Genomic DNA, 115,343 nt, shown 5'->3' with positions numbered 1-115,343 from the left:
TAATTTATACAATAGAAAAAATAATGATAGGACAAGAAATCGAAGTACATTTGAGGAGCAATTTAAATTAGTAGAAATTGAAAAAGATTGGTATAAACAATTTCCTGTAACTTATGTGGACACGAATAGATTAACAGCGGAAGAGTTAGAGGTATATTTTATGGATTGGTTAAAGGAGAGAGGGTTATGAAAAAAATACTACTATTCGTATATCCAACATTTGCGGAGTTTGAAATAACAGTAGCAACAGCATTGCTGAAAAATAAATATGAAATCATTACAGCGGGCTTAACGAACGAATTGATTATTAGTGAAACAGGTTTGCAAGTGCAACCACATATAGAATTAAGGGAAGTACGTGTAGAACAATATGAGGGGATTATTATTCCAGGCGGAGATGCAATACATATGAAGGATGCAGAAGGACTCTTTTTAGTCATTCGTCAATTTCACGAACAAGAAAAATTAGTAGCTGCTATTTGTGCTGGACCGTATGCGCTAGCAAAAGCAGGCTTATTCAAAGAAATCTCGTATACAGTAACTATGGATTATAAAAAATTAGATTGTTTTCCAGTAGAAAATTTTGTGTATGAAGAAGTTGTGCAACATTCAAATATTATTACAGCACAGGGGCATGCATTTGTACCATTTGGAATAGCGATTGCCTCTTATTTTGGAGTAGCAAACGAACATAATATAAATTTTTACGGTGGTAAAGGGAATGTGATGATGGAGAAGCTTTTGCCTGAGAATGTATAAAAGCTAGCTAATGCTAGCTTTTTTCTTTTTGACATCGATAAATGGCTAACGTTTTCGGATCGCGCCATATACCGTTATGAAGTGACAATTCATTTTCTACTTCTTCTATTAGCCATTCCTTCATTTCCTCGTGAAGAAGTGTATTATCAGGTATATTTAGCGACGGAAACATGCTAGAAATATAGTTTACAATCGGAGTAGCATGATGAAAAATGAGAGCATTATGAATAACTGTTACTTCAACAATTGGAAAGATAGACTGTAATATCTCTTTACCATTTTCTAAACAAAATGGAGTGACTGATGATGTTGTTTTTGGCAAATCAAATGCGTCTAACATGCGGTTACACATTTCAACTATACGAGGTAATGTAACGTTAGAATTTGTTGTAGCTAAAAGTGAGCCACCAGGACGAATTACTTTATGGAATCCTTGGATTGTTTTTTCGACATCTTTCATGTGATATAACATATGTCTTGCGATGACCCAGTCATAGCGATTAGCTTCAAAAGGAAGTTTACCAGCATCCCCTAGTCTCCATTCAATTATGTTATTTTTTATTGCAGCTTCAGAAAGCATCGTTTTCGATTGATCAAAACCGGTTAGTTGGCCTTTATGACCGTTAGTTTGTAAAAGGGAAAGAAAATTTCCATTAGCACACCCAACCTCTAATATTTTTTCTTCTCCTTGAAGTTGTAAATGTTCCATGACGAGTTCATCTAAATTTACTTGTTTTTCTTCGTAACGTTTATGCGTATCGATACGTGTTTGTAAATGGTTGCTTACGTTATATTGGCGTTTTACATCATTCATTTTTTCACATTCCACCTTCGTGCAAAATTGCTGAATCGCATGTGTTAATACGTCGGTTTTCTTTAAACCTTCGTAATGGAGTGCAGATTCAAACCTTTCAAGTAATTTTTCTTCAATTCGAAAATGAATATCTTTTCGCTTCGTCATTGAAATATCGCCCCTTTGCATCTGTTAGTGAGACTATAGCACGCCTGGAAAATTTGTGTAAATAATTTGTGTACACAAATGGAGGAGGTGAAAAAATTGTTTGAATGTGAGTTTAAACTATTGACGATTTAACCGTTTTCATATATTCTTAAATTAAGAAATATTCAAATAATTAAAAGAAATGAGAGAGTCACATGCTTCTTCAAGGAACACATCGAATTGGTCGTATGGCCATGTTGTTGGCACTTGCGGATGAGAATGAAAGCCCTGTATTATCTATTCCAAAAGGTTGGAAGTATTGTACGGGGAAAGTGGGTTCGATGAATTCGCAAAAAGTTGTAGCAGCAATGGAAACAGCGGCTAAGAGCACCCAAGTTATTGAAACAGATGTTTACAGAGAAACACATGCACTTTATCATGCAATTATGGAAGCTTTGTACGGAGTGACGAGAGGTCAAATTCAGTTAGCAGACGTTCTTCGTACAGTAGGACTTCGCTTTGCGATTGTGCGCGGTAGACCATACGACGGAAAAAAAGAAGGCGAATGGGTTGCTGTTGCATTATATGGAACGATTGGTGCACCTGTAAAAGGATCTGAGCATGAGGCGATTGGTTTAGGAATTAATCACATATGATTTGCCCATAGTCTATTAGTTAGAAGGGGGCCTTACTTTTTTAGGACAGAAGTATGTCTTAAAAAGATAAGGTCCCCTTTTGCCTTTTTAAGGAGGAAAAAGAATGATTACGTTAACAGGACACACATTGACAATTGAAGAAATGAAGAGGTTGTTACTTGAAGGGGAAGGTGTAACAGCTTGTCCAAATAGTATGCAAAAGGTGGCGGAGTGCCGCGAAGTTGTTGAGAAAATTGTAGAGGACGGAAAAGTCGTTTACGGTATTACAACTGGATTTGGAAAGTTCAGTGATGTGCTTATTCAAAAAGATGATGTAAAGGCACTTCAACACAATTTAATTCAGTCACATGCATGCGGTATAGGTGATCCATTCCCTGAAGAAGTATCACGCGGTATGTTAATTTTACGAGCGAACACGATGCTAAAAGGAGTATCTGGTGTTAGACCACTTGTTGTAAATATGCTTCTTGAGTTTGTAAATCGTAAAATTCACCCAGTCGTTCCGCAACAAGGTTCACTTGGTGCGAGTGGCGATTTAGCACCTTTATCTCATCTTGCGCTTGTATTATTAGGCGAAGGTGAAGTGTTCTATAAGGGGAAACGCGTTCATGCGATGGTTGCTCTTACAGAAGAAGGTCTTGAGCCGATTGAACTTGAAGCGAAAGAAGGGCTTGCATTAATTAATGGTACGCAGGCGATGACAGCGCAAGGAGTTCTTTCTTATATAGAAGCAGAAGCGATGGCGTATCAAGCTGAATTTATTGCTTCGATGACAATTGAAGGATTACAAGGCATTATTGATGCATTTGATGAAAATGTTCATAAAGCGCGTGGTTATAAAGAGCAAGTGGAAGTAGCGAGCAGAATTCGTGACATCCTTCATGATAGTAAATTAACAACAAAACAAGGGGAACTACGTGTACAGGATGCATATTCACTTCGTTGTATCCCGCAAGTACACGGTGCTTCTTGGCAAGTTTTAAATTATGTGAAAGAAAAATTAGAAATTGAAATGAATGCAGCAACGGACAATCCACTAATCTTTGATGGTGGGGAAAAAGTAATTTCGGGTGGTAATTTCCATGGTCAACCGATTGCGTTTGCGATGGACTTCTTAAAAGTAGGAATGGCGGAACTTGCAAATATTTCAGAGCGTCGTATCGAGCGTTTAGTAAATCCGCAATTAAATGATTTACCTCCATTTTTAAGTCCAGAACCAGGACTTCAGTCTGGTGCAATGATTATGCAATATGCTGCAGCGTCACTTGTTTCTGAAAATAAAACGTTAGCACATCCAGCGAGTGTTGATTCAATCCCGTCATCAGCTAACCAAGAGGATCACGTAAGTATGGGAACAATCGCTTCACGCCATGCACATCAAATTATTCAAAATGTAAGACGTGTTCTTTCAATTGAGATGATTTGTGCGATGCAAGCAGCAGAATATCGCGGTATTGAAAACATGAGTACAGTGACGAAGAGCTTCTACCATCAAGGCCGTCAACAAGTACCTTCTATTACAAATGATCGCATATTCTCAACGGATATTGAAAATATTGCATATTGGCTAAAAACGAATTATTCGATAAAAGAAAGATTAGATGTAAACGCAGCACTATAAAATGAGAAAAGGGAGAGATTGAAATGGAAAAAGTTAAACAAACAATTCGCGCGCCAAGAGGTACTGAATTACAAACGAAAGGGTGGGTTCAAGAAGCTGCACTTCGTATGTTAATGAACAATTTAGATCCTGAAGTTGCTGAAAAACCAGAAGAATTAGTTGTATATGGCGGAATTGGCCGTGCAGCTCGTAACTGGGAAAGCTATCAGGCGATTGTAGATTCATTAAAAACGTTAGAAAGCGATGAAACATTACTTGTTCAATCAGGAAAACCAGTTGCAATCTTTAAATCGCATGAAGATGCACCTCGCGTTCTTTTAGCGAACTCAAACTTAGTACCGAAGTGGGCGAACTGGGATCACTTCCGTGAACTAGAGAAAAAAGGTCTTATGATGTACGGACAAATGACAGCAGGGAGCTGGATTTATATTGGAACACAAGGTATTTTACAAGGAACATATGAAACGTTTGGCGAAGCGGCACGTCAACATTTCGATGGTTCATTAAAAGGTACATTAACACTTACTGCTGGCTTAGGTGGTATGGGTGGTGCACAACCTCTTGCTGTAACGATGAACGGCGGTGTTGTCATTGCTATTGATGTTGATAAGCGCAGCATCGATCGTCGTATTGAAAAGAGATACTGTGATATGTATACAGAATCATTAGAAGAAGCATTAACGATTGCGAACGAGTATAAAGAGAAGAAAGAACCGATTTCAATCGGATTGTTAGGAAATGCAGCGGAGATTTTACCAGAACTAGTGAAGCGTAATATCACGCCAGATTTAGTTACAGATCAAACATCTGCTCATGATCCATTAAACGGTTACATTCCAGTAGGTTACACATTAGAAGAAGCAGCGAAACTTCGTGAAGAAGATCCAGAACGTTACGTACAATTATCAAAAGAAAGCATGACAAAACATGTAGAAGCAATGCTTGCTATGCAAGAAAAAGGCGCAATTACATTTGATTATGGAAATAATATTCGCCAAGTTGCTTTCGATGAAGGTTTGAAAAATGCATTCGATTTCCCAGGATTCGTTCCAGCATTTATCCGTCCATTATTCTGCGAAGGTAAAGGACCATTCCGCTGGGTAGCACTTTCTGGTGATCCAGAAGATATTTATAAAACAGACGAAGTAATATTACGTGAGTTTGCGGATAATGAGCATTTATGTAACTGGATTCGTATGGCTCGTCAGCAAGTTGAGTTCCAAGGTCTTCCATCTCGTATTTGTTGGTTAGGTTACGGTGAGCGCGCGAAATTTGGTCGCATTATTAATGAAATGGTGGCAAATGGTGAATTATCAGCACCAATTGTTATCGGTCGTGACCATTTAGATTGCGGATCAGTAGCATCTCCAAACCGTGAAACAGAAGCGATGAAAGACGGTAGTGATGCAGTAGCCGATTGGCCAATTTTAAATGCATTAATTAACAGTGTAAACGGTGCGAGCTGGGTGTCTGTTCACCACGGTGGTGGCGTTGGTATGGGTTATTCACTTCATGCTGGAATGGTTATCGTTGCAGATGGAACAGAAGCAGCAGCAAAACGTATTGAGCGCGTATTAACTTCTGATCCTGGTATGGGTGTTGTTCGTCACGTTGATGCAGGATATGACTTAGCTGTGGAAACTGCGAAAGAAAAAGGCGTTAACATTCCGATGATGAAATAAGGAGGAGAAAACATGCTGGACACTTTACTAATAAATATCGGTCAATTACTAACAATGGATCAAGAAGATGGCTTGTTAAGACGGGAAGCGATGAACACGCTTCCTGTTATCGAAAACGGTGCGGTTGGAATTGAAAATGGCGTAATTACTTTCGTTGGAACAGCGGAAGAAGCGAAAGGATTACAAGCGAAAGAAGTTATTGATTGCGGAGGGAAAATGGTTTCTCCTGGTCTTGTTGATCCGCATACTCATCTTGTATTTGGTGGATCTCGTGAAAATGAAATCGCACTAAAATTACAAGGAGTTCCGTACTTAGAAATTTTAGAACAAGGCGGAGGTATTCTGTCAACTGTAAATGCAACGAAACAGGCGTCGAGAGAAGAACTTGTTCAAAAAGCGAAATTCCATTTAGACCGTATGTTATCTTTCGGAGTTACAACTGTAGAAGCGAAGAGTGGTTATGGATTAGATGATGAGACGGAATGGAAACAATTAGAGGCAACTGCGCAATTACAAAAAGAGCATCCAATCGATTTAGTTTCCACATTTTTAGGTGCTCATGCAGTTCCGAAAGAGTATAAAGGTAGATCGAAAGAATTTTTACAATGGATGTTAGACCTACTACCAGAAATGAAAGAGAAGCAATTAGCTGAATTCGTTGATATTTTCTGCGAAACAGGTGTGTTCTCTGTCGAAGAATCAAAAGAGTTTTTATTAAAAGCGAAAGAGCTTGGCTTTGATGTAAAAATTCATGCAGATGAAATCGACCCTCTTGGTGGTGCGGAAGCGGCGGCTGAAATTGGTGCAGCATCAGCGGACCATTTAGTTGGCGCTTCTGATAAAGGAATTGAAATGCTTGCAAACTCTAATACAGTAGCCACTTTATTACCAGGAACAACTTTCTATTTAAATAAAGAAAGCTTTGCTCGTGGACGTAAAATGATTGATGAAGGTGTTGCAGTTGCTTTAGCTACAGACTTTAACCCAGGTAGTTGTCCAACTGAGAACATTCAGCTTATTATGAGTATCGCGATGCTCAAGCTGAAAATGACACCAGAAGAAGTTTGGAATGCAGTAACAGTTAACTCATCTTACGCAATTAATCGTGGTGATGTAGCTGGGAAAATTAGAGTTGGTCGTAAGGCAGATTTAGTTTTATGGGATGCTTACAATTATGCTTACGTACCGTATCATTACGGCGTAAGTCATGTAAATACAGTATGGAAGAATGGTAATATCGCATATACAAGAGGTGAACAATCGTGGAGCACGGCCACTATTTAAAGAAGAATGCAAAGTTTATTGATCGTGAAGTGACGAAATGGAGTGAGATGATTAAAGATTGGGAGGAAGGCGTGGAAATATTCGGTGCTGCCTTAATTGGAGCACCCCTTTCTAAACCATCTATTAGTCATTCAGGAGCAAGCTTTGCTCCAAAAACAATTCGTGCGATGTTAGATGCATATAGCACGTACGCAATTACAGAAGAACATGATATGAAAGAAAGTGTCTTATATGATTGTGGTGATATCACGATGCATGTAACGGATATAAAAGAAAGTCATAACCGAATTGCGAAAACAGTTGGTCATGTAACGAAAGTAAATCCGAATATGATACCAATCGTTCTTGGCGGGGATCACTCAATTAGTTTTCCGAGTATAACAGGATTTGTAAATAGTAAAGGGAAGATCGGTATTATTCAATTTGATGCCCATCATGATTTACGTAATTTAGATGATGGTGGTCCATCAAATGGGACACCGTTCCGTAGTTTACTAGAAAATGGTGTCATTACAGGAAAACAACTCGTTCAAATCGGGATTCGTAATTTTTCAAATGCACGTGCGTACCATGAATATGCAAAAGAACATGGCGTGACAGTGTATACAATGAAAGATGTACGAGAGCGACAAATCAAAGATATTATCACGGAAAGTATTGAAGTATTAAGAAAGCAAGGCGTGGATTCTATTTACATTTCTCTTGATATGGATGTGCTAGATCAAGCATTTGCACCAGGTTGTCCAGCAATTGGTCCTGGCGGTATGGATAGTATGACTTTACTTGATGCGATTGAATTTCTTGGTAAAGAACCGCTCGTTCAAGGGATGGATATAGTAGAAATTGATCCGACCCTTGATTTCAGAGATATGACGAGTCGAGTAGCTGCGCAAGTGATTATGAGTTTTCTTTTAGCGAGAGAGACAGTCCGTAAGCAGGTTAGTATATAGACGTGAAATTAATAGGGAATGTTTAACGATTCCTTATAAAAAACACATTACTACTTATATGTAGTAATGTGTTTTTATGTAAAAAGAGAAGGTAAAATTAGAATGTATATATGTGTGGAAAAAGTAAATAAGATTGCGGGTTATTAGTGATATTTTACGAATTTATTTTCTTAGTTCGAAAGGATTGACATGAAAAATAATTTTATGATAAAATAAAAATTTTGCTAAAAAAGTGATTGTGTGTTAAGATTGAGAAGGTTACCATATATGGAGGTGGATTATTTGTTTCAAATTGGCGATAACATTGTTTATCCAATGCACGGAGCAGGTATAATTAAAGCCGTAGAAGAGAAGGAAATCGCAGGAGAAAAACAACAGTATTATGTTATAAAAATGTCGGGTAGTAATATGGAAGTAATGATTCCGGCAGGGAGAATATTGAGCTCAAATATACGACCAGTCACGGATATAACGGCAATAGCACACATATTGGATATTTTTCAACATGGAGAATCTGATAGATTACTTACGTGGAAACAAAGGTATAAATTAAACACTGATAAAATAAAGACGGGTAAAATACAAGAAGGTGCTGAAGTTGTACGTGATTTATTACGTATGCAGAAAGAAAAAGCACTTAATGCAAGCGAAAAGAAAATGTTAGATAACGCACACGAATTTTTGATTAGTGAACTGGGATTAATTAAAGGTATCACAGAAAATCAAATAAAAAGCTTTTGTTAAGATTCATTACAAATAATGTATTAGATCCCAAAAAAGGTTTTGAATTTTTTGGGAACATAATTATAGAAAATTAATCATTTCAAAGACATTCAACTCTTTCAAACCACTTTTAGAGCATTAACCTCTTTTGTTGTTACTACAATCAAATCCATTTTTATTTTTTAATTCTTTACGAATGTTCGAAGTTTAATTAAACACTTTGATAGAATAGTTACTTGATTTTTGCAATCCTGATTCACACTGGCACGGACGAGGAGCCGTAAGGATGAAAGAGAGGTAGGGCTTTCATTGTTTTAGGTTTATAAGTTATTATTTTTAGAAGAATACTGAACCACTCTCACTTCTACTACTAAGTAATTTTTTATATGTGAAGAGATAATAATTGTTTATATTCTTTATATTAAAGAGATAAATGAATTTTTAGCCATATACGGTCAACTAAAAAGGAGTGTCATATAGTCGATAATTCGACTATGTGACAGCTCCTTTTTTCATGGGGATTAGGAACGGATGAATAGAAAAAACAATGTGTTAGATATGCAATTATTATCGTAATGCTTGTTGTTTGCATATTGGAAACGAATTTGTTCCCTATCTTCTTTAGAGCAATGACAGAGATGGAGACTAGGCGATGTGGACTAAGAAATCGATCACGAAAGGATATAAATGGTGAGACGGTTGTGCGTATATGGAAAAAAACCGTGCTTTTGCACGGCTTTTTTTATGTTAGTTATGAAGAGAAAGCAAACAAATGTTACTCCATTACGATAATCGGCTCAATCGAAATGAATGATTGAAGCCTCGTTACTGTAAGTTTGAATATAGTACAGTGGAAATCGTTTTTTTAGTAAATAGTTTGAAAAACAATTACCAATATATTCTATAGTAATAAAACTAGAAGAAATGAAAACATCCACTTAACAAGTATTTTCCTCATCCACTTACTGAACATAAAAATAGACAGTAGAGTCTTGAATACCAGAACCCTTAAAGTTAAAAAACAGTTAGTTTTATTATGCGAATATTTCTACATAAGAGCGTATAAATTGACGTTACTATCTAAAAGTAAGTATGATGCGATTATAGTAAGAATTTTTTAGGGGGAAGAAAAATGACAAGTTCAAATAATAAAGCAGCAAGTATTTATGAAGGAACAAATATAAATGATTGGGGTTCTTTTGAAAATATTGAAGAAACGAAGTTATTTGACTCGATTCAAATTGGATCTTGGTCTCTTCGTAATCGCATAGCAATGGCACCGATGACGAGATGTTTCGCGAATCATGAAACAGGAATCGTTGGTACTGATGTAGTCGAGTACTATAGAAAACGTGCAGCTGATGGAGTTGGCTTAATTATTACAGAGGGAATCGTCATTAGCCCAAGAGCAAAAGGAAATCCAGGAGTACCGGGGATTTATACACAAGAACAAATCGATTCGTGGAAGCCTGTTACAGAGGCAGTACATAAAGAAGGTGGAACGATTATTGCTCAAATATGGCATGTTGGCCGTATGAGTCATCACGAGATAATTGGTGGGCAAATGCCGCAAGCACCCTCTGCTATCGCTGCAGAGGGAAATGTTCCGCGTTTTCGTAAACCGTTCGACACGCCAGAAGCAATGACGTTAGCAGAAATACAAGAGGTGATTGGTCAATACGCACAAGCTGCGAAAAACGCGATCGAAGCTGGATTTGATGGAGTAGAAATACATGGTGCACACGGATATTTAATCGATCAATTTACTTATGAGTTCGCAAATAAGCGTACTGATAAATACGGCGGAGATTTAAAGCAAAGGCTAACGTTTATGAAAGAAGTAACGGAGGCTGTAATAGAAGCTGTTGGAGCTGATAAAACACTTCTTCGCTTTTCTGCTTTCAAAGGTGATAATCCAACTTATATGTGGGAAAACCCTGAGCTTGCAATTGAAATGTTTGTAAATATGTTCAACGAAGTTGGATTAACGATGATTCACCCTTCAACGATGAATTATACGGCAGTTATTGCTGACGGAAAGAATTTTCATCAATTAGTAAGAAAATATTGGGAGGGTACGATTGTAGGAGTAGGGAATTTAAATCCGAAAGAGGCGGAAGAAGCGTTGCAAGAAGGAACGATTGATGTAGCGGCATTTGGAAGACCTTTAATTGCTAATCCAGATTTTGTTCATCGAATTCAAAATGCTGAAAGTTTAGTTGAATATGATGCGAAAGAGCATCTTGCTACATTAATTTGAATAAAGATAAAAGGAGAACACTTGATGTGTTCTCCTTTTATTATGGATTTTCATAGGAGGAAGCGGGATGAGTGAAACGCTACTCGTTATTATTAGTATATTGCTCTTATTGATGTTACTATTAATCATTTTTTTTATTATTACATTTTTTATTAAAAAACGGACGCATCATTCTATATTAAAGCTGCATCCATACTTAGGAAGGATGCGTTATTTACTTGAAAAGATAGGACCGGAATTTAGGCAATATTGGCTTGATCATGATACGGATGGAAAGCCCTTTTCACGTTATGATTTTCAAAGTGTAATGTTTCTAGCGAAATACCGTTCAGAAATACTCGGTTTTGGATCGAAACGAGATTTTGATGCATCTGGATATTATATCGCTAATACATTATTTCCGAAATTAACAGATGAATTAAGTGTGAATGTAACGCAAGAACGTGAAGGGAAAAAGTATGTGATTCATAAAGAAGGGTTATTTTCACGAAGAGAAAAATTGACAGCGGATACAACGAATCTTTGGTTATATGAAGAAGACGATGCAATTATCGTCGGTGAAAACCGCAAATATCCGTGGAAGCTACATGGCATGTTTGGGGCATCTGCGACTTCTTACGGTGCGATTGGCGAAAATTATATTTTAGCGAGCGGGTTTGGTGCGAAGATGGCTGGCGGATCGTGGATTAATACTGGCGAAGGTGGCGTTATTCCAGAACATTTACATACAGGTGCGAATATCGTTGCGCAAATTGGTCCAGGATTATTTGGATATCGTGATGAGGATGGTAATTTTTCAATGGAGAAATTTATGGAGAAAGCAAAAGAAAGCAATATTAAAGCATTCGAATTGAAATTTGGGCAAGGTGCGAAAATACGTGGTGGCCATCTAGAAGGACAAAAAGTAAATGAGAAAATTGCTTCTGTTCGGAATGTGCGAGAAGGAGAAACGATTAATTCACCGAATCGATTTCCATTTTTAAAGAATGCAGCAGATACACTTTATTTTATTCAACGTTTGCAAGAAAACGGCGGTAAACCAGTCGGTATGAAAATTGTAATTGGACAGCAGGAACCGTTGGAAGATTTATTCAAAACGATGAAAGAGTTAAACATCTATCCAGATTTCATTACAATTGATGGTTCAGAAGGTGGATCAGGTGCTACGTATAAATCAATGGCAGATAGTATGGGAATACCGCTTATTCCAGCATTACTTACATTTATCGATACAGCAAATCATTATGGTGTCCGTAACAAGTTTAAAGTATTTGCATCGGGTAAATTAATCACACCAGATAAAGTGGCAATTGCTTTAGCGATTGGGGCGGATGCTGTAAATTCAGCACGCGGATTTATGATGGCAAGTGGCTGTATAATGGCACTTCAATGTAATTCGGGGCAATGTCCGTCTGGTGTGGCGACGACGAATCCTCATTATCAAAAAGCGTTAGATCCGTATGAGAAGAAATGGCGCATAATGAATTACGTTGTTAGCATGAGATATAGTTTGTTCTCACTTGCGGCAGCAGCGGGAGTAAAGAGTCCGCGCCATTTAACGCGAGAGCATATTGTGTTTAAAGATGAGGTGGGGCGGGTAGTTCCTCTTTCGGAATTGTTTCCTATAGTAAATCAAACCTAAAAGTATATTTAATATGTAAGATTTTTCAGAGGAATAATCATATCGTTTGGAAAAATTAGGAGTATAATAGGGGAGTATTTTTAAAAATGACTATTTTTAGGGAGAGATTCACTTGCAGCAAGGTTCGTACAGTATTACAATTTTTTTACTCGTCATAGGGCTCGTTATATTTAGGCGCATGCGTTCTATGAATCGACCAATTAAAAATAAAGGAAGACGACTACTATTGCCATTATTCTTTTTATTACCAGGTTTTTCTTTATATGCTGCACCGATACAACTTGCTGTTTGGCAAATTGGTATAGCTGCTGGGATTGGACTGTTATTATCAATTCCACTTATTATTTTAAGTGGATATGAAATCAGAGAAGATGGTCATATTTATGCAAAAAAAAGTATCGCTTTTATTGCTACATTTTTAGTTATCGTTCTTTTACGTGCTTATTTTAGAAGACATTTGCAAGGTTTAGATCCAAAGTCAATCGGCATTCTTTTTTACACTCTTGCAGTTTGTTATATAGTACCTTGGCGCATTGGTTGCTATATGAAATTTCGTAAAGTATATGTAGAGAAAGAGAAAATTGCAATGCCAATAAGTTAAAAGTCATACATTCGTATGGCTCTTTTCTTTTGAAATTTGTCTAATAAGTGAATGAAAATAAGGTGTGAAAAAATGGTATTTTATTTTTTGAATATTTTTACTTTAATTTATTTTAAAACCGGGGTAATCCACTGGGATAAAGGCGTTTATAAAGGTTTTCACATGTAGTGAAAAGGTCTTATTCACTTGAAAGAACAAAAAATATTTGTTAAGGTAGGGAACCATAAGCGAAAACAAGAAAATAGAAAAAGTCATTTTTCGAAATTTTGAATGGCTTATGTAACTAAGGGAGAGATTTGGTGAAGATTGAGATTATGGTTTCGCTTGCTATTTATATGGCAGGCATGTTGTATATCGGTTATTGGTCTTATAAGAAGACATCCGATTTATCAGATTATATGTTAGGCGGAAGGGGACTCGGTCCAGCAGTTACAGCTTTATCAGCTGGTGCTTCTGACATGAGTGGTTGGATGCTAATGGGATTACCTGGTGCGATGTATGCAACAGGATTATCTAGTGTATGGATTGCGATAGGGTTATTAATAGGTGCTTATGCAAACTATTTAATTCTTGCTCCGCGTTTGCGAACGTATACAGAAGTGGCAAATGATTCAATTACGATTCCAGATTTTTTAGAAAATCGGTTTAAAGATCGTACGAAAATACTTCGTTTTGTCTCCGCTATCGTCATTTTAGTATTTTTCACATTTTATGCGTCAGCTGGTTTAGTTTCAGGTGGACGTTTGTTTGAAAATTCTTTCAACCTTGATTATAAAATTGGTTTGTTTGTAACTGTCGGTGTCGTTGTTGCTTATACACTATTCGGTGGCTTTTTAGCAGTAAGTTGGACCGATTTTGTGCAAGGTTGTATTATGTTTATTGCCCTTGTATTAGTGCCAATTATTGCTTTTACAGATGTGGGCGGTGTAACAGAAACATTTAATACGATTAAGCAAGTTGATGCATCGCATTTAGATATGTTTAAAGGGACTACAATTCTTGGGATTATTTCATTTTTAGCATGGGGTCTTGGGTATTTTGGTCAACCACATATTATTGTCCGCTTTATGGCAATTACCTCTATTAAAGATTTAAAAACTTCTCGTAGAATCGGTATCGGTTGGATGACGATTTCAATTATAGGTGCAATGCTTACTGGTCTAATTGGTATTGCTTATTACGCTAAAAATAATGCGACATTGCAAGACCCGGAAATGGTCTTTGTAACATTCTCAAATATTTTATTCCACCCATACATTACTGGGTTTTTATTATCAGCTATTTTGGCTTCGATTATGAGTAGTATTTCCTCGCAATTACTTGTTATTTCAAGTGCAGTAACGGAAGATTTCTACAAAACATTTTTCCGTCGGGACGCAAGTGATAAAGAACTTGTATTTATCGGTAGACTGTCAGTATTAGTAGTAGCTATGATTGCAGTTGTTTTAGCATATCATCCAAGTGATACAATTTTAACACTTGTCGGTTACGCTTGGGCAGGATTTGGTTCAGCATTCGGACCCGCTATTTTATTAAGTTTATATTGGAAGAGAACAAACAAATGGGGCGTTCTTGCTGGGATGATTGTAGGTGCAGTAGTAGTAATTACTTGGGTACAAATTCCAAGTCTAAAAGCGACAATGTATGAAATGGTACCTGGATTCTTCTGTAGCTTATTAGCTGTCATTGTTGTAAGTTTATTAACGAAAGAACCAGTTAAAGCAATTCATCGTGAATTTAATGAGATGGAAGCAGTGCTGGAAGAGGAAATGAAATAATTAGCGAAGAGAGTAAATGCTAACTAGCATTTACTCTCTTTTGATTTAAATTGAAAATAAGTACTTGTTGACAACTAAAAGTAAGTAACTTATAATAAATGTTAAGTTTAAGATAATTTATGTGCCGAATAAAGATTTCAGATGGAGCAAATATTTTTTTTGGAAATTATCTCGAATTCGAGATGAATTCAGTGATGTAGAAGATAATGCGTAATTTCACGGATTATATCTCGAAGTAAAGATAAAATCATAACGATGGATTTTACTTTGCAATATGGACAAAATGAATAATGAATTTTAATGTATAAAAGTTTTTAAAATGAAATAAAAAGGGGCGGAGAAAATGAAAAAGAAAACAATGGGAATTCATCATATTACAGCAATCGTAGGACACCCGCAAGAAAATGTAGATTTTTATGCTGGTGTGTTAGGTTTACGTTTAGTGAAACAAACAGTGAATTTTGATGATCCAGGCACGTACCATCTTTATTTTGGTAATGAAGGAGGAAAGCCTGGAACAATTATTACGTTTTTCCCATGGGCAGGTGCTCGTCAAGGAATTATTGGTGACGGTCAAGTAGGCATTACGTCTTATGTCGTACCAAAGGGTGCAATGGAGTTTTGGGAAAATAGATTAGAAAAATTTGATATTTCGTATACAAAAATGACTCGATTTGGAGAGCAGTATTTAGAATTTGATGATCCGCATGGTTTGCATATAGAATTAGTAGAAAGAGAAGAAGGCGAATTAAATAATTGGACTTTTGGAGAAGTTACGCCAAAAGTAGCAATTAAAGGATTTGGCGGTGCTGTTCTATTATCTGCACAACCTCAAAAAACGGCTGAATTGTTAGAGCATGTTATGGGTCTTGAGAAAATTGGAGAAGAAGGTGAATTCGTTCGATTCCGTTCTTCTGCGGATATTGGGAATATTATCGACTTGAGGCTATCGACAATCGGGCGTGGCCAAATGGGTGTTGGTACAGTCCACCATATTGCTTGGAGAGCGACTAACGATGATGATCAACTAGACTGGAAAGAGCATGTGTCTCGTTTTGGATATCATGTAACTCCTGTACAAGATCGAAATTATTTTAACGCAATTTATTTTAGAGAACACGGGGAAATTTTATTTGAAATTGCAACAGACCCTCCTGGTTTCGCTCATGACGAATCGTTAGAGACGATGGGTGAGGAATTAAAGTTACCGGAGCAATATGAACCACATAGAAAACAAATTGAACAAAGACTTTTACCATTTGAAGTGAGAAATTTAGACGAAAAGTGATTGAAAGGGGAAAAGGATTATGATGAAACATATTTTTCAAAAAGGAAAAGATACGTCAAAACCAGTGTTGTTATTACTTCATGGTACAGGTGGTAATGAATTAGATTTATTACCACTTGCAGAAATAATTGATCCGGAAGCATCTGTATTAAGTGTTAGGGGAAATGTATTAGAAAATGGCATGCCACGTTTCTTCCGTAGATTGGCAGAAGGCATTTTTGATGAAGAGGATTTAAATTTCCGTACGAAGGAATTAAATGAATTTTTAGATGAAGCTGCAAAAACATATGAATTTGATAGAAATAATATTGTAGCTATCGGTTATTCAAATGGAGCAAACATTGCTGCAAGCTTATTATTCCATTATGAAAATGCATTAAAAGGTGCTGTCCTTCATCACCCAATGGTACCTAGAAGAGAAACACAATTGCCTAATTTAGCAGGGAAATTAGTATTTATCGCTGCTGGGACAAATGACCCGATTTGTTCATCAGCGGAGTCAGAGGAATTGAAGGTACTATTAGAGAATGCAAACGCTACTGTTACAATGCATTGGGAAAATAGAGGACATCAATTAACGATGGGTGAAGTAGAAAAAGCAAAAGAATGGTATGTCAATACAGTATTATAAAAGTAAAAAAAGAAGCATTTGCTAACAATTAGCAGATGCTTCTTTTTTTACGACTGAATTGCAAGATGAGACGAAGAAAGTGGTAGCTGAATATCAACGATCGTACCTTTATTTAATTCGCTTGAAATGTGTAATTTACCATGATGTTCTTCAATTATTTTGTAACACATCATTAATCCTAGTCCTGTTCCTTTTTCTTTTAAACTATAAAATGGCTCGCCTAAACGAGAGATACGATCTTCTGGGATACCGCAACCTTCATCGATAATACGTATTAAGATGAAGGTATTCTCTAATGGCTTTGTTTGGATGAAAATATTTCCGCCATTTGGCATCGCTTCGATTGCATTTTTTAATATATTTATAAAAACTTGTTTTAATTGGTTGCCGTCACATTGAATGTCATATACGTAATCAAAATGATCCATAATGATGTGAACACTATGCATAATAGCAGTTGGTAAAATAAATGTTACTACCTCTTCAATTAAAGCTTGTATGTTACAAGTTTGGATAGATAACACTTGTGGTTTAGACATCGCCATAAATTGACTTGTGATAGATTCCATCTGTGAAATCTCACTTAACATAACATCGATATACCATTTCTGCTCCTCATTTATTTCAGGGAGTAGCAATGTTAGAAAACCTTTTAGAGAAGTGAGTGGATTTCGAATTTCATGGGCAATTCCAGCTGTCAGTTGTCCGACTACTGCGAGCTTTTCTGATTTTCGTAATAACTTTTCCGTTTCTTTTAGCTCGGTAACATCTCTTCCCATTACGATAAGACCTTTACGGGAGCCGTCAGAATGATAAAGTGGAACTTTCGATATACTTAAGATTAGATCGAAATCATCTCTATGAATAATAAATTCCTCGCCATGAAGAATTTGTCTTTGTTGCCATGCTAGTTCGTCGACTTCTTCACAATGTAAAAAAGCCTCTCGGTACGCTTCGTTATATTGAATGAGTTCACTATCTTTTTTCCCGTGGTAAGGTACATGATGGAAATTGAAACAAGAAAGTGCGTAGTCATTTGCCTCAAGCCAGCGCCCCTCATGATCCTTAAATATAACAAACGCAGGCATGGAGTTCACTAATGTACGTAACCTCTTCTCACTTTCTTTTAGCATATTCTCAATTCTTTCTGATTTTTCAAGAGGCTTCATAATGGCATATACGCCAGTTAGACGATTTTGGACAAAAATAGGAACTAGTTTTGTCACGACGTCTAATAAGAATCCATTTTTATGATAAATTGATAAGATGTACTCTTGTTGATTATCCGCTCCAGTATTCTTTATATTTTGTAATACTTGCTCAGAAATATGAGCTTCTAAAATAGAGGTAATATTTTTCTGTTCTAATTCTAAAGAATTGTAACCTAATATTCTTTCGGTAGAAGGATTAATATGTAGAATAACTCCCTCTAAATTTAATGAAATAATACTATCAGGATTGTGTTTGAACAGAGATGCGTACATTTCTGTTAATGAACGATCTTGTATATGGTTTTGCAAACGTCTAGAAATGTTCGGATGACGTTTTCTTTGAGTTGATGAATATTTTTTACGACTCATAATAGTTCCTCCGTACAAATAGCATCTAAAAAAATTTGTCTATCCATAACTATAATATAGATGTAATGTGTATTTCTATAAAAAATGGAAGTTATATAATAAATTTTGTTTTCTTTATTTTGGAAAAGTGAGTGTAAGGTGTTAATAAGGGGATCTTATATTGCTTTATAAATCTTTTGTAAGTTACAGGAGTAGGTTTTTCTTATAACATTAGGATAGAGGAGGGGGAGAGAAAATGAAAAATTATATTCAAGGGATCGATCATATACAAGTAGCTGCGCCTGTAGGGTGTGAAGAAGAAGCACGAGAGTTTTACGGTAATAAAATTGGTATGGAGGAAATACCGAAGCCAGAGGAATTAAAGAAGCGTGGTGGGTGCTGGTTTAAGTGTGGAAATCAAGAGATTCATATCGGAGTTGAGCAAAACTTCACCCCAGCTAAAAAGGCGCATCCAGCTTTTTATGTTTTGAAAATTGATGAATTTAAACAAGAATTAATAAAACAAGGTATTGAAGTAATAGATGATCATGCACGGCCAGATGTAATTAGATTTTATGTGTCAGATCCGTTCGGAAATCGAATTGAATTTATGGAAAATAAAAACTAGGTGGAAATCCACCTAGTTTTTTAACCTTTTCTAAACAAACCTAATACTTCCACAGTTTCGGTAATGTTAACGAATGCATGAGGGTCAATTTCAGAAATTGTTAATTTCATACTTGCTAATTCTTCACGAGAAACGACGGTCATAAGTACACGTTTTTTTTCGCTGGAATAAGCACCTTCGCCATCAAGTAATGTAATTCCACGTACAACAGTTGAAAGGAGTTGTTTTTTCATTTTTTCTGCTTCATTTGTTACAATCATAAGTGTAACCTTTCGATGTTTCGTATGAATAGCATCGATCACTTTACCAGTTACATAAATTGAAAGTAAGCTTGTGAGAGCAACATCCCAAGTGAAGAAGAATCCTGCAATTATTACAACGACTGCATTTAAAATAATAAGGAATCCACCAAGTTTAATGTCTCTTTTTCGAGACAATAGCATACCGATAATATCAAATCCACCAGTTGATCCATTACAGTTAAAAACAAGGCCGATACCAGCTCCGGCAATGACACCACCAAAGATAGATGATAAAAGTGGGTCTGTTGCTACGACTTTTACTGGAACGTAGTATAATGCAACAGATAATACAATAACAGAGATAACAGTGTTAAAAATCACTTTTTTTCCAAGACCTATGTATCCTAAAATAAGGATAGGTAAGTTTAATACAAAGTTAATAATACCTGTGTTTACAGGAGTTACAATCCCTAAAATAATAGCAATTCCGCCAATTCCACTACTTAAAATTTTGTGGGGGATAAGGAAAAGATTAAATGCAATCGCAATAATAATAGAACCGATAATAACACCAAGAAATCTGACCATCTCTTTCCCGTCCTTCACTAAAAAATTCATATTATTTCAAGATTATATATGATATTGAAAGTTTTGGGTAAAAACAGTTTATTTCGGAAAATTAGATTAATCAAAAGAATTCGAGTATTTTTTCATTTGAAAGGGGATACAGATATGAGGATAAAAACGTATCAACAGAAAAGCCCGTTGAAGCAAGAATGTGAGGATTCTTATTTTTGTAATGAAGAAAAAAAGATGTATGGTGTATGTGATGGTGCAACACCGCTCGTCCCGTTTCGTGATGAAAAGGGACATAATGGAGCATACATCGCTTCGCATTTATTTGCAAGTTATTTTACCTCATTACGAGAAACTCATAGTTTAAAAGTTGCCGTTGCAAAAGCAAATGAAGCATTGCAAAGCAAAATGTTAGAATATGAAGTAGACACGAGAAAGAAAGAGCATTTGTGGTGTACATGTATTGCGGCAGTTCAAATAAATGGTGAGAAAATTGAATACGCACAGTTAGGAGACTGTATGATTGTTGCAATACTTCAAAATGGAACGATGCAAGTATTAACGCAAGACACGGTTGAAGGAATTAGTAAACGAGCAAAAAAGAAGAGAGAAGAAGATCGTAAAAAAGGGTTATCTGTACCAGAAGAACATGTTTTTCAAGATGTGCAAGAACAGTTAAAATACAATCGTTATCTTGCAAATATGCAGGGCGGATATTCCGTTGCAAATGGAATGAAAGAAGCGATACATTATTTACAACATGGTGAACTACATATAGATGAAGTGAGCGGGGTTTTTATTTGTTCAGACGGAGTATTCCACCCAGATTGGCCACTTGAACAAACTGTTGCATATATAAGAAAGAATAGTATAAGTGAATATGTAGCAATTATTGAAGAGCTAGAAGGGGAAAAGAGAATAAGACCAGATGATAAAACAATTATGATCATTGATTTGTAAGGGGAGGATGTTCGAATGGAAATTAAATGTATTAATTTAACATTTCAAGATGAATTAGTTCCTTTAGAGAAAGTTAATAAACTGATTATCCACCATACATCCGAAGATGGATGGGATGTGTATAAAACACATGAATTTCATCAAAAAGTAAGAGGGTGGAGCGGGATCGGTTACAATTATTTTATTGAAGAAGATGGAACTGTAGTCGAAGGGCGAGGTTTACATATTGGAGCACATGCGAAAGATAATAATAGAGATACAATTGGAATATGTATGACGGGTAATTTTGATAAATATGATCCAACTTCTGCACAAATGAATGCATTGTATTCTTTATGTAAAATGTTTATGAAGCAGTTTGCTATAAAGAAAGAAAATATACTCGGTCATAGGGAGCTAGAAGACGTTACAAAAAGTTGTCCTGGAAAGCGTTTTTCTATGGTAGAGTTAAGAAACGGACTAACTTAAATATAGAGGAGTAAGAAATGATGATGAATATAAAAATACCAAATGATAAAAAAGAAGAGCTTGTGGCACAAATTCAGCAATTTTTCGTTGAAGAAGATTTAGATGAAATTGGACGTTTCCAAGCAGAGCGATTAATAGAAGAAATGATTAAATTAGTAGGACCATTTGCATACAATCAAGCAATTGGAGATGCTAGAAAGCTTGTAACAGAGAAACTATCTAATATTGAAGAAGATTTGTATGTGTTAGAGAAGAGTGAAGGGAAGTAAAAAGAGCCATTTTGGCCGTATTCCGTCAATTATAAAATAAGTATTATGTCACGGCTTTTTCCGATGTTCTGTTTGGAAAAGGCCGTGAAGTTGTTTCGTTTTCAGCAGGCAAATAATTAAACTTAGCCCCCTATCTCGTACTCCATTCTTTTGCCATTTCATCATGATATGCTTCTGTCCAATGATATGGTTGCAACTCTTTTAAAGGTTTAAAAATAATATCTTGTTTAGCATTTGTAATCGCACACTGTACTTCTGGTCCCCAATAAAATAAACGTTCTTGGCATACACCGCAAGGCGAGAGTACCTTTAATTCAGAATGCTCATTTTCTCTAGCAAGACAAATAGAGTGTGTAACTTTCTTTTGAAATTTATGTGCTTCTAAAATTGCACCTGTTTCCATACAAAGTTCTGTTGAAGCATTTATTACGCCCGGAGCAACACTTGTATAAATTGTTCCATCTTCTACACGAATCGCTGCGGCTCCACCCCAATCATTTGGATATCTTTGTTCAATTAAATGTTTCACCACATCATATAATTGTTGCTCAATATTCAATTTCTTTTCCTCATTTCTGCCCAAATTCCGGTTTTTTATTTCGAAATATTCTTTCTTTTATCATAATAACATAAACAAAAAAATGGAATGAACATTTAATTTCAAACCATCTTTTTGCCAAAAGGAACGCTAGAATTAAAAAACGTTATTCTTTCTTAACAAGCTAGATGAGAAAGAATAACGTTTTTTTATAAAAAGATTGAGATTAAAAATATATTATCTTAATTTTATCTTTTTTTAATAATTTATTTATGGGCAATTTATAGTTGCTATTTATAATTCATATATATAGCAGCTATGGATACTACGAAAAAGAACTTTGGGGGTGTAACACTGTATATTAAAGTTGGGGAATTGAAAATTTGTATCCAATTAGCTGTAATCAAAATTTAAAACATGTATCATATCAGCAGTTTTAGGTGGAAGTCTATTAAGTGAAACGAATGGAGAGGTGAAAGCAGAAGAGGTTACACCAAAAACGAATCATACTGGTGTATTCAAAGATGTTCCAAAGGGGCACTGGGCATATGAGGCGATTCAGCAATTAACAGGTGAGAAAATCATTTTTTGCTATGATGATGGAAGGTTTGGTTTTGGAGATAACGTAACACGCGAACAAGTTGCAGCTTTAATGTATCGTTATTTTAATATGGAAGAAAACAAAAATTATCAAAACCCATACGGTGACGTAAGTGAAGATTCAACAACCTATATAAAGGAAATTTTATCTTTAATAGAAATGGGTGTTTTTAAGGGGGATGAGAATGGAAACTCTAGACCGAAGGCATCCTTAACACGCGCAGAAATGGCACAGGTTCTTACAAATGCTTTTCATTTAAAGGCAAAGAGTGATCATACTTTTAATGACGTTGCAACGAACTCATGGGCAAGAAATGCAATTAGTGCTGTTCAAAGAAATAATATTGCAAAAGGAGTAGGAGAAGGGAAATTTGCTCCAAGTATGGATGTGACGCGTGAACAGTACGCACAATTTTTATACAATGCAATATAAGAAACTGAGCAAACTCAACAAACGAAAGGGCAACTATTAGCTAGTATACTTGGTGAAACAAATTGGCAAGGGACAAAAGTCTATGACAAAGATCATAATGATATAACGAAAGAAAACCAAAATTTCATTGGGCTTGCAAAGTATGATGCTAAAACGGCAAGATATGAATTTTTTAATGCAAATACAGGAGAGAGTCGTAATGATAGCGGTACCTTTTTTATAACGAATGATGGAAAGAAAAGAGTGCTAATTTCTGAAACGCAAAATTATCAGGCAGTTGTTGAATTAACGCAATTAGACAAGGAGAAATTTACATATAAAAGAATGGGGAAAGATGCAAAAGGGAACGATGTAGAAGTGTTTGTTGAACATGTTCCTTACCATGAAAAAGAACTTTCTTTCACGCGACCTGATAAAAAGTTAGAAAGATCGACGGGGAAAATAGTTACAGACGTTGATGGAGATGAAATTTTATCTAGTACACTATGGAATGGTGGTATTAGACGAACAGGGTAATGATGTAAAAAAATACAACTCAAACTTAATTAGTCTAGCAAAATACGATAAAAATACAAATAAATACGAGTTTTTCAATGTGAATACAGGAGAAAGTCGTGGAGACTATGGTTTCTTTGATGTTGTACATGGTAATAAAATAAGGGCTCACGTTTCGTTAGGAAATAATAAATATGGTGCGGTCCTTGAACTTACAGAGTTAAATAAAGAGAAATTTACGTATACAAGAATCGGGAAAGATGCGAATGGAAAAGATATAAAAATCTTTGTTGAGCATGAACCGTATACAGGTGATCTAAAACCAAATTTCACAAAGTAGGATGTAAAATAGTTGTTTATAGACAAAAAGATGCCTTGAGGCATCTTTTGTCGTTTTAAAATGATTTTATAGGCAAATATAAAATACAAATTCTCTCTTCTCAAATCTAGTAACTTACTACTTGCACAACCATACATCCTAGTTCTTTTTTATTTATTCTCTTTATGCTCTTTATATTCATGTACTTTTTCTTTTACATTACCAACCGTATCTTTAGCAGTGCCTTTCACTTTATCCCATTTTCCTTCAGCTTGTAATTTTTTATTGTCAGTTACTTTCCCGACAACTTCTTTTACTTCGCCTTTTACTTTATCAATAGCACCTTCTACTTTTTCTTTTAAACCATGATCATGTTTAGTCATACATTTCTCCTCCTTGTAGTTTGATTAGAACTTTCTTTTCATATTGCAAGTTGAATGATGTATCTAGTAATAGCGTAACAAATTTAGTTTGAATATTCAAATGATTAATAGGATAGAAAAGGAATTGTCATGAAATGTATAAAATTGTAATGAGAAGAGAAAGCATGTAAATTATATGTCTTTTGCAGTCCATATTGATTTTGTATAAGCAATTTTCATATGGGCACGTTCCATATTATTCTGACTGCGACTACCAAAGCGAGCTTGTCCAACTATTAAATGACAGTTTGTCGCTAGGGCTTTTTCTATTCGTTTTTGAATTAATGCAGTATGACAGCCTTTACGCTGAAATTCTGGCAAAGTAGCAGAAGCAGCTAATGAAGCAATCCCATTATTTATATACAGGACACCAATGCCTGCAGGAGTATTTTGAACTTCGGCTATGAAAAAATGCCAGCCAGGTTTATTGTAGAGAATTTCGTTATTTTGGCGTACGCCATCTTTTGTAAAGGGTGGCATGTTAAATCCACGTACATATATGTCTGCAAAAATATGAAATTCATTTTCTTTTAGTTGACGTACTGAAATGTTAGAAGGAAGTAGGGATGGATCTTCTCTCGGTATACTATATAAAGCGGTATGGAAGCTGGATTGGTAAAATCCTTTTTGAGATAAGTATTGAAATAATTCAGCTGTACCTTGAGCGGGTGTAATTTCAAAACGACAAGGGATTTGTAGCGATTGATAATAAGAGATGATTTCATCTATCTCATCTGTATTTGTAAAGGTAACGCCTTTTACTGTGTTAAAAGCAGGACCAGCAATTATATTTGATGAAAAGGCAGTGGCACTCCCGAACTTTTTCATTTGTACTTGCATTGGATTTCCGTTTATTGCTTGTAGTGCCTCTAATCTAGAAGAAAGCATATGTATTTCTGCGCTTTCAATTTCTTGTGCTGTATTGAGCGTCATAATAGTACTCATAAAATTCCTCCGTTAATAAATATATTTCATAGTATATATACGATGTATGTTATGAGATTCCTGTTGAAATGTAAGAGAATAAGAGGTTTTTTGGAAGGGAAATGGAAGTGAACTGTCGAAGGGAGTGGAAACAGATTAAAGGTGGTGCTCTCATGAAACAGAAAGACGTGCAGACATGCTCTAATTGTGGTTCTCATAACATAGGAGAAGGTGAGTTTGTCGGTTATGCACAAATACGGAAAAAGGAGACGATGTTCACATCTTCACCAGTAGATGCTAATATTTGTACAGATTGCGGGAATATCCTTTTATTAAAAGTACGACATTATGAAAAGTTTAAGCAGAAGCCGTTATGATTATTGAGAAGTGTTTTTATTAGGGAAGTTAGAGGAGTAATATTTTACATATATATATATATGAGTATGTCCTTATATAAAGAGATGACAACATATACTGTGTGGGATGCTTATTAATCGTTGCACGATATACAAAAATGTATAGAAGAAATTGTGAATCAATATGGGGAAGACAAATTAACCCTTATTGGAATACTTCATATCGAAAACTCCTTTAAATGAATAAGGGAGTTTTTGTTTTTTTGTAACAGTAATTACCTTTAATTGTTATAATTGGTTATTGGGAGAGGGTATTTTATTAACGCCATAATCATAGAAGAAAACTAGCTAAATCGTATAGAAAACGGCTATATAACACAATCGCAACCATAAGTTGACAAAGTGCAACCGCAGGAAGATAGAGATAAGGGTAATGTTTACATACAATTTAGTTAAGAAAACAAAGGGGGACACACATATGGGATTTAGTTTGCTCATTTTATCGACAATACCGTATTTATTATTTAAAGAAAATGCAACAATGTCGACATTCCTTGTTATTATCATTGCTGTCCTTGGAATTGGAGCAATGATGGTACCTACAACGATAGAAGAGAGTCGATACAATGTATTGAAAAAAGAAGAACTACTATTTGATCAAAACTTTCTAAAAGAATTGACAAAAAGATATGCGATTATTAAGAAGAAGTATGCTGCAGTGATGATTGTTGGATTTTGTTTTATAGCAGCAGGCGCAATCCCGTTTTTGTTTGAGAAAAAGCATATCACTTCAGGAGAATTAGTGCAGTATTATCCGTACTGTGTTGTACTTATTGCGATTGGAGTCTATCTTTTTGTTCGTGTTGTAGGAGTGTGGGAGATGTATCGAATTTTAGTAGAAAATAAGGAATATAGTAATCGTTTTATTTTTAAAATGAAAAAGAAGGTAAGAAAAAAGGTAGATAGTTTATAAAAAATAAAAAACATGTTTCGAATCAATGTATTCAAAACATGTTTTTTATCGTTCTGAATTATTTCCAAAGAAATAATTCAGAAAATACAGAAAAATGTCGTAATCATTTGTAGAAGTCTGTTATAATAAACAAAAAAATGAAAACGCTTTAAAGGGGGATATAACCAATATGATGATGAATGTACCGCTAACAATTAGTTCTATGATGGAAAGAGCAGAAAAACTGTTTTCAAAGAAAGAAATTGTTTCACGGACACATGACACAGTTACGACGTTAACGTATAAGCAGTTAGGTGAAAGGACGAGAAGGCTTTCTAGTGCGTTAAAAAAATTAGGAATTAAAGAAGGCGAGCGTATAGGAACGTTAGCGTGGAATCATCATCGACATGTGGAAGCATATTTTGCTATTCCTGGTATTGCTTCTGTTTTGCACACAATTAATATTCGTTTATCTCCTCAACATATTTCATACATTATTCAGCACGCAGAAGATCGCATTCTACTTATAGATGAAGATCTCGTACCACTCGTTGAAAATATTCAATCGCAATTATCAAATGTACAAGCCTACATTATTATGACTGATAAAGATGAACTTCCCAATACTACGCTAGAACCTGTATATCATTATGAAAAGCTATTAGAAGAAGGCGATCCAACTTTCCAATTTGTAAAAGATATTGATGAAAATACACCTGCTGGTATGTGTTATACGTCAGCGACTACAGGAAACCCAAAAGGTGTTGTATATACGCATCGTAGTACTGTATTGCATTGTATGGCACTCGGTTTAGCGGATACAGCTGCTTTATCGGAAAGTGATGCGGCGATGGCAATTGTACCAATGTTCCATGTGAACGCTTGGGGGCTTCCTTTTGCAGCTACTTGGTTTGGAACTAAACAAGTTCTGCCAGGACCAATGTTTACTCCAAAAATTTTATTAGAGATGATTCAAGCTGAAAAAGTAACGATAGCAGCAGGTGTGCCGACAATTTGGCTCGGTGTATTACAAGAATTAGAAAATAATAGTTACGATTTATCTAGTATAACGAGAATATTATGCGGTGGTGCTGCTGCACCGAAAAGCGTTATTAAAGCATTTGAGCAAAAATATAATGTTCCTTTCGTACATGCATATGGTATGACTGAAACAAGCCCACTCGTAACACTTGCACGTTTAAAAAGTTATGAAACAGAATTATCATATGAAGAGCAATTAGAAATCCGCTCAAAACAAGGATATCTTGTCCCTGGTGTAGAGATGAAAGTAGTCGGTACAAACGGTGAAGTGAAGTGGGATGGTACTGAGATGGGAGAGTTATGTTTACGAGCACCTTGGATCGCTGAAAGCTATTATAACGATGACCGTACTGTCGAAGGATTCCGAGACGGTTGGTTATATACAGGAGATGTCGTTACAGTTGACGAGGAAGGCTGCGTGAAAATTGTTGACCGTACGAAAGATGTTATTAAAAGCGGAGGTGAGTGGATTTCTTCAGTTGACCTTGAAAATGCATTAATGGCACATGATGCTATATTTGAAGCAGCTGTCGTTGCCGTTCCTCATCCGCAGTGGCAAGAGCGACCAATTGCCTGCGTCGTTCAAAAGAAAAATAGTACAGTAACAAAAGAAGAAATATATGAGTTTTTAAAACCACAGTTTGCGAAGTGGTGGTTACCAGACGATATTGTATTTATGGAAGAAATACCGAAAACATCTGTTGGGAAGTTTTTAAAACAGGCGCTTCGGAAAGAACTTGAGCATTTGCATAAAGAGAAATAATTGAAAAAATATTTGTAAACCTAAATTTAAAATAAGTTGACAAAGACTAAATAGAAAGATAATATAACTCCTATAATATGTTATCTAAAAATCATTTTAAGTTTACAAATAGGAGAAGCAAATATGAATACAAAAAACTTAGTTTTCGTCGCTTTATTTAGTTCTATTATGGGAGTGTTAGGGTTAATACCTCCAATTGCTCTTGCTATTACACCAGTTCCAATTACATTACAATCACTCGGTGTTATGCTTGCTGGTGGATTGTTAGGATCACGTCTTGGTGCGTTAAGTCAGCTTATTTTCTTACTTATAGTTGGAGTTGGAGCACCATTACTTGCAGGTGGACGCGGTGGTCCAGGCGTATTTGTTGGGCCAAGTGCAGGATATTTACTTGGTTATATCGTTGGAGCTTTTGTCATTGGTTATTTAATTGAGCGTTTACGTGAAGTTTCTATAATAAAGGTATTATGTATTAATATAATTGGTGGTATTTTCGTAGTTTATGTATTTGGTATTATTGTACAAGCTTTCTTTATGGATGTTTCTATATGGCAGACGATGAAAGTAAGTGCCGTATTTTTACCAGGTGATTGCATAAAAGCGATTATAGCAGCAATTCTTGTAACGAAATTACATCGTTCATTGAAACATATTATTACGCCTGCTCTCAAGAGTGGGAAATATACAAATGCGGGATAAGAAAGAGAAGAAACACGTTCATTGCGTGTTTCTTTTTATTATTTTGTAAAGAAAGGACGTCTCAAATGGGGATTACAAAAGAATATAAAAAGTATGCCTCTTTACAAACAAATAAAATAGCAATAAAGGAAAATGATCGAGTATTAACATTTAAAGAATGGTTTGAGTCAGTATGTAAAGTAGCAAACTGGTTGAATGAAAAAGAATCGCAGAATAAAACAATAGCAATTGTATTAGAAAATAGTATGGAGTTTTTACAACTATTTGCTGGTGCTGCTATGGCCGGATGGGTTTGTGTGCCGTTAGATATAAAGTGGAAACAGGATGAGCTCAAAGAAAGAATTGCGATCAGTAACCCGGCTATGATTGTGACAGAGCGATATAAGGTAAAGGATCTACCGGATGAAGAAGGAAGAGTAATTGAAATTGATGAGTGGAAAAGAATAATAGAGAACTCTCTGCCTGCATATGCCCCTGTAAAAGATGTACAACATGCTCCGTTTTATATGGGATTTACATCAGGATCGACTGGGAAGGCAAAAGCATTTTTACGTGCACAACAATCGTGGGTTCATAGTTTTGATTGTAATATACATGACTTTCATATGAAAAAAGAAGATTCTATTTTAATAGCTGGGACGCTCGTTCATTCTCTTTTCTTATACGGCGCAATAAGTGCATTATATGTAGGGCAAACGGTGCATATTATGAGAAAGTTTATTCCAGATCAAGTACTGGAAAAGTTAGAAACAGAAAATATTTCGGTCATGTATACAGTTCCGACAATGCTAGAATCTTTATATAAAGAAAATAGAGTAATAGAAAATGGGATGAAAATTATTTCATCAGGAGCGAAATGGGAAGCTGAAGCGAAAGAAAAAATAAAGAGTATATTTCCTTATGCGCAAAAATATGAATTTTACGGTGCATCGGAACTAAGTTTTGTAACAGCACTTGTTGATGAAGAGAGCGATAGAAGGCCAAATTCAGTAGGAAAACCTTGTCACAATGTGCAAGTTCGAATATGTAACGAAGCAGGAGAAGGAGTACAGAAAGGCGAGATAGGAACTGTTTATGTGAAAAGTGATCAGTTTTTTATGGGCTACATATTGGATAAGGTTTTAGTTCCAGAGTTGACTACGGATGGCTGGATGACAGTGCGAGATGTAGGTTATGAAGATGAAGAAGGCTTTATATACATAGTGGGTAGAGAGAAGAACATAATTTTATTTGGAGGAATTAATATTTTTCCAGAAGAAATAGAAAGTGTATTACATGAACACCCAGCTGTTGATGAAATAGTTATAATTGGTGTGAAAGATAGTTACTGGGGTGAAAAACCTGTCGCCATCGTAAAAGGAAGTGCTACGAGGCAACAATTAAAAAGTTTTTGCTTACAACGATTATCCTCGTTTAAAATACCGAAAGAATGGCATTTTGTAGATGAAATACCGTATACAGATAGCGGGAAAATCGCTCGTATTGCAGCAAAAAATATGATTGAAAACCAGGAGAAGATATATGAATAGAGCGGTTATTGTAGAAGCAAAAAGGACACCTATTGGTAAGAAAAATGGGATGTTGAAAGATTATGAAGTTCAGCGATTAGTAACGCCGCTTCTTACGTTTTTAAGTAAAGGAATTGAGAGAGAAATAGACGATGTCATATTAGGGAATATTGTGGGGCCAGGAGGGAATGTTGCAAGATTATCTGCTTTAGCGGCAGGACTTGGTTATCATATTCCTGGTGTAACGATTGATCGGCAATGTGGTGCCGGATTGGAAGCAATTCGCACCGCATGTCATTTCATTCAAGGCGGCGCAGGTAATTGTTATATTGCAGGAGGAGTAGAGAGTGCAAGTACATCACCTTTTCAAAATAGAGCGCGATTTTCACCAGAAACAATTGGTGATCCTAATATGGGAGTGGCGGCTGAATATGTTGCAGAGCGTTATAATATAACGCGAGAAATGCAAGACGAGTATGCTTGCCTTAGTTATAAACGGACACTGCAAGCATTAGAAAATGGATATTTACAAGATGAAATACTTTCTTTTAATGGATCTTTAGATGAGGCTATAAAACGAGAAATGAAATATGAAAGAATGATTAAAAGAACTAAGCCCGCATTTTTACAAAATGGTACAGTAACGGCAGGTAATTCGTGCGGTGTAAATGACGGAGCATGTGCTGTTCTTGTAATGGAAGAGGGGCAAGCCCGAAAATTAGGATACAAGCCTGTTCTTCGTTTCGTTCGTAGTGCTGTAGTTGGAGTGGATCCAAATCTTCCCGGGACGGGTCCGATATTTGCGGTGAATAAATTATTAAACGAAATGAATATGAAAGTAGAGGACATCGATTATTTTGAAATAAATGAAGCATTTGCTTCAAAGGTTGTTGCTTGTGCAAAGGAGTTACAAATTCCTTTCGGAAAATTAAATGTAAATGGTGGTGCAATTGCGCTCGGTCATCCGTACGGTGCATCTGGAGCTATGCTTGTGACACGTTTGTTTTATCAAGCACAAAGAGAGCATATGAAATATGGAATTGCGACGTTAGGAATTGGTGGTGGAATAGGGCTTGCGCTAATATTTGAGAAAGTAGAAGACTAGCAAGGAACTAGTTTTCTACTTTTTGAGGAACATAAGCATTACTACCAGGCTTTGCTTTGATTTCATTCCAAGCAGCGATAGCATCAGCTTTTGATTTTCCTTTATTATTTGGATCTTCGAAAAAATCGCGAGTAAAACGATTGTATTCAAACTGCGCGCTAATAGTTGTTTTATAAGTAGGGTCTTTTTTTTTGTTCGTTTTCTTCATACCAAAACGTTATCGCGTCTTCATATGTTTTTCCGACATTCTCTTTAAAAAACTTTTGAAGTGCTACTGTAAAGCGAAAGTTTGCTCCGATTTTTTCTTTGAAAAAAGCACGAACATCTTCGCTGCAGCGTTGATTGTTAGTAATAATCGTTTGAAGAGAAAGGTCTTTATAAGAGAGGGAAGCTTTACTCGCCTTTTGACGAGAGCTGTTTTTTAATATTTTACCAGTATGTAAATAATGTGAGATACGCTCGGTTATTTCAATCTTAGAGCCACTAGCTGGCAAACCATGCTCACGACAAAATGTTTGGAGTTCTGCTTTTAACCAATAATAGTTTTGGAAATCTTCAAGTGGTATAGAATTTGTTAAAGGTGGACGCATAGATGTAACAACTTCTTTCTTCCATAATTTTCTTTAATTATAAAACATATGTTCTTTTTGTGGAAGGATTAATTTGTAAATATAATGGGAAGAGGGGATTACATATGGAAAATGTAATGCAAGTTCGTGTTACGGGAATTTTAATTGAAGATGAAAAAGTATTGCTAGTAAAGCAAAAAGTTGCTAATCGTAATTGGTCTTTACCTGGGGGAAGGGTAGGGAATGGTGAAACGTTAGAAGAAGCGATGATTCGAGAAATGAGAGAAGAAACAGGATTAGAAGTTAAAATTAAGAAGCTACTCTATGTTTGTGATAAACCAGATGCTAGTCCATCTTTATTACATATTACGTTTCTGCTTGAAAGGATTGACGGTGAAATTACGCTACCTTCTAATGAGTTTGATCATAATCCAATTCAAGATGTGCAAATGGTACCGATTAAAGATTTAAGTCAATATGGTTTTTCGGAAACTTTTATAACTCTTATAAGTGAAGGTTTTGCAAGTGCAGGGAGTTATCAAGGCTTGAAACAAAATATAGGCTTGTAAATATAGTTGAAGGATAGCAGTTAGCTATCCTTCATAAACATGTTTTATACTGCCGACTGTAAAGAAGAAACAAGCTGATTTAAAAACTCGTCCCCAGTCATAAGCGCTTTCCCACCGCCGCGCGCACTCTTTTTATTTCCGCCACCTTTTCCCTCAATTGTAGGAAGTGCCTCTTTTAAAAGAGCATTCATCTCGAGCGTGACTGTTTTTCCACAAGCGAGGATGCATTGTAGTTTGTCCTCATTTTCAATAACGAAATATGTAATGGCATGCTCTTGTTGTTCTGTAATAATGGCAGAAAGCTTTGCGATTTCTTGCATAGAACGATTTATAAATACTTTAGAAATAAGTATGCCGGCATGTATTTCCGTAGGCTGTTGAAGTAGTTCATTTGCCTCTGCAAATAATAATTTTTCATTCATTGTTTGTATTGCTTTTTCATTTTCTTTTTGAGAAGTAAGAAGTTGTGCTACTTTTTCTGGAATATCACTCTCGCTACTGTTTAATTGTTTAGAAACATCCTTTATAATTTGTTGCTGATGCCCCATTAACTTTAGTGTGCGCCAGCCAGCGATAAACGTTAATCGTATGCCACCTTTATTGCGTTCCCAGCTAAGCACTTGTATAGGCCCTACTTCACCTGTACGTTTCGGATGCGTTCCGCCACAGCCGTTGTAGTCGAAGTTCTCAATTATAACAACACGTATATTTTCTGTTAAAGTCGGTTCTTTACGAAGGGGTAATGCTTTTGCTTCTTCTAAGTTCATCCACAGGGTGCGGATTGGATGGTTTTCAAAAACAATTTTGTTGGCAATTTGTACCGCTTTTTCAACCGTTTCCGCATGAAGATTTTCTGTTTCTAAATCAATTGTTACCGTTTCTTTACCAAGGTGGAATCCAATCGTAGGTATGTTAAAATGGTCCCAAAAAGCAGCAGATAAAATGTGCTGAGCCGCATGTTGCTGCATATGATCAAAACGGCGCTCCAAATTGATTTTACCTTCTACTTCTTCTGTATGTAATTTTTCTACAATGAAGTGACGAATTTCTCCATGTATCTCTTCTACATTGATTACATCGATATCATTTAATGTGCCAGTATCATGCGGTTGTCCGCCACCTGTCGGATAAAATGCGGTCTCGTTTAAAACGACGTATAAGTTACCGTCTTTATCATAATCTTGCTTTATAACTTTTGTAGTAAAGTCTTGCTTATAAGCGTCAGTGTAATATAATTTTTGCTCCAATTTTCTTTCCCCTTTCGCGTTCACTAGTTTCATTGTAAAGCAATTGAAATTAGTTTCCTAATATTTCAGAAGAAAGAAACTATTTTTAGAATTTTCTTGCTATAATAAGAAGAAAATGCGGGGGTGGAATGAATATGTTATATGAAAACGGCGTAGATAAACTGCTTAGTTTAAGCAAAAATATTTCTGAATTGTATCGAGAATTAAATGAAATGACCCGGATTTTAACGGATTGTAATCGAGAAAGTGTGAAGTTTGATCGGTTATATGTAAAAGAGTTACTGTGGAAGAAAGAAGATGTAATAGAGAAATATGATCAGCTACTTGTGCAACTTTGTATAAATGAATGCTTTGATTTAAAAAGTGTCATTACAGGGGAATATAAGTATACATATGAAGAAGTAGAAAATATCGTTTTACAATTTAATGAGAAGTATAATGTCGTAATTTTAATTAAAGATGTTTGTAAAGAATTACAGTTTACATATGGCATAGATATGGAAATAACGAGAACAGCTCGGGTATCAACAGCTCAAGTATAAAAAGGGAAAAGAAAGCAGATCCTTTGCTTTCTTTTTTTATGTGAAAATAGGGAGAGTAGGTTTAACAATGAAAGGGAAGTTACAAAATATTCATCCGTTAGGAATGACAATTATAATAGGGACTTTATTTGCGAGGTTCGCCACGTCAATGAGTATTCCATTTTTAGCAATTTATTTAACGACTGTTAAAGGCGTATCAGCTGGAATGACGGGTGCTATTATCGGAACGAGTGCACTTGTTGGAGTGTTTGCTAGTTTTATCGGAGGGAACTTATCGGATCGATTCGGCCGAAACATGATTATAATATGGTCTATGATTGCTTGGGTGTTTGTATTTATAGGTTTTTCATTTGCAAATCATGTTTTAAGTTTCTTTTTATTAAATGCTTTAAATGGATTATGTCGATCTTTTTTTGAGCCGACGTCAAGAGCATTATTATCAGATTTAACGAAACCAGAGTATCGTTTACTCGTATATAATTTGCGTTACGGTGCAATAAATGTTGGAGTAGCGATTGGCCCACTTGTCGGGTTACAGATTGGAAGTGCAAAATCTACAATTCCTTTTTTAGTAGCAGCTGGAGTATACATTCTATATACAGCTATATTAGCGTTCCAATTTAAGAAGTATCCAATCGAAAAAAAGAAAGTGAATACAGAAAAGCCTGTCACAATGTTAAATGCAGTTCGTATATTGCGAAAGGATGTCGTATTTTTAGTTGCTTTAGTCGGTATTATTTTGAGTAATTGTGGCTTTTCACACTTAACGACAACAGTATCTCAATATTTTGCAAATGCACATATATTTCAGGATGGAGTGACATTGTTTTCGTATATGTTAGCTTTAAATGCGATTGTTGTAGTCGTAATTCAATACCCTGTTATTCAAATATGTAAAAAGTATACACCGTTAACATCAATTATGGTTGGAACTTTATTTGTGAGCGGAGGATTGTTTGGATTTGGAATAGTAGAATCTACGCTAGGTGCTGCTGTCTGCACAATCATTTTTACAATTGGAGAAGTTTTAATGTTTTCCATGACAGATGTATTTATTGATGATATAGCTGTTTCACATTTAAAAGGAACATATTTTGGAGCAATGGGATTTTCAGGGATTGGAGCAGTAATTGGTCCATGGTTTGGGGGAGTGCTTCTCGATTACTACGGGTATCAAAATGGGTTTGTAGTATTTTCAGCACTAGCTATATTTTCAACTGTAGCATTTCCTGTACTTGTAGTTACAAAAGGTTTATTGAAAAAAAGATATGATAGAAATTGTAATTTAGAATTACATGCGAAATAAAATAAGCCCCAGCAGATGACTGGGGCTTATTTTTGTATTTATCCCGCATTAACGGGCAGTAAAACTCCCATTGATTAAAGCTTTACTTTATTTTAATTCTCAATTTGAAAAAGAACTTTTTTTTCATGTTTATTAGCAACTTCATTTTTGGAAATATGAATGGCTAAATATCCATTCTCTAAGCAGGCTAGCATCTTCTTATAAATAATAGTCGCGGGTAAAGGAATGATCCGCTGCAAAGAACTATTATTATGAATTATGCAAATGTTTAGGCCTGTCTCCATCTTTTTAATGAGTACATTTTGTTCAGTTACATTTGGTACATCGGTTTCCAAAATGTATTCTTGTTCAGTTTCACAAAGGTCAATATGAATTTGATTTGGAAAACTAAAGTTACTACAAGAATCAGAACAAAATTGATCCATCCATTCTTCGAAACCATCAACATGAAAAAGACAATCCTTCTTTTTCTTGCCCATGTAAGACACCCTCCGTAAAATCTCAATTCATACTATGTTATGCATGAATGAAGTAGGGGTGAAGAATAAATGGAAAAATATAAACATTGTATGTGACAAAGGTAGCTAGTGTGAACCGTTTGTTTTACATATCATGATGCGCATGATTTTTTTGGCGTGAATGGTTACGGTTTTTTACTTTATGAGATCCGCTTAATGGCTCGGGTTGTCCCTTTTTTTCTTTCGCTTCACGATTGTTTTTTCCCATTGTATGTGACACCTCCTCTTTCTCTTTAGAATGAGAGAAGTTTGCAAATTTATACGAGAATGTTTTTAGAAAAAAAGGTAAAGATAATTGGGACTAACTATTATGGAAAGGGGATTGTATAATGCCATATCATAAAGATAAACAACAAGCTTTTCAAGCAGCGCAGCAAGGCGTTACACAAGCAGAACATGCATTTAACAATATTGTGAAAAATGATCCAAACTACGGTCATGATTTAAAAGAGTTACGCCAAGAGGTTCAGGAGGCATATGAACAGATTCAAAATGCGTTAGAAGTAGCTTCGGAAACACAACGCCCACAACTTGAGCAATACGAAAATAATCTTCAAAACATTATGCGAAATGTAGATCAATTAGAAAAGTAAATGAGGTTGTTGTGTATTCAACAACCTTTTACTTTAATGAAAATTATGCTAAAACAGAAAATTTTTTTAGTAGTTTTTTCTTTGTTATGCGCAGTACATATATTTCAAGTGGAAAAAGTGGAAGCGAAAATGTTGCTCAGAAAAGAGTTAGAACCAACTGGCTATGTAACGTGGGAAGTACCTAATAATGAAAAGATTATTGCCATTACATTTGATGATGGACCAGATCCAACTTATACACCACAAATTTTAAATTTATTACGTCAATATAAAGCAGAAGCGACATTTTTTATGATTGGATTTCGAGTTCAGCGTAATCCATATTTAGTGAAGCAAGTGTTAAAAGAGGGACATGAAATTGGAAATCATACGATGAATCATTTATACGCGAGTAATTCATCGGATGAAAAATTAGAAAATGATATTTTAGATGGAAAGAAATTTTTTAAAAAATGGGTGAAAGAACCTTTACTATTCCGTCCTCCTGGCGGATATATTAACGATGCTGTATTTAAAACAGCGAAAGAAGCTGGTTATCAAACTGTTCTATGGTCGTGGCATCAAGACCCACGTGATTGGGCAAATCCAGGTGTTGAATCTATTGTAAATCATGTAGTGAAAAATGCTAAAAGTGGAGATATCGTATTGTTACATGATGGAGGAAATAATCGTAGTCAAACAGTAGCAGCGCTAGCAAAAATTTTACCTGAGCTGAAAAAGCAAGGCTATCGATTTGTAACGGTTTCGGAATTACTACGTTATAAACATTAGAAAAAATCCCAAAAGGAAAATGGACCTTTTGGGATTTTTTGTTACTGGTTCTTTTTACGTTTTTTATTATTTTGTCGCTCTGCTGGACTTAAAGGCTCGTTTGCAAATTCTTCATTGTAACCAGTTCCTTGTCCTTGTGCAGATGCAGCATTCATTCCTGAAATAGTATGATTTGCTTTTCTTTTACCCATTTTATTTCACCTCTATAACTTTTTTTGTAAGTTGAATGTTGTACAGTTCGTAGTATGCGTGAACTGTAAGTAAAGCGCTAATAGAGCACTTTACTTTATGGTAATAGTATTCATAAGGAGCATGAACACTATTCAAATTTAGAAACATAAAGAAAACTTATGATAATCTATAAGTTTCTTATTATTTACTTATTTAGAAAGTTGTAATAAGATATTATCGTAAGGTATTGAAAAGTTTGTCTACATTTTATATTCAGACAACTTAGTCACGTTTAACAGGGGGGAAACATAATGGTCAAACATAATCCATTTCAATCACGTGCAACTTTTGAAGTAGATGAAAAAACGTATCATTATTATGATTTGAAAGCGCTTGAAAATGCAGGGGTTGGCAACGTATCTCAATTACCATATTCCGTGAAAGTTTTACTTGAATCAGTACTTCGTCAAGTAGACGGACGTGTAATCACAGAAGAGCATGTTACAAATTTAGCGAAATGGGGAACGAAAGATGTGCAAGATATCGATGTTCCATTTAAACCATCTCGTGTAATTTTACAAGATTTCACTGGTGTTCCAGCCGTTGTAGATTTGGCTTCGCTTCGTAAAGCAATGGCAGATATGGGCGGGGATCCTGATAAAATTAATCCGGAAATTACTGTAGACCTTGTAATTGACCACTCTGTACAGGTTGATAGAGCGGGTACGGCAGACGCGCTTGCATTCAACATGGACTTAGAGTTTAAACGTAATGAAGAACGTTATAAATTTTTAAGCTGGGCACAAAAATCATTTGATAACTATCGCGCAGTGCCACCAGCTACAGGTATTGTACACCAAGTAAACCTTGAATATTTAGCACCAGTTGTTCATGCTGTGAAAAATGCTGAAGGTGACTTAGTTGCATACCCAGATTCATTAGTTGGAACAGACTCACATACAACAATGATTAACGGTATTGGCGTTCTTGGATGGGGCGTTGGTGGTATTGAAGCAGAAGCAGGAATGCTTGGACAGCCTTCATACTTCCCAGTACCTGAAGTAATCGGTGTGAAATTAACTGGTACACTTCCAAGTGGTACTACAGCAACTGACGTTGCATTAAAAGTAACACAAGTATTACGTCAAAAAGGTGTAGTTGGTAAATTCGTTGAGTTCTTCGGTAATGGACTAAAGAGCATGCCTTTAGCTGACCGTGCAACAATTTCAAACATGGCACCAGAATACGGCGCAACTTGTGGATTCTTCCCAATTGACGATATTTCATTAGAATACTTACGTTTAACAGGTAGAGATGAAGAGCAAATTCGCATTGTTGAAGAATACTGTAAAGCGAACGGTTTATTCTATACAGCAGACAGCAAAGATCCAATTTACACTGATCTTGTTGAAATTGATTTAAATACAATCGAATCTAACCTTTCTGGACCGAAACGCCCACAAGATTTAATTCCACTTTCAGATATGAAAGATGCGTTCCACAAAGCTGTTTTAGCACCAGTCGGAACACAAGGACTTGGATTTAATGAGCAAGAGTTCGATAAAGAAGTGAAGGTTACATTAGAAGATAAAGAAGTAACGATGAAAACAGGTGCAATTGCAATCGCTGCAATTACAAGCTGTACAAATACATCAAACCCATACGTATTAATTGGGGCAGGTCTAGTTGCGAAGAAAGCAATTGAAAAAGGACTTGTAGTACCTGAGTACGTAAAAACATCATTAGCACCAGGGTCTAAAGTTGTTACTGAATACTTAGATAAATCTGGTTTAACAACATATTTAGATCAATTAGGTTTCCAAACAGTTGGTTACGGCTGTACGACTTGTATCGGTAACTCTGGTCCATTAGCAGAGGAATTAGAAGAAGCAATCGCAGCAAACGATTTATTAGTAACATCTGTTTTATCTGGTAACCGTAACTTTGAAGGTCGTATTCACCCGCTTGTAAAAGCAAACTACTTAGCATCACCACCACTTGTTGTGGCATATGCACTTGCAGGTACTGTTGATATTGACCTGAAAAATGATGAAATCGGTAAAGATGCAAATGGCAAATCTGTTTACTTCAACGACATTTGGCCATCAGCTAAAGAAATTGAAGATGTAGTTCAAAGTGTTGTTACATCTGAACTGTTCAAGAAAGAATATGCACAAGTATTTAACAGCAATGAGCGTTGGAATGAAATCCAAACTTCAAACGAAGCTTTATATACTTGGGATAATGATTCAACTTATATTCAAAACCCACCGTTCTTTGAAGGATTATCTAAAGAACCAGGTGAAGTTGAAACATTATCAGGCTTACGCATAGTTGGTAAATTTGGAGATTCTGTAACGACAGACCACATTTCACCAGCAGGTTCAATTGGTAAGCATACACCAGCTGGACGCTACTTATTAGAAAACGGTGTACAGCCAGTTGACTTTAACTCTTACGGTTCTCGTCGTGGTAACCATGAAGTTATGATGCGTGGTACATTCGCGAACATCCGTATTAAAAACCAAATCGCACCAGGAACAGAAGGCGGATATACAACATATTGGCCAACTGGTGAAGTAACATCAATCTATGATGCTGCTATGAAATATAAAGAAGATGGAACAGGCCTTCTAGTTGTTGCTGGTAAAGATTACGGTATGGGAAGTTCTCGTGACTGGGCTGCGAAAGGTACTAACTTATTAGGTATTAAAGCAGTAATCGCAGAAAGCTTCGAACGTATTCACCGTAGTAACTTAGTATTAATGGGCGTATTACCACTTCAATTTAAAGATGGCGAAAGCGCCGAAACATTAGGTCTTGTTGGTAACGAGTCATTTGAAATTCAAATCGACAAAACAGTTAGACCACGTGATTTAGTAAAAGTAGTTGCAACCGATTTAGATGGCAACGAAAAACAATTTGAAGTAGTAGCTCGTTTCGATAGTGAAGTTGAAATTGACTACTACCGTCACGGTGGTATCCTACAAATGGTTCTTCGTGAGAAAATCGAAGAGTCAAAAGTGTCGAACTAAATAATTGAAATGAACGATAAGGAAGCTAACAACTGTTAGCTTCCTTATTTTATGGAAAGGGATGAAACCATTTGGTTTCATCCCTTTCTTTTTACTATAAAAATGGAGGGAACATCATGAAAGAATATAAAAGAATATTGTTACCGTTACAGAAAGAAATATTATTAGTAATAGCAGCTGTATGTAGTGGATGCTTTGCTGCTATTTTAAATTTATCTCGTCCACTATTCATGGGATTAATTGTAGATAACCTTATTCAACGAGAGTTCAAGGAGGCGTATCTTTACATTACTTTGTTTGCAGTTAGCCGCTTGTTGATGTGGGTGAACAATCTTTCATTTGATTATGTAAGTTCAAAAGCTAGCCAGCGAATATTACGAGAGAAGCGTATAGATGTATTGCGTCATTTCTTCTCATTACCGTTTGAAGAGAGTGAGAAGATTAAGGGAGGAGAGTTAGAGACGTTAGTTGTGTCTGATATTCCGAACTGGGTCAGATTATATGGATCTATATTAATAGAATATATACACGCTATTGCCCAATTTATTGGCGCAATCATAGCACTACAACATATAGATATAAAGTTCATATTGTGGGTAGCTCCGTTTTTATTTTTAAGTGCAACGGTTCCAATTTTGATGGGGAAAAGGGTAAGGAATATTGCAAGCAATGCCCAAGACAATCAATCAAGTGTTGTAGAGATGGTGTCACAGTTTGTAAAAGGAGCACAAGATTTACGTAGTTTGCAAAAAGAAAAATGGGCTATTCGCTTATTTAAGGGAGTAACGGCACAATCTTATAAAACAGAAGTAAAGAAGACGATGATGCAACATTGCATTGGAGTAGTTGGAACAGCGATTGAAACAGGAGCGTATATCGTTGTTCTCATTATAGGCACACAGAAAATAATGAAGGGGGGGATGGAAGTCGGTTCAATTGTTGCAGTGTTAGCCACAATTGAAATGCTCTTTTTTCCAGTCCGTTACGTGGGTGATATATTAATGAAGACACAAGTTGCAGTCGCTTCGGCAAATAGAGTTTTTTCCTTTTTAGATAAACGAGTAGCAGATAGTAATCTAGAAAGGGCGATGGGGATGACGGTAACAAATGTTTCATTTCAGGAGAGTGATGGAGAGAAATGCAGAATTCATAATATTGATTTGCAAATTAATCCTGGTGAATTCGTTATTATTGTGGGAAAAAGTGGTGCAGGAAAAACAACGCTTTTAAAATTAATGACAGGTTTGTATAAACCATCTAACGGTAGCATTGTTTATTATGGTAATGAGGCTCGTATGACTACAGTGTGGCAAGAACCTCGTTTCTTTCGGACGACAGTAAAAGAGAATATGTATTTCGAGGAAAAGTGTTTAGAAAACCAGTTAGAAAAAAATGTTGAGCTTGTAAATGTGAAGCCGATAATTAGAGGTTTATCGGAAGGGATTCAAACTGTACTACATAAAAGCGGTGAAGAGTTTTCGGGAGGAGAAAGGAAACGTCTTGCATTATTACGTGCCATTGTTTCAAATCCGAATCTTATTATTTTAGATGAACCAACTGCGGGATTAGATTCGAGCAATCAAGAAACTGTTTGGAATATGATAGAAGGATTAGGAAGAGAAGTAACACGAATTGTGGCAACACATGATGTAGAGAAAGCGATACTAGCAGATCGTGTTGTCATAATGAGAGAAGGAAGTATTGTTGCATGTGGAAGTCCTGAAAAATTAATAAATAGTCATTCGTTTTGCAAGTGATGTGAATAAAGATAAGAGTACTGCTCTTATCTTTATTCAGCGTCATCTATTTGATACTCGATAGATTCTGAATGATTCAGATCAACGTTAAAAGTAGCGGTCATAAGGAAAGTGGCAATTCCAAGGATTACGAAAAGGACGAATGAGACTAGAGAGACGTAGAGACAAATACGCCCTATTTTCTTTTTTTCAAGATCTTTACTAAAGAGTGAAATGATCCATGTAATAATACCCACTGGGTATAAAAGAAAACTAAGAATATATAATGTTGTTTTTTCGAATGAATTCATACACAATCCCCCTTTTGTTGAAGGTTATATAAGAAAGTAAAAAGGTGAATGGGTCCATAAGAAGATAAGCAACACGTCATCTGTTCTTCTAATTATATGATAAAAAGGAAAAAATCACACTTTAAATAAGAATATTCTAATTATTTTGACTGTGAATATTTCCAAGCTTGTCCGTATAAGCTAAAATAAGGTATATAGTATTTGGGTAATTAGGTTAATAAGAAGATAAATACGTTAGGGTGATATAAAATGTGGCGGAAGCTTACGATTATTGTAGTGTTACTTTGTTTAGCGGGATATGCAGCTTATGAACAGTTTGGTAAAAAAGACCAGGCGGTACAAGGGGAGCAAGAAAAAAGTGAAGCTGCTATGAAAGAGATGATTGCAAGTAATGGTATTGAAATAGGGAAGAGTGCACCAAACTTTGCATTAACGAAGTTAGATGGAACGAATGTAAAGTTATCGGATTTAAAAGGAAAGAAAGTAATTTTAAACTTTTGGGCAACGTGGTGTGGACCTTGCCAGCAAGAAATGCCTGATATGGAAGCTTTCTATAAAGAACATAAAGAAAACGTAGAAATTTTAGCAATAAATTATACGCCTTCAGAAAAGGGCGGGGGAGTAGAAAAGGTAAGCAATTTTGCGAAAGAAAAAGGAATTACTTTTCCTATTTTATTGGACAAGAACATTGATGTGACAACAGCGTATAAAGTAATTACGATTCCAACTTCGTATTTTATAGATACGAAAGGTGTCATTCAAGATAAGTTTATTGGACCGATGACGCAAAAAGAGATGGAGAAACGGATTGCTAAATTAAAATAACGGTGAAAAGGTAGAGGTGGAAAGTTACCATTTCTGCCTTTTCTTTTTCACGTAGTGATAGTAGCATGTTATGATAAAAGAAATATAAACGTTTAGAGGTAAAGGAGTGTTTGGAGTGGGGAATATATCCTTACCGTTAGATTATGTTGTAATTGATTTTGAAACAACAGGATTTAACCCTTATAATGATAAAATTATTCAAGTCGCAGCAGTGAAATATCGTAATCATGAACTAGTAGATCAATTTGTTTCCTATGTGAATCCAGAGCGTTCAATTCCGGACCGAATAACGAGTTTAACAGGTATTACAAATTATCGTGTTTCAGATGCACCGACGATTGAAGAAGTATTACCTTTATTTTTAGCATTTTTACATACAAATGTAATTGTCGCTCATAATGCATCTTTTGATATGCGTTTTTTGAAAAGTAATGTAAGTATGCTTGGTTTACCAGAACCTCAAAATAAAGTGATTGATACTGTGTTTTTAGCAAAGAAATATATGAAGCACGCGCCTAATCATAAACTTGAAACGTTAAAGCGAATGCTTGGAATTCGTTTAAGTTCTCATAATGCATTTGATGATTGTATTACTTGTGCAGCTGTTTATCAAAAATGTGCATCTATTGAAGCAGGGGAAAAAAGAAAATCGAATACGGAAGTACTTGATGAAACAGCAGTATATGAGGCGGTAAAAAAGATACTTGTACGCAATAAACGTGATATCGAATGGGTTCGTTGCATGAATGTAGGAAGTTATTTAGATATAAAAGCTTTTTATCCAGTTATGAGAATAAAAGTAAAAGGACGAAAGAAATACGTATTAACAGAGATATTAGAAGATGATGTGAAAGAAATATGTACGAGTTTAAATTGTGAACCGGCGTTAAAAAGTGAAGTTGGTAATACGAGAATTATGCTTAATAGCTTAGAGGATGTCCTGAAATTAGAAAGTTATATTTTAGGACAGTATGATTTCGTACTGCAAGCGCTAAGTGAGTATAAACAAAGTGAAATGAATGCAGATGAAAAACTAAAAGAATATTTAAATATAATGGTATAAAAAACTCCGTGTACAAGAAGTTGTACACGGAGTTTTTTTAGGAGTACTAAAACATAAAATTTTCTTACAAATCTGATTAAAGAGTTTTTCATTTGCTCATACTATGTATAGTAAGAATGCGAAGGAGAGAGGGTGAACAGCATGAGAAGAAGTCGCCGTAAATCATTTGACGAACTTGTGAAAGAAAATAAACAACAATTATTAAGTGATCGTGATGCAATCGATCGCATTGAAGAGCGTATTGAAAAACGTTATGAAATGCAACTTTTTAAGCAAGCTGAATAATTCTTAACACTAGTACGATACTAGTGTTAAGGAGGCGATAGTAATGGGTAATCCGAAAAAGAATTCAAAAGACTTTGCACCGAATCATATTGGAACACAATCAAAAAAAGCTGGTGGCAATAAAGGAAAGCAAATGCAAGACCAAACAGGCAAACAACCGATTGTTGATAACGGTTAAAAAAGGGAGAATGTTGTCATTCTTCTTTTTGTGACGGATTTTTAATAGTCAAAAAGGGCTGACTTATGTCAGCCCTTTTTCGTAATCGTAAAATTTTCAACGAGTAAACGCCAATTTTGCGGGAATGGTAAGCCAATCTTCCAGTAACTAATACCGCCTATACCTTGTTCTTTCATTAAGTTGAATTTGCTTTGAACAGACCGTGAATCTTCAAACCAAACTTCGTGTTGAACACCATTTTCATCAAAATAATTAAAATGAGGAGCTTGAGCAGTGAAATCATAGCGGATGGGGACATTGTATTTACGAGCTAGTGCGACAGCTGCGACAGAGCTAATTGCTTTTGCAGGCGGATTGCCTTGTTTGAACGGAAGTTTCCAATCGAATCCGTATAAGTTTTGCCCCATCATAATTTTTTGGGGAGGCATTTGAGATTTTGCATATTGAAGTACTTCTTTTACAGGACCGATAGGAGAAATAGCCATCGGTGGCCCGCCTTGCCATCCCCAGTCATATGTCATAATGACGACGAAATCAACAATTTGCCCTTGTGCTTTATAATCGTGAGCTTCGAAAAATTTTCCCTTTTGATTTGAACTTGTTTTCGGTACAAGCGTTGTACTCAATGTGTATCCGTTAGGTAAGCGTGTTTTTACATTTCGTAAAAAACGATTATACGCTTCGCGATCTTCAGGTGCTACACTCTCAAAATCAAAATGAATGTCTCGCATACCGTACTTCTCAGCTGTTTGTAAAATGTTAGTAATAAATTTGTTTTGAATCGATGCATCGCGTAAAATAACTGATGTCAGATCGGCACTGAAATTTCCATTTTCAATATTTGTAATAACGAGCATCGGGATGGTTTTGCCTTGCGTTGCAATATTAGCGATTTTAGCTGTTTCAGTTGGTTCTTTTAACGTACCATCTCTTTTTGCCTCGAAACTGAAGTAAGCCAGATATGTTAAAAATGGATTAATGGCACGTGTAGCATTAACCAAACTTTCTTTTATTGGTATTGTTGAAGGTTGTAAATAAGCGATGGATTCTACTGCGCGTTTTGTCCCTTTTGGTATATATAATTGCTGTCCAACATGGAGAATGGATTTTAAAGATAAGTTATTAACCTTAGCTAAACTAGCGAGAGGTACGTTATATGTTTGAGAGATTCGATATAGGCTATCGCCAGGCTGTACATAATAATTATTCCCTTTCGTATTAACGATTAGTGCCTGACCAACGACGAGTGTTTCAGCTGGATTTAATCCATTGTCCTTTACTATTTCGTCAGGTGTTGATCCATACTTTGATGCCAAGCTATATACGCTATCACCGCTACGAACAGTTACAATTTGAATCATATGCTTGCTCCTTTCAGTAAAAGATTCATTGTTTTTATTTTATTTTTGATGTCACTGTATTATGATTAAATGTATGCAAGGTAGCAGAAGTGAAAGAAGGCGAATACATATGTTTGTAGCAGAACATGAAGTTGAAATCCGTTATGCGGAAACAGATCAAATGGGTGTTGTTTACCATTCAAACTATTTGGTGTGGCTTGAACTAGGTCGCACGAAACTTATACAAGATTTAGGATTTTCATATGTTGAAATGGAGAAAGAGGGAATTATTTCTCCTGTGTTAGATTTGCAAATTTCATATCGTAAAGCGATGCGTTACGGAGAAAAAGCAATTGTGAAAACGTGGATTGATACTGTTAGTCCGCTTCGCGTTGTATATGGTTATGAAATATATAACGGTGAAGGTGAACTTTGTATTACTGCAAGTACGACGAATATTTGCGCGAAAAAAGAAGGGTTCAGGCCCGTATCATTTAAAAAGTTATATCCTGAGTGGTATGCGAAATATGAGGAAATTAAGAAAAAATAAAAAAGCGTGGCAGAAGCCACGCTTTTTTATTTTTCATAATTAAATTGCGGGAAATCATCACCGTCGTTAAATGTAACAGCTAAATTATGTCCATCGAAGAACCACTCATCATCGCCTTCAATAAAGAAGTTAATACCTTCTTCTTGAGTTTGAACAGCAGGATGTGCAGGATCATCTTTACGAATACCTAAAGAAAGTCCTTTTTGCACAGTACTGCAACCGCCGTATTGTACGAAAAGGCGTAGTGTTTCACCCGATTGTAAGTTTAATTCGTTTTTATACCATTGTGCTGCTTCTTTTGTTACGGAAAGATTCATGTATAGTTCCTCCAAATTATGTTGCTTTTTCTTTAGTATAAAAAATAACGCAAAAAGACGCTATTAATATGCTTCACGTTTTCTTTTTGCGTTATGTGGGTTACGATCTTATTTTTGCTTTTTTGAAAAGTTTGCTTTCGGTTCAGTTTTATTTATAATTCGTCCGATATTTGCACGGTGTTTATAAATAACCATACCTGCTAATAAACACATCGCAATAATGAAGATTTTATCCCCGCTAACAATGGATGCAATAACAGCAACGACGGCTGTTACCATAGAAGAAAGTGATACGTATCTTGTTGTAAATAAAAGGCTGAAAAAGACAACAGCTAATATTGCAAAAACAACTGGAGAGTAGCATAATAGCACGCCAGCAGAAGTTGCAACAGCTTTACCACCACGGAATTTCGCGAAAATCGGATACACATGTCCAAGAACAGCTGCTAATCCGAACCATAGTGGGTGAACATCTAATCCGAAAATAATCGGTAGACTTGTTGCTAATGTACCTTTTAAAATGTCAGCAATTGTAACGATAAAACCTGCTTTTTTCCCTAGTGTGCGGAATGTATTTGTTCCGCCTAGATTACCGCTTCCGTGCTCACGAATATCGATTCCGTAGCCGATTTTTCCAACGACTAGTGCGAATGGAATCGAGCCAAGTAAGTAGGCAACGATAAATAAAAGATATGTAATAACCATAAGTTCAGTCTCCTTTATTCAAATGTGTTGATAAAGGGTAAAAAGAGTTTTTCCCGTATATTGTACCATACATTTGTAAAGAGCACATTTCTTTTTTGTAAATGAAAAATTCATTATTTCGTGAAAAAAATTTCACAGGAATGTTACATTTCTCACAGAAACACTAAGACTATATGTAGTAACATTTTAATCAAAAGACAACAACATATTGGTGGAGGGTTATAAATGTTACAACGAAATGTACGTGGAGAAGAATTAATGAGAGTGTTTGAGACGATTGTCCACGGTAGTGAGCAAGATTTAATGCAAGAAAATGCAAATGTAGATGGCCGCTCTCCGATGGGAGTAATGGGAACGTTCGCATCAGAGAGTGCAAAATATTATGCGGTTGAAAATTTATTGTCAGATCAAGTGAAAAAAGCAATAAATCAAAATATATTATATCCACATGACTTAGATTTTTATGCGACAGGAACGACGACTTGTTCGCAAATTCCGTTAGCGCAAATGCTTGCGAACGGTTTTCATACCGGGCATGGGCATATGAGACAACCGCAGGACATTAAAAGTGCATTGGCTCTTTCGTCTATTATTTTTCAGGCGAATCAAAATATGCAGCACGGTGGTCAATCATTTGCACTCTTTGATATTGATTTAGCTCCATATGTGAGAAAAACAGTAGCGAGACATAAGAAACGATTAGAGTCATATCCGCTTACGAAAGAACAAATAGAAGAATTTGCATGGAAAGAAACAGAAAATGATACGTATCAGGCGTGTGAAGCTTTCGTTCATAATTCAAATAGTATGCATAGTAGGGGCGGGGGACAAGTACCGTTTATTTCTATTAATTATGGAACAGACACATCAAAAGAGGGACGGTTATTAGTTAGACAGCTGTTAAAAGCGACACAAGCTGGTCTTGGTAAAGGAGAAACACCAATTTTTCCAATTCAAATTTTTAAAATGAAAAAAGGTGTGAACTTTGAAGAATGTGATCCGAACTATGATTTATTTGAATTAGCGTTACAGACAACGGCTGAACGATTATTCCCTAACTTTTCATTTTTAGATGCGCCATTTAATGCAGTGCATTATGACGGACGACCGGAAAGTGAAGTATGTTACATGGGATGTCGTACCCGTGTTATGTCTAACATACATGGAGAAGAAACGGCGATTGGAAGAGGGAATTTATCATTTACGTCTATTAACTTAGTGAAATTAGCGTTAATTAGTGGTTCAAAAGAAGCGTTTTTTGAAGCGTTAAACTATTACTTAGATTTAGGAATTAAGCAATTATTAGAACGATTTGAGTATCAATGTACGAAGCGAGCAAGAGATTTTCGATTTTTATATTCACAAGGTGTATGGCGCGGTGGAGAAAAGTTACAGCCTGAAGATTCTGTAGCATCCATTTTAAAGCAAGGGACGTTAAGTCTTGGTTTTATCGGTCTTGCGGAGTGCTTAGTAGCTTTAACAGGAAAGCATCATGGAGAAGATGAAGAATCATGGAAACTCGGGTATGAAATCATTTCCTTTATGAGAGATAAAATGGATAAAGCGACGGAAGAACATGAACTGAATTTCTCAGTAATTGCAACTCCTGCAGAAGGGTTATCAGGGAAGTTTGTGAAAAAAGATAGGGAAGAATTTGGTGTAATTAGCGGTATAACGAACCATAATTATTATACGAATTCATTCCATATTCCAGTTTATTATAACATTCAAGCGATAAATAAAATTCGTTTAGAAGGACCTTTCCATGCCCTATGTAACGGGGGACATATTACGTACATTGAACTAGACGGAGCAGCTATGCATAACAAACAGGCCTTAAAACAAATTATACAAGCGATGGCAGAACATGGCGTTGGATACGGTTCAATTAATCATCCTGTTGATCGTTGTAAGTGCTGCAGTTATCACGGAGTTATTGGTAATGAATGTCCAAGCTGCGGAAATGAAGATGAGGCCAATATAGAAAGAATTCGACGTATAACAGGTTATCTTGTAGGAGATATGTCGAAGTGGAATAGTGCGAAACGTAGTGAAGAGATGGATCGGGTGAAGCATAAATGAAAGTGATGAACATCATTCATGATAGTGTAGTAGATGGGGAAGGATTGCGGACAGTCGTGTTTTTTGCGGGCTGTCCGCATCGTTGTTTCGGTTGCCATAATCCGAAATCGTGGAATATTTGTAATGGAACTGAAATGACAGTAGAAGAAATTATGAAAGAGATTGCAAGTAATACATTAACTGATGTAACATTTTCAGGTGGAGATCCATTTTTTCAAGCTGCTGAAGTGAAAAAAGTAGCAAAAGCTGTGAAAGGCTTGAAAAAAAATCTTTGGATGTATACAGGTTATACGTTAGAAGAGATACAGAGTTCTCAAAATAATGATATGATAGAGTTGTTACATTATGGGGATGTTTTAGTCGATGGAAGATTTGAAATCGAGAAAAAAGATTTAACACTTCCATTTCGCGGAAGCTCCAATCAACGTATTATTCGATTGAAAGAGTAAAAAGGCGGGATAGATGATATGAATAAAACAGTATTACTTGTTGAAGATGAAAGAAGATTACGTGAAATCGTTAGTGATTATTTTCGTAATGAAGGCTTTGAAGTAATCGAAGCAGAAGACGGAAAAATAGCGTTAGAATTATTTGCAGAGCATGAAATTGATTTAATTATGTTAGATATAATGTTACCAGAAATAGATGGATGGTCTGTTTGTAGAAGAATTAGAAAAGAATCAGCAGTACCAATCATTATGTTGACAGCCCGTTCGGATGAGGATGATACATTACTAGGGTTCGAATTAGGTGCAGATGAGTATGTAACGAAACCTTTCAGCCCGAAAGTGTTAGTAGCTCGCGCGAAGACGTTATTGAAACGTGCGGATGGTGTGGTAGGAGTAGCGGAAGAAAATGCTATGTCTTTAGCTGGAATAGAAGTGAATCGTCTATCTAGAACCGTTTTAGTAGATGGAGAAGAAATTATATTGACACATAAAGAATTTGAACTTCTTGTTTATTTAATGGAGAACAAAGGAATTGTGTTGTCACGTCAACATTTATTAGATCAGTTATGGGGATATGATTACTACGGTGATGACCGAACGGTTGATACTCATATTAAAAAACTACGAAATAAGCTAGGAGATAAAGCGAAGCATATCGGTACTGTTATTCGAGTTGGTTATAAATTTGAAGAATAACCTTTAATTTACTATGCGCTTTGGCTTTGGGATATAGCAAATTTATGCTCTCTTTTGTAGGTGGAATGTACAAAAAATACTTTTCTTGTCTACAATGATAGATAGGCGTATTTTTTTAATTGGATTTCACGATGAGTTCACAAGAAGGACACAAACTGTGACTATACTGAAAGTACGAATTCACCAGAGAGGGGAAATAAAACGTGGGATATTACGACGGACCGAATTTGAATGAAGAGCATAGTGAAACGAGAGAAATGAAAAAAACAGGTAGTAAAAAAGGATATTTTTTCACAGGTTTAGTCGGGGCAGTAGTCGGGGCTGTCACAATTAGTTTTGCGGCACCATATATGCCATGGGCTCAAAATAATGGAGCGGTTGTATCATCATTCAGTTCGGATTCAAAAGTTGAAGGTACTGTAGTTCCTGTGGTCAATAAAGCAAAAAATGAAACTGATTTACCTGGTATGATTGAAGGCGCGAAAGATGTTGTTGTAGGTGTGATTAATATGCAACAAAGCGTTGATCCATTTGCAATGCAACCGACAGGCCAAGAGCAACAAGCTGGCTCAGGATCAGGTGTTATTTATAAAAAAGCAGGAAATAAAGCGTATATTGTAACGAACAACCATGTAGTAGATGGAGCAAATAAACTTGCTGTAAAACTAAGTGATGGTAAAAAGGTAGAAGCAAAGCTTGTAGGGAAAGACCCTTGGTTAGATTTAGCGGTTGTAGAAATTGATGGATCTAATGTAAATAAAGTTGCCACTTTAGGTGATTCAAGTAAACTTCGTGCGGGTGAAAAAGCGATTGCAATCGGTAACCCACTAGGTTTTGATGGAAGTGTAACGGAAGGTATTATTAGTAGCAAAGAACGTGAAATTCCAGTAGATATCGATGGCGATAAGCGTGCAGATTGGAATGCTCAAGTTATTCAAACAGATGCAGCAATTAACCCAGGTAATAGTGGTGGTGCGTTGTTTAACCAAAATGGTGAAATAATTGGGATTAATTCAAGTAAAATTGCACAACAAGAAGTTGAAGGAATTGGATTTGCTATTCCAATTAATATTGCAAAGCCAGTTATTGAATCACTTGAAAAAGACGGAGTGGTGAAACGTCCAGCTCTTGGAGTAGGTGTCGTTTCATTAGAAGATGTGCAAGCTTATGCAGTAAATCAATTGAAAGTACCGAAAGAAGTAACAAACGGCGTTGTATTAGGTAAAATTTACCCAATATCACCTGCAGAAAAAGCTGGTTTAGAGCAATATGATATTGTAGTATCATTAGATGATCAAAAAGTAGAAAATTCACTTCAATTCCGTAAATATTTATATGAAAAGAAAAAAGTAGGCGAGAAAGTAGAAGTTACATTCTATCGTAACGGTCAAAAAATGACGAAAACAGCTACTTTAGCAGATAATTCAGCTACAAAGAATCAATAATTGAAATAAAAGAAAGTCTCTTTCATATTGAAAGAGACTTTCTTTATCGGCTATACTAAAGGAATAGGAGGGATAAATTATGACAATTGAAAACCCAACTCGTACGGAAATTGGTGAAGTATTAAAGAAAAGCAAAACGATTGCAGTTGTTGGATTATCGGATAAGCCAGAACGTACATCGTATATGGTTTCAAAAGCAATGCAAGATGCTGGGTATCGCATTATTCCAGTAAACCCAACAGTAGATGAGGTGCTTGGAGAAAAAGCGGTTTCTTCACTAAAGGATATTAAGGAACATGTTGATATTGTAAATGTATTCCGCCGTTCAGAATTTTTAATGGATGTTGCGAAAGAGTTTGTAGAGATTGATGCAGATGTTTTTTGGGCACAATTAGGAGTACAAGATGAAGACACATATAAACTTTTAAAAGAAAAAGGCTATACTGTAATAATGGATCGTTGTATTAAAGTAGAACATGCGATGACAAAGTAGTATAGGTTTTAAAGAGAGAAAGATTGATTCAGCCCTCTTTATAAATAAGTAGGGCCGATGAACGAGGTGTTCATCATGAGATTTTTTAAAGGCTGTTTTTGGGGATTGTTACTCGTTATCCCATTTTGGATATTGATCATTTGGATCATGATAAAGGTTTGGAATGTGTAATCTTGGCATACATATCCATTTCTCGTTGACAAACGATTATTTTTCTGAAATAGTAGCCTAGAGGAATCCTTGTGAAAAAACAAGGATTTTTCTATTGAAAATGGTATATAAAAGAGATAAGATAACTTGCCAAAACTATAGTCGAGGCGTTATTCTATAATAGAAACATATGTTCTGATTTGATTAGGAAAGGGGCAAGGAGTTTGGCGAAGCATCAGTTCCAATATAATGAAGATGCAATTCAAGTGCTAGAAGGACTTGAAGCCGTTCGAAAACGCCCGGGTATGTATATCGGGAGTACGGATAGCCGTGGATTGCATCATTTAGTATATGAAATAGTAGATAACTCCGTTGATGAAGCGTTAGCGGGATTTGGCGACGAAATTTCTGTCGTAATACATAAAGATAATAGTATTAGTGTTATTGATAAAGGGCGAGGAATGCCTACGGGAATGCATAAACTTGGGAAACCTACACCTGAAGTCATTTTAACTGTACTTCATGCCGGTGGTAAGTTTGGTCAAGGTGGTTATAAAACAAGTGGTGGTTTACACGGTGTTGGGGCATCAGTTGTAAATGCCTTGTCAGAATGGTTAGTAGTGACGATTAAACGTGACGGAAATATTTATGAACAACGCTTTGAAAATGGTGGTATTCCTGCAACGACACTGGAGAAGATCGGGAAGACGAAAGAGTCTGGTACGACAATACATTTTAAACCAGATACAACGATTTTCAGCACAACAAATTACAATTACGAAACATTATGTGAAAGATTACGTGAATCTGCATTCTTATTAAAAGGGATGAAAATCTCAATAAAAGATGAGCGAAATGATTTAGAAGATGTCTTTCATTATGAAACAGGAATCGAAGCTTTCGTTTCATACTTAAATGAAGAAAAAGATTCAATCCATCCGGTTGTATATTTTACTGGTGAACAAAATGGAATTGAGGCAGAGCTAGCATTTCAATTTAACGATGGCTACTCAGAAAATATTCTTTCGTTTGTAAATAATGTACGTACAAAAGATGGTGGAACACACGAAGCTGGGTTTAAGACAGCAATGACACGTGTGTTCAATGAGTATGCTCGTAAAGTATCGTTATTAAAAGAAAAAGATAAAAACTTAGAAGGTACAGATATTCGTGAAGGTGTAGCGGCTATCGTTTCTGTACGTGTACCAGAAGAAGTACTTCAGTTTGAAGGGCAAACGAAAGGGAAACTTGGTACAAGTGAAGCTCGTTCTTCAATTGATGCCATTGTATCTGAGCATTTAGCTTACTTTTTAGAAGAAAACCCGGATGTTGCTACACTTCTTGTGAGAAAGGCAGTTAAAGCAGCGCAGGCACGTGAGGCTGCTCGTAAAGCGAGAGAAGAAGCGCGTACTGGTAAAAAGAAAAAGAAATCAGAAGGTACATTAAGTGGTAAGTTAACACCAGCACAATCACGTAACCCGCAAAAAAATGAACTGTACCTAGTAGAGGGTGACTCTGCGGGTGGTTCTGCGAAACAAGGTCGAGACCGACGTTTCCAAGCGGTATTACCGTTACGTGGTAAAGTAATCAATACAGAAAAAGCAAAACTTGCTGATATCTTTAAAAATGAAGAAATTAATACAATCATTTACGCTATTGGCGGTGGTGTAGGGAATGAATTCGCTGTTGAAGATATTAACTACGATAAAATTGTAATTATGACCGATGCTGATACAGATGGTGCGCACATTCAAGTGTTGTTACTAACGTTCTTCTACAGATATATGAAACCACTTATCGAAGCTGGCAAAGTATTTATTGCACTTCCTCCTTTATACAAAGTAAGTAAAGGAAAAGGTAAGAGTGAAGTGATTGAGTATGCATGGTCGGATGAAGAATTAGATGGTGTAACAAAAAAGGTCGGTAAAGGCTACATGCTACAGCGCTATAAAGGACTTGGCGAAATGAATGCCGATCAATTATGGGAAACGACGATGAACCCTGAAACACGTACGTTGATTCGTGTGAAAATTGATGATGCATCAAGAGCGGAGCGCCGAGTTACTACATTGATGGGTGATAAAGTAGAACCTCGCCGTAAATGGATCGAACGAAATGTACAATTTGGTATGCAAGAAGAAGGAAACATTTTAGAAAATGAAATGATTATGGAGACGGAGGTGGAATAACATGCAGGCAGAGAAGTTTCATGACCTCCCGCTTGAAGACGTGTTAGGTGACCGCTTTGCACGTTATAGTAAATATATTATTCAAGATCGCGCGCTTCCAGATGCGCGTGACGGTTTAAAACCGGTACAAAGACGTATTTTATATTCTATGTATGTAGAAGGAAATGTACATGATAAAGCATTTCGTAAATCAGCTAAAACAGTTGGTAATGTTATCGGTAACTACCATCCACACGGTGATTCCTCTGTATATGAGGCAATGGTACGTTTAAGTCAAACTTGGAAAGTACGTAATGTTTTAGTTGAAATGCATGGTAATAATGGTAGTGTGGATGGCGATCCAGCAGCGGCAATGCGTTATACAGAAGCACGTTTATCACCAATCGCATCTGAGTTGTTGCGTGATCTTGATAAAGAAACAGTAGAATTCGTGTCAAACTTCGATGATACGAGTGAAGAACCTGTTGTACTTCCAGCGATGTTCCCGAACTTACTAGTGAACGGATCGACAGGAATTTCAGCTGGTTATGCAACAGAAATTCCTCCGCATCACCTTGGGGAAGTAATTGATGCGACGATGATGCGTATTGATAAGCCAAATAGTACTGTTGATGATTTATTAACAGTTATGAAAGGACCAGATTTCCCGACAGGTGGTATTATTCAAGGGATTGATGGTATCAAAAAAGCGTATGAAACAGGAAAAGGTAAAATTATTATTCGTGGAAAAGCTGAAGTTGAAACGATCCGTGGTGGGAAGCAACAAATCGTTATTACAGAAATTCCGTATGAAGTAAATAAAGCGAACCTTGTTAAAAAAATGGATGAATTACGTCTAGATAAAAAACTAGATGGAATTGCTGAAGTACGTGATGAGACAGATCGTACAGGTCTTCGCATCGTTGTAGAGTTAAAAAAAGAAGTAAATGCTGAAGGTATTTTAAATTATTTATATAAGAATACAGATTTACAAATTCCATATAACTTTAATATGGTAGCGATAAATAATCGTCGTCCGACACTTATGACATTACCTAAGATTTTGGATGCATATATTGGGCATCAAAAAGAAGTTGTTACGAGACGCTCACAATATGAATTAAGAAAAGCAGAAAACCGTCAACATATTGTAGAAGGTTTAAAGAAAGCATTATCGATTTTAGATGAAGTGATTGAAACAATCCGTGCTTCTAAAGATAAACGTAATGCAAAAGATAATTTAAGTACGAAATTTGGATTTACAGAAGCGCAATCAGAAGCAATTGTTTCGCTGCAACTATATCGTTTAACGAATACAGATATTACGGCGCTAGAACAAGAAGCAGACGAGCTTAATAAGAAGATTATAGAGTTACAGTCAATTTTACAAAGTGAAAAAAGACTTCTTCAAGTTATTAAAACAGATTTGAAGAGAGTAAAGAAAACATATAGTGATGATCGCCGTGCTATTATTGAAGAACAAATTGAGGAAATTAAAATCGATGTGGAAGTTATGATTCCGCAGGAAGATGTCATCGTTACTGTAACGAAAGAAGGATATGTGAAACGAACAGGTTGGCGTTCGCATAATGCATCGAACGGAAAAGACTTCGGTATGAAAGAGGGTGACATCTTACTGGAGCGATTCGATACGAATACGACAGAGACAGTCCTCTTATTTACGAATAAAGGAAACTATATATATCTGCCAGTATATGAAATGCCAGAAATTCGTTGGAAAGATTTAGGTCAACACGTTGCGAATCTCGTTTCACTCGAGCGGGATGAAATGATTATTTGGGCGACCGTCGTACCGAATTTTGAAGAAGAAAAACGATTTATCGTATTTGTTACACGAAATGGTATGATTAAGAAAACAGAATTAAACCAATATAAAGTTCAGCGTTATTCAAGAGCGTTCGTCGCTGTGAATTTGAAAAAAGATGATTATGTTGTAGATATATTTGCAACAGATGGAACGAGTGATATTGTTCTTGCAACCTATGGTGCATATGCACTTATTTTCCATGAAGATGAAGTAAGTCCAGTTGGTGTAAGGGCCGCTGGTGTGAAAGCCATTAATTTAAAAGAAGATGATTATGTCGCTTCTGGTAAACCGTTAAATGGTGACAAAGATCAACTTATTCTCGTAACGCAGCGAGGTGCTATAAAACGTCTAAAAGCATCAGAAATTGAGAAATCAACGAGAGCGAAGCGAGGCCTTGTTATTTTTAAAGAGTTAAAACGTAATCCATACCGTATTGTCGGTATTGAAATTGTTCGAGATGATGAACTAGTATATATGAAGACTGAGAAACACATTGTAGAAGAAATTGATCCGAAAGCGTATCGAAATAAAGACCGGTATAGTAACGGTAGTTTAGTGCTAGATGTTAACGATACAGGTGAAGTTATTGAAACGTGGACAAAAAAACGACCGGAATAAAAAAGCATCTTGCTATGAATAATGGCAAGATGCTTTTTTCTAGGCAAATTATTATGTAAATAATAATAATCTTGTTATAATAACTGAATGAAATCGTTCTCATAAAGTGAAACTTTAATCAATCGGACTTTTACGAGCAGTTGATTCCGTAACTAACTTCTTTACTTTCGCTGAATTTTGAGGTAGGGGTCTTACTGTCCGTTAAAGCTGGATAAATGGAGGGGCAACATGAAAAAAATAGGTGTAGGGATTGTAGGATTTGGATTTTCTAGTACAACATTTCACATTCCATTATTACAAACGATAGAAGAATATGATATTCGTGCTATTTTATCATCAAAAGAAGAACTCGTGAAACAAGCATTACCAAATGCTGAAGTTGTTGGCACAATTGAGGAATTAGTAAATCGTGCTGATATTGACTTAGTGGTCATTACTTCACCGAATACAACTCATTTTCCATATGTAAAAGAAGCGATTTTACATGGTAAGCATGTAGTTGTGGAAAAGCCATTCGTTGTTTCAATTGAAGAAGGGGAAGAGCTTATTTCATTAGCAGAGCAACATAATGTGGTATTAAGTGTATATCATAATCGTCGTTTTGATAATGATTTCTTAACGATAAAAAAATTGTTAGCAGAAAATAGAATAGGTAATCTATACGCATATGAAGCGCATTTCGATCGTTTCCGCCCGAATGTACGTGATCGCTGGAGAGAAAAAAACTTACCAGGATCAGGAATATTATATGATTTAGGCTCGCATTTAATTGATCAAGCATTATCATTATTTGGGAAACCAGATGCAATAAGTGCAGATGTAATCAAACAACGACCAGGTGCAGAAATAGATGACTACTTCCATGTTATACTTCACTACGGTGTGAAACGTGTCACTTTACATAGTAGCAGTTACGTAAAGCTAGCAGGTCCACACTTTACACTGCATGGAGATAAAGGTTCTATCGTGAAATACGGTATGGATTCACAGGAAGAACAATTAAAAAATGGAATGAAGCCAGGCGATAACGGTTATGGAGTAGATGCTGAAGAGAATTTTGCTACTTTACATACGGAAGAAAAGCTAGAGCGTATTCCAACAGAAGTTGGCTGTTATGACATGTATTATAAAGGTGTAAGAGATAGTATTGTAAATGGTGAGAAATCACCTGTAACAGCACAAGAAGGCTTAGAGATTATTCGACTTATTCAATTAGCAATTGAAAGTAGTGAAACGGGTAGAGTCATCACTGTAAAATAAAAAAAGACACGAATTTCGTGTCTTTTTTTATTAGGAATATGTGAATAGGGCTAATTATTTAGTTTAATCGTTTGTCATACATTAACTGGATTTGTATGCCGTAAGGATCTTCAATAATACCATATGCTTCACTAAATATATTTTTTTCTAACGGAGAGATTATCTTCACATGCTTATCGGAAATTAAATTATTATAAAACCTTTGTATTTCTTCTAAATTAGCGCTTTGAATGCAAAGTGACATGTTATTTCCAACGTTATAACGCTCATTAGGCTTCATTGTATCTTCTGCTATCATTAGCTTTGTATTCCCAATTTGTAAAATAGAGTGAGCAATATGATCTTTATTTTCACTTGTGATTATAAAAGAACTATCTCTTTTGGCCAGTTCTTCATACGTCACAATCATTAAATTCTTGGCTTCTAAATTACGTGTGTAAAAATTAATTGCCTCCTTTGCTTGCCCATTCATTGAAAGAAAAATAGCTATTTCTAATGTCATAAATATATAACTCCTTTATTAGTTAATAATTATAATATAGACTAAAAAGGTTTCAATACATGACACCTTTTGGGAGGGAAATATGAAAAAAACGAAACGAATAAATGATATGCTTATTTTCTTAAATAATAAAAGATATTTTAATTTAAAAGATTTAATGGCTAGATATGATATTTCTAAAAGTACCGCGTTGCGAGATATTCAATCATTGGAAGAAATAGGTGTACCAATATATTCTGAACTGGGTATAAATGGAAGTTATAAAATTATAGAAAATAGTGTGTTATCGCCAATTTATTTTAGTGTGGATGAAATGTATGCGTTATACTTTTCGATTCTTACACTAAATGGATACAAGACAAAACCATTTAATGTAGAAAGTATTGCGCTTGAAAATAAATTTAAACATGTATTACCTGATAATGTGAGTAAAAATATTTCAATCATGGAACGAACGCTTTCTTTTGAAGTAACAAATCATAGTAATTTTAGTCCGTTCTTAAAAGAAATTTTACAGGGGATTTTTGCTGAGCGAGTTTATCATTTAACATATTTAAAAAAAGATGAGGAAAAAGTATTGGTCGCCCAATTTATTCGAATAGAATCTAAATTTGGCCAGTGGTATGCTAAAATCTTTAATTTTGAGACAAATAATGTTCAAATAATTAGATGTGATAAAATTCTTTCTATTGTGGAAACAAGCAATACGAATCCAAAAAATCTTGAAGAATTATTAAGCTATCTTACTACTTTTCACAGAAAGCCGGATGCAATTGATTTTCGTGTCATTGTTAATCAAAAAGGAAAAGACATTTTTGATAAAGAGAGTTATCCTTCCATGAGGATACAAAAAGAAAATGAAAATTATAGTATAACAGGCTATTTTAACAAGCAAGAAGTTGAGTTTATTTCAAGTTATTTTCTGAATTTCGGTGAAACAATTATCTCAATTCAGCCTGTTATGCTAAAAGAGTTAATTTATAATAAGGTATTATCTATAAAGCAGCATTTAACTGCTTTAAGATAAAGTTAGTATTAATAATTTTTTTAACACCAAAAAGCCCTTGAGATCTAAATATCCAAAGGGCCTTTTGGTGATTTTATTTGTTCTTTAGAAAAAAATTATTTTTCTGGGACGGAGAGTCCATAAAAGAACATCGTAACGATATCTTGTATATGTTTTTCACGATCTCCTTCAAGAAGCTGTGCCCCGAAATCATCACCTAGTTTAGTGAACATTTGAATGTATAGTAACATCATTTCTTTAGTAAGGTGAGGGTTAATTTCATTTTTTTGCTGTGCTTGTTCTAGTATTTCTAAATACCAAGGCAGGATTTTTTCGTTTTGATAACTATAAATAAACTTTCGGAGCTCTTCATCTCTTTGCATCATTTGTAGTAACATATCCGGCTGAAATAACCCACCAGTATTCATTTTTCTTACAATCATTTTTTGCATCATTTCATGAAAAGGTAATTTTTCCTCTGCAAGATCTTTATTATATTGAAATTCAGATATGATAAAGTCTTGTATAAGCTCTCTAAATAACGCATCTTTACTTCCAAAATGATTATAAATGGTAACTTGAGAAACATTTGCTTCTTTTGCAATATGTTCTATTTTCACTTCATTAAATCCACGTTCTGAAAATAATAAGAAGGCCGCCTCTTTAATAGCGCGTTTTTTCTTTTCTTTCACTCTTTCAAAGCCGTTCAATGCAATCACCTCAATTAAAATATACAAGAAAAAATAATGGAAAACAATATTTTTGAAATATGGACATATAAATATTTCAAAAAGTTGTTGCGAATATGAAAGATGAGGAGTACAATAATTTTGAAATATCATATAGTAAATATTTCAAAAAATGAGGTGGAATTATGATTTCAGTTCAAAATGTCACAAAACAGTTTTCAAATGGAAAAGGTTTGTTTCATATTACATTTGATGTAAAAGAAGGGGAAGTATTCGGTTACTTAGGACCAAATGGTGCTGGGAAATCCACAACAATTCGTAATTTAATGGGATTTATAAAACCGACAGCTGGTAAAGCGACAATTTTTGGATTAGATTGTTGGAATGAAGCGGCGAAAATCCAAAGGAAAGTTGGTTATCTGCCGGGTGAAATTTCTTTTATTGAAGGAATGAACGGATTAGATTTTTTAAAGTTAATGCAAGGAATGCGCGGGTTAAAGGATACGAAAAGACGAGATGAATTAATAGAACGTCTACAATTTGATGTGAAAACACCGATTCGAAAAATGTCTAAAGGAATGAAGCAAAAAGTAGGAATTGTTGCTGCTTTTATGCATGATCCGGAAGTGTTAATTTTAGATGAACCGACTTCAGGACTCGATCCACTTATGCAGCAAGTGTTTATAGATTTAATATTAGAAGAAAAGCAAAGAGGGAAAACAATCCTTATGTCATCGCACATTTTTACTGAGATTGAGAGAACTTGTGACAGAGTGGCTATAATTAAAGATGGTCGCCTTGTAACAGTTGAAAATATTCATGATTTACAAAGCAAGAGACGACAGGTAATAGATGTAACCGTATCGTCGCAAGAAGAGATTGAATCTCTTACACAATGTAATTTACAATTTGAAGCGGTGAAAAGTAGAGAAGTATCGATTATTGTACAAGGAAACTATCAAACTGTTTTACAAATACTTTCAAACTATAATGTAACGGCACTTCAAACGAGAGCAATGGATTTAGAACATTTATTTATGCATTATTACGATAAGGAAGAAGGGGTAAAGCATGAATAAGCAATTGTTTTTAGCTAGTTTGAAAGAAACACAAAAAAGTATTTTGAGTTATGCAACTGGTGCAGCTTTATATTTATGGTTGATAATTTGGATCTTCCCTTCAATGGTATCAGCGAAAGGGTTAAATGAATTAATAGGTGCTATGCCTGATAGTGTGAAAAAAATTGTTGGCATGGAAAGTCCGATTCAAAACGTAATGGATTTTTTAGCTGGCGAATATTATAGTTTATTGTTTATTATCATATTAACAATTTTTTGTGTAACAGTTGCAACGTATTTAATTGCTCGTCATGTCGATAAAGGAGCGATGGCATACTTGCTAGCAACACCTGTATCTAGAGTGCAAATTGCAATCACGCAAGCGGCTATTCTTATATTGGGACTAATGATCATTATAACTGTTACGTATGTAGCGGGTATAGTAGGTGCAGAATGGTTTTTAGAAGATAATAACTTAAATAAAGAATTATTCCTGAAGATAAACGTAGTCGGAGGGCTAATGTTTTTAGTCGTTAGTGCGTATTCATTTTTCTTTTCTTGTATATGTAATGACGAAAGAAAGGCACTTAGCTACTCAGCAAGTTTAACAATTTTATTTTTCGTAACGGATATGGTAGGTAAATTAAGCGATAAGTTAGAGTGGATGAGAAATATATCATTATTTACGCTATTTCGTCCGAAAGAAATTGCTGAAGGAACGTATAATATATGGCCAGTGAGTATAGGTTTAACTGCTGGAGCACTTTGTATTTTCATAGTAGCAATTGTAGTGTTTAAGAAGAGGGATTTACCGTTGTAAAGTAGAAAGTCCACTGAGAAAGTGGGCTTTTTTTGATGAGGAGGAAACGAATGAATCATTTGTTCCGGATTCAGCTATATGTAAATGATATCGAGAAGTCATTCTTGTTCTATGAAGAAGTAATTGGTTTAAAGCTGTATAAAAAAGGTATGCATGCAGCGCGTTTTAATCACGACCAGTTTTCTTTATTACTAGCTAGTAATTTAACATTGAATGAAAATCATTATTTTTACAATCGAAAAGAAATGAAGGGGAATGGCTTTGAACTAATTATTGTTGTCAATCGAATTGAAGAAGTATATGAACGTTGTAAAGAGATGAGATGCACAATACAAGAAGAAATTCAAACTTATCCGTGGGAGATGAGAGGATTTAAAGTTGTGGATCCAGATGGATATTTCCTTAGAATTACATCTGAGTAAAGGTAAAAATGAAAATTGTTTACTTTTTTTATGGAAATATTCAAAAAAATGAACCTTTTTCTAGGCTCATCCGTCTAATACATGTAAAGTTAAATTTGAAGTGAGGATGAAACAGGAGGAGCAATTGTGAAAGTAATCCCTTTATATAAAATGATTGTAAAAGAAGAAACAGATGTTTCCTTAGCGAAAAAAGGTGATCATGAAGCGTTTATGGCGCTTATACATACAGAAAAAGTGAAGATGTATCGCATTGCAAAGGCTATGTTACGTGATGAGACAAATATAGAGGATGCGATACAGGCAACAATTTTAATAGCCTATGAAAATATAAAAAAATTAAAAAAAGAAGAGTTTTTTCAAACTTGGTTAATTCGAATTTTAATATATGAGTGTAACAACATTATTAGAGCGTATAAAAAGGTAATTGTGACAGAAGAGAATGATTACAATATGAGTGCGTGTGATCAGTATGAAGATATAGATTTGTGTAATGCGATTCAATCGTTACATGAAGAATTAAGAGCTGTTACGGTTCTTTATTATTATGAAGATATGAATCAAGAGAGTATAGCAAAGCTTTTAGAAATACCAAAAGGAACAGTGAAATCGAGATTGTCACGTGCGAGGGAACAACTGCAAAAACGATTAAAGATGGAATAGGAGGTGTAAAGAGTGGATAATGAAAAATTATTTGATGAGAAATTAAAAAAGAGAATAAAAGAAGAGAATGTTATAGTACCGCCAGAGTTAAATGAAAAGATTAATAGTACACTTCATAATCTCCCTGTAAAAAAGAAAGGTTACAGAGTTTATATGATGGCTATAAGTGCTGCGGTTCTAACACTTTCAATTGTGTCTATGTCGGAGTTTTCTGATCAAATTTTTGCTCAAAATGGTGGAGTATTTGAATATGTAAAGAAAAAGGCGTTTTCTGATTATGAAAATGAAGAAGAAATAAAATCAAATGTAAATTATCCAGATAAAGAAAAGATTCATGAAAAGATGCTAGATTCCATTGATCATTTTAAAAATATTTCAGGACAATTTGAGGAATATTCTAGTTCGTCAAGAATCGCTACAACATACAAATATGCGATTGATACGGAGCAACAAAGAGGTATCTCTTCGAAAGAAGATAAGCTAACGAAAAAACGAGCAATTATATATAACGAGGGCAAGAAAAAAGAATTTGATGATGAGAAGTATACGTACAAAGAGACGAAATGGAGCCCGAAAGAAAGAAACTATGAACTATTAAAATTAAATCCTACAGAAAGATTATTGAGAAAATCAGGCGAGAAAAAAAGATATGATGATGAATATGTGGGATTCTCTAAGTATAGTATTCAATCAGAATTTGCTGATCTATTAATTCGATATAAAGATTGGAATTATAAAGAAACGAAGTATCTTGGACTGGATTGCTACAAAATAGAAGGGACAATAAACATAGAAATGCCTGTAAGTACATCTGAAGATTTAAGAGGGAAATTTGAAATGGTTGTAGAGAAAAATACGGGGATTATGCTAAAATTCCTTAGTTTCCACGAAGGTATGATTCAATATTCGATTACGACTGAATGGATACAAATAAACAAAGGATTGAAAGAGAATGTATTTCAAAAGGATAGCGCTAATTATGAAAAATTGAAAAACATAGTAGGTGAATAGAAAACGGAGGGAAATATATGGAGAATACCTCTTCTTCAAGAGAAAAGAAAAATAAAAGAAAATATAAAAAGACAATGATAATAAGTATCTTGTTAATAGTATTACTATTTGGCGGAGTTGGATACGGTGCTTATGTGTATATGAAAACTTCTAATCTCGTACAAAAGTCTAGCTTAAATTTAGCGCGTGGTGAAAAATCAAATTTACGTGAGAACGCCGTAAAACCAATTGCAAATAATGTTTCACTTTTAATTATGGGAATTGATGAAAATCAAGAACGACAAAAGGAGTATAATGGTGCTTTTCATACAGATGCACTACTGTTAGCTACTTTTAATAAAGATGATAAGACAGTGAAATTAACGAGCATACCACGTGATACATATACATATGTTCCAGTTGAAAAGAAAAAAGATAAAATAACGCATGCATATGGAAGTGGTTTCGTTAAAAATGGTAAAGATGGAGGACCGCAAGCTTCAGTGGAAGCGGTAGAAAAATTGTTACAAGTGCCTGTTGATTATTTTGTGAAGTTTAATTTTAATTCATTTACTAAAATTGTTGATGGATTAGATGGGATTGAAGTAAATGTCCCAGTCGAATTTACGGAGCAAAATAGTAAAGATGAACCTGACGCAATCCATTTGAAAAAAGGACTACAAAAATTAACAGGGGAAGAAGCACTTGCACTGGCAAGAACGCGTCATATTGATAGTGATGCAATGAGAGGTCAGCGTCAACAGCTTGTTATGGAAGCGATGTTAAGTAAATTAAAAAGTGTAGGTTCGATTACGAAACTAGAAAAAATGGTTGAGGCGGTTGATGGTGATTTTAAAACAAACTTAGTAATGGATGATATTTTATCTTTTTATAAATACGGATTAAACGGTTCAGTTGAAAAAATACAATTGGCTGGTGATGATTTATATTTACCTAACGGTCCAAATGGGCAACGTGTATATTATTATAATCCTAATAAAAAAGATTTGCAGAGTTTAAGTAATACGCTTAGAACACATCTAGGATTAAGTGAAAAGCAGATTGAGGAGAATTGAAGCAGGCATAATGTCTGCTTTTTTATTATATTTAATAGTATGGCATTTAAAATTAAATATTATATACTATTTTAAAATTATGGATAATAGTGTAACGTAATTATGTGATTTAAGTTAAATAGCAGGGGGGATATTACATAAAATACATCGTTAGCAATTATTGAAATCGTATGGGAGAAATGAAAGAAACAGGGGAGTATTAAAAATGAGAATTGTAAAGAATTTAACATTCCAAGTTATTGTGGCAATTATTTGTGGTATTGCAGTGGGGGCAATTTGGCCTAGTGTTGGACAAGAGATGAAGCCAATTGGTGAAACATTCATCAATATGATTAAAATGGTTATTGCACCGATAATCTTTTTAACGATTGTGCTTGGTATTGCAAGTATGGGAAGTATGAAAAAGGTAGGTCGTGTTGGTGGGAAGGCACTATTATATTTTGAAATTGTTACAACAGCGGCTTTAATTATTGGTATCATCGTAGCGAATGTTGTACGTCCCGGAGATGGATTAGATCCTTCAAAACTAAAGGGCGGAGATGTTTCACAATATGTACAAAGCGGACAAGAAATGCAATGGATGGATTTCTTTTTACATATTGTGCCGTCTAACATGTTTGAAGCATTTGCAAAAGGTGATATTTTACAAGTTCTATTCTTCTCCATTTTATTCGGTGCAGGATTAACGATGCTGGGGAAAAGTGGACAATCGGTTATTGACTTTTTTGAAAGATTATCGAAAGTATTTTTTAATATTTTATCTATTGTTATGAAGTTAGCACCGCTTGGAGCATTCGGCGGTATGGCATTTACAATTGGGAAATATGGTTTAAGCACACTCATACCACTTGGTAAATTAATGATTTGTGTATATGCGACAATGGCATTATTTGTTTTTATTGTTTTAAATTTTATTTGTAAACTGTACAAATTTAGTTTGTGGAAATATTTAGCACATATTAAAGAAGAATTACTTATTGTTCTAGGGACATCATCATCAGAATCAGTACTGCCGCGAATGATGACAAAGATGGAAGACTTCGGATGTTCGAAGCCAGTAGTAGGTTTAGTCATTCCGACAGGTTACTCTTTTAATTTAGATGGAACGACGATTTATTTATCGATGGCAACTATATTTTTAGCTCAAGTTTTTCACGTCGATCTTTCACTAGGTCAACAATTAACTATAATAGCTATTTTATTAGTTACATCTAAAGGGGCAGCAGCCGTAACAGGTGGAGGATTTATTGTATTAGCATCTACTTTGTCTGCAATGAATGTTATTCCGTTAGAAGGGTTAGCGCTATTACTTGGTGTAGATCGTTTCATGTCAGAAGCACGTGCTATCGTCAATTTAATTGGTAACGGTATTGCGACTGTAGTTGTTGCAAAAAGTGAAAATGAATTTGATGATGAGAAGTATACGAGAGTAATAGAGGAAATGAAAAGGGAAAAAATGATCGGGTAAAAAAGTCAGCTTTGCTGACTTTTTTATTTTTGTAGAAAAGAGGTTTATTATGATATACATTATTTATTAACAATAATTTACAAGTGTTTTGTAGTGTAGGGAGATAAAGACTATTAAATCAATACATAGAATTCAATGAGATATAGTGTTTCGAAAGAGTATGGAATTTTTATGAACATTACTGTAAAAAAATAATTTTTTAAAAATTTTCAATAATAACACTTTACAAAACTCGAAAAATTAGTAGAATAATAGTTAATAAGAATCTTCTGATAAATATATAAAGAAAAACAGAATTATCAGAAAATTGTTAAATGAGAGCGTTAAGAATTAGGGAGGGTACAGAAAGTGAAAAAGAAAAAAATGAAAAAACTAACAGCAGTTGTAGCACCAGTTTTAGCAATGAGTATGGCATTGACAGCATGTTCTACATCAGGTGGAGATAAGAAGACAAGCACAAATTCTAGCTCTGGCGGAGATAGCAAATCAGAAGAAAAATTAGCAGCGAAACAAGTGTTCAATAAAACAGAAAATCAGGAAATTCCAACAATGGATACGTCGAAGAGTACAGATACTTTGGGCTCTCAAATTTTAGGGAACACAATGGAAGGCTTATACCGTTTAGATAAAGAGAATAAACCAATCCCAGCTGCGGCAGAATCAAGCACGAAGAGTGAGGATGGTAAAAAATATACATTTAAATTACGTAAAGATGCAAAATGGTCAAATGGTGATCCTGTAACAGCGAAAGATTTCGTATTTGCATGGCAACGGTTATTAGATCCAAAAACAGCTGCTGAGTATGCATTCATTGCATTCCCAATTAAAAATGCAGAAGCGGTTAATAAAGGGGAAAAACCTGTAACAGAACTAGGAGTTAAAGCAGTAGATGACCTTACTTTAGAAGTTGAATTAGAACAAGCAGTACCATACTTCTTAAACTTAGTAGCATTCCCATCGTACTATCCATTAAATGAGAAATTCGTAAAAGAAAAAGGGGATAAATACGGTTTAGAATCTGATACAACTGTATATAACGGACCGTTCGTTCTTACTGATTGGAAGCATGAGCAAGGTTGGAAACTGAAGAAGAATGATCGATATTGGGATAAAAAGACTGTAAAATTAGATGAAATTAACTATAGTGTTGTAAAAGAGCCAGCAACTAATGTGAATTTATATGATAGTGGTCAAATTGATTTCTCCTTATTAACAGGTGAATTTGTTGACAAATTTAGAAATAATAAAGAGGAATATGGGGTGTATAACGAACCAAGTACGTTCTTTATACGTTTAAACCAAAAACGTGGTGGACAAGATACACCATTAAAGAGTAAAAAATTACGTGAAGCAATTGCGCTATCAATTGATAAAAAGAATTTAACAAATGTTATTTTAAATGATGGGTCAAAACCTGCAGATTATTTAGTGCCGAAAGGCTTAGCAGCTGGACCTGATGGGAAAGACTTCCAAGAAACGTTTAAAAACGGTATTAAACCAGAAGCGAAAAAAGCAGCTGCTGCATGGGAAGAAGCGAAAAAAGAACTTGGAAAAGATCAAGTTACAATTGAGTTCTTAAACTATGATACTGGTAATGCGAAAAAAGTTGGGGAATATGTTAAAGATCAAATTGAGAAAAATTTAAAAGGTGTAACAGTTAATATTAAACTGCAGCCGTTCAAGCAAAAACTGAAATTAGAATCGGAGCAAGATTATGATATTTCATATGGTGGATGGAGCCCAGATTATGCGGATCCAATGACATATTTAGATATGTTTGAAAGTAAGCACTCTCATAACCAAATGAGTTTCTCTGATCAGAAATATGATGAAATAATTAAAAAAGCTGGTGGGGAATTAATGAGTGATGCGAAGAAACGCTGGGAGGAACTAGGAAAAGCAGAGAAATTACTTCTTGAAGAAGATGTAGCCCTTGTACCTTTATATCAAAGTGCTAGATCTTATGTTATGAAACCGCATGTAAAAGGTGTTGTTAAGCATAATATTAGCCCAGAATACAGCTATAAGTGGGCATATGTTACTGAAAAATAATAGAGTTGAAAAAGTACTTCAAAGCAGTCTACATGCCTTGAAGTACTTTTTTTATTGTACAATTGAACGTGAAAATGAAAGAGTAGAGAAGAAATGAAATGTAGTAGATGGAGGATACGTGTAGTATGGTCATAGAAAATAGAATGTTACTATCGTTAAGTAAAATAAATTTCCTAAATATTTTAAAAATAACTTTACAAACTCAGAAAAATTAGTAGAATATTAATTAATAAGAATTTTCTGATAACTAATTATTAGAAAATCTCAAAAATTAGTTTCGTACATATAATTGGGGAGGGTACTAAAATGAAGAAAAAGATGAAAAAGTTCACGGCGGTTGTAGCGCCAGTTTTAGCGATGAGTATGGCGTTGACAGCGTGTTCTGGATCTGGTGGGGAGAAGAAATCAACTACGACGTCTAGTGGTGGTGGGGAAGAGAAAAAATCTGAAATTAAATACGCGGCAAAACAAGTATTAAATCGTACAGAGAATCAAGAGATTCCGACGATGGATGTTTCAAAATCTACTGATACATTAGGTTCTCAAATTTTAGGGAACACAATGGAAGGTTTATATCGATTAGATAAAGATAATAAGCCGATCCCAGCTGCAGCAGAATCTAGTACGAAAAGCGAGGATGGCAAAAAATATACATTTAAATTACGTAAAGATGCAAAATGGTCAAACGGTGATCCAGTAACAGCGAAAGATTTCGTATACGCATGGCAGCGCTTACTTGATAAAAATACAGCTGCAGAATATGCGTTTATTGCCTTCTATATTAAAAATGCAGAAGCAATTAATAAAGGTGAAAAGCCTCTAACAGATTTAGGAGCAAAAGCGGTAGATGATTATACGCTAGAAGTAGAATTAGAAAAACCAGTACCATATTTCTTGAATTTAATGGCATTTCCATCTTACTATCCTTTAAATGAAAAGTTCGTAAAAGAAAAAGGAGATAAATTCGGTTTAGAAGCAGATACAACGTTGTATAACGGACCGTTCGTTATGGCTTCATGGAAACATGAACAAGGATGGCAGCTAAAGAAAAATGATAAGTACTGGGATAATAAGACTGTAAAATTAGAAGAAATTAACTATAGTGTAGTAAAAGAAGTTGCGACGAAAGTAAACTTATATGATACAGGATCAATTGATTTCACACTATTATCAGGAGAATTCGTTGATAAATATAAATCGAACAAAGAAGAGTACGGTGAGTATTCAGAAGCAAGTACATTCTTCTTACGTTTAAATCAAAAGCGTAACGGACAAGATACACCGTTAAAGAGCAAAAAACTACGTGAAGCAATCGCGTTATCAATTGATAAAAAAGGTTTAGCGAACGTTATTTTAAATAACGGTTCAAAAGCAACAGATCAATTAGTGCCAAAAGGGCTTGCGACAGGACCAGACGGTAAAGACTACCAAGATACATTTAAAAATGGTTTAAAATATGATCCGAAAAAAGGTGCAGCAGCTTGGGAAGCAGCGAAAAAAGAACTTGGTAAAGATCAAGTGACAATTGAATTACTAAGCTATGATGATGGAACTGCGAAAAAAATTGCTGACTACTTTAAAGATCAAATTGAGAAAAACTTAAAAGGTGTAACGGTTAACACGAAAATTCAACCGTTTAAACAAAAACTAAAATTAGAGTCAGCACAAGATTATGAAGTTTCGTTTGCAGGTTGGAGCCCAGATTATTCGGATCCAATGACATTTATTGATATGTTTGAATCGAAGAGCCCATATAACCAAATGAGTTATTCGAATCCAAAATATGATGAAATGGTAGCGAAAGCAGGTAATGAATTACTGTCTGATCCGAAGAAGCGTTGGGAAACGTTAGGAAAAGCAGAGAAACTATTCCTTGAAGAAGATGCAGGATTAGTTCCTTTATATCAAACTGGTAGAGCGTATGTAATGAAACCGAATGTAAAAGGAATTGTGAAACACAACATTAGTCCAGAATATAGCTTTAAGTGGGCTTATGTAACGGAAGGTAAATAATAAAAAAGAGCGTGTTTAAAAGTAGATAAGTTATTTTTAACACGCTCTTTTTATATTCAATTAAATAGAGAAGAATAAGAAATGTGGTACTGACATATAGTAGATGGGGGAGAATTCGTATAGTAATAATAGTAAAATACATAGTTACTATAAAAATAAGATAATAAAAACTTCAAAAATGAGGGTAATTAATAGCGTGTTAATTGGTGAAAAGGTATTAATAATTATGTTCATAGAAAATCTCTCAAAGTTAGTTTCGTACATATAATTGGGGAGGGTATAAGAATGAAGAAAAAGATGAAAAAATTCACGGCAGTTGTAGCACCAGTTTTGGCAATGAGTATGGCTTTAACAGCATGTTCTGGATCTTCTGGTGGGGAGAAGAAATCGACTACAACGTCTAATAATGGTGGGGAAGAGAAGAAGTCTGATATTAAATATGCGGCAAAGCAAGTGTTAAATCGTACAGAAACGAATGAAATTCCGACGATGGATACTTCCAAAAATACAGATACACTTGGCTCACAAATTTTAGGGAATACGATGGAAGGTTTATATCGCCTTGATAAGGACAATAAGCCAATCCCAGCTGTAGCAGAATCTAGCACAAAAAGCGAGGATGGTAAAAAATATACATTTAAACTACGTAAAGATGCAAAATGGTCAAACGGTGATCCAGTAACAGCGAAAGATTTCGTATTTGCATGGCAACGTCTAGTAGATCCAAAAACAGCTGCTGAGTATGCATTTATCGCTTACTATATTAAAAATGCGGAAACAATTAATCAAGGAAAAGGAGAAGTTTCTACATTAGGTGTAAAAGCGGTAGATGATTATACGCTTGAAGTGGAACTAGAAAGACCAGTACCATATTTCTTGAACTTAATGGCATTTGCGTCTTACTATCCATTAAATGAAAAGTTCGTGAAAGAAAAAGGGAATAAATTCGGTTTAGAGTCTGATACAACACTTTATAATGGTCCATTCGTGCTTACTGATTGGAAGCATGAGCAAGGTTGGAAATTAAAGAAAAATGAGCAGTATTGGGACAAAAAGACTGTAAAACTAGAAGAAATCAATTATAGTGTAGTAAAAGAACCAGCTACTAGAGTAAATTTATATGACACAGGTGCGATTGATTTCACACTTTTATCAGGTGAATTTGTTGATAAGTATAGAAATAATAAAGAAGAGTTTGGCGCATATTCGGAAACAAGTACGTTTTACTTACGTCTAAACCAAAAACGTGGTGGGCAAGATACACCGTTAAAGAGCAAAAAACTACGTGAAGCAATTGCATTATCAATTGATAAGAAAGCTTTAACGAATGTTATTTTAAATGATGGTTCAAAACCAGTGGATTACTTAGTACCAAAAGGTTTAGCGAGTGGACCAGACGGTAAAGATTTCGCAGAAACGTTCAAGAATGGTTTAAAACAAGACTCCAAAAAGGCAGCGGCAGCCTGGGAAGAAGCGAAAAAAGAACTTGGAAAAGATCAAGTAACAATTGAACTGTTAAATTATGATACTGGTAATGCGAAAAAAGTTGGGGAGTATGTAAAAGACCAAGTTGAAAAGAATTTAAAAGGTGTAACAGTAAATATTAAACTGCAGCCATTTAAGCAAAAACTAAAATTAGAATCAGACCAAGATTATGATTTCTCATATGGCGGCTGGAATCCAGATTATGCGGATCCAATGACATACCTTGATATGTTTGAAACAAAAAATTCGCAGAATCAGATGAGCTATTCAAATTCAAAATATGATGACATTATTACTAAAAGTAAGACGGAATGGATGGCTGATGCGAAAAAACGTTGGACAGAGTTAGGGAAAGCAGAAAAATTGTTAATTGAAGATGATGTCGCGCTTGTACCTTTATATCAAAGTGGTAGATCATATGTTATGAAACCAAATGTAAAGGGGATTGTGAAACATAATATTAGTCCGGAATATAGCTTTAAATGGGCGTATGTAGAAGAGAAATAATAAAGTGAAACTTTAATTAGTGGGGCTCCATTTTCCACTGATTATTAGTCCTCACCAATTGAGCTACCTAGCAAATAGCGGGATAAAAGAAAAAGCATTTTCAAGTTGCGGTATTAGAGCACTTGAAAATGCTTTTTCTATGCACTTTTATTCCTTCCTCGAATATATAAAATAAAAAAGGGAGAATCCCATGAAACGAAATACTTACATCGATTTCCTAGCTTATTACGGAATAGGAAGTGCTCATCCTGGTGGTTTTACGTTAACAAAACAATTGTTAGCACAATTGCCTTTTAGATATGGAGCAAATGTCCTTGAGATAGGCTGCGGTACGGGGAAAACAGCGGCATATATGACAAAAGAATATGGTTATAAAGTAACGGCGGTTGAAAAGAATGAGATTATGATTCAAAAGGCGAAAGATAGATGGTCGTTTGAAGGAATAGACATTCAATTAATTGAAGGAAATGTAGAGCAATTACCTTGTTTGCATGACTCATTTGAGTTCGTACTCGGAGAATCGATACTCGCTTTTACAGAGAAAGAAAGGGTTATCCCGGAGTGCTATCGTGTACTACAGAAAGACGGTAAACTCGTTGTCATTGAAATGATTATTGATAGGCACATTGAGAAGAGTGAGGAAGAAAAAATTGCCCGACTATACGGGATGAAAGAACTATTAACTGAGAATGAATGGGTACAATTATTTCAGAAAGCAAATTTTAAAAGAATTACAATTGCTGGCGGTGGTACAATTGCAGAAACAATCTCTGACTATATAGAAGAGCCAGAATGGAATGTATCACAATTTATCCCGAATGAGTTATATGAGGCATGGGTACAGCATGAAAATGTACGACTTATGTACCAACATATTTTAGGGCATCGTATTTTTATATGTGAAAAATAAAGAAAGAGAGTTGACTAAAGGTAGTCAACTCTTTACTATGTTAAATGAAAAATAATGCAGCTAATGTAATTCCGAAGATGAAACCAAATCCGAGTTCAACGCCCCAGCCGCCGCCCCAGCCACCACAACTACCGCAACCACGACCGCCACATCCACAGCCGCTGAATCCACCACCACAACCAAATCCGCAACTATCACATCTGCTAAGGCCCCCACAAAGGTCACAGCCACCGTTTGCATATGCGTCATAGTATCCAAATCCTGTATCAAAAGATGAGCGCTGTTGTACTGGTTCAATCCATACAGAGCTGTTTGTCACATCAATTATTTTGCCTAAATGAATACGACCATCACGATCTTCAATTCGAACGACTTTACCGAAATAACGTTGGCACGTATCGTAACATTTTTGTCTATGCATGTTCTTTCCTCCTTCCCCATTACAGTAATACGATATGTAATGGGGACAAGTGCGGCTTGTACGAATGTCCTATCTATCATAATTGTTATAGGAAAGGGGAAATATAGGAGAAGGATATATAAGGAGGAAAAGGCAATGAAATCTACAGATCAGTTTCAGATATACGAAGTACCGTGGGAAGAGTTTATTGAAGCTTTGCGAGAGGAAATGAAGAAGCAAGTTGGGGCAGATATTATTGATACAGTAGTTTGCAATTTAGAAGATGGTTTTGAAGTGTATACATATGTGCAGGGGGATTTAGATTTTGAATATAAGGAAGCGCTGGAAAGGAAATATGGGAGCGATGCAAAAACTCCTAATGTGTTAACGATTATGTTATTAGCTAACATTTATAGTACAAGTGAAGAGAATATACGCTTACATGCGGATCATAAAGATAATCCAATTGTTGAAGTGTATGTGAAGCAATAAAACACGCTGTGAAAGGCGTGTTTTTCATTTGTCCCGCATTAACGGGCAGTAAGACCCCCACCTCAAAATTCAGCGGAAGCAAAGAAGTTAGATAGGGAATCAACTGCCCGTAAAAGCCCGATTGGTGAGGGCTAATAATCAGTGGTGGATGAACAAAACCCCCACTGATTAAAGTTTCACTTTATATGATAAAATGTTAGAAAATTAAGAAATAAGGTGATGGTTTGAAAATTAAACATCTTAATTTAACAGTTTCAGATGTAGTAGCTGCTAGAGAGTTTTTAGAAAAATATTTTGGTTTAACTTGTAGTGGAACAAGGGGAAATGGCTTTGCAGTTATGCGTGATAATGATGGGTTTATATTAACGTTAATGAAAGGGAAAGACGTACATTATCCAAAAACATTTCATGTAGGATTTCCACAAGAAAATAATGAACAAGTAGATAAGATAAATCAAAGATTGAAGGAAGATGGATTTTCGGTTGAGGCTCCTAAACGTGCACATGCGTATACGTTTTATGTTGAAGCACCTGGCGGATTTACAATTGAAGTGATGTGTTAATTTAAAATCAAACTTTTTGATGCTTGTTTTCAATATAAAAAGTAGGAAAAGTCTGTTTTAAGTGTAGAGCTTAAACAGGCTTTTTTACTTATAGTATCGGATAGAAAACGCTAGAAGGAATAATATTCAGTTTTTATAACTGTTTACATAATAAAGTTATGATGCGCTAGTTGTCCTAAAATACAAGTCATATATCTTGTATCCTCTCATAAATTTAAACATAGGAATTTGTCTACAAAGGTGGCGAAGCCTCATCATGAAAATTCGAATTTGTGCCACATTCATGTTGTTTCTATTTATATGTTTACATCCTTTTTTGACTTTTGCAAAAGGAGAGGAGGCAAAGGAAAGGGTCGTTTCACTTGTATATGATGATTCGGGCAGCATGAGAAATAACGATCGCTGGAAATATGCCAATTATGCTTTGCAAAGTTTAGTTGCGCTATTAGATGAAAAAGATAAATTCTCTTATGTTCCAATGAGCAAGCCGAATGATCCATTAAACATTTCGTTAACGAAGGATAAGAGACAAACAGAAATTGAGGGAATTGGAGCATGGAAAACGTATTTAAATACTCCGTTTAGCGCAGTAGAGACGGCGATGCAATCTATAAAAAAGGAAGCAGATATAGATGGAAAACGTGAATTTTGGCTTATTGTCTTAACTGACGGGGCATTTAATGATTTAGAGAAAGATAAAATTGGCGGAAAAGAACAAATTACACAGAAGCTAGCACAGTTTAAGAAAGAAATGGATGCAAAAAAGATATCGTTACATCCAATTTTAATTACGATGGAAGAGGATTTAGGGCAGCAAGAAAAGGCACAACTAAATACGTTTAAAGAAATATGGAAGAAAGAGATAAATGGCGTTACGATGCCATCTAGTGGAGAGGATGGTATTGTAAAAAGCGTCAATCAAGTGGCAGCATTAGTTGCAAATCGTGATCCGTTCTCCTCGGTTGAAACGATTGTAAAAACGAAAGTAATAGGGAAGAAAGTAGAGATTACAACGCCATTTCCGTTAAAGCGTATGACGCTTGTACGACAATCGCCTTCTTTGTCTAATTATCAGGTCACACAAATTTCTAAACCATTACAATTACAATCTTCTTATTCCATACATGCACCAGGAGAAGCGAAATTATTCGGAAATATAGTTCATATAAGTACGGAAAATCAGGGAGTTATTAAACCAGGAACTTATACGATAGAAGTGGATCGAGATATTGAGAAAGAAGGATTACAAGTACTAGTTGAACCGGCGCTTAACTATACTGTTTCTACTTATGACAAAGACGATAGTAGTCAAAAAAATGTGGAGAAAATGTACGAAGGTGTTACTGCTGTTATTGAAGCGAAGCCTACGGAATTACCAATTCAGTCTTCATATTTTCAGTCAGAAGTAGAGATAGACGGAAAACAGTACGCGATGAAGTGGGACGATAAAAAACATGTATTTTACTACGAAACGAAGATCGATAAAGGGTTAGTGCGCGGGAAAGTTCATATGAACATAAAGGGGTTTTACAGACAGACGAAGGAATTTAAAATCGAAGTAACTGAAAAACCAAAATTATCATTGCAAACTATTACGAAAGATTATGAGGAAAAAGTAACGAATTTAGAGAATAGTAAACCGTTTATTATACAACCACAGTTAGATGGTAAGCCGATGACAGAAGAAGCTGTAAAGAAACTATTAAAATCTACTGGTGTCACATCTAAACAATCAATCAACTATGAAATAAAACAACAGGATAATCAAATTTACATTTATCCTCGCCCTCATTACTCCGACACATTCAATTTCACAGATACCGGCACCGTAGAAGCTACCATCGTAGTGCAAGATTCAAAATTACAAGAAGTAAAGAAAAATATATCACTTCATATTCAAAATGCACCGTTCTATGAAAAATATGCGCTTATTTTTAAGTTTGTTATTCCTATCACTTTATTATTGTTAGTAGTAGGAATAATCGTTTTAGGATGGATTGCTCGTCCAAGATTTCACCGAAAAGCACTATTGTATTACGAATGGGATCAAGAGGTAGCGAAAGATTGGTTATATCAATCTGAGCCAGAATTACTTAAAAATAAATGGTGGAAGCACTATTTTGGTATTCCATTCCGAGCAGAAAGAAAGACTGTGCAATCCGTTACGTTTATAGCAAAAAAAGGATCGAAATCAATATTTGTAGCGAAAGAGTCACAAGTAGTAGGAATGATTATTGATGGGATGTTTATAACAGAAGATGAGGTTGGAATGGAACATAAGACGCTATATCCAAATGAACTTTTAGTAATTGATAGAGGGTATGGTAAAGAAATTTACAAATACGAGTGTGAATAGTAGGTAGGGAAAAGGAGGGAGTCTTATCTTTCTCCCCTCTTTTCAAACAAGCAAGAATAGGAAGGTGGTTCACATGACGTTACAAGTTCCAACGATATTAATTGGTTTAGGTGGAATCGGTAGTACTGTGACACATCAAATATATGAAAGGCTACCTGAGGAGCGCCGAAAAAAGGTAGCAATGCACGTATTTGATACAGATGTGAATACATTGAGTAAATTTGATCATATTCGAAAGTTTAAGACGCAAACGAGTTCTAGTAAAACGCCAAGAGAGTATATTGCAGGAGATCCAACGATTCCAGAGTGGTTTCCGATGGACCTGACTATACTTGATAAACCACTGACAGAAGGGGCAGGACAGTTACGCGTCATTTCCCGTTTAGCGTTACTTGCTGCGATGAAAGAAGATAAATTGACATCCTTTTGGCAAGAAATCGAGAAGATTTTTCCGGTTACAAGCGATCAAACGGAATATGGAGTGCGTGTCATTATCGTAACATCACTAGCGGGCGGAACAGGTTCAGGGATGTTTCTACAAATTGCATTATATTTACGTGAAATGCTTCGGAAAAAACTGCAGCATCACAACATTTTAATACGTGGTGCGTTTTTAATGCCGGATGTTTTAGTTAAGACGAGAACGGTTAGTGCGAAAGAGTTTGAAACGGTGCAAGCAAACGGCTATGCCTCGTTAAAAGAATTACATGCCATTACACTCGGTTCCACTGGAGAATTATCAAAACGTGGCGGTGTGACGATTGAATTAGAATATCGACCTGATCAAGTAGATGAAGACGGAAGAACGAATCATACGATTAAACAACATCATTTACCATACAATTATTGTTTCCTATACGATTACGAAAATCTACATGGACACCATCTGCACAATTTATCAGATTATATGGAGCAAATGGCAAATACGATTTATTTACAGTTATTTAGTCCGATGTCTGCAAATCATTTTGCACAGGAAGATAATCAAATTCAGCAATTAGCAGAATCAAGTGGGAAAGGACGATATTGCGGGGCAGGAACGGCAAAGATTATTTATCCGTATGAGCACGTGTTAAAATATTGTGCTTTAAAATGGGCTGTGCAAGGTTTAGATGAGTCTTGGCTGCATTTAGATCAACTGTTTCAAGAGAAGAAGCAAAGATATGACCAAGACGTCAAACGCGGGATGCAACGTGAAAAGCCAGAGCGTGGGAAAAGTTATTTAGAAGACTTAGAACATCTTGCTACCCGTCCAGAACAGGCTCATATTTTTTATAGACAAATGTACAATGAAACGCGTGAAGGAGCTGAGGGCGGAAAGGTCGGTGTTGCGAAATCTAAACTGTTTTTAGAGGCTGTAGAAAGTTATGTACAGCGTACGGTGCAAAAAGATGAAGAATTAAACCGACTGCAGCACGAGTGTAAAATTTCGGCTGCTAAACTGAAAATGATGGAGCAAATGAAAGGTGAAGTAGCAAGGGTGGATCATGCGGTTCGTTTATATGCGTATGCGATTCCGAGCCGCGTACATGAGCATGTAACGACACTATTGTATGACATGATTGAATCAGACCGTTTTGCACCAAGTGGTTCTGAAGGGCAGTCCTATCAATTAAATACATGGTTTTTAAAGAAAACGGATCCTGTTCATCCAGTATCAGCTCGTTTTATGTTGTATGAAATTCGAAAGCAGTTAGTCGAGAAAATGAATCGACTACATGAAAATAATGAACAAAAGCGTAATTTAATTCAAAACTACGATAAGAAATTTAATGTGAGTAATATTGATGGAACGGTAACAGCTGTTCGCCGAGTAGAAATCGCGCAGCAACAAGGCTGGTTTGGAAAAATGATTAATAATCAGCAGCGTTTGTTTAAAAAAGAATTTGAAGATATTGTAACGCAGTATGTACACAAATTAAACGAGTATCGTAAAGAGATGCTATTAGAACTCGTTTATCAATCGCTTTATCAAGCAGTTAATAAAATGATTCAATATTGGGAAAGGTTTTTTGATAATTTACATGAAACGCGTGAAAATTTATTGTTTGAAATTCAAAAACGAAGCAAGGAATTTGAAGGGAAAACAAACCCAACGAATGTATACGTATTAGCTGAAGAGAAGTTGCAAGAAAAGATATGGCTAGATATGCAGCAACATTTGAATTTAGGAGTATTACCGAAAGATATATCTGCGGAAATTTATATGAGTTTATACGGGGAATATTGCCGGGATGCGAAAACAGAAGAAATTCAATCGAAAAAGGTAGAAGACTTTTATCGTGAGCACATACTAAGTTATTGCTATGATGAATTACAAATACGCTATCGTGATAAATTAGAGCTGAATATCGTTGAGGCGTTACGAAAAGAGGCGGATTATAAGAAGCGTGATCGTGATGAATACGTCCGTGAAAAAATTGAAGACTTGTTCCATTTAGCAAGTCCATTCGTTCCGAAAGTTTCCCACCATAGGGAATTACAATATTGGGGTATACATCCATCTTTAAAGAAAGAATTGCAAGAGGAATTAATGCAAGAAATGTTTAAAGAAAAAGATACAGTACATGAAGCTTTTTCGCCATTTGAAGTCATTTGTTATCGTGCGCATTATGGTTTATCATTGCAAGACTTTCCTAAGCTTTCCTCAGGGCATATTGCAAATGGATTTATGAATGATAAAGGTGATTATTTTCAGTCATACTATCGCCGTGTGAATAAGTTGAATAGTAAAAAATCTAGTTTAACGCCGCATTTAGATAAGTATTGGCATTTACCAGCATTCATGCCAGACTTAAATGCAACGCAAACGAAGTTGGATTACGATAAATGTAATCGAGCTCTTCTATACGCGTATATGTATCGCTGGATTAGTTTAGTTGCTGTTGATGGTCAGTTCGTGTATCAATATAATGGCGTTGGACGTAGCTTCTTAATTCAGTCGATGGGAAAAAATATTTCAAGTGAAAGTTACAAATTACACAGAGCATTGCTTCATAATCCGTTTATTTATGAAAACATCTTGTCCAGATTTGAAGAAGAACAAGAAAAAGCTATGATACAGGGCGGACATTTATATACACATCCGTTCGTATTAGGTGCTCAAGATATTAGATGGCTTCGTAAAGAGCATGTCCATAATATTTTAGATATGATTTTAATGTATGACCGTGAAGCAAAATATGATCCAACGTTAGAAGAAACTTCTGATGAATTATTAAGATTATTCCTTGACGAAATTGAGTTATATTTCCAAAACTATTACGGTACAGGTGCCGATATGGTTGCAAAGAAAGAGAAAGAAATGTTTATTAAACAATTGTGGGATCGTTCGTACGCGAAAGGTTATGTAGATCCAAATAGTGCTCCTTATAAAAAGTGGCAAAATTTATTAAGCGTTCATGATGAAGAAGAAACGCCAAAAACGAATGTATAATGAATGAAAAGGGAATCCTTAAAAGTGGCAATACAACTTTAGAAAAGAGGGATTCCGATGCCGTTTTTAGGAAGTGTATATCAAATATTTGGATTGTATCCAGAAATTTATTATGGAATGATTTCAGCCGAACTTGCGGAGCAGCAAAGATTGGAACAGGCGGAAAACGAAGAACCAGAAACAGAAGCGTAACTGTATAGGAAGCTTCAAAATAAAAATGATAACACGCTACTTACTCTTTACACGTATAAGAGCAAGTAGCGTGTTTTTGCTATTTAATAATCCCATTTTCTAAAATTTTAATAGTAGGTGCTACTTTCACGTTAGCTTTTGAAAAGGCACTCGGCCAATCGTTTTCAACTTCTTTCCATTCTTTATATTGAAATGCTCTCGCATAATCACCAAACCCGAATGGATCAAGTTGCTGTTTTTGAATTTTGTGGATTAAATCGTTTAAATCTTTGTTTAGTTGTTTTGTAATAAGTGAAGTTAATTTCTTTCTACCTTTGTCTATATCCATGTTGAATGTAAGTTCAGATACGGAAACTTTAAAATTCATTGCAATATTAAATTTAAAGTGGTTATCGTTATAGCCTGTGTGAATGTCACGATTCATGCTAAGAACATTTATTGTTACGAAATCGTCGCCGTCTGTATCTTTTAGATGACTATAACTTTTAACTGAATGAGAAGGGATTTTCAGTGTAAGTGAAACGGGCATATTCGCTTTCTTTTGTAATAGAAGAAGAAGGGCACTTTCATATCGATTTAAAGACATTTTATAGATTCCGCGAGAAGTTAATAATGCAGAGCCGGTAACGAGAATATCTTTTTTACTTTTTTTTATTTCTGAGATAGCAGGTGTTATACCTTTATTAAAAGTTTGCCTATGAAATTCATGGAATGTCGTAAACACGGTTCGATTGTATAGTTTGTTCGTATTAATTAAATCTGTTAAATATTCAGGAAGTGCAGGTTTATCTTTAAAATTATTATATATAACTGAAGAGATTGGACCGTCTACTGCAACCATGCGCATATTTCCAGTATTTTTAGGGTCGCGATACCAAACATCAAGGTAAGGCATAGCTCCTTCTTGTTTTAAAAATTTCGTACTAAATAAAATGAGTTGTAACTTTTCTGTAGATACTAAACCGCTACTTGAACTATTAAATGTTGCTTTTGCTTCTCGAGGGGTATGTACTGTCGCTTCATGAGTTTCGTATTTTTTCTCCACATCTTCATTAAAAATAGGGTTTACGTGGTATACAATTAATTTTCCTTTTGCTTTTGCGTCAAAACCGTAAATTAATGAAATCGATTGTTTTTCTAAGTCGAGCCGATCTCCACAACCTGTTAAAAAGATTATGAGAAAGCAAAGTATAGTGAAATGAATAAAGCGTCTCATTTAAATTTTTCTCCTTTTCCAATGCTGATAAAGTGTCATGTATAAGAGAAAGAAGACTGGGAATAGAAAAACGATAAAATAACTTGCAGTTCCCCAAAAATCCCGAAGGGCACTTATTTGATAAGAAGAAGGGATATAAAAGAATAAAACGAAAACACACCCGAATAACAATAACCAAATAGGTAATGAACTCCCTTTTTTGTTAATTAATTGATTGATTCCATCTGAAGCAGTGAAAATATAAGGAATGCAAGAATCAAAAATAATGAAGAGATAAAATGACAAAAAGATAATTTCAAATCGTTCCAGAAATGAAAAGTGAAATGGTGTAACAAGAGAAAGAGTGGGCCATAAAAACTTAGTTATACCATCTGGGCTAAAATAAACGAAAGAAACGAACGTAACTTGCAGGTAAACGAATAAAGTAATCAAATTCGCAAGAACAATTCCTTTTTTTGCAGATGATTTATTACTGAGATAAGGATAAAGGACAAATGCAAACTCAAATCCGAGAAAGGCAATAATAGTTGATTTTACGGTGTTGAAAACGGGTAGCCATCCCTCTTTCAAGAGCGGAAGAAGATAAACCCAATGCCCATCTTTAAGTGGGATAAATAATAGCAATGGCATCCATAGTGTAAATAAGACAGTAAAAACAGCATAGCGGCTAATAATAAGAACACCTTTACATGCGAGCATAAGCATTGGAATAGATAATAACATCATGATTAAAAACATTGGAGATCTAGGTAAGATCCAAATGTGAATAACGTATAAGAGGGAAAAAATTAAGGAAACAGCTGCAAGAATAGCATATAAAATCCAAAAAATCATTACTACTCTTCCTAGCCACTTCCCAAGATAACGAGTTAGCACATCAAGTAAAGTATACCCGGGATGTTTTTCCATAATTTTTACAATACATAGACTGACTAAAGTAGTGATAGCGCATCCTATAATAATAGACATCCAGCCATCTGTATTCGCCCCTTGTGCAACTTCACGTGGAAGTGTAAGTACACCGAATCCTACTTGAACACCACTAATCGTTAAAATGTATTGAAATAAACTAATCTCCCTCTTTGCACGCTTTGTCACTTATTTTCCTCCGTTTCTTCTATATCGCGTTGTCGATTCTCTTGTTTTAATTTAAGGGATAGTGGTCGTTTCTTCATTATTTTCCATGGTAAACGTACAAGAATATCTTTTAAATCTGAAGCAAATAGCGGAGAAAAAGGACTACCATAAGGAACACCAAGTGATTCCATAGAAAGAATATGGATGATGATAACTGCCATCCCAACCATAATTCCAATGACCCCAAATAAAGAAGCGATTATCATCATTGGAAAGCGAAGAAGCCGAATTCCTGCTGACATTTCCATGTTAGGGATGATAAAAGAAGCGACTGCAGTAATTGATACGACGATAACCATAACATTACTTACTATTCCTGCTTGAACTGCAGCTTGTCCAATGACAATTCCTCCTACGACACCAATCGTTTGTCCAACGGGACCAGGAAGCCGAACTGCAGCTTCACGGAGCATTTCAAGTACTAATTCCATCAAAAGTGCTTCTAATATAGGAGGAAAAGGAATTTTAGCCCGAGATTCTCCAATTGTTAACAATAATTTAAGCGGAATCACTTCATAATGAAAGGAAATCATAGCAATATAAAGAGCTGGAGCAAATATTGCAATAAATAATCCGGTAAAACGAAGTAATCGTATGAAAGATGGAATCATTGGTCGGAAACTGTAATCATCTATCGTCTGAAAAAAAGATGAAAAAGTCATAGGTCCAATTAAAACGCCCGGTGAGCGGTCTACAACAACAGCAATTCGCCCGTTCAAAATGTGATGTGCCGTTGTATCAGGGCGTTCGGTTATTGATAATTGCGGAAAGAGAGTATAGGAATTATCTTCAACAAACCCTTCTAACTCACCGGTAGTAATAATGGCATCCACTTTGATTGATTCGATGCGGCTGGCCATTTCTTGTACAACATCTTCGTTTGCAATGTCTGCTAGGTATAGCAAAAAAACTTTTGAAGTAGCTCGTTCACCAACAGTGAATTCCTTTACTTTCAATTCACGATTGGGAATATATCTACGAATAAGTGCAAGACTGTCGCTCGCTACTTCATTAAATCCTTCGTGTGAGCTTTTTATGGAAGTCTCTGTTGTAGGTTCTTCAATACTTCTTTTTGGTGCCGATTGCGTATCTAGTTCTAACGCTGTAAGTTGTCCATTTATAAATAAAATGCTTTTACCATGTAAAAGGGATTGTTCAATGTCTGACCACTGCTGAACCTTTTTCATATTTCCGATAGAAACGGAAGATTCCCAAAAATCGTCCTCATTCCACTCTTTAAATAGGAGGGGACGAAGAATATCAATGTTAATAACAGTTTTATCTACAAGTCCTTCCATATATATAAGAGCGGCTTCTTTTCTGCTTTTTAACGGAAAAGTACGTGTAATTAATTCTGGAATACCGCTAAAGAGTTTGGACAAGTGCTTTAGATTAAGGGAAAGAGAGGAAGAGATAGATTTATTTAAAAGGTGATCAGCTTGTTCTTGTGCAGAGAAAGATTTTTCACCACGTATCCATTTATTAAAAGACCCCATTTGTTCGCTTACTCCTTGTTATGTTTTATATGGGTTATTATGGATAGTTACGTGCTGACATATGCGTAGTTTAAATTTTATATTGTATATTTCCATCTTTAACGCTATAATTATAGTGTTAAAGATGGAATCGTGATATGACCTGTTATGAATCTATCGTTTTATTTATGAATAAATGGATTGGTATTTTAGCAAGATGTGCTAATAAACTACTCCACCATGATAATAACGTGCCGAAATGTGGTGCGTATATTTTCGTGGTGGAGTTTTTTTATTCTCAAAAAGGGGGAAAGACCATGAATAACAACATGGTTCATATTACAATTGACGGAAAAAAGTATACAGCGGAGCCCGGTTCAACGGTACTGGGTGTTATTAATGAGAACGGTATTGAACATCCACAAATTTGTTACGTGCCAGAAGTAGATCCTATTCAAACATGTGACACTTGTATCGTAGAAATTGACGGAAAGTTAATGCGCTCTTGTTCGACAGTGGCGACAGAAGGTATGAACATTGAACGTAATTCTGCTCGTGCAAAAGAAGCGCAAACAGAGGCGATGGATCGATTGTTAGAAAATCATTTACTATACTGTACGGTATGTGACAACAACAATGGGAACTGTAAACTGCATAATACAGCAGAATTAATGGAGATTGAACATCAAAAATATCCTTATGAACCAAAAGTAGATGTAAGTGAAGTTGATATGACGCATCCGTTTTATCGCTATGATCCTAATCAATGTATCGCATGCGGTCAATGTGTTGAGGTGTGTCAAAACTTACAAGTAAATGAAACGTTATCAATAGACTGGGAAGCGGAACGTCCACGAGTTATTTGGGATGAAGGAGTAAATATTAATGATTCTTCATGCGTGAGCTGTGGTCAATGTGTAACCATTTGTCCTTGTAATGCTTTAATGGAGAAAACGATGCTCGGTGAAGCTGGATTTATGACGGGATTAAAACCAGATATTCTTGAACCGGTGGTAGATTTAATTAAAGAAGTTGAGCCTGGATATAGTGGCATTTTTGCGGTATCAGAAGTGGAAGCGGCCATGCGTGATACTCGTACGAAGAAAACGAAAACAGTTTGTACATTTTGTGGTGTAGGTTGTTCATTTGAAGTGTGGACGAAAGGGCGTAAAATTCTTAAAGTACAACCTTCTTCTGATGCGCCAGTTAACGCAATTTCTACTTGTGTAAAAGGAAAATTCGGTTGGGATTTCGTAAATTCTAAAGAAAGAATTACAAAACCTTTAATTCGTAAAAATGGAACGTTTGTTGAATCTACATGGGAAGAAGCACTAAATGTAGTTGCAAGTAAATTAGGATCTATTAAAGAAGAATACGGTAAAGATGCTGTCGGCTTTATTTCTTCATCTAAAATTACGAATGAAGACAATTATGTAATTCAGAAATTAGCTCGACAAGTATTTGAAACGAATAATATTGATAACTGCTCACGTTATTGTCAATCGCCAGCGACAGACGGATTATTCCGTACAATTGGTATGGGCGGAGATGCTGGAACGATTAAAGATATCGCAAAATCCGGTCTTGTTATTATTGTAGGTTGTAATCCGACAGAAGGTCATCCTGTTTTAGCTACACGTATTAAACGTGCGCATAAATTACACGGACAAAAATTAATTGTGGCTGATCTTCGTAAAACAGAAATGGCAGAGCGTTCAGACGTCTTTATTAGTCCAAAACAAGGAACAGATCAAGTATGGTTAATGGCTGTTACGAAATATATGATTGACCAAGGCTGGCACGATCAACGATTTATTGATGAGAATGTAAACTTCTTTGAAGATTTTAAAGAGAGTCTTACAGAATATACACTTGAATATGCAGAAGAAATGACTGGTATTTCAAAAGAAAAACTTATTCAAATGGCTGAAATGATTCGTGATGCAGATGGTACATGTATCCTTTGGGGTATGGGAGTAACGCAAAATACAGGTGGATCTGATACTTCCGCTGCGATTTCAAACTTACTTCTTGCAACAGGTAATTATCGTCGTCCAGGTGCTGGTGCATATCCACTTCGAGGTCATAATAATGTACAAGGTGCTTGTGATATGGGTACTTTACCAGGATGGCTTCCTGGATATCAACACGTTACTAACGATATGGAACGTGCGAAATTCGAAATGGCTTACGGAGTGAAAATTAATAGTGAACCAGGTCTTAATAATATTGAAATGCTTCACGCAATTGACGAAGGGAAAATGAAAGCTATGTATCTTGTCGGAGAGGATATGGCTCTTGTAGACTCTAATGCGAACCACGTACACGAAGTGTTATCGAGCCTTGATTTCTTCGTTGTGCAAGATGTTTTCTTATCTAAAACGGCTCAATATGCAGATGTTGTATTACCGGCAGCACCGTCTCTTGAGAAAGAAGGTACTTTCACAAATACAGAGCGCCGTGTACAAAGATTGTATCAAGTTCTTCCTACGCTTGGAGATGCGAAGCCAGACTGGTGGATTGTACAGGAAGTTGCGAATAAATTAGGTGCAAACTGGAATTATAGCCATCCAAGTGAAATTTTTGCTGAAATGGCAAGCTTATCACCACTATTCTCAAAAGCGAATTATGAAGTGCTTGAAGGATGGAATAGTTTCCATTGGGGAAGTTTTGATGGAACGAATACACCACTACTTTTCCAAGATGGATTTAACTTCCCAGATAAAAGAGCTCGTTTTGCGATTGCTGACTGGGTACGTCCAGCTGAATTCCCAGCGGAGTTCGATCTTCACATTAATAACGGTCGTATGCTTGAGCATTTCCATGAAGGGAATATGACAAATAAATCAACAGGTATTCAAACGAAAGTACCTGGCGTGTTTGTAGAAGTTTCTCCAGCACTTGCAAAAGAACGTGGAGTGAAAACAGGTTCATTAGTTCGTCTTGTTTCTCCTTTTGGAGCATTAAAATTACGTGCACTTGTAACAGGCCGTGTAAAAGCGAATGAGTTATATTTACCGATGAACTCTACAGATAATGAAACAGCAATTAATTTCTTAACAGGTCCTGCTGTGGACGTACGTACGAACACACCTGCTTATAAACAGACGAAAGTGCGTATGGAAGTGCTAGAAGTTGATGGCGCAAATCCGATGCCAAAAGCGAACCCGCGTAACAAAAAACGTCATCCTCAAGCTGGTATTGAGGTAAATCGTAAGTGGGCACGTCCAGGGTATGTGCATTTAACGGATAAGTAGGAGGAGAAAAATATGGCTGCACCTATAAAAATGATTCAAAAACAAGAATTAACTGAGGAAGAAATAAAACAGCAAAAATTAGATGATTTAAAAGAGCTTCTAGCTAATAATGAAGAAGCTTTAAATCAAATGTTTAATATTGTTGGGGAATTAAATGACATCGGAATGCTAGAAGCTGCAAATTCTATGCTAAAGGCGAAAGAACCGATCGCAAAGATTGTTCTTGGCCAAGTGACTCGTGAGCCTGTTACGAATTTAATTAATAATATGATGGGTGCTGCGGGTGCTTTAACAGAACTTGATCCGGAACTTACGAAAAAGCTTATAGGTAGCTTGTTAGTAGGGCTAGAAGAAGGTAATGAACATCTAGAGAGTAATAAAAAAGTAGGGGTATTCGATCTTATGAAAGTATTGAAAGATCCAGATATTAACCGTGCTATCGGGTTTGGACTTCATTTCTTAAAAGGTATGGGGAAAGGGTTAAAAGACGAATAAACTTCATGAAGTGAACCTTTTCGCCCAAATGTTTGTACGAAATAGTTTGGGCGGAAGGATCATTTTGGTAAAATATATAATAAAGTAAAATGAGGCTTTTGGGAGGTATAATTGTATGTCAAAAAAAGTACATGAATTTAATGATATGATACGAAAACTTCGAAAAGAACTTTTCGGAAAAGGGCCAGAAAGAATTCATACTGTATTTGCTGAAAATATGGCGATTGCAACCCTTTATGGAAACTTAACACCTACTGAAAAATTCATTTCAAGTACGATGGACGGTGCGGAAATGGTTCATATGGCTAGAACGAAAATGATTCAAGAAGTGTATGCTGCGAATTCCCGTGAACACTTGGAGGAACTTGTTGGAGCGAAATTAGTGAATTTATTTTCAGATATGAAAGTAGAAGAGGATATTGCAGTTTCGGTATTTGTTTTTGATAAAAATATAACGTGAGAGAAGGATACTGATCGTGAAACCGATACAGGTAGAAAGAGAAATCTTTCGTTATGAACAAGGGGCGTTTAAACATATAGAGGACAGTATTGTAACAGAGTTTCCTGTCACGATTAAAATGAACGGACAGGAGTTTGTTACAATGGTTAGTACTCCAGAATATATAGAAGATATGGTAATAGGCTTTTTAGCATCTGAAGGAATCATTCGGAAGTATGAAGATATTGATGACATATGGGTACAAGAGAAAGAAGGATTTGTACATGTCACAACGAAAAAAGTGAATCCGTATTACGAACAAATGCAAAATAAACGTTATATTACTTCATGCTGTGGTATGAGTAGACAAGGGTTTGTTTTTGCAAATGATGCACTAAGCGCTAAAAAAATGAATGGTGTCCATGTACAGGTTGCTGCAGAAGACTGCTTTCGATTAATGAAAGAAATGCAGCAATCTGCGGAGACGTTTCAACATACAGGTGGCGTTCATAATGCATCTTTGTGCGATGTGAATGGCATTATTTTAAGCCGAATGGATATCGGTAGGCATAATGCATTAGATAAAATTTACGGTTATTGTTTAAAAAATAATATTTCTATAAGCGATAAAATCATTGTTTTTAGTGGTCGTATTTCTTCGGAAATATTATTGAAAGTTGCAAAGATTGGTTGTGAAATTATATTGTCAAAATCAGCTCCAACCGAGTTGGCTTTGCAAATAGCAGAAGAATTAGGTATTACTACGATAGGGTTTATTCGGAATCAATCCTTAAATGTATATACGCATCCAGAGCGTGTTATAAATATAAAATAAGTAAAAGTGAGGCAATAAATATGAAATCTGTCACATTAGACAAACTACAACGTCCTTTAAAGGATTTACGTATTTCTGTTACTGATCGCTGTAATTTCCGCTGTCGTTATTGTATGCCAGAAGAAATATTTGGTCCTGATTATTCGTTTTTGTCTAATGATAAAATTTTATCTTTTGATGAGATTGAAAGGATAACACGTATTTTTGTTTCTTTAGGTGTAAGAAAGTTACGAATTACGGGCGGAGAACCGTTACTTCGAAGAGGTCTTCCGCAGCTTATTGAGCGCCTTAATAAAATAGATGGTGTGGAGGATATCGGTTTAACAACCAATGGATCACTACTGAAAAAGTTTGCTCCTGATTTATATAAGGCGGGTTTATCACGTGTGACAGTTAGTTTAGATTCCTTAGAAGAAGATCGGTTTTTCTATTTGAATGGTAATAGAAGCAAAGTGCAAAGAGTTCTGGAAGGAATACAGGCTGCAGCTGAAGTTGGTATGAAAATTAAAATAAACATGGTCGTTCAAAAAGGAAAAAATGAACAGGACATCTTGCAGATGGCGCAATACTTTAAGGAAAATAAGCATATTCTTCGGTTTATTGAGTATATGGACGTTGGAAATTATAACGGTTGGGAGTTAAAAGAGGTTGTCTCTAAACAAGAAATAGTAGATGCCATTCATCAAGTTATGCCATTAGAACGGATAGAAGCGAATTATGCAGGTGAAGTTGCGACTCGCTATCGTTATATTGGAAGTGATGAAGAAATAGGTATTATTTCATCAGTAACAGATTCCTTCTGTTCATCATGTACGAGAGCACGTATTTCTGCAGAAGGAAAATTATATACTTGTTTGTTCGCTTCTAAAGGAAATGACTTGAGAGAACTACTTCGATCTGGATACACTGACGAGGAAATAACATATATCGTACGTGATATATGGAACAACCGAGAAGATCGTTATTCAGATGAACGCTTAAATCATACAAGTAAAAAAAGAATACCTAAAATTGAAATGTCACATATTGGTGGCTGATATATAAGAGTGACGCTATGAGGAAGTATATACAAAATGGAAAGTATGCAACGTTTGTAGATTTTCTATTTTATAGTAAAAGTGATGATTGATATCTCTGTAAAAGATGTGCAGAGATATTAAGCAGCATTCAAAAACCTTTATTTTGAGGAGGTTTTTTGAAGCTGCTTTTTTATTTGGAGAAAATGGAGGAATTAGTAATGGCATTTCATAAACCGGAACAAATTGCTGAACTCGTAATTGAGGCCGGTGTTCAAAAAGTAAGTCAGACGTTGCCAGCGATGCTTATTCTCGGTTTTTTAGGAGGAGCGTTTATTTCGCTCGGTTTTTTGCTTAACATTCGCGTTTTAGGTAATTTACCTGAGCGCTGGGGGAGTTTAGTCAATGTATTAGGAGGAGCAGTTTTTCCTGTTGGACTAATGCTCGTCGTATTAGCGGGAGGAGAATTAATTACTGGAAATATGATGTCACTTTCTATGGCGCTATATGCAAAGAAAATTACATTGGTAAGTGTACTAAATAACTGGATTTGGATTACTTTCATGAATTTCGTGGGAGCTATTTTTGTTGCGTATTGTTTCGGTCATCTTGGCGGATTAACAGAGGGAGATTATTTGAATAAAACGGTAGCGATAGCAGAAGGAAAGTTACATGAAACGTTTGGGAGAACTTTAATTTTAGCGATTGGATGTAATTGGCTCGTTTGTCTTGCGCTTTGGCTCGCTTATGGGACAAGCGATTTGGTCGGAAAGATAATCGGAATTTGGATCCCGATTATGGCATTTGTAGTGATTGGATTTCAGCAAGTAGTAGCAAATATGTTTGTCATCTCGGCAGTTATTTTTGCAGGTCATCTGACGTGGATGGATCTTGCTAGAAATTTTGTTCCTGTCTTTATCGGAAATGTAATTGGAGGAGCTGGATTTGTTGGATTTGCTTACTTTGCTTGTTATCAAAAACAACATTCTAATATGAAATAGAGTTCTTGAGAGGAAGGGTATGTAATGGCTGAGCGGTATTCACGACAACAGTTGTTCAAACCGATTGGGAGTAGAGGGCAAGAAAAAATTCGAAATAAACATGTGTTAATTGTAGGAGCAGGCGCATTAGGAAGTGCAAGTGCCGAAAGTTTCGTACGTGCAGGTATTGGCAAGTTGACGATTATTGATCGTGACTACGTTGAATGGAGTAATTTACAAAGGCAACAATTGTACTCTGAACAAGATGCGAGAGAGAAAATACCGAAAGCAATTGCTGCTAAAAATCGGCTAGAACAAATTAATTCGGAAGTACAAATACATACTTTCGTAATGGATGCAGTTGCAGAAAATATGGAAAACCTATTAAAAAATGTAGATGTAATAATCGATGCAACAGATAATTTCGATATTCGATTTGTAATAAATGATTTATCACAAAAACATAATATTTCTTGGATATATGGTTCTTGCGTTGGATCGTACGGTATGAGTTATACGGTTATTCCGCAAGAGACACCGTGTTTACATTGTGTGCTGAAGAACGTTCCTGTTACAGGTGTGACATGTGATACAGCTGGAATTATTAGCCCGACTGTTCAAGTTGTCGCAGCATATCAAGTGGCGGAAGCATTCAAAATTTTAGTAGGAGATTTCTCAGCAATTAGAAAAACATTTTTCATGTTTGATATATGGAGTAATCAAAGCCATTTTATAAAACTAGGGAAAATCAAAACAGACGATTGCCCTTCGTGCGGTTCGCATCGAACTTATCCTTATTTATCATACGAAAACCAAACGAAGGTAGCTGCTTTATGCGGAAGAAATACAGTGCAAATTAGGCCAGTGGAAAATAGAAAGTACGATTTTGACGCTATGGAAAAAGTATTAAACAAACTAGGGAAAGTAGATCGGAATCCGTATTTACTATCTTGCCAACTAAATGATTACCGCGTCGTTATTTTTCGAGATGGTCGTGTTTTCATTCATGGTACAAATGATATTTCGAAAGCGAAACAATTATATTATCGCGTATTCGGTTAATAGAAAGGGTTGTCAATAATGGAAAGAAGAGTGCCAATTACGGTTGAAGAAGCTGTTCGTAAAGTAATGGGATTTGCTAATGAGGGATTAAAGGAGCTACTACCTATTGAATTAGCTTACGGGCGTATACTAGCAGAGGATTTAGTAGCTGACCATGATGTACCTTCATTCAATCGTTCACCGTATGACGGATTTGCTATTAGAGCAGAAGATACGAATTTAGCGGGTTATGAAACGCCAATTGTATTTAAAGTAGTTGGTGAAATTGGCGCAGGATTGCTATTCGACGAGAAAGTAGGTCCGTTTCAAGCAGTTCGAATTATGACGGGAGCACAAATTCCGAATGGGTGTGATGCGGTTGTTATGTTAGAGCTGACTCGTCAATATGAGGAAGCTGGCAACAATTATATGGAAGTGAAGCGATCATTCAAAACGGGTGACAATATTTCTTTTCAAGGTGAAGATGCTCGTAAAGGAACGGTTCTTGCAAAAAAAGGATCATACATTCATCCAGGGATTTCAGCTCTTCTTGCTACGTTCGGATATAGTGAGGTACCAGTGGCGAGAAAGCCTGTAATTGGATTGTTAGCGACTGGTAGTGAATTACTGGATGTAAATGATTCATTACAGCCAGGGAAAATCCGAAATAGTAATACGTATATGATATTGTCTCAAATTCGAAGAGCGGGCGGAAGAGTAAAATATTTTGGTAAGTTTAGCGATGATTTTCATACATGTTTCACAGCTGTAAAAGAAGCGTTAAGCCAAGTGGATATGCTCATTACAACAGGCGGTGTATCAGTGGGGGATTACGATTATTTACCAGCTATTTACGAAAAGTTAGGTGCATCGGTTCTTTTCAATAAAGTTGCAATGCGGCCAGGAAGTGTTACGACTGTAGCGCAATTAAATGGCAAGTTATTATTTGGTTTATCAGGAAATCCATCTGCTTGTTACGTAGGATTTGAATTATTTGTAAGACCGTGTATTCGGACGTATATGTTTAGTGAAAAAGCACATGTAAAAAGAGAAAAAGCGTTATTAGGAGAAGATTTTTTAAAACCAAATCCATTTACTAGATTTGTGCGAGCAAAACTGACATATAACGAAGGGCAATTAATCGCTTATCCGTCAGGGTTTGATAAATCTAGCTCGGTTTCTTCTCTAGCAGAGACAAATATATTTATTGTACTTCCAGGTGGTACGAGAGGTTATAAAAAAGATATGTTCGTAGATGTTCTCTTGCTGGAAGATAACGAAGGTAGTGAATGGCCTTGGTCATTTTATAAAGTGAGAGGTGTTTCTAATGGGACAAGCGCTATTTGAGATTGTAGATATACCGATTGTAGTTGAAGAAGTAACGAATAAAGTCGCAAGAAGAGAAGTAGGTGCAATTACAACTTTTATTGGTACGGTGAGAGAGTTAACAAAAGGAAAACGAACATTACATTTAGAGTATGAAGCATATAAACCGATGGCAGTAAAACAACTTACGAAAATTGGTGAAGAAATTAATGGAAAATGGCCGGACGCAAAAGTAGCAATTACGCACCGAGTAGGGCGGTTAGAAATCATGGATATTGCGGTCGTTATTGCAGTTTCATCACCGCATCGTAAAGTAGCGTATGAAGCGAATGAATACGCGATTGAACGTATAAAACGAATCGTCCCAATTTGGAAAAAAGAATTTTGGGAAGATGGGACGATGTGGATTGGAGATCAACTTGAAAATACGGCATATCCAGAAGGAAAACCGAAGAAAGAAGAATGAGAAGATGATTACAATTTTATTGTTCGCAAATTTACGTGAGGAAGTCGGATCGGATCGACTAGTAATTTTAGAAAAGCAAGAAATGACAGTTCAGCAATTAAAAGAATGGCTCAAAGCAAGCTATTGCTTACAATCGCTTGATAGAGTGATAGTGGCTGTTAATGAAGAGTTTGTAACGGATGAAGAGATGATAAAAGCTGGAGATATAGTCGCATTAATCCCGCCCGTTAGTGGGGGATAATAAGCTTTTTCGTCAAGAAGATGTTGTATATAAATTCGAATACGAGAAGGGATGAGTTCTATGATTACTCAAGAACAAATAATGAACGCATTAAAACATGTAGAGGATCCGGAGTTACACAAAAGTATTGTAGAATTAAATATGGTTAGAAATATACAAATGAATGGAACAGAGGTTAAACTTGAAGTAGTGCTAACGATTCAAGGTTGTCCATTAAAGGCAAAAATTCAACAAGATGTGGAAGAGTCTCTTCAGACAATTGGTGCATCTAAAGTAGATTTGACATTTGGTTCTATGACACAAGAAGAACGAGCTGCGCTAACAGAGAAGTTAAAGAAAAATAGTAGAACAGAAACTGGAATGCCGAGCATGCTTCGCCTTGATTCAGGGGTACGATTTATTACTGTAACGAGCGGTAAAGGTGGAGTTGGAAAATCAACGGTGACAATTAACCTTGCCACTGCTTTAGCTCGTATGGGCAAAAAAGTGGGGATATTAGATGCAGATATATATGGTTTTAGCATTCCAGCTATGATGGAAACGAATCAAAAACCGACGATGATTGATCAAACAGCAATTCCAGTTGTTAGTCACGGTGTTAAAATTATGTCGATGGGATTTTTTACGGAAGGAAATAACCCAGTTATGTGGCGCGGACCGATGTTAAATAAATGGATTCAAAATTTCCTTGCGAATACGCACTGGGGAGAATTAGATTATTTACTTCTTGATTTACCACCTGGCACAGGAGATGTAGCTATTGATGTTGCAGCAATGATCCCGCAGGCGCAAGAAATTATCGTTACAACACCACACAACGTAGCTTCATTCGTAGCATCTAGAGTAGGTGTTATGGCAAAACATACGAAACACGAGATTTTAGGGATTGTAGAAAATATGGCTTATTATGAAGAACAAGATGGATCAAAAAATTATCTCTTCGGAAAAGGTGGCGGCGAAATGCTTGCAGAACAATTGCAAACAGAAGTGATTGCACAAATACCTTTTGCAAAACGAGAAGAAAATAACGGTTCATCTGTATATGATGAAGACTCTCTTGTAGGAGAAGTGTTTACATCGTTAGCGGAGGATATTATTTATAAAGGATAGAGGGGGAAGTTTAGTATGGCGTGTAATATCGATCATTCTATGGAAGATGTAATGAATAAGCTTGAAAGTCAGAAGAGTTTTTTGCCTAAAGAGATTTTTACAGGATTGAAGGGATTTTTGCGAGGGAATCATTCACAGGAAATATTAAATGATGTCTTTCATCTTCTAAAGAAGTATGACTTAGTTAGTGAAGAAGAACGAGAGATGAGAAATACTCAATTATTGCTGATTATAAAATAAATACGCTTTGGCTTTTGTTTTTTTGCAGAAGGGGTGAATGTAATGGATATGAAAAAGATGATTGAAACGATAGAAGCAATTAAAATGACTGACGAAGAATTATCGATTTCTACTTTACATCAAAAGCTTGTGAAGTTGTATAGTCAAAAAGATAGTGCGGAGTATACGGAGATATTAAAATATATTTTATCATTATCCGTGCAGCTGAACCTACATTTCGTATTGAAATATTTTGGTGTGCGCCCGGTTGTTGCTGCAGCTGAACGTATGCAATTTCAAGAGATATTTAAATGTTTAGCTAAGAAAGATGATAATGGGGAATGGTTTCTAAATTTCGTTTCTTTATATGTAGGACTAATTGTAGTTCTTCATTTTGATGAAAAAGAGATTGAGAGAAGTTTTTTCGATGATATGGTAGTGGATGAAGGGAATGCAATATAAGATTCTGCTTATAACATCTTTCTATTTAATTGCTTTAACTGCGATTTTAGTTCGTTATTTAAATATAAAGGTAACTAATTAATAAAAAGTGTTCTTCAGTTGTTTCCGTCGTTTTTTCATGTTACCATTAAGCGAATTTTTCATAGGGAGAGAAAGCGATGAAATGGATTTATTTTATTATTATTAACGTTATAGCTTTTAGCCTTATGGGGCTTGATAAACGAAAAGCGAAGAAGAAACAGTGGAGAACGCCAGAAAGTACGTTGTTTTTATCAGCGGCAGCTGGAGGCGCAGTTGGTGCTTGGATCGGTATGTATATGTTTCACCATAAAACACATAAAAAGAAATTTGTTTTCGGTATACCATTACTTGTCGTTATAACAGTATGTTTACTTTTTGTTGTATGAGAAATGTCGAAAGAATTGCAGATTGATTATTGGTAAAGTGAGCATGCGGGACCGTATAATGGAGAAAAATGAGAAGAGGAGAAAAGGGAAGATGGGGAGTCAATCAGCACAGCAAAAAAAAGGGATTATATATGCAGCTGGTGCTTATACGATGTGGGGAATCCTACCAATCTATTGGAAATGGGTTGAGGAAGTTCCAGCAGATGAAATATTAGCACACCGCATCGTTTGGGCGTTTGTTTTTATGTTACTTGTATTAGGTGTTACGAAGAGGTTTCGTCAGTTTATTGGGGAGTTCGTGAACCTTTTTAAACGACCTAAATTATTAATGTCATTAACAATAGCTTCAGTCTTGATTAGCGGAAACTGGTTTGTCTACATATGGGCCGTTAATCATAATCATGTCATTGAAGCAAGTCTTGGATATTATATTAATCCGCTTATTAGTATTTTACTTGGTACAGTCGTTTTAAAGGAAAAGTTAAACTTTTGGCAATATGTTGCAGTTGGTTTAGCTGGAATAGGGGTTATCATTTTAACAGTCCGTTTCGGATCTATTCCGTGGGTTTCTTTATCACTTGCCTTTTCGTTTGGATTATACGGATTAACGAAAAAATTGTTAAACTATGATGCGACAATTGGTCTTACGATGGAAACAATGCGTTTGCAATTATTTATCTCGTTATGACAGGAGCGCATGGATTCGGTTCATTTGGATCTATTTCCATGTCATCGACGTTACTATTAATAGGAGCAGGCATTGTTACAGCTTTACCACTTTTCTATTTTGCAAAAGGAGCACAACTTATTCCGCTTTATATGGTAGGATTTTTACAATATATTGCACCAACGATTAGTTTGATTTTAGGTGTATTCGTATTTGGTGAACATTTCACATCTACTCATATGATGGCATTTTTCTGTATATGGGTTGCATTATTTGTGTTTTCAATAGCGAAAACAAAGTTTTTAGTGCAGAAGCAACCGAAATTTATAAAAAATAAATCAGCAAAAGTATCATAATGCGTAGTATTTTCTACGCATTTTTCTTTATACTGATACTATATAGATTTCCATTATAGTCAGTAGGGAGCTGAGAACGTGGAAACAATTTTACATAATGATCCGCTTATGGCCGCTGTAATTTCATGGTTTCTAGCACAATTTACGAAAGTAGTCTTTAAATTATTCAAAACGGGTGAATTTGATTTTGCAAAGTTTTTCGCTTCAGGTGGGATGCCGAGTTCTCATGCTTCAACTGTTACAGCACTTGCGACAGGTGTTGGCGTTGTGGAAGGTGTGGAAAGTACCTTATTTGCTATTGCTGCTATCTTTGCAATAATTGTTATGTATGATGCTTCAGGAGTAAGACTTGCAGTTAGTAAACAAGCGAAAATATTGAATGAGTTCTTTCACGGTAGACAAACAGAATATAAGAAGTTAAATGAACTTGTCGGGCATACACCGTATGAAGTAGTAGTCGGTGCTTTAGTAGGGATTATTGTCGGAGTGGGATATTGCTTATGAGCAGAACATTTTATATGTTCTGTTTTTCTTTGTTTACATACATATTTAGCTACCTTTTTGAATATCGTTATACGGATTTCGAAAGGGTGGGTGAGTAACTTGTTATTATATGAAAAAGTGCATGAAGAAATAGCGAGAAGAACAACTGCACTTCAAACGATGCAACGGCAAGATGGAACGTGGCAGTTTTGTTTTGAAGGAGCACCATTAACAGATTGCCATATGATTTTTTTATTAAAATTATTAGGTAGAGATAAAGAGATAGAACCGTTTGTAAAAAGATTAGCATCACTTCAAACAAATGAAGGAACATGGAAATTGTATGAAGATGAAGTGGGGGGCAATTTATCTGCTACAATTCAATCTTATGCTGCCTTGCTTGCATCGAAAAAATATACAAAAGAAGATGCGAATATGAAACGAGCGGAAATGTTTATAAATGAGCGTGGCGGGGTAGCGCGTGCTCATTTTATGACGAAGTTTTTATTAGCGATTCACGGAGAATATGAATATCCTTCACTCTTTCATTTACCAACACCAATCATGTTTCTGCAAAATGATTCTCCCCTCAGTATATTTGAATTGAGTAGCTCAGCACGTATTCATTTAATTCCGATGATGGTTTGTTTAAATAAAAGATTTCAAGTAGGGAAAAAGTTATTGCCAAATTTAAATCACATTGCGGGCGGGGGCGGAGAATGGTTTCGGGAGGATCGGTCTCCGATGTTTCAAACGTTATTAAGTGATGTAAAGCAAATTATATCGTATCCCCTTTCTTTACACCATAAAGGATATGAGGAAGTCGAACGTTTTATGAAAGAGCGTATTGATGAAAATGGAACGTTATATAGTTACGCAACTGCCTCATTTTATATGATTTATGCTTTACTCGCGTTAGGACATTCTCTTCAATCATCGATGATTCAAAAAGCTATAGCAGGGATAACATCTTATATATGGAAGATGGAAAAAGGGAATCATTTGCAAAACTCTCCTTCAACTGTATGGGATACGGCTTTACTCAGCTATACGTTACAAGAGGCCCACGCTTCGAAAGATAATAAGATGATTCAACATGCAGCAGCGTATGTATTAAAAAAACAGCATACAAAAAAAGCTGATTGGAGCGTACATGCTCCGGCGCTGACTCCAGGTGGTTGGGGTTTTTCGGATGTGAATACGACAATTCCAGATGTCGATGATACAACAGCTGTGCTAAGAGCGTTGGCAAGAAGTAGAGGGAACGAAAATGTAGATAATGCTTGGAAGAAAGGGGTCAATTGGGTTAAAGGATTACAAAATACTGATGGTGGCTGGGGAGCATTTGAAAAAGGTGTGACGAGCAATTTATTAGCAAATTTACCAATCGAAAATGCAAGCGATATGATTACAGATCCCTCTACACCAGATATTACAGGAAGAGTGTTAGAGCTTTTCGGGACATACGCGCAAAATGAATTGCCTGAGAAACAAAAACAAAGTGCGATAAATTGGTTAATGAATGTGCAAGAGGAAAATGGATCATGGTATGGGAAATGGGGGATTTGTTATATATACGGTACGTGGGCTGTTATGACTGGTTTACGGTCACTCGGAATTCCATCTAGCAATCCATCAATGAAAAGAGCAGCTTTATGGTTGGAACATATACAGCATGAAGATGGTGGGTGGGGGGAATCGTGCCAAAGTAGCGTGGAAAAAAGGTTCATTACTTTACCATTTAGTACACCATCCCAAACAGCATGGGCGTTAGGTGCTCTCATTTCTTACCATGATGAAGAAACACCAGCTATTCGAAAAGGTATTTCATATTTGCTTGCGAATCCTTATGTAAATGAAAAATATCCTACCGGAACAGGTTTACCAGGTGGGTTTTATATTCATTATCATAGCTATGCATATATATATCCGTTACTTACTTTGGCACATTATATAAAAAAATATAGAAAATAAACCGAGAGGATATCTCTCGGTTTATTTTGTTGGGTAGTAGGTCCCTGTTGAAAAGAATAAGGTTGTGCGTTCCTTATTTTTCTGTTGACTGGCGTTTTTGACGTGCATCAGCGGCATTTGCACGTGCGTTTGCTTCTAAGTCATTGTGGTCAGCGAGTTCACGAGAGAACTCAACATCAATGCCATCAGCAGCTTTGTTTTGCTTGAAATTTTTTTTGTTCATTCGACACAATCTCCTTGTGTTTTATGCGACGTTGCAAAGTTAGTTTGACACAAATAGACTTTTTTATACAAAGAGGAATTGGGAAGCAAAGAGCCGAAATATACAGTATAAGTAATAGAAATGGGGGATAGGGATGGAGTTTTTAAATGGGAAAACAGCTGTAGTAACAGGAGCTGCACAGGGAATTGGAAAAGAGATTGCAAGGGTTTATGCAAAACTAGGGGCTAAAGTATTAATTAGCGATGTAAATGAAGAGAAGCTACAAAAAACGACACGTGAATTATCAGATGAAGGATATGAAGTGAAGCAGTATCGTTGTGATGTGAGTAATCAAAATGATGCGAAGTCCTTAATTGAATACGCTGTCCAAACATTTGGTACACTGCACATTTTAGTAAATAATGCAGGAATAACGCGAGATGCTATGTTACATAAAATGGAGAAACCAGAATGGGAACAAGTACTGCAAGTAAATTTAACAGGTGTTTTTTATTGTATGCAGCCAGCGCTTCTTTACATGAGACAACAAGGGTATGGACGCATTATTAATATATCTTCAATTAGTAGAGAAGGAAACATAGGTCAAGCGAATTATGCTGCTACAAAGGCAGGAGTTGTAGGTTTAACGAAAACAGCGGCGAAAGAAGTTGGAAGCTTCGGCATTACGTGCAATGCGATTTGTCCAGGGTTTATGGATACAGATATGACAAAAACGATACCAGATAAAGTGAAAGAAAAGATGGTTGGCGCGATTCCAGTTGGTAGAATTGGAACGCCAGAAGATATTGCGAACGCAGCTGCCTTTTTAGCGTCAGAATACGCATCCTATATTACAGGAGAAGTATTGAATGTGAGCGGAGGACTACAAGTTTAAAGGAATACATAATGAAAAGAACCTGACCGGATAGGCCAGGTTCTTTTTTCGTTAATTTAAGTTGAGCCAAACGCTCTTCACTTCTGTATAGTTATTTAATGCGTAAGATCCCATTTCACGGCCAAGACCAGATTGTTTAAATCCTCCGAATGGAGATGCTGCATCAAAGACGTTATAACAGTTTACCCATACAGTACCAGCACGTACTTTACTTGCAACATAGTGTGCTGTTTTAACATTTTCTGTCCACACACCAGCCGCTAAGCCGAATTGTGATTTATTTGCACGTTCAATTACTTCATCAATATCGTTAAAAGGTATTGCAGAAATAACTGGACCGAAAATTTCTTCTTTTGCGATCGTCATTTCGTCATTTACGTCAGCGAATACTGTAGGAGAAACGAAGTAGCCTTGATCGAATGGATTGCTTCCTCCGCAAAGTACTTCAGCGCCTTCTTCAATCCCTTTTTCAATGTAGCCCATTACACGTTTTTGTTGTTCTTCGGAAACGAGAGGACCGATTGTTGTTTCAGGGTTAAGACCGACACCTTGATTTAGTTTTTTAGAATAGAGGACGAGATCAGCCATGACATTATCATACATTTTCTTCGGAACAAATAAGCGTGATCCAGCAGAGCATACTTGTCCTTGGTTAAACATAACACCAGAAAGTGCACCAGGAATCGCGCGAGATAAATCAGCATCTGGCAAGATGATATTTGGTGATTTACCGCCTAACTCAAGTGTAACGCGTTTTAATGATTCAGATGCTTGTCGCATAATTTGTTTACCGACTGGAGTAGAACCAGTAAATGCAATTTTATCAACGAGTGGATGATGAACGAGAGCTTGTCCAGCTGATTCACCGAATCCAGGAACGATATTAATAACACCTTTCGGGAATCCAGCTTCTTCAATTAATTCAGCTAAGTATAGAGCAGATAGTGGAGTTTGCTCTGCAGGTTTTAAAACGATTGTACACCCTGTAGCAAGCGCTGCTCCCATTTTCCACATTGCCATAAGAAGTGGGAAGTTCCAAGGAATAATTTGACCGACGACACCAACAGCCTCATGGCGTGTATAGTTAAAGTAATTACCAGAAACAGGAATTGTTTGACCAACGATTTTCGTAGCCCAGCCAGCATAATAGCGCATATGTTCAATTGCAAGTGGTATGTCTGCTGCCATTGTTTCACGGATTGGCTTTCCGTTATCTAATGTTTCGAGCTGTGCAAGCTCTTCTTTATGTTCTTCCATTAAATCAGCTAACTTGTACATAAGACGGCTTCGCTCAGCAGTGCTCATGCGAGACCAAGGACCTTCGTCGAAAGCCATGCGAGCTGCAACGACAGCTTTATGAATATCTTCTCGACCAGCCTCAGAAACGACGGCAAGTGTTTCGCCGGTTGCTGGGTTAGGTGTTTTAAATGTTTTTCCGGAAGCGCTTTCAATGAAAGATCCATTCACATATAACTTTTTTGTACCTTGAAGAAACTTTTCTACCTTTTCATGAAGATTTACAGCTAGTTGACTCATTGTATAACCCCCTTGAAAATATAATGTAAACGCAGTACGAGACGGCGTTTATTCCGAAATCAAGGATGTGGGAACTAGATGGAAAGCCTCTAATTTTAATCATAATTAACAAATACTGAAAATTCAAATTTCATTTGTGTTACAATTGTAAAAAATATGTAATGTAAGAGAAACTTCTATATGATTATAAAAAATCCTGCTTGTTTTTGCTTTCTAGTAGGAAAAACTAGAAGAACAATGGTACAATAATACATCGTGAGAGGAGGGAGAAAATGAAGAATTATCATGATGATCCACGCTTTCGAATTGCTCATAGAGAAGCGTTAATTGGTCTTGGACTTGCTATTATCAATTTTATAATATGGTACGGATTTGCTTATGGGCTTGGTAGTAAAAATCCAAGTGAATATACATATGTATTCGGTTTTCCAGCATGGTTTTTTTATAGCTGTATCGTTGGATTTATCGTTATGGTTATTTTACTTAGTTTAGTTGTTCGTTTTGTATTTCAAGATATTTCACTCGATGAGGAAGAAAAAAGTGAGGAATAATAGATGAATTGGTATGTAATCATTCCAATGATAATTTCGTTTATCGTTGTATTTTTAATTGGTGTATATGCTTCAAGACGCGTACAAGCGACTGCTAATAATAAATTTTTACAAGAATATTTTCTTGGTGGGCGTGAACTTGGCGGTTTATTATTAGCGATGACAATGATTGCTACGTATGGTAGTGCTAGTAGCTTTATTGGTGGTCCAGGTATTGCGTACAATATGGGCCTCGGATGGGTATTATTATCTGCGATTCAAGTTGTAACAGGGTATATCGTTTTAACGGTTATCGGTAAAAAGTTTGCAATTATCGCTAGGAAGATGGAAGCCATTACTCTTATCGATTATTTAAAGGGAAGATACAATAATAAAGCAGTTGTTATACTTTCTGCGTTATGTATTATTATCTTCTTATTTTCAGCAACAGTAGCTCAATGGGTCGGCGGTGGCCGATTAATTGAATCACTAACAGGTCTATCTTATACAACAGCACTATTTTTATTTACTTTTTCTGTACTTGTGTACGTATTAATTGGTGGATTTCGTGCAGTTGCTTTATCAGATACGTTATTAGGTATCATTATGTTAGTTGGAACGACAATCATTTTAATTACTACTGTCATTGCCGGTGGTGGAATTGAAAAAATTATGCAGGAACTTGTTCAAATCAATCCGAATTTAATTACACCATTCGGAGCGGATGGTAGTTTAACGAAATCATATGTGACATCATTTTGGATTTTAATTGGGATTGGCGTTGTTGGTTTACCGCAAATTAGTGTGCGTGCTATGTCTTATAAAAATTCAAAAGCTATGCATCAAGCGTTAATAATCGGAACGGTTGTTGTAGGTACAATTATGATTGGTATGCATTTAACAGGTGTATTTGCGCGAGTCGTACTTCCGGGTATAACGGTACCGGATAAAGTCATGCCGCTACTCGCGATGGAAGTGTTGCCACCTTGGCTAGCTGGAGTTTTCTTAGCTGCGCCAATGGCAGCAATTATGTCTACAGTAAACTCATTATTGTTACTTGTAAGTTCATCAATTATTAAAGACATATACGTAAATTACATAAATAAAGATGCAGCAGACAGTACGATTAGAAAAGGAAGTTTGTGGATTACTGGTATCGTAGGGCTACTCGTTTATGCAGCAGCAATTAAACCACCAGATTTTTTAATATGGTTAAATTTATTTTCTTTCGGTGGGTTAGAAGCAGCATTCATTTGGCCAATCGTATTAGGCTTATATTGGAGAAAAGGAAATGCAACAGGAGCGCTTGCCTCTATTTTAGTTGGGGTAGGCTCATATATGTGTATTCATCTTTTCTATCCAAATCCGTTCGGTATACATACAGTTGTCTTCCCAATTTGTTTTGCGTTTATAGCTTACATCATAGGAAGTATGAGTGCTGTCAAGAAAAACAGTATAGGTTAGAGGAAGAACGTAGTCCTTATAGAGGACTACGTTTTTTTGTGTGAATTTATTCTTTTTTATTCTGTATATGTAAGGTTATTCATAAATTAATAACAATTGAGGGGATGGAGTTGAGGTCGATGAAAAAAGTATTATTTTTGGGAGACCCAGGAATTGATGACTCTTTAGCCATCATGTACGGAATTATGCATCCTGATATTGATATTGTTGGTGTTGTAACCGGATATGGAAATGTAACACAAGAAAAGGCGACAAGTAATGCAGCATATTTGCTGCAAATGGCAGGGCGGGAGGATATACCTGTTATTAATGGTGCGAAAATCCCTTTATCCGGAGATGTTACAACGTATTATCCAGAAATTCATGGGGCAGACGGTTTAGGTCCAATTAAACCTCCAAAAGCTTTTTCGCCAAATATAAAACCTTTTTGTACTTTTTTTGATATTCTTGAAAAGTATAAAGGAGAATTAATCATTGTTGATGCTGGTAGGTCAACGACACTAGCGACAGCATTTATTTTAGAAAAGCCGATGATGAAGTATGTGAAAGAATATTATATAATGGGTGGTGCCTTTTTAATGCCCGGTAATGTGACACCAGTCGCAGAGGCGAACTTCCATGGTGATCCGATTGCGTCACAATTAGTAATGCAAAATGCCAAGAATGTGACATTAGTGCCACTTAATGTTACATCTGAAGCAATTATTACGCCAGAAATGGTGAAATATATTACGAAACACTCTAAAACGAATTTTAATAAATTAATTGAACCGATATTTACGTATTATTATAAAGCGTATAAAAAGTTAAATCCGAAAATAACAGGTAGCCCAGTACATGACGTTGTTACAATGATGGTTGCGGCGAATCCGTCTATTTTGGATTATGTGTACCGTCGTGTCGATGTAGATACAGTAGGGATTGCAAAGGGAGAAAGTATTGCTGATTTCCGTCCACAACCTGATGCAAAATCTTTAAAGAATTGGGTGCGAATTGGTTGGTCATTACATTATAAAAAATTTCTCGAAGACTTCGTGAAAATTATGACGTAGACATAATAGGAGAATACAAGTTAAAATAATGGAGATGATTACTAAAATAATCATCTCCATTATTTTGTTTGAAAGAGATAGATAGAGAAGAGTTATACAATAGGAGAGGAATTTTACTTGAAAAAAACTATAGTATGCGCAGTGATTGTGGGTATTTTCGTTTTGCTAATATCGGGTAATTTTTTAGTGAAAAAAGTGTGGAGTTCAAATAATGATGATGCACAGTATATCGCATCCTTTATTGAAGAACATAAAGATGAAAAAAATAGTGCGCTTCTCGTGAAGAGAAATGATAAAGTTGTTTATTCTGTAAATCCAAATGTTGTATTGCCAGTTGCTAGTACGATGAAGTTAATTGTGGCGCTTGAATATACGAAACAAGTTACGGAAGGGAAAATTGATCCGTCTAGTTTCGTTTCCATTAATGATATAAATCGTTATTATGTGCCGAATACAGATGGCGGTGCACAAGATAGATGGCAAAGGTATTTGAAAAAGACAGACAAGATAACAGAAGAGGCAGTTTCTTTAGAAGAAGTGGCAAAAGGAATGGTTAAGTTTAGTTCGAATGCGAATGCTGAATATTTAATGGAAGTGTTAGGGTTAGATAATATTAATCGAAATTTACAAAGTTTATCCCTTCCAGCACATCAGCCGCTATTTCCGATTGTTTCATCTTTATACATCCCTGGATATTTGCATAAAGAATTACATGTTCCGAAATATAAAATAGAGAAAAAATTAAAAGAAATGTCTCAAGAGCAATATCGTGAATATGCGATGAATATTCATGAGCGCTTAAAAAAGAAGGGACCATTATTACAGAAGGAAATTCCTCTTTATTTAGAGGAACGTTACGATAAAATTTGGTCAGATCGATTACCAGCAGCTTCTGCAAACGATTATATGGTACTGCTTCAAAAGGCAAATCATAAAGGTGGCCTAACAGAGGCCGAAGAAAAAGTTTGGGCTAATATCGTTGAAACGGATATGAGTGCTAAGAAATACCGTAAAACATTTAGACATGCAGGGCAAAAGAATGGTTATACGCCATGGACAGTTACAAAAGCAGTTTATGCGATGGATAAACGCGGGAACTGTACAGAAATAGTGTTTTTAGCAAATGATTTAAATGAAGACGACAGTGCAGAAATACGGAAACATTTAGCGAACTTACATTTCCAAGTGTTGCAAAGTGATAAGTATGATGCGACTTTTATTAAGTAAACTCGGTGCAGAGAGCACCGAGTTTATTTTTATCCCGCTTTAATGGGCAGTAAGACCCCCACCTCAAAATTCAGCGAAAGCAAAGAAGTTAGGTGGGGGATCAACTGCCCCTAAAAGTCCGATTGGTGAGGGCTAATAATCAGTGGGGGATGAAGAAAACCCCCACTGATTAAAGTTTCACTTTATGTACAAGCACTTTTTTCCTATCTCTGGGTATGATGGGTAGTAATACTTAGGTGAGAGGGGAAAAGGTGATGAAACAAAGTAAAGAAGATTTTATAAAGAGTGAAGGCGCTGATTTCCCTGGGAAAACATATGTGGATTGTGTATTACAACATGTATTTCATTTTCAACGAAATTACTTATTAAAAGATATGTTTCAAGTGCATAAAGCACATATTACAATGCTGACTGAAGAAAATTTAATGAAAAAGGAAGAAGCTAAAATTATATTACACGCACTAAAAAAGATAGAGGGAATTCCAAAAGATCAATTGCTATATACAGAGCAGCATGAAGATCTCTTTTTTCTAGTCGAACATTTAATTTCTCAAGAAGCGAAATGCGATTTTGTAAGTAATATGCATATTGGTAGAAGTAGAAATGATATGGGTGTAACGATGTATCGTATGAGTTTAAGGCGATATGTACTACGATTAATGGAGCATCATTTGTTATTGCAAGAAAGTATACTACAACTTGCTGCTGATCATAAAGAAACGATTATGCCAGCTTATACACATACACAACCAGCGCAGCCCACAACATTTGGTCATTATACGTTAGCGATTTATGATACGATGCAGAGAGATTTAGAACGAATGAAACGAACGTACAAACTTTTAAATCAGTCTCCAATGGGAGCCGCCGCTCTTTCCACAACAAGTTTCCCAATTAAACGAGAGCGAGTTGCCAATTTACTTGGGTTTACAAATGTAATTGAGAACTCATATGATGCTGTTGCTGGAGCAGATTATTTATTAGAAGTTAGCTCGTTACTGATGGTAATTATGACGAATACGAGCAGATGGATTCATGATTTCTTACTATTAGCGACGAAAGAATATGATGGTATTACTGTTGCGAAGCCATATGTACAAATAAGTAGCATTATGCCGCAAAAGCGAAATCCAGTTTCCATTGAACACGCCCGTGCGATTACGAGTAGTGCTTTAGGAGAAGCATTTACAGTATTTCAAATGATTCATAATACACCATTTGGTGATATTGTCGATACGGAAGATGACCTGCAGCCGTATTTATATAAAGGAATTGAAAAGACCATTCGTGTTTTTTGTATTATGAATGCAGTTATTCGAACAATGAAAGTAGAAGAAGAAACGTTAAAAAGTCGTTCTTATAAACATGCAATTACGATAACTGATTTCGCAGATGTTTTAACAAAAAACTATAGCATTCCATTTCGGCATGCGCATCATGCAGCGAGTGTTATTGCGAATATGTCATTGGAGCAGAAAAAGGAGCTACATGAATTACATTTCAAAGATGTAAATATATACTTACAAGAAAAATTTAAAGTACATTTGTTAGAAAAAGAGTGGGAAGAAATTGTATCGCCAGAAGCTTTTATTCAAAAAAGGAATGTATACGGTGGACCGAGTAAAAAAGAAATGGAGCGTATGATTAAAAATCGAAAAGAGTCATTTCAAAAAGAAGAAGAGGTATTTGAAAAAGAAAAACAGAGAATTTTACAAGCTGAAACTGATTTGAATATGTTAACTTCGAATTATATTGAATCGTAAAAGAAGGATTTAATGAATTAATCGCCAATACTTAATTAAAATATAGATGGAGAGAAGAGATTGTCGATGATTCAATTACACGTATATAAAGAGATTCTTCATTTTAAAGAAGATGTTACACCATTTTTAGAAAAGAATGAGCAGGAAAATAATCTCATATTAGGTGTATTACAAATGGTCCAAGAGCCGATATTTATGGGAGTAGCAAAACAAAGAGAAGAAATTAAAGTTGTATTTCTTCAAACAGAAGAGAAGAAACAAATCATTGTTGCTACGTCTAAAATTGCGGAAAAGGATATCGTGGAACTTGCAAAAAAATTAACGAAAGTATATTCAAATGTTCCTGGATTGATTGGTAATAAGAAAATTGTACAGAAATTAGCGGAAGAGATTGCTGTGTTAGAAAATAAGAAAACGAATGTTGTAATGGAACAAGGTGTGTATGCATTACAACAAGTTAAGAAGAAGTGGACCGAGGATGGGGCTTTTCGAGAAATAGGTAGTGATGAGCTACCATTAATAGAACAGTGGATTTATCAATTTTGCGAAGATGTAAGGCTTCCTACTACGAAAGAAGAAGCGAAACAAACCGCTCATACATTAATTACGAACCGTCGGCTATTTGGTTTAGATGTAGATGGGAAGCTTGTTTCTGTAGCTGCAAAAACGAGACCGACTACAAACAATATAACAGTTAATTTCGTATATACACCGAAAGAAGCGCGGAAAAAAGGGTACGCATCTAGTTGTGTCGCTGCACTTAGTCAACGTATGTTAGATGAAGGATATAAGACGACTACGTTATATACTGATCTAGCGAACCCTACGTCTAATAAAATTTATCAAGAAATTGGTTATGAACAAATTGCGGAGTCTGTGCTCATATTTTTAGAGAAGTAGAATAAAAAGGCGTGCTATTTTAGCACGCCTTTTTATTATTCATCAATTCTAATAACCTCGCCTTGCGGGAAGTTCTCAGTTTCTAGTAAGCTACGAATAGCTTTTGCCACATATTCAGGTGATAATAGCTTTCCTTCTTCTTTTAGTGTGATGAATCGTTCTAAATTAGTGAAGTCTTCTTTATTTGTTTCACGAATTTGTGCTTGCATATTTGTATCCACAACACCAGGTGCAAAAGCGACGATTTTTACTGGATATTCTTTTTCCTCTTCTTCAGTCGCTACGCATTGTGTAAACATATTTACACCAGCTTTCGTTGTACAATAAGCGCCCCATCCAAAGTAAGGATTTTTTCCTGCACCAGATGAAATGTTAATAACACGTTTATCTACTTTCCAGTCTTTCGTATGTTTCATGAATGTAGATGTAAGAATCATAGGGGCAAGTAAATTAATGTGAACGTTCGTAATGAATTGTTCGCTTTCTGCTTTTTCAATCGGCTTCATAGGTGCAACTGTACCCGCATTATTAATTAAATGAATAGAAGATACATTGTCTTCTTTAATGGATGAAATGATTTCGTTAAAGTTAGTTTCTAAATGATGTACATCTTGAAGATCTAAGGAATGGAAAATGCAATTGCTGTTATATTGCTCTGCAAGTTTAGTAAGCTCTTTATTTTCTCTTCTAGAAATAGAGATGATGGTTGTGTTTTCCTCTAATAATTGCGCGGCGATTGCCTCACCTAAACCTTGTGAAGTTCCTGTTACGATAACGTAGCGCATAGTTTTATAAACTCCTTTCGTATGTGCGGAATTTTGTTGGACAACGTACATTGTATAGTTTGTCTACATTTTATAGTATAGAGCACTTTTTACTATAATTGAAATGAGATGATTGTGTGCCTTTTATGAATCGCTTTACGACAACAGTCACGGGTGCCGTCACGTTCACTGGGAACACGTTGGGACTTAGTCCTACATCGCCTGCGCCAGGTAATATTTTTGGTACACTTGCTGTATTTACGACAGTAAATACAGCGCTGCAAGTACCAGGATTCCCAGCAGGGACAACAGATGACTGGCAATTGAATTCTTCAAGTGCAATTTTAAACCTTCCGGCAGGGAGTAGTATTTTGTATGCAGAGTTGGTTTGGGCTGGTACTTTTCGGACTGATACGGAAGATGTTTTACCATTTTTAAATGATAATATTACATTTACAACACCAGCAGGAACGTTTTCAGTTACGCCAGACCCTGCTACCGCACAGCAAGGTTCAGTAGGAAACCAGTTTTATTATGCTCGCTCTGCTAATGTAACGAATCTTGTAAGTGCAGGTGGGGCAGGAACTTATACGACAGGGGCCGTACCGGCTACAAGAACTTCAGCTGATCCAACAATTAGTCGTTCAGCTGGCTGGACGCTTGAGGTTGTGTATCAAAATGCAAGTTTACCACTTCGAAATTTGTCAGTATATGCAGGTCAAGAAATTATCGATGCTTCATCACCACCAGTTGATGCTACTATTTCTGGATTTGCTACTCCAGCCACAGGAGCAGTTACAGGCCGAGTGCTTGTAACTGCTCAAGAAGGTGATTCTAACATCGTTGGAGACCAACTTCGCTTTGGGCCGAATGCAAATGCTACAGTTGCATTATTCGGACCGAGAAACCCTGCAAATAATTTCTTCCAGTCTCAAATTTGTAATGACAGCGGAAATTTAGATACGAGCGGTACATTCGGAGATTTAAATCAGCCGTTAGGGGTAGCTTTGGCTGTCCGAAGACAAGGGTGGGATATTACGAATGTAGATGCCTCCTCATCTTTAGTAAACAATCAAACGTCAGCAACTGTTCGCTTCGTTACAAATGGAGATGGATACGCTGCAGCTGGTTTTGGTGTTCAAATTGATGCGACAGGTCCAATTATTAATCCAGTTAAATCGGTTAATAGAACAGTCGCAGGGGTAGGGGATACTCTCACCTATACGATTACGGTCCCGAATACAGGAACAGGAAGCGCAGAAAACGTTGTATTACGTGATAGTATTCCGAGCGGAACGACGTTTGTTGCAGGTAGTGTAACGGTAGGGGGAGTAACGCAGCCGAATGCAAACCCTGCTAATGGAATTAATTTAGGTACAATCCCAAATAACACGCAAAGAATTGTTACATTTCAAGTTCGAATAACATCATTCCCGAATCCAAATCCTATTTCAAATCGTGCAATGGTGTCATATCAATTCCGTCCTTTCGTCGGTAGTCCACCTATTACAAGTACCTCTTCTTCCAATACAGTACAAACGACAGTGAATCAAGCAACTATAAGTATGCAAAAATCTGTAGATTTACAGACGGCAACGCTTAATGATGTATTAACGTACACGGTTAATGTGACGAATAATGGAAACGTTACTGCAAATAATGTTATTTTTGTTGATAGTATTCCTGCAGGAACAACATTTGTAGCAAACAGCGTTACGGTAAATGGAGTAGCACGTCCAGGAGCAAATCCAGCAAGTAGTATTAATCTAGGAAGTATTAATGCTTCGCAAACGACGGTAGTGCGCTTTCAAGTTCGAGTAACATCTAATCCTCTTGTCAATCCAATTCCGAACCGTGCGAGTGCAACATTTAACTTTACTCCAGTACCTGGTCAACAACCAGTTTCCGGGCAAGCGACAAGTAATACTGTATTTACTACTATTAATATAGCTGATATAAGAACGAGAAAAACAGTAGATAGAGCTTTTGCGACAGTAAATGACATTCTTACGTACACTGTAACAATTGAAAATACAGGAAATGTACTTGCAACGAACGTTATTTTTCAAGATCTAATCCCAATTGGAACGACTTTTATCGCAAATAGTGTGACTGTGGATGGGGCTTCACAGCCTGGAGCAAATCCAGCGACTGGGTTTACAGTAACGAACATATCTCCTGGCGGAAGTAGGACAGTGACTTTTCAAGTACGAGTGACATCTACGCCATCAGGAGGTACGATTGCGAATCGTGGAAATGTGTCTGCTAATTTCGTCATTATTCCGAATCAGCCACCGATAACGATTAATAGACAAACGAATACAGTTGTGACACAAGTTAATACAGGCGGTTTAAATGTAATAAAAGAAGTGAATACAATGCAAGCGGCGGTAGGGGATACTTTAACATACACAATTGCCGTCCAAAATACAGGAAACGTCCCGTTAACAAATGTATTTTTCCAAGACCCTATTCCTTCCGCTGTTTCATTCGTTGCAAATTCTGTAACCATTAATGGAGTATCGCAAAGTGGATTGAATCCGAATACAGGATTCTCTCTTCCCAATATTCCTGCGGCTCAAACAGTTGTAGTCACATTTGACGTATTAATTGTACAGGATCCAGAAAATGAAGATATTTTAAATCAAGCAAATGTAACAGCGAGTTTTCAAGTGAATCCGAGTGAACCACCAGTAACAATCAATGTTCCGAGTAATGTTGTGAATACAACAGTACAATCAGGGAACTTTGAAGTTGTGAAATCAGTGAATACGAATGTTGCAACGGTAGGGGATATTTTAGTATATACAATTGAAATC

The 115,343-nt window shown here is 35.8% G+C and carries 106 protein-coding genes and 6 pseudogenes (2 of these 112 only partly in view); 87 read left to right on the top strand and 25 right to left on the bottom strand.

The features are described from left to right. Together QCI41_RS08500 and QCI41_RS08495 are read left to right on the top strand one after the other, a co-directional pair. Positions 1-190, top strand: the end of a protein-coding gene (locus tag QCI41_RS08500) for an AAA family ATPase (protein WP_353837643.1). It extends 389 nt beyond the left edge of the window; the window shows 190 of its 579 coding nt (coding positions 390-579); its start codon lies beyond the left edge, outside the window; its stop codon occupies positions 188-190. Beyond that, the gene (locus tag QCI41_RS08495) at positions 187-759 is read left to right on the top strand and encodes a DJ-1/PfpI family protein (RefSeq protein ID WP_087982071.1); all 573 of its coding nucleotides are present in this window, start codon (positions 187-189) and stop codon (positions 757-759) included. Before QCI41_RS08500 ends, QCI41_RS08495 begins: the two co-directional genes overlap by 4 nt. Positions 760-772: 13 nt before the next feature. Here the strand turns inward: QCI41_RS08495 and QCI41_RS08490 are convergent, their stop codons facing one another. After that, a complete protein-coding gene (locus tag QCI41_RS08490) occupies positions 773-1,720 on the bottom strand; it encodes a class I SAM-dependent methyltransferase (protein ID WP_353837644.1) in 948 nt (315 codons plus the stop codon). A 194-nt stretch (positions 1,721-1,914) separates the two neighbouring features. On the opposite strand from QCI41_RS08490, the gene hutP reads away from it, so the two are divergent. From hutP to QCI41_RS08430, 12 genes are all read left to right on the top strand, one after another. Continuing rightward, positions 1,915-2,355: a histidine utilization transcription antiterminator HutP gene (gene hutP, locus QCI41_RS08485; RefSeq protein ID WP_000926520.1), complete on the top strand. Its 441-nt coding sequence runs from the start codon at positions 1,915-1,917 to the stop codon at positions 2,353-2,355. A gap of 103 nt (positions 2,356-2,458) precedes the next feature. Further along, complete coding sequence (gene hutH, locus QCI41_RS08480; protein WP_087982075.1) at positions 2,459-3,976, top strand: histidine ammonia-lyase; 1,518 nt, start codon at positions 2,459-2,461, stop codon at positions 3,974-3,976. A 23-nt stretch (positions 3,977-3,999) separates the two neighbouring features. Beyond that, a complete protein-coding gene (hutU, locus tag QCI41_RS08475) occupies positions 4,000-5,658 on the top strand; it encodes a urocanate hydratase (protein WP_353837645.1) in 1,659 nt (552 codons plus the stop codon). Between the two features lie 12 nt (positions 5,659-5,670). Beyond that, entirely contained in the window at positions 5,671-6,942 is a 1,272-nt protein-coding gene (gene hutI / locus QCI41_RS08470) for an imidazolonepropionase (RefSeq protein WP_000887534.1), read from the top strand. After that, the gene (gene hutG, locus QCI41_RS08465) at positions 6,921-7,892 is read left to right on the top strand and encodes a formimidoylglutamase (protein WP_353837646.1); all 972 of its coding nucleotides are present in this window, start codon (positions 6,921-6,923) and stop codon (positions 7,890-7,892) included. Before hutI ends, hutG begins: the two co-directional genes overlap by 22 nt. A gap of 282 nt (positions 7,893-8,174) precedes the next feature. After that, complete coding sequence (locus QCI41_RS08460; RefSeq protein WP_353838852.1) at positions 8,175-8,636, top strand: CarD family transcriptional regulator; 462 nt, start codon at positions 8,175-8,177, stop codon at positions 8,634-8,636. 1,111 nt (positions 8,637-9,747) lie between these two features. Then, a complete protein-coding gene (locus QCI41_RS08455) occupies positions 9,748-10,875 on the top strand; it encodes an alkene reductase (RefSeq protein ID WP_088122893.1) in 1,128 nt (375 codons plus the stop codon). Between the two features lie 67 nt (positions 10,876-10,942). Continuing rightward, positions 10,943-12,517 carry a glutamate synthase-related protein gene (locus QCI41_RS08450; protein ID WP_353837647.1) on the top strand — a complete coding sequence of 525 codons (1,575 nt, stop codon included), beginning with the start codon at positions 10,943-10,945 and terminating at the stop codon, positions 12,515-12,517. Positions 12,518-12,629: 112 nt separating this feature from the next. Beyond that, the gene (locus QCI41_RS08445; protein WP_046954549.1) at positions 12,630-13,118 is read left to right on the top strand and encodes a cytochrome c biogenesis protein CcdC; all 489 of its coding nucleotides are present in this window, start codon (positions 12,630-12,632) and stop codon (positions 13,116-13,118) included. Positions 13,119-13,417: 299 nt separating this feature from the next. Then, positions 13,418-14,896: a sodium/proline symporter PutP gene (gene putP / locus QCI41_RS08440; RefSeq protein WP_116892269.1), complete on the top strand. Its 1,479-nt coding sequence runs from the start codon at positions 13,418-13,420 to the stop codon at positions 14,894-14,896. A 343-nt stretch (positions 14,897-15,239) separates the two neighbouring features. Continuing rightward, a complete protein-coding gene (locus QCI41_RS08435; protein WP_353837648.1) occupies positions 15,240-16,184 on the top strand; it encodes a ring-cleaving dioxygenase in 945 nt (314 codons plus the stop codon). 19 nt (positions 16,185-16,203) lie between these two features. After that, positions 16,204-16,815: an alpha/beta hydrolase gene (locus tag QCI41_RS08430; RefSeq protein WP_353837649.1), complete on the top strand. Its 612-nt coding sequence runs from the start codon at positions 16,204-16,206 to the stop codon at positions 16,813-16,815. A 47-nt stretch (positions 16,816-16,862) separates the two neighbouring features. Here QCI41_RS08430 and QCI41_RS08425 read toward each other — a convergent pair whose 3' ends face one another. Further along, the gene (locus tag QCI41_RS08425) at positions 16,863-18,395 is read right to left on the bottom strand and encodes a BA3702 family sensor histidine kinase (RefSeq protein WP_353837650.1); all 1,533 of its coding nucleotides are present in this window, start codon (positions 18,393-18,395) and stop codon (positions 16,863-16,865) included. Positions 18,396-18,630: 235 nt separating this feature from the next. Between QCI41_RS08425 and QCI41_RS08420 the strand changes: the two genes are divergently transcribed. Further along, positions 18,631-19,002, top strand: a complete 372-nt coding sequence (locus tag QCI41_RS08420) for a VOC family protein (RefSeq protein ID WP_088080239.1) — start codon at positions 18,631-18,633, stop codon at positions 19,000-19,002. 20 nt (positions 19,003-19,022) lie between these two features. Here QCI41_RS08420 and QCI41_RS08415 read toward each other — a convergent pair whose 3' ends face one another. Continuing rightward, positions 19,023-19,832: a YitT family protein gene (locus QCI41_RS08415; RefSeq protein ID WP_000251342.1), complete on the bottom strand. Its 810-nt coding sequence runs from the start codon at positions 19,830-19,832 to the stop codon at positions 19,023-19,025. A gap of 144 nt (positions 19,833-19,976) precedes the next feature. On the opposite strand from QCI41_RS08415, the gene QCI41_RS08410 reads away from it, so the two are divergent. From QCI41_RS08410 to QCI41_RS08400, 3 genes are read left to right on the top strand one after another with little or no spacing between them, the layout of a single operon-like run. Then, positions 19,977-20,780: a protein phosphatase 2C domain-containing protein gene (locus QCI41_RS08410; RefSeq protein ID WP_060487402.1), complete on the top strand. Its 804-nt coding sequence runs from the start codon at positions 19,977-19,979 to the stop codon at positions 20,778-20,780. A 15-nt stretch (positions 20,781-20,795) separates the two neighbouring features. Further along, a complete protein-coding gene (locus QCI41_RS08405) occupies positions 20,796-21,248 on the top strand; it encodes a peptidoglycan recognition protein family protein (RefSeq protein WP_060487401.1) in 453 nt (150 codons plus the stop codon). A gap of 17 nt (positions 21,249-21,265) precedes the next feature. Beyond that, a complete protein-coding gene (locus tag QCI41_RS08400) occupies positions 21,266-21,517 on the top strand; it encodes a DUF2164 domain-containing protein (RefSeq protein WP_001983516.1) in 252 nt (83 codons plus the stop codon). Between the two features lie 130 nt (positions 21,518-21,647). Here the strand turns inward: QCI41_RS08400 and QCI41_RS08395 are convergent, their stop codons facing one another. After that, a complete protein-coding gene (locus QCI41_RS08395) occupies positions 21,648-22,076 on the bottom strand; it encodes a cytidine deaminase (RefSeq protein ID WP_001019669.1) in 429 nt (142 codons plus the stop codon). Positions 22,077-22,476: 400 nt separating this feature from the next. Between QCI41_RS08395 and QCI41_RS08390 the strand changes: the two are divergent. Further along, positions 22,477-23,923 (top strand): annotated as a pseudogene (locus QCI41_RS08390) (DUF4822 domain-containing protein). Positions 23,924-24,072: 149 nt separating this feature from the next. Here the strand turns inward: QCI41_RS08390 and QCI41_RS08385 are convergent. Continuing rightward, on the bottom strand, positions 24,073-24,285 hold the full coding sequence (locus QCI41_RS08385; protein ID WP_000160409.1) for a CsbD family protein: 213 nt from the start codon (positions 24,283-24,285) through the stop codon (positions 24,073-24,075). A 171-nt stretch (positions 24,286-24,456) separates the two neighbouring features. Next, positions 24,457-25,269: a GNAT family N-acetyltransferase gene (locus QCI41_RS08380; RefSeq protein ID WP_353837651.1), complete on the bottom strand. Its 813-nt coding sequence runs from the start codon at positions 25,267-25,269 to the stop codon at positions 24,457-24,459. Between the two features lie 152 nt (positions 25,270-25,421). Here QCI41_RS08380 and QCI41_RS08375 point away from each other — a divergent pair, with 152 nt between their 5' ends. The 6 genes and pseudogenes from QCI41_RS08375 to QCI41_RS08350 all read left to right on the top strand — a co-directional run bounded on the left by QCI41_RS08375 (position 25,422) and on the right by QCI41_RS08350 (position 31,672). Next, positions 25,422-25,625 carry a hypothetical protein gene (locus tag QCI41_RS08375; protein ID WP_046954556.1) on the top strand — a complete coding sequence of 68 codons (204 nt, stop codon included), beginning with the start codon at positions 25,422-25,424 and terminating at the stop codon, positions 25,623-25,625. 457 nt (positions 25,626-26,082) lie between these two features. Beyond that, a pseudogene (locus tag QCI41_RS08370) lies at positions 26,083-26,577 on the top strand (helix-turn-helix domain-containing protein); the annotation flags it as partial. Positions 26,578-26,746: 169 nt separating this feature from the next. Further along, positions 26,747-28,360, top strand: coding sequence for a long-chain fatty acid--CoA ligase (locus QCI41_RS08365; protein ID WP_353837652.1), 1,614 nt, complete (start codon positions 26,747-26,749; stop codon positions 28,358-28,360). 123 nt (positions 28,361-28,483) lie between these two features. Beyond that, the gene (locus QCI41_RS08360) at positions 28,484-29,059 is read left to right on the top strand and encodes a biotin transporter BioY (protein ID WP_001093321.1); all 576 of its coding nucleotides are present in this window, start codon (positions 28,484-28,486) and stop codon (positions 29,057-29,059) included. Between the two features lie 65 nt (positions 29,060-29,124). Continuing rightward, positions 29,125-30,588: an acyl-CoA synthetase gene (locus QCI41_RS08355; RefSeq protein ID WP_353837653.1), complete on the top strand. Its 1,464-nt coding sequence runs from the start codon at positions 29,125-29,127 to the stop codon at positions 30,586-30,588. After that, the gene (locus QCI41_RS08350; RefSeq protein WP_353837654.1) at positions 30,581-31,672 is read left to right on the top strand and encodes an acetyl-CoA C-acyltransferase; all 1,092 of its coding nucleotides are present in this window, start codon (positions 30,581-30,583) and stop codon (positions 31,670-31,672) included. Before QCI41_RS08355 ends, QCI41_RS08350 begins: the two co-directional genes overlap by 8 nt. A gap of 7 nt (positions 31,673-31,679) precedes the next feature. Here QCI41_RS08350 and QCI41_RS08345 read toward each other — a convergent pair. Next, positions 31,680-32,262: pseudogene (locus QCI41_RS08345) on the bottom strand (DUF6434 domain-containing protein). A gap of 104 nt (positions 32,263-32,366) precedes the next feature. Between QCI41_RS08345 and QCI41_RS08340 the strand changes: the two are divergent. Continuing rightward, positions 32,367-32,810 (top strand): NUDIX hydrolase, encoded by a 444-nt coding sequence (locus QCI41_RS08340; protein WP_353837655.1) that lies wholly within the window; start codon positions 32,367-32,369, stop codon positions 32,808-32,810. 44 nt (positions 32,811-32,854) lie between these two features. Here the strand turns inward: QCI41_RS08340 and QCI41_RS08335 are convergent, their stop codons facing one another. Beyond that, the gene (locus tag QCI41_RS08335) at positions 32,855-34,057 is read right to left on the bottom strand and encodes an alanyl-tRNA editing protein (RefSeq protein WP_353837656.1); all 1,203 of its coding nucleotides are present in this window, start codon (positions 34,055-34,057) and stop codon (positions 32,855-32,857) included. A gap of 134 nt (positions 34,058-34,191) precedes the next feature. Here QCI41_RS08335 and QCI41_RS08330 point away from each other — a divergent pair, with 134 nt between their 5' ends. Both QCI41_RS08330 and QCI41_RS08325 read left to right on the top strand, forming a co-directional pair. Beyond that, a complete protein-coding gene (locus QCI41_RS08330) occupies positions 34,192-34,599 on the top strand; it encodes a hypothetical protein (protein ID WP_000965135.1) in 408 nt (135 codons plus the stop codon). A 67-nt stretch (positions 34,600-34,666) separates the two neighbouring features. Continuing rightward, complete coding sequence (locus QCI41_RS08325) at positions 34,667-35,905, top strand: MDR family MFS transporter (protein WP_098110339.1); 1,239 nt, start codon at positions 34,667-34,669, stop codon at positions 35,903-35,905. A gap of 92 nt (positions 35,906-35,997) precedes the next feature. On the opposite strand, the gene QCI41_RS08320 is transcribed toward QCI41_RS08325, so the two are convergent. Both QCI41_RS08320 and QCI41_RS08315 read right to left on the bottom strand, forming a co-directional pair. Beyond that, a complete protein-coding gene (locus QCI41_RS08320) occupies positions 35,998-36,384 on the bottom strand; it encodes an Hsp20/alpha crystallin family protein (protein WP_353837657.1) in 387 nt (128 codons plus the stop codon). Positions 36,385-36,508: 124 nt separating this feature from the next. Beyond that, a complete protein-coding gene (locus QCI41_RS08315; protein WP_000517650.1) occupies positions 36,509-36,631 on the bottom strand; it encodes a small acid-soluble spore protein P in 123 nt (40 codons plus the stop codon). A 121-nt stretch (positions 36,632-36,752) separates the two neighbouring features. Between QCI41_RS08315 and QCI41_RS08310 the strand changes: the two genes are divergently transcribed. Both QCI41_RS08310 and pdaB read left to right on the top strand, forming a co-directional pair. Continuing rightward, positions 36,753-37,016, top strand: coding sequence for a hypothetical protein (locus tag QCI41_RS08310; RefSeq protein ID WP_001146292.1), 264 nt, complete (start codon positions 36,753-36,755; stop codon positions 37,014-37,016). Positions 37,017-37,061: 45 nt separating this feature from the next. Continuing rightward, complete coding sequence (gene pdaB / locus QCI41_RS08305) at positions 37,062-37,787, top strand: polysaccharide deacetylase family sporulation protein PdaB (RefSeq protein WP_353838853.1); 726 nt, start codon at positions 37,062-37,064, stop codon at positions 37,785-37,787. A 41-nt stretch (positions 37,788-37,828) separates the two neighbouring features. Here pdaB and sspO read toward each other — a convergent pair whose 3' ends face one another. Beyond that, the gene (gene sspO / locus QCI41_RS08300) at positions 37,829-37,978 is read right to left on the bottom strand and encodes a small acid-soluble spore protein O (protein WP_353837658.1); all 150 of its coding nucleotides are present in this window, start codon (positions 37,976-37,978) and stop codon (positions 37,829-37,831) included. Between the two features lie 291 nt (positions 37,979-38,269). Here sspO and acnA point away from each other — a divergent pair, with 291 nt between their 5' ends. Together acnA and QCI41_RS08290 are read left to right on the top strand one after the other, a co-directional pair. Next, positions 38,270-40,993 carry an aconitate hydratase AcnA gene (gene acnA / locus QCI41_RS08295; RefSeq protein ID WP_353837659.1) on the top strand — a complete coding sequence of 908 codons (2,724 nt, stop codon included), beginning with the start codon at positions 38,270-38,272 and terminating at the stop codon, positions 40,991-40,993. Between the two features lie 116 nt (positions 40,994-41,109). Then, the gene (locus tag QCI41_RS08290; protein WP_353837660.1) at positions 41,110-42,750 is read left to right on the top strand and encodes an ABC transporter ATP-binding protein; all 1,641 of its coding nucleotides are present in this window, start codon (positions 41,110-41,112) and stop codon (positions 42,748-42,750) included. Between the two features lie 32 nt (positions 42,751-42,782). Here QCI41_RS08290 and QCI41_RS08285 read toward each other — a convergent pair whose 3' ends face one another. Then, on the bottom strand, positions 42,783-43,040 hold the full coding sequence (locus tag QCI41_RS08285) for a hypothetical protein (RefSeq protein WP_353837661.1): 258 nt from the start codon (positions 43,038-43,040) through the stop codon (positions 42,783-42,785). 249 nt (positions 43,041-43,289) lie between these two features. Between QCI41_RS08285 and QCI41_RS08280 the strand changes: the two genes are divergently transcribed. The 4 genes from QCI41_RS08280 to sspN all read left to right on the top strand — a co-directional run bounded on the left by QCI41_RS08280 (position 43,290) and on the right by sspN (position 45,391). Next, complete coding sequence (locus QCI41_RS08280; RefSeq protein WP_353837662.1) at positions 43,290-43,865, top strand: redoxin domain-containing protein; 576 nt, start codon at positions 43,290-43,292, stop codon at positions 43,863-43,865. Positions 43,866-43,980: 115 nt separating this feature from the next. Then, the gene (locus QCI41_RS08275; RefSeq protein WP_046957739.1) at positions 43,981-44,928 is read left to right on the top strand and encodes a 3'-5' exonuclease; all 948 of its coding nucleotides are present in this window, start codon (positions 43,981-43,983) and stop codon (positions 44,926-44,928) included. A 141-nt stretch (positions 44,929-45,069) separates the two neighbouring features. Further along, positions 45,070-45,213 carry an FbpB family small basic protein gene (locus QCI41_RS08270; protein WP_001254698.1) on the top strand — a complete coding sequence of 48 codons (144 nt, stop codon included), beginning with the start codon at positions 45,070-45,072 and terminating at the stop codon, positions 45,211-45,213. Between the two features lie 43 nt (positions 45,214-45,256). Continuing rightward, entirely contained in the window at positions 45,257-45,391 is a 135-nt protein-coding gene (gene sspN, locus QCI41_RS08265) for an acid-soluble spore protein SspN (RefSeq protein ID WP_000527987.1), read from the top strand. 68 nt (positions 45,392-45,459) lie between these two features. Here sspN and QCI41_RS08260 read toward each other — a convergent pair whose 3' ends face one another. Further along, positions 45,460-46,752, bottom strand: coding sequence for a glycoside hydrolase family 18 protein (locus tag QCI41_RS08260; RefSeq protein WP_046954571.1), 1,293 nt, complete (start codon positions 46,750-46,752; stop codon positions 45,460-45,462). Between the two features lie 109 nt (positions 46,753-46,861). Here QCI41_RS08260 and QCI41_RS08255 point away from each other — a divergent pair, with 109 nt between their 5' ends. Next, positions 46,862-47,281, top strand: a complete 420-nt coding sequence (locus QCI41_RS08255) for an acyl-CoA thioesterase (protein ID WP_000495804.1) — start codon at positions 46,862-46,864, stop codon at positions 47,279-47,281. 26 nt (positions 47,282-47,307) lie between these two features. Here the strand turns inward: QCI41_RS08255 and QCI41_RS08250 are convergent, their stop codons facing one another. Together QCI41_RS08250 and plsY are read right to left on the bottom strand one after the other, a co-directional pair. Further along, positions 47,308-47,598 carry a HesB/YadR/YfhF family protein gene (locus QCI41_RS08250; protein ID WP_001054448.1) on the bottom strand — a complete coding sequence of 97 codons (291 nt, stop codon included), beginning with the start codon at positions 47,596-47,598 and terminating at the stop codon, positions 47,308-47,310. Between the two features lie 108 nt (positions 47,599-47,706). Beyond that, positions 47,707-48,303, bottom strand: a complete 597-nt coding sequence (plsY, locus tag QCI41_RS08245; RefSeq protein WP_000237189.1) for a glycerol-3-phosphate 1-O-acyltransferase PlsY — start codon at positions 48,301-48,303, stop codon at positions 47,707-47,709. Positions 48,304-48,528: 225 nt separating this feature from the next. Here plsY and QCI41_RS08240 point away from each other — a divergent pair, with 225 nt between their 5' ends. The 8 genes from QCI41_RS08240 (at position 48,529) to QCI41_RS08205 (ending at position 59,492) form a co-directional block, all read left to right on the top strand. Continuing rightward, the gene (locus QCI41_RS08240; RefSeq protein WP_353837663.1) at positions 48,529-50,385 is read left to right on the top strand and encodes an anaerobic ribonucleoside triphosphate reductase; all 1,857 of its coding nucleotides are present in this window, start codon (positions 48,529-48,531) and stop codon (positions 50,383-50,385) included. Then, the gene (nrdG, locus tag QCI41_RS08235) at positions 50,382-50,834 is read left to right on the top strand and encodes an anaerobic ribonucleoside-triphosphate reductase activating protein (RefSeq protein ID WP_000867059.1); all 453 of its coding nucleotides are present in this window, start codon (positions 50,382-50,384) and stop codon (positions 50,832-50,834) included. The genes QCI41_RS08240 and nrdG overlap by 4 nt, the downstream gene beginning before the upstream one ends. Positions 50,835-50,852: 18 nt before the next feature. Next, positions 50,853-51,530, top strand: coding sequence for a response regulator transcription factor (locus tag QCI41_RS08230; RefSeq protein ID WP_001044675.1), 678 nt, complete (start codon positions 50,853-50,855; stop codon positions 51,528-51,530). Positions 51,531-51,733: 203 nt separating this feature from the next. Next, positions 51,734-52,975, top strand: a complete 1,242-nt coding sequence (locus QCI41_RS08225; protein WP_088080222.1) for a S1C family serine protease — start codon at positions 51,734-51,736, stop codon at positions 52,973-52,975. Positions 52,976-53,054: 79 nt separating this feature from the next. Further along, entirely contained in the window at positions 53,055-53,468 is a 414-nt protein-coding gene (locus tag QCI41_RS08220) for a CoA-binding protein (protein ID WP_000151391.1), read from the top strand. A gap of 374 nt (positions 53,469-53,842) precedes the next feature. After that, positions 53,843-55,807, top strand: coding sequence for a DNA topoisomerase IV subunit B (gene parE, locus QCI41_RS08215; RefSeq protein ID WP_001062189.1), 1,965 nt, complete (start codon positions 53,843-53,845; stop codon positions 55,805-55,807). 1 nt (position 55,808) lies between these two features. Beyond that, complete coding sequence (parC, locus tag QCI41_RS08210; protein WP_353837665.1) at positions 55,809-58,232, top strand: DNA topoisomerase IV subunit A; 2,424 nt, start codon at positions 55,809-55,811, stop codon at positions 58,230-58,232. A gap of 228 nt (positions 58,233-58,460) precedes the next feature. Continuing rightward, positions 58,461-59,492 (top strand): oxidoreductase, encoded by a 1,032-nt coding sequence (locus tag QCI41_RS08205; RefSeq protein WP_353837666.1) that lies wholly within the window; start codon positions 58,461-58,463, stop codon positions 59,490-59,492. A gap of 58 nt (positions 59,493-59,550) precedes the next feature. On the opposite strand, the gene QCI41_RS08200 is transcribed toward QCI41_RS08205, so the two are convergent. Continuing rightward, the gene (locus tag QCI41_RS08200) at positions 59,551-59,994 is read right to left on the bottom strand and encodes a VOC family protein (RefSeq protein WP_353837667.1); all 444 of its coding nucleotides are present in this window, start codon (positions 59,992-59,994) and stop codon (positions 59,551-59,553) included. An 82-nt stretch (positions 59,995-60,076) separates the two neighbouring features. On the opposite strand from QCI41_RS08200, the gene QCI41_RS08195 reads away from it, so the two are divergent. Then, positions 60,077-61,021 (top strand): helix-turn-helix transcriptional regulator, encoded by a 945-nt coding sequence (locus QCI41_RS08195; RefSeq protein WP_353837668.1) that lies wholly within the window; start codon positions 60,077-60,079, stop codon positions 61,019-61,021. Positions 61,022-61,116: 95 nt separating this feature from the next. Here the strand turns inward: QCI41_RS08195 and QCI41_RS08190 are convergent, their stop codons facing one another. Next, positions 61,117-61,719 carry a TetR/AcrR family transcriptional regulator gene (locus tag QCI41_RS08190; RefSeq protein ID WP_353837670.1) on the bottom strand — a complete coding sequence of 201 codons (603 nt, stop codon included), beginning with the start codon at positions 61,717-61,719 and terminating at the stop codon, positions 61,117-61,119. A 155-nt stretch (positions 61,720-61,874) separates the two neighbouring features. Between QCI41_RS08190 and QCI41_RS08185 the strand changes: the two genes are divergently transcribed. From QCI41_RS08185 to QCI41_RS08170, 4 genes and pseudogenes are all read left to right on the top strand, one after another. Further along, a complete protein-coding gene (locus tag QCI41_RS08185; RefSeq protein ID WP_000626595.1) occupies positions 61,875-62,768 on the top strand; it encodes an ABC transporter ATP-binding protein in 894 nt (297 codons plus the stop codon). Further along, positions 62,761-63,567: an ABC transporter permease subunit gene (locus QCI41_RS08180; protein ID WP_353837671.1), complete on the top strand. Its 807-nt coding sequence runs from the start codon at positions 62,761-62,763 to the stop codon at positions 63,565-63,567. Before QCI41_RS08185 ends, QCI41_RS08180 begins: the two co-directional genes overlap by 8 nt. Before the next feature lie 50 nt (positions 63,568-63,617). Further along, a complete protein-coding gene (locus tag QCI41_RS08175; protein WP_353837672.1) occupies positions 63,618-63,989 on the top strand; it encodes a VOC family protein in 372 nt (123 codons plus the stop codon). A gap of 150 nt (positions 63,990-64,139) precedes the next feature. Continuing rightward, positions 64,140-64,625, top strand: a pseudogene (locus QCI41_RS08170) (sigma-70 family RNA polymerase sigma factor); the annotation flags it as partial. Here the strand turns inward: QCI41_RS08170 and QCI41_RS30660 are convergent. Continuing rightward, positions 64,597-64,677 (bottom strand): annotated as a pseudogene (locus QCI41_RS30660) (hypothetical protein); the annotation flags it as partial. The pseudogenes QCI41_RS08170 and QCI41_RS30660 overlap by 29 nt on opposite strands. Between QCI41_RS30660 and QCI41_RS08165 the strand changes: the two are divergent. The 7 genes from QCI41_RS08165 (at position 64,662) to QCI41_RS08135 (ending at position 75,150) form a co-directional block, all read left to right on the top strand. Then, positions 64,662-65,660: an anti-sigma factor gene (locus tag QCI41_RS08165; RefSeq protein WP_353837674.1), complete on the top strand. Its 999-nt coding sequence runs from the start codon at positions 64,662-64,664 to the stop codon at positions 65,658-65,660. The pseudogene QCI41_RS30660 and the gene QCI41_RS08165 overlap by 16 nt on opposite strands. 17 nt (positions 65,661-65,677) lie before the next feature. Next, on the top strand, positions 65,678-66,715 hold the full coding sequence (locus tag QCI41_RS08160; protein ID WP_353837675.1) for an LCP family protein: 1,038 nt from the start codon (positions 65,678-65,680) through the stop codon (positions 66,713-66,715). Positions 66,716-66,920: 205 nt separating this feature from the next. After that, a complete protein-coding gene (locus QCI41_RS08155; RefSeq protein WP_353837676.1) occupies positions 66,921-68,183 on the top strand; it encodes a dicarboxylate/amino acid:cation symporter in 1,263 nt (420 codons plus the stop codon). A 348-nt stretch (positions 68,184-68,531) separates the two neighbouring features. Next, positions 68,532-70,235 (top strand): peptide ABC transporter substrate-binding protein, encoded by a 1,704-nt coding sequence (locus tag QCI41_RS08150; RefSeq protein WP_353837677.1) that lies wholly within the window; start codon positions 68,532-68,534, stop codon positions 70,233-70,235. 306 nt (positions 70,236-70,541) lie between these two features. Further along, positions 70,542-72,248, top strand: coding sequence for a peptide ABC transporter substrate-binding protein (locus tag QCI41_RS08145; RefSeq protein WP_000728445.1), 1,707 nt, complete (start codon positions 70,542-70,544; stop codon positions 72,246-72,248). A gap of 285 nt (positions 72,249-72,533) precedes the next feature. Then, positions 72,534-74,240 (top strand): peptide ABC transporter substrate-binding protein, encoded by a 1,707-nt coding sequence (locus tag QCI41_RS08140; RefSeq protein ID WP_309259203.1) that lies wholly within the window; start codon positions 72,534-72,536, stop codon positions 74,238-74,240. Between the two features lie 190 nt (positions 74,241-74,430). Then, the gene (locus tag QCI41_RS08135) at positions 74,431-75,150 is read left to right on the top strand and encodes a class I SAM-dependent methyltransferase (RefSeq protein ID WP_353837678.1); all 720 of its coding nucleotides are present in this window, start codon (positions 74,431-74,433) and stop codon (positions 75,148-75,150) included. A gap of 40 nt (positions 75,151-75,190) precedes the next feature. Here QCI41_RS08135 and QCI41_RS08130 read toward each other — a convergent pair whose 3' ends face one another. Next, complete coding sequence (locus QCI41_RS08130; protein ID WP_000554975.1) at positions 75,191-75,571, bottom strand: hypothetical protein; 381 nt, start codon at positions 75,569-75,571, stop codon at positions 75,191-75,193. A gap of 135 nt (positions 75,572-75,706) precedes the next feature. Between QCI41_RS08130 and QCI41_RS08125 the strand changes: the two genes are divergently transcribed. The 5 genes from QCI41_RS08125 to QCI41_RS08105 all read left to right on the top strand — a co-directional run bounded on the left by QCI41_RS08125 (position 75,707) and on the right by QCI41_RS08105 (position 82,589). Next, entirely contained in the window at positions 75,707-76,042 is a 336-nt protein-coding gene (locus QCI41_RS08125; protein ID WP_000842879.1) for a hypothetical protein, read from the top strand. Positions 76,043-76,266: 224 nt separating this feature from the next. Beyond that, entirely contained in the window at positions 76,267-76,605 is a 339-nt protein-coding gene (locus tag QCI41_RS08120) for a VOC family protein (protein WP_088608899.1), read from the top strand. A gap of 256 nt (positions 76,606-76,861) precedes the next feature. After that, the gene (locus QCI41_RS08115; protein ID WP_353837679.1) at positions 76,862-78,961 is read left to right on the top strand and encodes a vWA domain-containing protein; all 2,100 of its coding nucleotides are present in this window, start codon (positions 76,862-76,864) and stop codon (positions 78,959-78,961) included. A gap of 73 nt (positions 78,962-79,034) precedes the next feature. Continuing rightward, positions 79,035-82,397 carry a tubulin-like doman-containing protein gene (locus QCI41_RS08110; RefSeq protein WP_353837680.1) on the top strand — a complete coding sequence of 1,121 codons (3,363 nt, stop codon included), beginning with the start codon at positions 79,035-79,037 and terminating at the stop codon, positions 82,395-82,397. A gap of 57 nt (positions 82,398-82,454) precedes the next feature. Beyond that, positions 82,455-82,589, top strand: a complete 135-nt coding sequence (locus tag QCI41_RS08105; protein WP_001116178.1) for a hypothetical protein — start codon at positions 82,455-82,457, stop codon at positions 82,587-82,589. Between the two features lie 79 nt (positions 82,590-82,668). Here QCI41_RS08105 and QCI41_RS08100 read toward each other — a convergent pair whose 3' ends face one another. Genes QCI41_RS08100 through QCI41_RS08090 form a run of 3 tightly spaced genes read right to left on the bottom strand, consistent with a single transcriptional unit; the run spans position 82,669 to position 86,438 of the window. Beyond that, entirely contained in the window at positions 82,669-83,805 is a 1,137-nt protein-coding gene (locus QCI41_RS08100; RefSeq protein WP_353837681.1) for a Ger(x)C family spore germination protein, read from the bottom strand. Continuing rightward, complete coding sequence (locus tag QCI41_RS08095) at positions 83,806-84,903, bottom strand: endospore germination permease (RefSeq protein ID WP_353837682.1); 1,098 nt, start codon at positions 84,901-84,903, stop codon at positions 83,806-83,808. Beyond that, positions 84,900-86,438 (bottom strand): spore germination protein, encoded by a 1,539-nt coding sequence (locus tag QCI41_RS08090; RefSeq protein WP_353837683.1) that lies wholly within the window; start codon positions 86,436-86,438, stop codon positions 84,900-84,902. Before QCI41_RS08090 ends, QCI41_RS08095 begins: the two co-directional genes overlap by 4 nt. 308 nt (positions 86,439-86,746) lie before the next feature. Between QCI41_RS08090 and fdhF the strand changes: the two genes are divergently transcribed. The 17 genes and pseudogenes from fdhF (at position 86,747) to QCI41_RS08005 (ending at position 102,191) form a co-directional block, all read left to right on the top strand. Then, the gene (gene fdhF / locus QCI41_RS08085; protein WP_483299065.1) at positions 86,747-89,674 is read left to right on the top strand and encodes a formate dehydrogenase subunit alpha; all 2,928 of its coding nucleotides are present in this window, start codon (positions 86,747-86,749) and stop codon (positions 89,672-89,674) included. A 12-nt stretch (positions 89,675-89,686) separates the two neighbouring features. After that, positions 89,687-90,169, top strand: a complete 483-nt coding sequence (locus QCI41_RS08080; RefSeq protein ID WP_000729894.1) for a helical membrane plugin domain-containing protein — start codon at positions 89,687-89,689, stop codon at positions 90,167-90,169. Between the two features lie 115 nt (positions 90,170-90,284). After that, positions 90,285-90,629: a Na-translocating system protein MpsC family protein gene (locus tag QCI41_RS08075; RefSeq protein ID WP_000039582.1), complete on the top strand. Its 345-nt coding sequence runs from the start codon at positions 90,285-90,287 to the stop codon at positions 90,627-90,629. 16 nt (positions 90,630-90,645) lie between these two features. Then, complete coding sequence (gene fdhD, locus QCI41_RS08070) at positions 90,646-91,443, top strand: formate dehydrogenase accessory sulfurtransferase FdhD (protein WP_353837685.1); 798 nt, start codon at positions 90,646-90,648, stop codon at positions 91,441-91,443. Positions 91,444-91,463: 20 nt separating this feature from the next. Next, on the top strand, positions 91,464-92,480 hold the full coding sequence (gene moaA / locus QCI41_RS08065) for a GTP 3',8-cyclase MoaA (protein WP_353837686.1): 1,017 nt from the start codon (positions 91,464-91,466) through the stop codon (positions 92,478-92,480). A 200-nt stretch (positions 92,481-92,680) separates the two neighbouring features. Continuing rightward, positions 92,681-93,460 (top strand): formate channel, encoded by a 780-nt coding sequence (locus QCI41_RS08060; RefSeq protein ID WP_131934482.1) that lies wholly within the window; start codon positions 92,681-92,683, stop codon positions 93,458-93,460. A 24-nt stretch (positions 93,461-93,484) separates the two neighbouring features. Further along, complete coding sequence (locus QCI41_RS08055; protein WP_353837687.1) at positions 93,485-94,501, top strand: molybdopterin-synthase adenylyltransferase MoeB; 1,017 nt, start codon at positions 93,485-93,487, stop codon at positions 94,499-94,501. Positions 94,502-94,519: 18 nt separating this feature from the next. Next, on the top strand, positions 94,520-95,827 hold the full coding sequence (moeA, locus tag QCI41_RS08050) for a molybdopterin molybdotransferase MoeA (protein WP_353837688.1): 1,308 nt from the start codon (positions 94,520-94,522) through the stop codon (positions 95,825-95,827). Beyond that, on the top strand, positions 95,808-96,272 hold the full coding sequence (gene moaE, locus QCI41_RS08045) for a molybdopterin synthase catalytic subunit MoaE (protein ID WP_088080194.1): 465 nt from the start codon (positions 95,808-95,810) through the stop codon (positions 96,270-96,272). Before moeA ends, moaE begins: the two co-directional genes overlap by 20 nt. A 4-nt stretch (positions 96,273-96,276) precedes the next feature. Next, the gene (gene moaD, locus QCI41_RS08040) at positions 96,277-96,513 is read left to right on the top strand and encodes a molybdopterin converting factor subunit 1 (protein ID WP_353837689.1); all 237 of its coding nucleotides are present in this window, start codon (positions 96,277-96,279) and stop codon (positions 96,511-96,513) included. Positions 96,514-96,573: 60 nt separating this feature from the next. Continuing rightward, a complete protein-coding gene (locus tag QCI41_RS08035) occupies positions 96,574-97,623 on the top strand; it encodes a P-loop NTPase (RefSeq protein ID WP_088080193.1) in 1,050 nt (349 codons plus the stop codon). Between the two features lie 15 nt (positions 97,624-97,638). Further along, the gene (locus QCI41_RS08030) at positions 97,639-97,863 is read left to right on the top strand and encodes a group-specific protein (protein ID WP_088080192.1); all 225 of its coding nucleotides are present in this window, start codon (positions 97,639-97,641) and stop codon (positions 97,861-97,863) included. 42 nt (positions 97,864-97,905) lie between these two features. Further along, positions 97,906-98,304, top strand: a complete 399-nt coding sequence (locus tag QCI41_RS08025) for a nucleoside triphosphate pyrophosphohydrolase family protein (protein ID WP_353837690.1) — start codon at positions 97,906-97,908, stop codon at positions 98,302-98,304. A gap of 158 nt (positions 98,305-98,462) precedes the next feature. After that, complete coding sequence (locus QCI41_RS08020; RefSeq protein ID WP_000871327.1) at positions 98,463-98,711, top strand: DUF1294 domain-containing protein; 249 nt, start codon at positions 98,463-98,465, stop codon at positions 98,709-98,711. Between the two features lie 91 nt (positions 98,712-98,802). After that, positions 98,803-99,734, top strand: a pseudogene (rarD, locus tag QCI41_RS08015) (EamA family transporter RarD). 78 nt (positions 99,735-99,812) lie between these two features. Beyond that, entirely contained in the window at positions 99,813-100,238 is a 426-nt protein-coding gene (locus tag QCI41_RS08010) for a divergent PAP2 family protein (RefSeq protein ID WP_000447813.1), read from the top strand. A 99-nt stretch (positions 100,239-100,337) separates the two neighbouring features. Continuing rightward, positions 100,338-102,191 carry a terpene cyclase/mutase family protein gene (locus QCI41_RS08005; RefSeq protein ID WP_353837691.1) on the top strand — a complete coding sequence of 618 codons (1,854 nt, stop codon included), beginning with the start codon at positions 100,338-100,340 and terminating at the stop codon, positions 102,189-102,191. Positions 102,192-102,264: 73 nt separating this feature from the next. On the opposite strand, the gene QCI41_RS08000 is transcribed toward QCI41_RS08005, so the two are convergent. Beyond that, entirely contained in the window at positions 102,265-102,414 is a 150-nt protein-coding gene (locus QCI41_RS08000; protein ID WP_001035806.1) for a YfhD family protein, read from the bottom strand. 133 nt (positions 102,415-102,547) lie between these two features. On the opposite strand from QCI41_RS08000, the gene fabG reads away from it, so the two are divergent. Beyond that, the gene (gene fabG / locus QCI41_RS07995) at positions 102,548-103,288 is read left to right on the top strand and encodes a 3-oxoacyl-ACP reductase FabG (RefSeq protein WP_000395032.1); all 741 of its coding nucleotides are present in this window, start codon (positions 102,548-102,550) and stop codon (positions 103,286-103,288) included. A gap of 51 nt (positions 103,289-103,339) precedes the next feature. On the opposite strand, the gene dhaS is transcribed toward fabG, so the two are convergent. Then, on the bottom strand, positions 103,340-104,824 hold the full coding sequence (gene dhaS / locus QCI41_RS07990) for an aldehyde dehydrogenase DhaS (RefSeq protein WP_353837692.1): 1,485 nt from the start codon (positions 104,822-104,824) through the stop codon (positions 103,340-103,342). A 272-nt stretch (positions 104,825-105,096) separates the two neighbouring features. Between dhaS and QCI41_RS07985 the strand changes: the two genes are divergently transcribed. The 6 genes from QCI41_RS07985 to QCI41_RS07960 all read left to right on the top strand — a co-directional run bounded on the left by QCI41_RS07985 (position 105,097) and on the right by QCI41_RS07960 (position 111,760). Then, a complete protein-coding gene (locus QCI41_RS07985) occupies positions 105,097-105,375 on the top strand; it encodes a YhdT family protein (protein WP_000800722.1) in 279 nt (92 codons plus the stop codon). Positions 105,376-105,378: 3 nt separating this feature from the next. Beyond that, positions 105,379-106,818, top strand: a complete 1,440-nt coding sequence (gene panF, locus QCI41_RS07980; protein ID WP_353837693.1) for a sodium/pantothenate symporter — start codon at positions 105,379-105,381, stop codon at positions 106,816-106,818. A 119-nt stretch (positions 106,819-106,937) separates the two neighbouring features. Then, entirely contained in the window at positions 106,938-107,870 is a 933-nt protein-coding gene (locus tag QCI41_RS07975; RefSeq protein WP_088080187.1) for a nucleoside hydrolase, read from the top strand. 117 nt (positions 107,871-107,987) lie between these two features. Further along, positions 107,988-109,097, top strand: a complete 1,110-nt coding sequence (locus tag QCI41_RS07970) for a serine hydrolase (RefSeq protein WP_353837694.1) — start codon at positions 107,988-107,990, stop codon at positions 109,095-109,097. A gap of 254 nt (positions 109,098-109,351) precedes the next feature. Next, positions 109,352-110,860: an argininosuccinate lyase gene (gene argH / locus QCI41_RS07965; protein WP_353837695.1), complete on the top strand. Its 1,509-nt coding sequence runs from the start codon at positions 109,352-109,354 to the stop codon at positions 110,858-110,860. 66 nt (positions 110,861-110,926) lie between these two features. Continuing rightward, positions 110,927-111,760 (top strand): GNAT family N-acetyltransferase, encoded by an 834-nt coding sequence (locus QCI41_RS07960; protein ID WP_353837696.1) that lies wholly within the window; start codon positions 110,927-110,929, stop codon positions 111,758-111,760. A gap of 35 nt (positions 111,761-111,795) precedes the next feature. On the opposite strand, the gene QCI41_RS07955 is transcribed toward QCI41_RS07960, so the two are convergent. After that, positions 111,796-112,545 carry a (S)-benzoin forming benzil reductase gene (locus QCI41_RS07955; RefSeq protein ID WP_060487349.1) on the bottom strand — a complete coding sequence of 250 codons (750 nt, stop codon included), beginning with the start codon at positions 112,543-112,545 and terminating at the stop codon, positions 111,796-111,798. A gap of 116 nt (positions 112,546-112,661) precedes the next feature. Between QCI41_RS07955 and QCI41_RS07950 the strand changes: the two genes are divergently transcribed. Continuing rightward, positions 112,662-115,343, top strand: partial view of a DUF7507 domain-containing protein gene (locus tag QCI41_RS07950; RefSeq protein ID WP_353837697.1) — the beginning only. The gene runs 4,791 nt beyond the window's last position; the window shows 2,682 of its 7,473 coding nt (coding positions 1-2,682); it begins with the start codon at positions 112,662-112,664; its stop codon lies beyond the right edge, outside the window.

This window comes from Bacillus cereus group sp. MG4, from assembly GCF_040460055.1.
GTDB lineage: Bacteria > Bacillota > Bacilli > Bacillales > Bacillaceae_G > Bacillus_A > Bacillus_A wiedmannii.
This window is presented reverse-complemented; position numbering and strand designations above follow the sequence as displayed.

What these genes read in the sequence shown, in the direction of transcription:
- fdhF (WP_483299065.1), top strand. Translation starts at nt 86,747, where the DNA reads ATGGTTCATATTACAATTGACGGAAAAAAGTATACAGCGGAGCCCGGT.
- QCI41_RS08230 (WP_001044675.1), top strand. Translation starts at nt 50,853, where the DNA reads ATGAATAAAACAGTATTACTTGTTGAAGATGAAAGAAGATTACGTGAA.
- QCI41_RS08000 (WP_001035806.1), bottom strand. Translation starts at nt 102,414, where the DNA reads ATGAACAAAAAAAATTTCAAGCAAAACAAAGCTGCTGATGGCATTGAT.
- QCI41_RS08270 (WP_001254698.1), top strand. Translation starts at nt 45,070, where the DNA reads ATGAGAAGAAGTCGCCGTAAATCATTTGACGAACTTGTGAAAGAAAAT.
- QCI41_RS08195 (WP_353837668.1), top strand. Translation starts at nt 60,077, where the DNA reads ATGAAAAAAACGAAACGAATAAATGATATGCTTATTTTCTTAAATAAT.
- QCI41_RS08205 (WP_353837666.1), top strand. Translation starts at nt 58,461, where the DNA reads ATGAAAAAAATAGGTGTAGGGATTGTAGGATTTGGATTTTCTAGTACA.
- QCI41_RS08320 (WP_353837657.1), bottom strand. Translation starts at nt 36,384, where the DNA reads ATGGGCAAGAAAAAGAAGGATTGTCTTTTTCATGTTGATGGTTTCGAA.
- QCI41_RS08260 (WP_046954571.1), bottom strand. Translation starts at nt 46,752, where the DNA reads ATGATTCAAATTGTAACTGTTCGTAGCGGTGATAGCGTATATAGCTTG.
- QCI41_RS08450 (WP_353837647.1), top strand. Translation starts at nt 10,943, where the DNA reads ATGAGTGAAACGCTACTCGTTATTATTAGTATATTGCTCTTATTGATG.
- QCI41_RS08420 (WP_088080239.1), top strand. Translation starts at nt 18,631, where the DNA reads ATGAAAAATTATATTCAAGGGATCGATCATATACAAGTAGCTGCGCCT.
- plsY (WP_000237189.1), bottom strand. Translation starts at nt 48,303, where the DNA reads ATGGTTATTACATATCTTTTATTTATCGTTGCCTACTTACTTGGCTCG.
- QCI41_RS08360 (WP_001093321.1), top strand. Translation starts at nt 28,484, where the DNA reads ATGAATACAAAAAACTTAGTTTTCGTCGCTTTATTTAGTTCTATTATG.
- acnA (WP_353837659.1), top strand. Translation starts at nt 38,270, where the DNA reads ATGGTCAAACATAATCCATTTCAATCACGTGCAACTTTTGAAGTAGAT.
- argH (WP_353837695.1), top strand. Translation starts at nt 109,352, where the DNA reads ATGAAACAAAGTAAAGAAGATTTTATAAAGAGTGAAGGCGCTGATTTC.
- QCI41_RS08100 (WP_353837681.1), bottom strand. Translation starts at nt 83,805, where the DNA reads ATGAGACGCTTTATTCATTTCACTATACTTTGCTTTCTCATAATCTTT.
- hutI (WP_000887534.1), top strand. Translation starts at nt 5,671, where the DNA reads ATGCTGGACACTTTACTAATAAATATCGGTCAATTACTAACAATGGAT.
- QCI41_RS07955 (WP_060487349.1), bottom strand. Translation starts at nt 112,545, where the DNA reads ATGCGCTACGTTATCGTAACAGGAACTTCACAAGGTTTAGGTGAGGCA.
- fabG (WP_000395032.1), top strand. Translation starts at nt 102,548, where the DNA reads ATGGAGTTTTTAAATGGGAAAACAGCTGTAGTAACAGGAGCTGCACAG.
- QCI41_RS08355 (WP_353837653.1), top strand. Translation starts at nt 29,125, where the DNA reads ATGGGGATTACAAAAGAATATAAAAAGTATGCCTCTTTACAAACAAAT.
- QCI41_RS08030 (WP_088080192.1), top strand. Translation starts at nt 97,639, where the DNA reads ATGGCGTGTAATATCGATCATTCTATGGAAGATGTAATGAATAAGCTT.
- QCI41_RS08035 (WP_088080193.1), top strand. Translation starts at nt 96,574, where the DNA reads ATGATTACTCAAGAACAAATAATGAACGCATTAAAACATGTAGAGGAT.
- parC (WP_353837665.1), top strand. Translation starts at nt 55,809, where the DNA reads ATGCAGGCAGAGAAGTTTCATGACCTCCCGCTTGAAGACGTGTTAGGT.
- QCI41_RS08435 (WP_353837648.1), top strand. Translation starts at nt 15,240, where the DNA reads ATGAAAAAGAAAACAATGGGAATTCATCATATTACAGCAATCGTAGGA.
- QCI41_RS08330 (WP_000965135.1), top strand. Translation starts at nt 34,192, where the DNA reads ATGTTATATGAAAACGGCGTAGATAAACTGCTTAGTTTAAGCAAAAAT.
- QCI41_RS08415 (WP_000251342.1), bottom strand. Translation starts at nt 19,832, where the DNA reads ATGGTCAGATTTCTTGGTGTTATTATCGGTTCTATTATTATTGCGATT.
- QCI41_RS08200 (WP_353837667.1), bottom strand. Translation starts at nt 59,994, where the DNA reads ATGACATTAGAAATAGCTATTTTTCTTTCAATGAATGGGCAAGCAAAG.
- QCI41_RS08115 (WP_353837679.1), top strand. Translation starts at nt 76,862, where the DNA reads ATGAAAATTCGAATTTGTGCCACATTCATGTTGTTTCTATTTATATGT.
- QCI41_RS08255 (WP_000495804.1), top strand. Translation starts at nt 46,862, where the DNA reads ATGTTTGTAGCAGAACATGAAGTTGAAATCCGTTATGCGGAAACAGAT.
- QCI41_RS08400 (WP_001983516.1), top strand. Translation starts at nt 21,266, where the DNA reads ATGATGATGAATATAAAAATACCAAATGATAAAAAAGAAGAGCTTGTG.
- QCI41_RS08135 (WP_353837678.1), top strand. Translation starts at nt 74,431, where the DNA reads ATGAAACGAAATACTTACATCGATTTCCTAGCTTATTACGGAATAGGA.
- hutU (WP_353837645.1), top strand. Translation starts at nt 4,000, where the DNA reads ATGGAAAAAGTTAAACAAACAATTCGCGCGCCAAGAGGTACTGAATTA.
- QCI41_RS08140 (WP_309259203.1), top strand. Translation starts at nt 72,534, where the DNA reads ATGAAGAAAAAGATGAAAAAATTCACGGCAGTTGTAGCACCAGTTTTG.
- QCI41_RS08430 (WP_353837649.1), top strand. Translation starts at nt 16,204, where the DNA reads ATGATGAAACATATTTTTCAAAAAGGAAAAGATACGTCAAAACCAGTG.
- QCI41_RS08090 (WP_353837683.1), bottom strand. Translation starts at nt 86,438, where the DNA reads ATGGGGTCTTTTAATAAATGGATACGTGGTGAAAAATCTTTCTCTGCA.
- moaA (WP_353837686.1), top strand. Translation starts at nt 91,464, where the DNA reads ATGAAATCTGTCACATTAGACAAACTACAACGTCCTTTAAAGGATTTA.
- QCI41_RS08160 (WP_353837675.1), top strand. Translation starts at nt 65,678, where the DNA reads ATGGAGAATACCTCTTCTTCAAGAGAAAAGAAAAATAAAAGAAAATAT.
- QCI41_RS08155 (WP_353837676.1), top strand. Translation starts at nt 66,921, where the DNA reads ATGAGAATTGTAAAGAATTTAACATTCCAAGTTATTGTGGCAATTATT.
- QCI41_RS08380 (WP_353837651.1), bottom strand. Translation starts at nt 25,269, where the DNA reads ATGAGTACTATTATGACGCTCAATACAGCACAAGAAATTGAAAGCGCA.
- QCI41_RS08145 (WP_000728445.1), top strand. Translation starts at nt 70,542, where the DNA reads ATGAAGAAAAAGATGAAAAAGTTCACGGCGGTTGTAGCGCCAGTTTTA.
- QCI41_RS08240 (WP_353837663.1), top strand. Translation starts at nt 48,529, where the DNA reads ATGTTACAACGAAATGTACGTGGAGAAGAATTAATGAGAGTGTTTGAG.
- QCI41_RS08075 (WP_000039582.1), top strand. Translation starts at nt 90,285, where the DNA reads ATGTCAAAAAAAGTACATGAATTTAATGATATGATACGAAAACTTCGA.
- QCI41_RS08285 (WP_353837661.1), bottom strand. Translation starts at nt 43,040, where the DNA reads ATGAATTCATTCGAAAAAACAACATTATATATTCTTAGTTTTCTTTTA.
- QCI41_RS08250 (WP_001054448.1), bottom strand. Translation starts at nt 47,598, where the DNA reads ATGAATCTTTCCGTAACAAAAGAAGCAGCACAATGGTATAAAAACGAA.
- moeA (WP_353837688.1), top strand. Translation starts at nt 94,520, where the DNA reads ATGGAAAGAAGAGTGCCAATTACGGTTGAAGAAGCTGTTCGTAAAGTA.
- QCI41_RS08080 (WP_000729894.1), top strand. Translation starts at nt 89,687, where the DNA reads ATGGCTGCACCTATAAAAATGATTCAAAAACAAGAATTAACTGAGGAA.
- QCI41_RS08455 (WP_088122893.1), top strand. Translation starts at nt 9,748, where the DNA reads ATGACAAGTTCAAATAATAAAGCAGCAAGTATTTATGAAGGAACAAAT.
- QCI41_RS08325 (WP_098110339.1), top strand. Translation starts at nt 34,667, where the DNA reads ATGAAAGGGAAGTTACAAAATATTCATCCGTTAGGAATGACAATTATA.
- hutH (WP_087982075.1), top strand. Translation starts at nt 2,459, where the DNA reads ATGATTACGTTAACAGGACACACATTGACAATTGAAGAAATGAAGAGG.
- QCI41_RS08350 (WP_353837654.1), top strand. Translation starts at nt 30,581, where the DNA reads ATGAATAGAGCGGTTATTGTAGAAGCAAAAAGGACACCTATTGGTAAG.
- hutP (WP_000926520.1), top strand. Translation starts at nt 1,915, where the DNA reads ATGCTTCTTCAAGGAACACATCGAATTGGTCGTATGGCCATGTTGTTG.
- QCI41_RS08410 (WP_060487402.1), top strand. Translation starts at nt 19,977, where the DNA reads ATGAGGATAAAAACGTATCAACAGAAAAGCCCGTTGAAGCAAGAATGT.
- QCI41_RS08180 (WP_353837671.1), top strand. Translation starts at nt 62,761, where the DNA reads ATGAATAAGCAATTGTTTTTAGCTAGTTTGAAAGAAACACAAAAAAGT.
- QCI41_RS08290 (WP_353837660.1), top strand. Translation starts at nt 41,110, where the DNA reads ATGAAAGAATATAAAAGAATATTGTTACCGTTACAGAAAGAAATATTA.
- QCI41_RS08375 (WP_046954556.1), top strand. Translation starts at nt 25,422, where the DNA reads ATGAAACAGAAAGACGTGCAGACATGCTCTAATTGTGGTTCTCATAAC.
- QCI41_RS08025 (WP_353837690.1), top strand. Translation starts at nt 97,906, where the DNA reads ATGGATATGAAAAAGATGATTGAAACGATAGAAGCAATTAAAATGACT.
- QCI41_RS08385 (WP_000160409.1), bottom strand. Translation starts at nt 24,285, where the DNA reads ATGACTAAACATGATCATGGTTTAAAAGAAAAAGTAGAAGGTGCTATT.
- QCI41_RS08425 (WP_353837650.1), bottom strand. Translation starts at nt 18,395, where the DNA reads ATGAGTCGTAAAAAATATTCATCAACTCAAAGAAAACGTCATCCGAAC.
- QCI41_RS08220 (WP_000151391.1), top strand. Translation starts at nt 53,055, where the DNA reads ATGACAATTGAAAACCCAACTCGTACGGAAATTGGTGAAGTATTAAAG.
- moaD (WP_353837689.1), top strand. Translation starts at nt 96,277, where the DNA reads ATGATTACAATTTTATTGTTCGCAAATTTACGTGAGGAAGTCGGATCG.
- QCI41_RS08110 (WP_353837680.1), top strand. Translation starts at nt 79,035, where the DNA reads ATGACGTTACAAGTTCCAACGATATTAATTGGTTTAGGTGGAATCGGT.
- QCI41_RS08055 (WP_353837687.1), top strand. Translation starts at nt 93,485, where the DNA reads ATGGCTGAGCGGTATTCACGACAACAGTTGTTCAAACCGATTGGGAGT.
- QCI41_RS08340 (WP_353837655.1), top strand. Translation starts at nt 32,367, where the DNA reads ATGGAAAATGTAATGCAAGTTCGTGTTACGGGAATTTTAATTGAAGAT.
- QCI41_RS08310 (WP_001146292.1), top strand. Translation starts at nt 36,753, where the DNA reads ATGCCATATCATAAAGATAAACAACAAGCTTTTCAAGCAGCGCAGCAA.
- QCI41_RS08495 (WP_087982071.1), top strand. Translation starts at nt 187, where the DNA reads ATGAAAAAAATACTACTATTCGTATATCCAACATTTGCGGAGTTTGAA.
- QCI41_RS08280 (WP_353837662.1), top strand. Translation starts at nt 43,290, where the DNA reads ATGTGGCGGAAGCTTACGATTATTGTAGTGTTACTTTGTTTAGCGGGA.
- QCI41_RS07975 (WP_088080187.1), top strand. Translation starts at nt 106,938, where the DNA reads ATGAAAAAAGTATTATTTTTGGGAGACCCAGGAATTGATGACTCTTTA.
- sspO (WP_353837658.1), bottom strand. Translation starts at nt 37,978, where the DNA reads ATGGGTAAAAGAAAAGCAAATCATACTATTTCAGGAATGAATGCTGCA.
- QCI41_RS07960 (WP_353837696.1), top strand. Translation starts at nt 110,927, where the DNA reads ATGATTCAATTACACGTATATAAAGAGATTCTTCATTTTAAAGAAGAT.
- sspN (WP_000527987.1), top strand. Translation starts at nt 45,257, where the DNA reads ATGGGTAATCCGAAAAAGAATTCAAAAGACTTTGCACCGAATCATATT.
- moaE (WP_088080194.1), top strand. Translation starts at nt 95,808, where the DNA reads ATGGGACAAGCGCTATTTGAGATTGTAGATATACCGATTGTAGTTGAA.
- QCI41_RS07985 (WP_000800722.1), top strand. Translation starts at nt 105,097, where the DNA reads ATGAAGAATTATCATGATGATCCACGCTTTCGAATTGCTCATAGAGAA.
- QCI41_RS08315 (WP_000517650.1), bottom strand. Translation starts at nt 36,631, where the DNA reads ATGGGAAAAAACAATCGTGAAGCGAAAGAAAAAAAGGGACAACCCGAG.
- nrdG (WP_000867059.1), top strand. Translation starts at nt 50,382, where the DNA reads ATGAAAGTGATGAACATCATTCATGATAGTGTAGTAGATGGGGAAGGA.
- QCI41_RS08405 (WP_060487401.1), top strand. Translation starts at nt 20,796, where the DNA reads ATGGAAATTAAATGTATTAATTTAACATTTCAAGATGAATTAGTTCCT.
- QCI41_RS08185 (WP_000626595.1), top strand. Translation starts at nt 61,875, where the DNA reads ATGATTTCAGTTCAAAATGTCACAAAACAGTTTTCAAATGGAAAAGGT.
- QCI41_RS08105 (WP_001116178.1), top strand. Translation starts at nt 82,455, where the DNA reads ATGCCGTTTTTAGGAAGTGTATATCAAATATTTGGATTGTATCCAGAA.
- QCI41_RS08365 (WP_353837652.1), top strand. Translation starts at nt 26,747, where the DNA reads ATGATGATGAATGTACCGCTAACAATTAGTTCTATGATGGAAAGAGCA.
- QCI41_RS08020 (WP_000871327.1), top strand. Translation starts at nt 98,463, where the DNA reads ATGAAATGGATTTATTTTATTATTATTAACGTTATAGCTTTTAGCCTT.
- QCI41_RS08130 (WP_000554975.1), bottom strand. Translation starts at nt 75,571, where the DNA reads ATGCATAGACAAAAATGTTACGATACGTGCCAACGTTATTTCGGTAAA.
- QCI41_RS08490 (WP_353837644.1), bottom strand. Translation starts at nt 1,720, where the DNA reads ATGACGAAGCGAAAAGATATTCATTTTCGAATTGAAGAAAAATTACTT.
- dhaS (WP_353837692.1), bottom strand. Translation starts at nt 104,824, where the DNA reads ATGAGTCAACTAGCTGTAAATCTTCATGAAAAGGTAGAAAAGTTTCTT.
- QCI41_RS08175 (WP_353837672.1), top strand. Translation starts at nt 63,618, where the DNA reads ATGAATCATTTGTTCCGGATTCAGCTATATGTAAATGATATCGAGAAG.
- QCI41_RS08060 (WP_131934482.1), top strand. Translation starts at nt 92,681, where the DNA reads ATGGCATTTCATAAACCGGAACAAATTGCTGAACTCGTAATTGAGGCC.
- pdaB (WP_353838853.1), top strand. Translation starts at nt 37,062, where the DNA reads ATGCTAAAACAGAAAATTTTTTTAGTAGTTTTTTCTTTGTTATGCGCA.
- panF (WP_353837693.1), top strand. Translation starts at nt 105,379, where the DNA reads ATGAATTGGTATGTAATCATTCCAATGATAATTTCGTTTATCGTTGTA.
- QCI41_RS08125 (WP_000842879.1), top strand. Translation starts at nt 75,707, where the DNA reads ATGAAATCTACAGATCAGTTTCAGATATACGAAGTACCGTGGGAAGAG.